Source organism: Salegentibacter maritimus, from assembly GCF_016236975.1.
GTDB lineage: Bacteria > Bacteroidota > Bacteroidia > Flavobacteriales > Flavobacteriaceae > Salegentibacter > Salegentibacter maritimus.
This window is the reverse complement of sequence record NZ_JAEHNY010000009.1, coordinates 1-115,343: the sequence shown is the minus strand read 5'-3', so window position 1 is coordinate 115,343 and position 115,343 is coordinate 1. Positions and strand designations below refer to the sequence as shown.

Genomic DNA, 115,343 nt, shown 5'->3' with positions numbered 1-115,343 from the left:
GTCGCTGTATTTCATGCTCCTGTCGTAAAGCTTCAAAAATATTCATAATTTAGGTATTGGTTGAAGTCCTAAATTATTGATTTATATGTTAAGAAATATGTAAACCATGTTTTTTGATTAACAGTTTAAATCGATTCTAAAGAAATGACAGTTCAGGTTCGTTTTTTTACAATTCAGAAATAATAATTAGTAGTATAAATTGCTTTAACCCATTTTAGTGTTCTAATTTAAAAATAGATGAAGTTTATTCTGAAAATATTAAAAATAAGTCTTGGGGTTGCGGTATTTATTATCTGTTTAGAATTAATTTTTGGCGGTTTTGAATTCGAGAAATTCCGGAATTTAGAAATCTGGTTTATCTTCTTTACATACAGCTTTATACTCACTTTAATTAACGGACTTTACTTTTGGTGGTTTGGTGAAAAAATAACCTGGGAAAAAGCCACTTTAAAAAAAGTCCTGTTTGGAGCATTTGGGTCTATTATTATAACCTTAATAGGCTATTTCTTTTGCCGGGTTTTGCATTACGTGGTTTATAACGGAATCCCATTACAGGAGTTTTGGACAAATGAGAGAATAAATAATTACCTGTTTCCGCTACTTTTTACCACCATTATTTCCCTGTTTTTCCATCTTATATATTTCTATAAGGCTTTACAGGAAAAAAAGGTTAAAGAACAGAAAATTATTGCCGGGGCTGCTTCAGCAAAATTTGATGCACTTAAAAATCAATTAGATCCGCATTTTTTATTCAATAGTCTCAATGTGCTGGCTTCACTTATAGATGAAAATCCAGATCAGGCGCAACGATTTACAACCGGCTTGTCTAAAATTTATCGATATGTCCTGGAGCAAAAAAATAAAGAGTTAGTGAGTCTCGAGGAAGAATTAAAATTTGCCAGTACGTATATGAAATTATTGAAAATGCGTTTCGAAAACAGCATTGAATTTGAAATACCCGAAGAAATCTCCAATGAAGAAGCCAAGGTGGTGCCTCTTTCCCTTCAGCTACTATTGGAAAATACCATTAAGCATAATATTGTAAGTGAAAACCGCCCTCTGAAAATAAGAATTTATGAACAAGACGAATTTCTTATAGTCGAGAACAATTATCAGAAGAAAGAAATATTGAGTAATAGAAAAGGCGTGGGTCTACAAAATATTGTAAATAGGTACAATGAAATTACGCAAAGAAAAGTATTAATAAATCAAACTGAAGAAATTTTTAGGGTAAAAATTCCTGTGTTAACCAAACAAATATCAATTATGGAAACAAACGAAATCAATAAGGAAAATGCTTATTTTAAAGCAAAACAAAGAGTAAAAGAGATGAAAGAATTTTATGGGAATTTGATCTCTTATTGCGTGGTAATCCCATTTTTAATTTTTATAAATTATAGCACATACTGGGGCTTCCAATGGTTCTGGTTTCCGTTATTTGGATGGGGGATTGGGCTAACAATTCATGGGTTCTCTGTATTTGGATATGGTTCAGAGTGGGAAGAGCGCAAGATTCAGGAAATAATGGATAAAGATAAACTAAAAACAAAATCCTGGGAATAATGAAAACTAATTATAAAGAGAATTTTAGTTATAAGTCAGCTCAAAAAAGGGTAAAGGACATTAAAGGCTTTTGTGTTCATCTCATAATTTATCTGTTCGTAAATATCGCCATTTTTGTTGTCACCACTCTGGATGAAGGATTTATAAGTGGCTTATCTAATTTATCAAATTATAGCACCATCTTCTTTTGGGGGATAGGATTGTTTGCTCATTGGGCCAGTGTTTTCGGACCTAATTTTATTTTTGGAAAGAAATGGGAAGAACGGAAAGTAAGGGAATACATGGAAAAAGAAGAAAAGCAGCGTTGGGAGTAATGAAAATAGTAATTGTAGAAGACGAAAAACCTGCTGCCCGGCGTTTGCAAAGAATGCTAAATAAAATCGGTTTAGAAGTAAACGTGATGTTGCATTCGGTGAATGAAGGAATTGCCTGGTTTAATGAAAATACTGCACCAGACCTGGTTTTCTTAGATATTCAATTAAGTGATGGCATCTCTTTTGAAATTTTTGAAGAAGTAACAATAAATAGTGCCGTTATTTTTACCACAGCCTATGATGAATATGCACTAAAAGCCTTTAAACTGAACAGCGTAGATTATTTGTTGAAGCCTATAGATGAGGAAGAATTGACCAATGCTGTAACCAAGTTTAGAGAAAATTATCTGCAAAATTCACCAAAAATAGATTTTGATGCTTTCAAGAAAATCCTGGAAACAGGAACAAAGCCAGATTATAAATCTCGTTTTACGATTCAGGTGGGCCAGCATTTAAAGATTATAAATACCGAAGATATTTGTTGTTTTTATTCAGAAAATAAGACTTCTTACCTAACTACTAATACCGGAAGGAATTACCCGGTAGAACTCTCGCTAGAAAATCTGGAAAACGAACTAGATCCTGAAAATTTCTTTAGAATTAATAGAAAATCTATCGTTAATATTAACTGTATAGAAGATATTATTAGCTATACCAATAGTCGATTAGAGATTAAGCTGAAAACTTTTAAAGAGTTTCAACTAATCGTAAGCAGGGAGCGTGTGCGAGATTTTAAAAACTGGATTTCTTAAATAACAGTGTTAAAATCTAAGTAAACAAAACCCAAAGCTGTGTTTTTACGTATATATCTTTAGACAGTGGGGTAATTCAAATCTAATTTGCTACTAGCCCCGGTTTTCTTGAATTTTTTTTGGTTGGTTAAGTAAGGGTTTGCTGTATGATTTACAGCAGGCCTTTATTTTTTATGAATTAGAATTAAGAGATACTGGCTTTTTGTTTATCAATGTTCTATTTCTAGAAAGTGTTTCTAGTTTAGTTTTCACTAAGGGCTCAGTCTCCTTTTTAATAAATAATAAGATGTTTGTTTATGGAGCGGCTACGGTACCTAAAACATATAGCTGATCCATAGTTGGAGTCTCACTACCACCTTCAGGTTCTAAAGTAATTCCAAAGGCTTCAGACTGGTTTTGGTTTTCAAGACTAAAAACTTTATTGTCATCGGCTTTAAAATCTGCCAGTAAACCTATACTGGTAGGGGTAAGTGGTTGCATGGTGAGGGACCATACCTGGTAAACTTTTCCTCTTGGTGGTTCAGGAAGGTCTTTTGCATCTATATAAGCGGTATTATCACGGGTGTTCCAGTATACTGAGGCATAAGCTTCCGGAGCTACTTCCTGCCCCCTTAATGGGATGTGCTGTACATTTTTATCCCTAATAATTGCCAGTAATTCCTCAGCATCTTTTGCATTCTCCCTGGCATTGGCAATTTGCTCTTCCATTTGCACATTTCTGGCTTGTGCTGTACGTAATTCTTCTCTTAAATTATTGGTACGGTTAAAGAAGGTAAAAAGTCCTATAAGTAATAATAAACTAGCTGCCCAACCGGAATAGGTAATCCAACTTATGGTTTTAACCGGTCTTTCAGGAGTAGTTTTTGCAGGTGTTCCGGTTAATTTATCTTTTATACTGGTAATTAAATGTTCTGCATTATTAGGTGCAGTAGCAGCCGATAAATTGAGTAGAGCTTTTTCAATCTCCTCTACTTCGGTTTTAACTTCCGGGTATTTTTTAAGCACACGGCTTACCTCCCGACTTTCTTTTTCAGAAAGCGCGCCATAAACATAGAGTTCCAGGATTCCAGATGATATGTACTTTTTAATATCCATTACTTAATAACCATTGCTCTTAACTTATCGATACAAATTCTATTACGGGTTTTTACCGTACCCAGTGGCATATCTAATTCTTCTGAAGTTTCTTTTTGTGTATATCCCTTAAAAAAAAGATAATCTATTAATTTCTTACAAACCGGTTTTAAAGCTTTAACATACTTTTTTAGGCCTATAGCATCTACTGCTTCAGAGAAATTTGTTTTTGCCTCTAATATATCTACGAAATTATCAGACGTAAGGTTTTGTTGATTGTTCTTAAAACTTTTAGACCTTATCTTATCTATGGCAGCATTTCGGGCAATATTAAGAATCCAGGTGAAAAACCGGCCTTTATTAGAATTATAGCTTGGGGCTTTGTCCCAAATTTTTAAGAATACATCCTGTAGTACTTCTTCAGCTATGCTCTCATCCCTAACTATACTATAAATAATACCATAGGTGCTTTCTGAATACAAATGATAAATACGTTCAAAGGCACGCTGGTTACCGTTTTGAAGTTCTAGAATTAAAGCATCTTGTTGCATAAAGTAGTATGTGGCTTGCCCAGTAAAAGTATGTAAATCTCTCGCCTCAAAAAAATAAAAAGCGGCATTTTGCCGCTTTTTATTAAAATTATGTAAAAAAGATTACATTTTTATAACTCCACATCCAACTCTGGTTCCAGCAGCTCCAGAAGGTTGAGAAGTAAAATCGTCTACACCATCGTGTACAATAATCGCTTTTCCAACAATATTTTTGTTATCGTCTTCACAACCTATACACCATTCATCGGTTGTCATACTAATAGTTCCTTCACCATTGGCATCAACTTCAAAGTTTCCTATATCGCCTTTGTGGTAGCCCTCGGCATCACCCCATTTCCCGTGTTTTTCATTGGTTGGGTTCCAGTGGCCCCCGGCAGAGGTTCCATCTTCAGCAGAGCAATCTGCTTTTTGGTGAATGTGTATTGCGTGCTTTCCTTCAGCCAAACCTGTAATGGTCGCTTCCATAGTAACTTCACCATTTTCTTGAGTGAAAGTTACTTCTCCACCTAGATCACTTCCACTTTTAGGCTCTAAAGGCACGGTAATCTCTTTAATTTCTTCTTCTTTTTCCATGCTATCCATTTCAGAATTCATTTCTGTTTCGGCAGCATTTTCTGTTTCATTTTCTTTCTTTTCGTTTTTACAACCTATAATAAATAAAGAGGCGCAAAATACTAATGATAAACTTATTCGTTTCATAATCTATGATTGGTTTTAGATTTAACAATGCTAAATTAATTTTATCGCATGGTATAGCCAAAAGATTTAAGGATAGGTTAACAACCCTTAGCCTGGTTTAGATCAATTTGGTTTTTATAGTTGTGGTTGAAGTAAGACTTTTATGCACGGGGCAACGGTCTGCAATTTCCAGTAAACGCTCTTTTTGTTTTTTGTCTAAATCTCCATAGAGCTTAATCTCTCTTCTAAAAGTATCGATTTTGGTATTGCTTTTTTCACAATTTTCGCAGTCTTTTTGATGTTCCCTTGAGTAATACACGTGGGTTTCTACATCGTCAAGAGGCCATTTTTTTCTCTTAGCATACATTTGAAGCGTCATGGAGGAACAGGCAGCCAGACCTGAAGATAAAAATTGATAGGGGGTAGGGCCATAATCTTTCCCTCCAGAGCTTATAGGTTCATCTGCCAAAAAGCTATGATTTCCTGCTTTCATTCTTGTGGTAAAAGCATCTTCTTTTTCTAAGCCCGCTACAACATCGGCATTAGATTCTGGAATTTCTTTATTCGGAATGCTTAAATACCTTGAAGCCCAGGTGGCGATTACATTACCGGCATAAGTTGCGTCTTCCTTATTACTTAAAAGATGTTCAGCCCCATCCAAAGAAACAAAACTTTTTGGATGTCTTGCTGCTATATATAATTCTTCGGCATTTTTAATGCCTACAATCTTATCTTGCGGCGAATGCATAATTAAAAGCGATTTTTTAAGCTTGTTTAGATAAGAGGTTAATTCATGTTTATCAATATCTTCTAAAAATTGTTTTTTAAGGTTAAAGCTTCTTCCGCCAATATTCACTGTTGCGTTGCCATTTCTTTCAATCTCTTCTACACTGTCTTCTATTAGATGTTGAACATGCGCGGTGGTAGAGGGAGCGCCAATAGTAGTTACTGCTTTAACCGATTGTAAGTCTTTTGCAGCAAATAATACTGCGGCACCACCAAGGGAGTGCCCAATTAAAAGGCCGGGTGCTTTAAATTCCTGCTCTAAATAGGCAGCAGCCGCAAGTAAATCCTGTATGTTTCCTGAAAAATTACTATTTGCAAAATCGCCCTTGCTTTCACCCAGTCCGGTAAAATCAAACCTTAGGACGCCATAACCGTTTTGTGCGAGGGTTCTACTTATATTTTTAGCCGCAAAGAAATTTTTATTGCAGGTAAAACAATGAGCAAAAAGAACAAAATTATGAGGATCCTGGTCTATTGGTAGTTCTAGATAGCCCGATAAATCATTACCCTGGTTGTTTTTAAAATTTACTTTTTCGGTTCTCATTACTTTATTTTTTACTTCATAAGCTTTAAGTATCAAGACCTCGAGACATGTCTTGAAACCTAAAAATCTTTTTATGGGCACCGCCAAAGGGTGCAATAATCCGAGGCCTGCCTCGAAATTAAAAATTTGTTTCCAACGAATGTCGCGTGGGCTTACCCCAAGGTAGTTTACTTAAAAATTTGTAGGTTTCCCAACAGGTTTCTTGATAATTTACAAATTGTTTAGTACAAGTACTAAAATAAAAAAGAGGCTGTCTGAAGAGTATATTTTCGTCAAGCTGAAATTAATTCAGGATGACGGTTTTAAAATCTTTTCAAACAGCCCCAATTATAAAACAGGAATCAGGTTAATCTAATTCTCTAATTTTAATATTTCTAAACCACACTTTGTCTCCGTGGTCCTGAAGAGCAATATGGCCTTCTTTGGTTTTTCCAAAGTGTTCCCAATCTTTAAACTTAGAGTTTGCTACCAGTTTATCCCATTCTTCACCATGAACAGGGAATTCTGTAATTAGCGTACCATTTAAACGAACCGAACCTTTATTGGTTTTATGGTTAATTTTTATAACAGTTTTGTTCCATTCTCCGGCATTACGTGATTTATCTTCACTGGGTGGCATCATATCATAAAGAGCTCCGGCCTGCCTTATGGGACCGTTTTTGGCATCAGGATGCAGTTTATTGTCTAAAATTTGAATTTCAGGACCGGTTAAATAAGGTTCAGAAAACTCCTCACTTTCCTGAACGCCCCACATAATCCCGCTGTTTCCTGCTTCTGAAATTTTCCATTCTAATGAGAGTTCAAAATTGGCATATGAGTTTTTAGAAATAAGGTTTTCTGTGCTTTCTCTTTTTCCCTCTGCCGGGGTGAAAGCGATAGCCCCATCTTTTACCTGCCACTGGTCTGATATTGAATCGGCATTAAAAGCTTTCCAACTTTCAAGGTTTTCGCCATTAAACAAATGGGTCCAATTATCTTCATTATTTGCCATGGCGGTAGTATCTACAGTTTTATCGGCTTCCTGTGTTTTTTCATCTTTTTTATCAGATTTACAGGAGGTAGATAATATGGCTAAGGTTCCTAAAATTAAAATATTTTTCTTCATTGGTTTTTGGTTTTTTGCTCAATAATAGAGATTTATCCGAATAATTTTCAGGACTCCGAGGCTTGGCTCGAAATCAAATAAAATCATTTATTGCTTCGTTAGTTTTCCAAAAGGCAACTTATTTAAGAGAATTACAACTCTTCTTAATTTATATTTGAAATAATATAGGGTTTATTTTATAAATTTAGTTAATTCCTAAGATTCGTTTTAATTTCTCTTCATCAACTTCGCTGCCTGCGAAATCGTCAAATTTCTTTTGGGTAGCTTCAATAATATGACTTTTAATAAAAGGCGCACCTTCACGCGCACCCTGTTCTGGCGATTTAATGCAGCATTCCCATTCAAGAACCGCCCAAACATCACAGCCATATTCGGTTAATTTAGAAAATATAGTTTTAAAATCTACCTGGCCATCTCCCGGATGTCTGTATCTTCCCGCACGGTCTATCCAGTCACCATAGCCACCAAACGAACCTTTTTTTCCGGTAGGGTTAAATTCGGCATCTTTTACATGAAACATTTTTATGAATTCGTGATAATGATCTATATACGAAATATAATCTAGTTGTTGTAGCACAAAATGACTGGGATCATACAGTAAATTTACCCTTTTGTGATTATTTGTGGCTTCAAGGAAACGCTCAAAAGTTACCCCATCATGCAAATCTTCACCCGGGTGAATTTCGTAACAAAGATCAACTCCCTGTTCATCAAATTCATTTAAAATAGGCAACCATCGTTTTGCGAGTTCCTGAAACCCCATTTCAACCAGGCCTTCAGGTCTTTGTGGCCAGGGGTGCGCGGTATGCCAAAGCAGTGAACCGCTAAAAGTTCCGTGCACATCTAAATCAAAATTCCTGCTGGCACGAGCTGCGCTTTTTAATTGTTCTACGGCCCACTGGGTTCTTGCCTTTGGATTGCCTTTAACTTCATTTGGAGCGAAATTATCGAACATAGTATCATAAGCTGAATGTACCGCTACAAGTTGGCCCTGTAAATGAGTACAAAGCTCGGTAACTTCTAGACCATAAGAAGCTACTTTTCCTTTAATCTCCTGGCAATACTCTTTGCTTTCACCGGCTTTCTTTAAATCTATTAGAGCCGATTCCCAGGTGGGGATTTGTATTCCTTTGTATCCTAAATCTGCAGCCCATTTACATAAACCATCCAAACTATTGAATGGCGCTTTCGAATCCATAAATTGTGCTAAATAAACCGCAGGTCCTTTTACTGTTTTCATCTCTTTATAATTCTGAACCCAAAGTGGGAATTTTTACAGGTTTAAATTACTTACCTGTATATTACTTATTTTATGTCCAGCATTATGCTGGTTCATCTAACTAAAATTTTATGAGTCTAATTTCACCCAAACGTTCCCTTTATTATGGGAGTCTACTACTTTTTCAATGAAATTCATTCCGCGTACTCCATCTTTCATCGTAGGGAACTCTGCCGGATGATATTTTTCGCCATTAATAGCTTTTGCTACTCCTTTGTAGATATTACCCATAGAATCGAAAATGCCTTCGGGATGTCCCGGAGGTAATTTTGTTCCGTCTAGCGAAAGTGCTGAATTATACTCGTGCCCGGGTTTTAAAACTTTTATTGGTTGCCCATCTTCCAATTTATAGAGGTAATTTGGGTTTTCCTGTTCCCATTTTAAGCTGGCTTTTTTTCCGTAGATTTTTACGGCAAAATTATTCTCTTCCCCGGTTGCAATTTGGCTGGATCTTAGTACTCCTTTTACATAATCTGAAAAGCGAAGCAGCACAGTACCATCTACATCCATTTTATTATCTGAATACACATAGTTTAAATCGGCTAAAAGTTCTTTTACCTCAAGCCCCGAAACGTATTCAATCATATCAAAGGCGTGTGTTCCAATATCACCAATACAACAGCTTATACCACCTTTTTCGGGATCGAGCCTCCAAATACTGTTTCTTTGATCCTTATCATGAATTATAGGGTTTATCCAACCCTGGTAATATTGTACATCTATTTTTTGAACCTCTCCAATCTCGCCTGCGGCAATCATTTCTTTCATCTGGCGAATCATTGGATAACCTGTGTAGGTATAGGTGACCGCGAAAATAGTTTTCGATTTATTGAGGGTTTCTTCAAGAATTTTAGCTTCTTCAAAAGTAGTGGTCATTGGTTTTTCACAAATCACGTGAAATCCATTTTCCAAAAGCTGCTTGGCCATAGGGAAGTGCAGGAAATTTGGCGTTAGAATAGAGACCACTTTTATACGCTCATCTTCCGGTAGTTTTGTTTCTTCTGTAATTAAATGATCCAGGTCTTTATAAACCTTATCGGTTCCAATCCCCAATTCCTTCGCAAACTTTTTGCTTTCGTCTAACTCAGGATTGAAAACGCCTCCTACAAACTCAAATTTATCAAACATAGAAGAGGCTACCCGGTGTAAAATTCCGATAAGGGAATCACCACCACCGCCTAAAACTCCTAATTTTATTTTTTTACCCATACTATTCTATTCTTTTACTGTGTTATATTTCAATATCTTTTTTTTCTATTTTTTCATTTTTGAAGAAAATAGCAAATATTATCATTACTACAAAAGCAAATCCTGCGGGAACTACCCATATTTGTTGCCAGTCGTGACTACCATCGGCGTTTAGATAAAAATCACTTATTTGTCCTGCTACCCAAAAACCAATTAACATACCTACACCATAAGTAGCCAGGGTAATCAAGCCCTGCGCAGCACTTTTAATTTTTGGCCCGGCTTTGGAATCGGTATAGATTTGCCCGGAAACAAAGAAAAAGTCGTAACAAATACCGTGGAGTGCAATTCCTATAATTAGCATAAAAGTAAGTTCTCCGGCATCGCCATAAGCGAATAGTAAATAACGTACCACCCAGGCTAACATTCCGGCAAGTAAAGTAATTTTGAATCCGTATTTCTTAAAAAAGAAAGGCAATAACAAAAGAAATAAGGCTTCAGAAATTTGGCCAATAGACATCATAAAAGTTGGATCTTCCATACCAACTTCTGAAAGGAATGGGTTGGCATTTTGGTAATAAAAGGCCAATGGGATACAAATTAAAACCGATGAAATAAAAAACATCAAAAAGTTTTTTCCTTTAAGTAGAGCAAGTGCTTCCAGGCCTAAAATATCAGATAACGTAACTTTTTCCCCTTTACTGCTGGGAGGGGTTTTAGGCAGTGTAAAGCTAAATAAGCCTAAAATAGCAGAAGCAACTGCAGCCATTAAAAAGGTATATTTTAGCATTCCTTCTTCGCGGGCTATAGCAGAGTCCCAGCCAAATACAAGACTAATTACCACTCCCGAAATAATCCATCCAAGGGTTCCAAAAACCCTAATTCCGGAAAATTGTTTGGAAGGGTCTGTCATTTGGTAAAAGGATATAGAATTTACCAAAGCCAGGGTAGGCATATAAATAATCATATAACCTAATACAAAGGGATAGAAATTAGTAAAATCTTCAGATTGGAACATCATATAAAGCAAAACTGCACCTGCAAGATGAAGGAAGCCCAAAATACGTTCGGCATTAAAAAAGCGGTCGGCGATTAATCCAATTATAAAGGGAGCTATAATGGCCCCCCATGATTGTGTAGAAAAAGCCATACCTGTTTGTGCACCGGTAGCACTTAAATTTTGTCCTAAAAATGTTCCTAAGGTTACAAACCATCCGCCCCAAATAAAAAATTCGAGGAACATCATGGTTGAAAGTTGAATTCTGGTTAAAATTTTCATTATCTCCGGTTACTTCTATTGATTATTTAGTTTACTTCCAACTTCTATTAAAAGCTCTTTGGTGGCTTTAATACCTTCTTCTGGAGATAAATTTTGACCTTCATATTCTACACCAATAAATCCGGTGTATCCTGCGTCATATACAGTTTTAAGTATTCTTTCATAATCCAGCGTGGTTTCTTCGCCTTGTTCATTAAAATCGTAAGATTTTGCACTTACGGCTAAAGCGTGAGGCATCATTTCTTCTATACCCTGGTATTTGGGGTATTCTTCAACGCAAGAGGCGTCCCAACGCTCACCACCTTTTCTTTTAAGGCAGAAATTTCCAAAATCAGGTAGTGTCCCACAATTTTCCATATTAACATCTTCAATAACTTCTACTAATAGTGCAGCATTGGAGGATAGGTAACCGTGGTTTTCAACTAAAATGTTAACATTTTTTTCTGCTGCATATTCACTAAGGGCTTTTAATCCTTTAGTTGCAGCGGTTTTCCATTCTTCCGGTTCGTCGGTACCAAAAAGGTTTACCCTAATTGACTCGGCTCCCAGGTAATTAGCGGCATCAACCCATTTTTTATGATTTTCAACTGCTTTTTCACGTTCGTTTTGGTCTGGACTGGCCAATTCGCCTTCACCATCAACCATTATTAATACGTTTTCTACATTAAATTCTTCACTTTTTACTTTTAGAGTATCTAAGACCTGTTGCAAAGCTTCTTCAGGATTTTCGGCATCTTTAATCTTTTGCGCATAAAAACTACTCACATATTCAATACCTTCAAAACCCAATTCATTTGCTTTTTCAGCAAAATCCATAGGGTCTAAATCGCCTGCAAAAATAGGTTTGTTAAGAGACCATTGTGCTAGAGAAAGTTTAAAAAAAGGTTCTTTAGTTACTTCTGAACTAGCTTCGGTGGTTGCCGTACTTTCTTTTTGTGATTTTTGATCTTTACAGGAAGAAATTCCGAGGAATAATAAAAACATAAGGGAAATTGAAAAAAAATTGGTTGAGGTAATTTTCATAAGATAAGTTTAAGTGTTACGAAATGTAATTTTACTGATATTTTTGGAATCTTAAAAGTATACTTTTTTTTAAAGAAGTAAAATTATAAGCATAAATTTATATATTTGGAAGGATTCGATTAACTAAATTATTAATTAACTACAGGAGAGTGAGCAATTATTATGAAAATGACACTTATGATGCAATAGTCGTAGGTACCGGAATTAGCGGTGGTTGGGCCGCGAAAGAGCTTAGTGAAAAAGGATTTAAAACCCTGGTGTTGGAAAGGGGGCGTATGGTAAAACATATTGAAGATTATCCTACAATGAACGATGATCCCTGGGATTATAAGCATAAAGGACAGTTAACAAGGGAGGAAAAGAAACGCCAGGAGAAGCAATCCCGTACAGGTTACACTACCAATAAAGCCAGTGCACATTGGTTCGTAGATGATATTAAGCACCCTTATAATGAAACTAAAAGATTCGATTGGATGCGTGGTTACCACGTGGGAGGTAGGTCTATTATGTGGGGAAGACATAGTTATCGTTTAAGCGATTTAGATTTTACTGCGAATAAAACTGATGGTCACGGAGTAGATTGGCCCATTCGATATAAAGATATTGCACCCTGGTATGACTATGTAGAGTCTTATATAGGGGTAAGTGGTGAAAATCTTGGTTTAAGTCAGTTGCCAGATGGAAAGTTTCTTCCACAAATGCCACTTAATTGCGTAGAGGACCACCTTAGAAAAAGTATGTCAGAGAATTTTAGTGATGGTAGGGTGTTAACAGCAGGGCGTGTTGCACATCTTACAGGTAATAAGGAATTTGAAGGTCGTTCTAATTGTCAATTCCGAAATCGTTGTATTAGAGGTTGTCCTTATGGCGGGTATTTTAGTAGTAATTCATCTACTTTGCCGGCAGCCGAGCGTTCGGGCAATATGACATTGAGACCAAACTCTATAGTTAGCGAAGTCCTGTACGATGCCGATAAAAAACGTGCTACAGGAGTTAAAGTTATAGATACCGAAACTAAGGAAGAAATTGAATATAAAGCGAATGTGATTTTTCTTTGTGCTTCTGCTATTGCCTCCACAAGTATTCTAATGCAATCAAAATCAGATAGGTTTGAGAATGGTATGGGGAACGATAGTGGGGAATTAGGCCATAACTTAATGGATCATCACTTTCGCGCCGGAGCTTCAGGAAAGTATGATGGTTTTGAAGATCAATATTATAAAGGCCGAAAACCAAACGGCATTTACTTACCGCGATTTAGAAACTTAAAAGCCGGAGATAATCTTGATTTTAAACGAGGATATGGTTACCAGGGAGGTGCCGGTAGGGGAGACTGGAGCCAAAGCATTGCTGAAGCCTCTTATGGCAAAGAGTTGAAAGAAGCCATTGTAAAACCCGGAGGTTGGACTATGGGATTAATGGGCTTTGGGGAGACTTTGCCTTATCATGAAAATAAAATGACCCTGGATTATAACAAAACAGACGAATGGGGCCTTCCTACTGTAACTTTTGATGCCGAGTTTAAAGAAAATGAACTTAAAATGAGAAAGGATATGGTAAACCAGGCTGTTGAGATGCTTGAGAAAGGTGGATTTAGGGATGTTAGGCCTTATGATTATTTAGGAGCACCTGGTCTTGGAATACACGAAATGGGGACAGCCAGAATGGGAAGAGATCCTAAAACATCGGTTTTAAACGCTAATAACCAAATACATGCCGTTCCAAATGTATATGTTACCGATGGATCTTTTATGACCTCTGCCGGTTGCCAAAACCCATCATTAACTTATATGGCGATGACCGCAAGAGCGGCAGACCATGCTTCAAAGAACTTTAAAACATCTAACGCTTAATTTTAGGATTATGAACAGAAGACAGGCATTAAAAAACATAGGACTTGGAGCCGGAGCTATAGTTGTTGGCCCTGCAACATTAAATCTTTTGCAAAGTTGTAAAGGTGAATCCGGTTCTAATTGGGAACCCGTTTTTCTAAGCGTTTCTAATGGTTTTGCTTTAAAACAAATATTGGAGGTTATTATACCTAGAACAGATACACCAGGAGCAGAAGACCTAAACATTGCTGAGTTTATAGATTCTTATATGCAGGAAGTAGCTTCTGAAGAACGCCAGAAGAATTTTAAAGAATCTGCCGATGCTTTTTCCAGAGCTTTTAAAAGTCAGTTTAATAAAGAAGAAAGTGAAGGCAGTTTAGAAGAATATGAACAAATTGTGGCCAAATATTTAAAAGCTACGCAAGCAGAGAGGGATGAGATAGCAAAACGAAATACCGAGACCCAGGATCCACAGGATAAAGATCTGGAAATTACGTTAGATGCCGATGCCGGTTCTCTTGCCTATTTGCAAGAAGTACGTAATATGGGAATATGGGCTTATAAAACCAGTGAAGAAATTGGTGAGAATGTAATGTGGTACGATCCCATTCCGGGGGAATATATTCCTTGCGGTCCGATTGAGGACTTAGGTGGCGGAAAGGCCATGTCTCTTTAAGTTTAGGAAGCTAAGTATATAAAAAAATGCCCTCGCAATAATTTTTGTTGAGGGCTTTTTTATAATGTTTGGCTAATTGCGTTCAACCCATAATTGAGACTTGATGCTTCAGGGTTTGCCTCGAAATCAAATAGTATTTAATCCCTTTTAGCTTGACACGAGGTAATTAACATATTCCCTTTTTTGAAGCAACGTTGAGAAGCTATATAAATGTTTGTTTAAATAGTGGTACAGATTGTTTCACGATGTTTTTAGGTCATTATTGACAGTTTTTCAGGAGAAATTCTGACATAAATTTCTTCTTCTTCACCAATATATTCACCATCAATTTGAAATGAAACCGGATTTTTACAATAGACTCGTGCTTCTTTTAAAGGAATTATCTCTACAAATTCAGAATTCACTTCGGTTTCGTTACGTAGAGTTTTTAAGATTTCAAGCATATTGAAATTCTTAAACAAAAGAAGCTCAAAGACACCATCATCAATTTTTCCTTTAGGATTTACATTGGCACCGGTGCCATATTTTTTTGCATTGGCAAAAGCCAGTAAGATTCCTTCTTTGGTAAAACTTTTATCTTCCATTTGAATCTCAAATTCAAATGGATATTTACTATACAATAGGGTGGGGATAGACTGAAGAAGATATCCCATTTTTCCCCTAATTCGAGATTTTTGATAATTTTTTATCAACTCCGCATTTATTCCCAGGTCTCCCATGTGCAAACATAGCTCGCCATTAATCTCCAATACATCCATTTTGGTTACCGTGTTTCCAAAGGCAATATTTAGTTGTTCTTGTAGATCATTTGGAATACCTAAATTAAGGGCAAGCCCATTAGCTGAACCGGCCGGTATTATGGCAATAGGTGTTTTGTGCGGTAATAATGCTTCGGCTACCAGCTTTATAGTTCCATCGCCACCGGCAATTAGAATCCTATCAAAGGTCTCTGAGGCGACCAAATTTTTAATTTTCTTTTGATCATTCTCACCGGTTGTCTGGTAAACTTCTAGCTTTGCATTTAATTTACTAACCTCCGACTCAATTTTTTGATTGATATTTCTTTTATTAATCCCTCCCGAAATGGGATTTACAATCAGTAAAACCTTATCTATTTCTTTCATATAGCTTCAAATATGTTCTTAAAATTAATTATTTTGGAATTAGAAAAATTCAATAAAATTCTAAAATTTTGAAATTAGATCTAAAACTTTATCGCGGTTACGTAAATGACCAGGAGCTTAATGTATATGGACATTTATTTAAATCGTGGGCGCCAGATAAGTATAAGATGGATAGGCGCGGACTTAAACATGCGGTGGCCATTATTCATATGTTTCGCATTAGTCCTTTAGAAAATAAAGAGATCACTTTAAGGTTTAGAGATATTGAGGTTACTACTAAAACTTTAAAAGATGGCTATTTTAGGTTTTCCATTCCATTTTCTGAAGATTTAAAAAGTGGTTGGCACGAATATGAGGTGAGCTGTAATATTAAAAATTTTGGGATGATAGAAAAAGGTGAGTTTTTAAAACCTCATCCTTCTAAATATGGTATTATTTCAGATATAGACGACACATTCTTAATCTCCCATAGCAACAGTGTTTTTAAGAAACTTTACGTCATGTTGTCCAAGAATATCAATAAACGTCGGACATTTGACGATGTGGTAGAACATTACAAACAATTAAGCCGGGCAGGCCAGGATTTAGAACATGCTTCCAATAGTTTTTTCTATGTTTCCAGTAGCGAGTGGAATTTATATGAATTTGTTAATGAGTTCGCTAAAATGCACGAACTACCCAAAGCGGTCATAAAACTCAAAAAGATTAAAACTGGGATTTCAGATTTTTTATTTACCGGGCGGGGAAGCCACGATCATAAATTTGAAAAAATAAAAGATATTATATCTTTTTATCCTAATATTCCCTATGTTCTACTAGGCGATGACTCTCAGAAAGATGCCGATATTTATGAGCGTATTTGTAAAATTTTTCCGCAGAGCTTAAAAGCGGTTTATATTAGGCAAACGGGTAGAAAGAAAAAACCTAATATCACTGAAATTCTTAGAAACATTGAAAGTCTGGGGGTTAGCATTTGTTACTTTAAACATAGCCATAAAGCTATAGAACATTCGCGTAGAGAAGGGATTATTTAATTTTTTTGAACCCTATATTTGCTAAAACCTAGGTATTATATAATTTGAAATTGCAATAATTGAAAGTACAGGACTATATACAATCTCGCACAAAACTGGCTGGCAAAAGCATACAAAACACAATCTCGCTTTTAGAAGCCGATGCCACCATTCCGTTTATTTCTCGTTATCGGAAAGAGGCCACAGGAAATTTAGATGAAACTGAAATAGAAAAGATTTCTCAACTGCTTAGTACTTTTAAGGAATTGGAAACCCGAAAAAATGCCATCCTTAAATCTATAAAAGAACAGGAGGCATTGACCGAGGCTTTGGCCGATAAAATAAATAAGGCCACAACCTTAGCTGAAGTTGAAGACCTTTATTTACCATACAAAAAGAAACGAAAAACCAAAGCAGATACTGCCAGGGAAGCCGGTTTAGAACCACTGGCTAAAATGTTAATGGCCCAGAACTCACCGAATATAGAGAGATCTGCACAACAATTTATTTCCGGAACAATAAAAAGTAAATCTGAAGCATTCGTCGGTGCCGGGCATATTATTGCCGAATGGATTAATGAGAATACTTATGTGAGAAATTCTCTTAGGAGGTTGTATACCCAAAAGGCCTTGCTAAGTACAAAATGGGTAAAAAAGGAGGAAGAACATCTTGAGGCCCCAAAATTTACACAATTTGAGAAATGGGAAGAACCACTTAAAAGAATCCCTTCCCATAGATTTTTAGCGATATATCGTGCCGAAAAATTAGGGATTATTAAGCTTAAAGTTGAAGTCGATAAATTTGATGCTTTAGCCATAATTGAAAAGGCAGTAATTAAAAATAAGGGCTTTTCGGGAGTAAAGTACTTAAAGAATGCAGCAGAAGATGCTTTTACGAGATTGCTTAAAAAATCTTTTGCAACCGAATTTCTTAATGATGCAAAAGAAAAAGCCGATGAAGATGCGATTGCTGTTTTTGCGTCCAACCTCGAGCAATTATTAATGGAAGCACCTTTGGGAAGCAAACGAATTCTGGCTATAGATCCCGGTTTTAGATCTGGTTGCAAAATTGTTTGTTTAGATGAGCAAGGAAATTTACTCTACAATGAAGCCATATTTCCCCACCCGCCACAAAAGAAAATCGATGCTGCTTCAGCGAAAATTAAAAGCCTGGTAAATGCGTATAAAATTCAAGCTATTGCTATAGGGAACGGTACCGCTGCGAGGGAAACCGAACAGTTTATTAAAAATGTTTACTTACCTAAAGAAGTATTGGTTTTTACGGTAAATGAAGCTGGCGCATCGGTATATTCGGCTTCTAAAATAGCCAGGGAAGAATTTCCTAATTATGATGTTACTGTTCGTGGCGCTGTTTCTATTGGCAGAAGATTGAGTGATCCGCTTGCTGAATTGGTTAAAATTGACCCTAAAGCTATTGGGGTAGGGCAATACCAACATGAGGTAGATCAAACAAAACTTAAGGAAAAGCTGGACGTAGTGGTTAAGCGTTGCGTAAATAAAATAGGCGTAAACTTAAATACTGCAAGTAAAGAATTATTGTCTTATGTTTCTGGAATTGGCCCGGGGCTGGCTCAAAACATCCTGGATTACAGAAAAGAAAATAAACGTTTTACAAGCAGAAAAGAATTGCTAAAAGTGCCACGCCTGGGAGAAAAAGCCTTTGAACAATCTGCCGGATTTTTACGAATTAAAAATGCTAAAAACCCTTTAGATAATTCCGCCGTGCATCCAGAAAGTTATTTTGTGGTAGAAAAAATGGCGAAAAATAATGCCTTGAAGCCGGAAGAACTAATAGGAAATACTGAAGTTCTTGAAAAAATAAAACCGGAAGATTATATTTCTGAAAATATTGGATTACTAAGTTTAAAAGATATTCTGGGAGAATTAAAAAAACCTGGAGCCGATCCCAGGGCAAAGAAAAAAGCCTTTAGTTTTGATCCTTCTATAAAAACCATTGCCGATCTAAAGCCGGGTATGAAATTGCCGGGAATAGTAAATAATATAACCAATTTTGGCTGCTTTGTAGATATTGGAATCAAAGAAAGCGGACTCATCCATATTTCAAAACTTGCCAATGAATTTATAAGTGATGTAAATTCGGTGGTTAAACTCAACCAGGAACTGGAAGTGACTGTACTTTCTGTAGATGAAGAAAAAAAGAGGGTTCAACTTTCTTTAATAGATTAAAAAAGACCCTGGAATAATTTTAATTTCAGAGTCTTTTTAACCGTTTTTGTTGACTGTAGTTATTGTCTCCAAAATGTACTTTGAAATTCTTCTTCTTTTGGATCGATATCCTCAGTTAAATCTGCAAACAATTTATCCAATTCAGAACTGTGGTAATTTGTTCCTTCTAGCTCCTTTTTTGTTTCCATCAAAATTCTCGTGCTTATTAAAAAATTGAAGAAATGAATAAAAGATTGTACTAAAATTATGTCCTCTGTAGGATTAAAATCCTTAATAGATAATTTTTGGTCTTGTCTTAAATATGGATAATATTTCAATAACTCTTTTTTCGGAAACAGACGATTGTGCTTAATGGAATTTGATATTAAACGTAATCTGTCTCGGTCCTGAAATAGCTTTTTCTTATTTTTTGTATCAATTCCAATTTTCTCCAGGTCTTTATAGTTTGTCCGATTTAAAATATTATAATGACCTAAAATTTCATTTTCGTAATTCTCGATTTTATGATAAAGACCAACATAAAACAAAAGAGTTATTTCGTCCGATAGGGAATGTTTAGGTTTTTCTAGAACTTCATTAACTACATCCAACAATTCTTTTTCAGCTGGAGTATGTTTTTTTTTGAGTTTAGAACTGTAGAAATTTTCAGTTACTGAGAAAATTTTATCAATGTAAATTTCTTTGAATAAATCCAATTCAAAAATTATGGATTTAGTTCTTATTTTTAATTGAACTAATTCGGTAAGCGATTCGAAAATTTTTTGTCCAATTTCTTCTCCAAATTTATCAGTTAGCTCTTTTTCTAATTTTATGTAGTCCGATAGAAATTTGATCAACATTTTTTCTTAAATCTTTTTGATAATTACAGCCAACTTTTGCTAAAGAGTATAGATTTCTTCGTTCTATTCGCTATTTTTTGTTCTACCTAAAAACTCCTGAAGGGAAAACCACCACACTTTCGTGACCATCTTTCCCTACACTTGCAACTCCAAAAAAGTAGTTGTCTATTACGATTCCATCCAGGGTAAATTCATTTACATTACCCACAAAACGCGAGTATTGCCATTGTGCTTCGGTAGTTTCCCTCCAATAAATTTTATAACCTGCAATTTCATCTTCAACTTTATCCCATCTTAATTTTGCCGAGGGTTCTACAATTCCTCCAATCTCTACATTTTTTGGTGCGGGTGGAGCCCAGGCCAGGCTTGCCATATTTATGGCGTTTACTGCGGTAAGCTTTTTGGCATAATCAAAATTTACACCGGCTACCACATCGCCATATTCTATTCCATTTTCAGTACGAATATCCTGGTGCTGCCGATTATAATTTTCATGTGCTTCCATAATTCTTATTCCGGCAAACCCCAGATCGTTAAAAGGACGATGGTGACCACCTCGGCCAAACCTGTCTAAACGATAAATCATCATTGGGTTCATTTCGGGCATATAGGTTTCTGTGGTTGTATGTACATAGCGAGCAAGTTGACGTGAAATACCATCTACCTCGCCGCCGTAAAACCTACGCCTGTTTCTTTCCCTATCTGTTTCATTTGGAGGAACGGGTTCAGAAAATATTCTAAAAGTACGATTATCGATTACGCCGTCCACTCCTTCAATATTTCCAATCATATCGTTGTTAAGAACACCAATAATTTCCCAATTGTTAGCTTTAGCATATTGGGCAAGGCCTTTACCTCCAAAAAGCCCCTGTTCTTCTCCCGAAAGTCCTACATACACTATGCTATTTTCAAATTCGTATTGTGATAAAACCCTGGCGGCTTCCATAGTACCGGCCATCCCACTGGCATTATCGTTGGCGCCGGGAGCATCGGTTTTAAAATCCATGGTATTGCTGGCACGAGAATCTATATCGCCGCTCATGATGATATACCGATTAGGATATTTTGTTCCTTTTTGAACAGCTACTACATTTACCACCCAGGCATCGTGAGGAATCCGGTCTCCATCTGCTGTGGTCACAAAATCTTTTTGATAAAAAATATCCAGGCAATTATTGCAATTTTTAGAAAGATAGTCGAATTCTGATTTTATCCATCTTCGTGCAGCTCCAATTCCGCGTGTGTCTGAGACGGTGTCACTGAAGGTATTCCTGGTACCAAAACCGGCTAGTTTACGAATGTCAGCTTCAATACTATCGGCAGATACATTTTCAATAATATCGTAAATGCGCTGATCGGTTTGTGCGTTTGTTTGCTGAATTAGTAATCCTGAACATAAGAGTAGGGCAAGGGTGGGTATTTTTCTAAGCATAAAACAATTGTGGTTTAAGCTTCTAAAGTACCCAAAGTTTCTTTGATATCACAAAGAATTGCGAATTTGGTAATACTATAAATAAAAAATCCCGGAAATTTTACCGGGATTTTTTATCACATTCTATTTAAAATAGAATTTAGCTAGCTTTCATATTATGAATTTCAGCTTTTGCTTCGTGTGCTTTTTCGTCAACTTTAGATTTAGAAAGGCTAGCTTTGGTTTTGTTCTTTAAGGCATCTACTTTATGACTTAGAGAATTTGAAAATTCATTAAATTTTCCTTTAGTTCCTTCCAATGCTTCATTGCTTGAATCTGAAATCGCCTTTCTCGTATCTGCTCCTTTTTTAGGCGCAAATAATACTCCTAAAGCTGCACCTACAGCTGCTCCTGATATTAATCCTAATAACATTTTTCCTGATTTCATCGATCTAAGTTTTTAAGTTTGGTTCGTATAATTGTTCAATGTAAAAGTAGAAGATATTAGAATGTTTGCCATATTTTAGGAGTTAAGTTATGCATAAACTTTTTTGGTAAATGTCAAGGATTTTAACAGTTTCAAAGCTTAAGAGTTTTCCGCAAATTTATTCAGAATACTCCTTACTCTAGAGGTGTCTTCTACATAATAGCGGGCACTGGTTTTTTTCATCCCAACTTTAACCGTAAAAGATTCTTCAGGGAGTTCTTCAAACATATATTCATCTGTCCAATCATCTCCAATAGCAAAAATGAAATCGTACTTTTTACCAACTAGTTTTTTGTTGGAAGCTTTTCCTTTATTAACTCCACTACTTTTTATTTCCAGCACTTTATTTCCCTCAAGAACGCTAAGTCCGTGATTAGAAATCAACTCTTTTAAAACATTAGAAAGTTCATTAGCCCTTATTTCTCCTAATTCCGGATCGGCTTTTCTGTAGTGCCATGCCAATGAATAATTCTTATCCTCAATAAAAGTACCGGGTGTTCTATCTACAAAGGTTTCGATTACCGGTCTTACCGTACTCATCCAATCGTTATTTACATTTTCAGAAAGTTCCCATTCCGAGTTTTTTTGACGCATCCAAACACCATGTTCCGAAATAAGTTCTACAGGAATTTCCTGCCACCAGGAACCCAGGGTGTCTTTGTCCCGGCCACTAATAAGGATTACATCGGTATTTTTGGATTCGTTTAATTTATGAACCAAATCAATTAATTCTTGATCGGGTTTCGCCTTCTCAGGCTTGTCTGTAAAGTTCACTAGAGTTCCATCGTAATCAAGGAATAGGATTCTACTCTCTGCATTTTTAAATTTCTCCAAAATTTCATCTGAAACTTTAGAAGATATCCTTGTAGCTTTAAATGCTTCTCGATCCTGACTTGTGTCTTTTAGTGCCTTCATAAAATCATTGGCCCATTTTTCTACGCTGTAACGTTTTAATCGCTTTTGAAGTGTTTTATTTCGTTGCTGTTGTTCTTCTTTTGGCATTTCTATAGCCTGGATTAAAGCTTCTGAAATTTGCTGGAAATTATTGGGGTTTATTATTAATGCTTCATTCATTTCGTGAGCGGCCCCGGCCATTTCGCTTAAAATAAGCACCCCGGTTTGGTTTATTCGGGTAGCTACAAATTCTTTGGCTACCAGGTTCATTCCATCTCTTATTGGCGTTAATAATGCAATGTCGCAACTGGTGTAAAGATCTATTAAGTTTTCAAAAGGCATAGAACGATAGAAATACCAGATGGGAGTCCAGCTTACTGTAGAAAATTTTCCATTTATTCTTCCTACCAACTCATCTATTTCCCTTTTTAATCGTTGATATTGAGGAACATTAGATCTTGAGGGCACTGCAAGCATTACCAATCTCACTTTTTCAATAAACTCTGGGTGGTTATCCAGGAAATATTCAAAGGCACGAATTCTGTTGGCAATTCCTTTTGTATAATCTAAGCGGTCTATGCTTAAAATAAGTTTTGCATTAGGGGTCTCGCTTGCATGATGATCTAACCGCCTTTGTAATTCTGTACGCTGTTCTTCAGTATTTTTAAAATGCTCATGGGCGGCATTTTCAAATTTCTTATAGTCTATACCCATGGGGAAAGAATCTACTTTTACAATCCTTTCCGGAAGTGTGATTTCATTAAAATTCACCTGATGCCGTAAAATTCGGCTTACCGAACTTAAAAAATGTCGCTCATAATCATAGGTATGAAAGCCTATTAAATCGGCGCCCAGTACACCTTTTAACACTTCATCACGCCAGGGTAGTGTTCTAAAAACTTCATAAGAAGGAAAAGGAATATGATTAAAAAAACCAATAGTTGCTTCGGGTTGTTTTTCCCTAATCATATTAGGGACTAAAAGCAATTGATAATCGTGCACCCAAATGTGATCACCGTCTTTATAATGTTTCAGTACTTCATCTGCATATTTTCTATTTACGCTTTTATAGGTTTCCCAGTGCTCTTTATCGGATTCGGTATATTCCATAAAATAGTGAAAAAGCGGCCAAATAGTTCGATTGCTGAATCCAAAATAGAAACCTTCAATTTCTTCTTCACTAAGATTTACCGCAACACAATTTTCTTTTCGGGCTTTTTCTTTAACATCTTTCAAAAGATTTTCCGGGATTTCTTCTTTTGTGAGTCCGCTCCAGCCTATCCAAATACTATCACCATCCTTATGGAAAGATTTTAAGCCGGTTGCCAGTCCGCCAACACTTGGAGTGACCTCCAGATGATTATTTTCTAAACTAATTTGTAAGGGTAATCTATTGGAAATTATTATCGTTTTACTCATAATTAAATGTGAATGGCGTTGTTGCGAATTTGATTTTTATTAAATTTCCGAAAATCATTTTACACTACAAGTCTTTTTAAAGAATTTTAAGAGTATATGGAGAATTTAGATTACGGAATTATAGGGAATTGTAAAAGTGCTGCATTGATTTCAAAAACGGGATCATTAGACTGGTGTTGTTTGCCAAATTTCGATTCTTCGGCTGTTTTTGCCAAGTTATTGGATGAGAAGGTTGGAGGCAGTTTTGAGTTTATAGTAGACGATTCCTATAAAATTACCCAGGAATATCTTTGGGAAACCAATATTTTAAATACCCAATTTAATGATGGTGAAAATTCTTTTCAGGTTATAGATTTTATGCCTAGATATCCACGAGAAGACGGGTCTTTTTATGCGCCGCCAGATATAATTAGATTTATTCGTTTAACAGGGGGCAGACCTAAGTTTAGAATTAAATACGATCCTCGTTTAGATTTTTCTCGCGAGAAAACATATAATAATCTAAAGGAAAATTATATTAAAAGCTATACCAAAGAAGGTAAGTACGACTCTCTTTTCTTTTATTCCAGTTTAGACCTGAATGACATTTTAGAACAAAACGAGATCGAATTAACCGGAAACGCATACTGCTTAATTGGGTATCACGAGAAGCTTATAACGCAAACTTTAGATCGTTCTTATTTAAAATTTCAACGAACCAAGACCTATTGGATGAATTGGAGTGCAAAAACTACCCGATATACGCATTATGAAAATGAAATAATGCGAAGTGCACTGGTTTTAAAATGCCTTAGTTATAAAAAATCGGGTGCTGTTTTGGCGGCCGCAACCACCTCTTTACCCGAAACTATCGGGGAAGAAAGAAATTGGGACTATCGTTTTTGTTGGATTCGTGATGCCTCTATGGTAATTAAAGTAATGGCCGGCCTTGGGCATATAAAATCGGCTAAAGATTTTCTTCAGTTTATCATAGATATTATTCCCGATAAGGATGAGAAAATCCAGATTATGTATGGGATAAATGGCGAAAAAGAGCTCACTGAGCATATTTTAGATCATTTATCTGGTTATAAAAACTCTCACCCGGTAAGAACCGGCAATGCGGCTTATATCCAAAAGCAAAATGATATCTACGGAATTTTGATGGAGGTAATTTACCAGCAATTTAACCAGTTTGAAACCTCTTTAGAGAATTCTGAAGAACTCTGGACGGTGGTACGCGGTATTGTAAGTATTGTAGAAGAAAACTGGAAAAAGCCTGATAAAGGAATTTGGGAATTACGTACTGAAGACCGGCACTTTGTGTTCTCAAAACTTTTATGTTGGGTAGCGATAGACCGGGCTATAAAAATTGGAGAGGTTTTAAGAATGGGTATTAATGATACACATTGGAAATCTCTACGTGCCGAAATTTATAATGATATTTATAAAAATGGTTGGAATGAAGAAGTGCAGGCCTATACACAATATTATGGTTCTAAAGATTTAGATGCTTCTACTTTACTAATGGAGCAATATGGCTTTATTGAAGCTAAAGACCCCAGATTTGTAAGCACCGTGAAAGCAACCGAAAAAGAGTTGTGCAAAGAAGGACTCATGTACCGCTATAAAAATAAAGATGATTTTGGCGAGCCAACTTCTTCTTTTACAATCTGTACTTTTTGGCTTATAGATAGTCTATTTAAAATAGGGGAGAAGAAGAAAGCCAAAAAAATGTTCGATCAATTACTTTCTTATAGCAACCACCTGGGGCTATTTAGTGAAGATATAGACTTTGAAACTAAAAGGTTGTTGGGTAATTTTCCGCAGGCATACTCTCATCTGGCATTGATAGAAACCGCTGCTAATTTTAGCATTGGAACAAGCTCAGAGGAAAGCTGGCTTAGCGAGTTTTAATTAAAAGAGCATTATCTAATTGTGGAGCTTAATTTTTTATTGGCACCGAACACCCCCGGGGCTTCCTCAAAATTAAAAATTTGTTTCCAATGAATGCCTCGTGGGCTTTCCCCGAGATAGTTTACTATAGGAAGAAGTTTAGACAGATTTTATTTTATATAAATCTAAGGCTTCTTCCTGCAAATTCATAGATTAAAACCGGCAGCTACTTTAAGTCAATTATTCGTTTGGTTTTTTAATGTTTTTAGAGTTGAAATGTGGCTCTTTTACCTCTACGCGAGAGCGAGTTAAGTAAATTCCTTTTTCTAACTCTTTAATATAAGCAACCATTTGTTCCCTTAGTTTACAGTGTAGGTCCCAGGCCATAACTGCTGTACTGGCGCTACAAATTGCTCTTACTTTTAAAGATTTTTCAGTCATTTCTGTAACCTGTAATATAGGTGGATGCTCTTTATCCCACTCTTCAGAATTTTCGAGTAATTCTTTGAATTTCATTCTAAGTTTCTCAACATCTATCCTGTAATCTACATAAAGTTCTATTTCATTTAAAGAATGGGGACTGGTTATAGAAAGATTCTCAAAAGTATCAGAAATTATTGTTTTTAAAGGTACCACCAGTCTTCTAAGATCCCAGGTTCTAACAATCATATAAGTAAAACGAATATCCTCAACATAGCCCCATCGTCCTTCAATAATTACGGTATCCCCAATCCTGGCAGGTTTGGTAAGGGCAATTTGAATTCCGGCAATAATATTTCCCAGGGTGCTTTGCGCTGCAATACCTAAGATTATGGTTGCTAATCCTGCCGAAGCTAACATGGAAATTCCAAGTTTCTCCATAGATCTAAATTGAGATAGGATAATGGCGGTGCCAATAATTACAACCGTAAAAGTTAAAATTCTTCTGGCTACCGACAAATAGGTGAAAAGTTGCCTGGACTCATGACTGTTCTCTGAGGTAAGATCGCCAATTTTATGTTCGGCAACGTAGCGCATTGCAAAATCTAATATTCGCATAAAAAACCAGGTTCCGGATGCTATTACAATTGCAAGTAAAAGGGCATAAATAGTACTTGAATAGGCCCCGGAATATGATATGAGTTCATTAAGACTAATATAGAAGAAGAGCACACCCGTAGCTAAGGCAGCCGGAACGCCTAACTTTTTGGATAGAGCCATAATGAGCGGTTTGTTAAATGAAAGGGCAATTCTTCTAATTAAAAGAATAGCTACCTTTCCCAACATATACGAGAATATTAGCAATATAAAAGTTAGCACCGGCTTCCATAGGGGAACGGTACCTATTTTTGCCTGTGACCAGGTTGGCATATAGCGGTCTAAAAAAGTAGGGCCGTAGACCTGGTATAAATCTTCGGTATTCTCAACAGTGTTCGCAGAAATTAACCAAAAAGCCCCATAATCTTTATACTTTACTCTTTGTAGCCTAAAAATTATATCACGATTTTCTATTGCTGCCTCGCCAAAAACCACACTTCTTCTGGGGGCACCTGCTACTGCCTGGTTGGTAGTTGTACTAATATCTACCTGCCCGTCTGGCCTGTCTGAAATACCATCCCAATTAATTGCCACGCGCTGATCCATGACAAAATATAGTTTTTGAGCAATGTTAATCGCTTCTTCTTCAGTTAAGTTGTTAGGGAACAAATTAAAATTTAAAGCATAAGCGGCATCTTTAAAATTTTTGTTCCTACAGTTAATTACAAAATGTTCCAGGGTAGCCTGGGGAGTTTGTAAGTTAAATTTGTTTGGGGCTAAACCTAAAGGATTATTTAATCGCGTAAGTTGATAATAGGCCTCATTGTAGTCTTCTAAGCTATTAGGGAGATAGTTTGATTTGTTTGGTTCATTTATTTTTTCTTCTGAAGGAAGCTCTTTGGAATTAGCTACCGAGTCTGCTTGAAATGCGTATATTGAAATGGGTAGCAAAAAAATGCTGAAACTTAAAAATAACCATTTTAATTGGTTGCTCATACCTTTTTAATGAAGTTTACTTAAAAATTGCTAATGGATTATTTTTAAAATTAAGCAATAAAAAAAAGACCGTCTAAATTTGACGGTCTTTTAAAATAGATTTATCAGAATTTTTAGAAACAATATTTATTTTCTGAAGTAAGTTTTTCAGCAATAGTATTTCTTAATTCTACAACATTTGGCATTCGGTCGTACTTGGTGAAACGCTTAAGACCCATGAGCATCATACGCTGCTCGTCTCCTTCAGCAAAAGATGCAATTCCCTCTTTGGCTTTTTGATTAACCGTATCTACAGCGTGGTATAGATACAATTTCGCCATGGCAATTTCTTCTTTTTGTGCCTCTTCGCCAAAACGCTTTGCATTTTTTTCGGCTCTTAAAATACCAGATTCGGCCATATAAGCTTCAATAAGTATATCTGAAGCAGCAAGAAGCAATTGTTGGTGCTCTTCTAAATCCTGACCAAATTTTTGAACTGCACTACCGGCTACCATCAGAAAAACTTTTTTCAGTTTTTTGATCATATCTTTTTCCTCGGCGAATAATTCATTATAGTCTGGTTTATCCATAGAAGGTATACCTGTAAGTTCTTCGCCCACCGCCTGCGCTGGTCCTAAAAGATCTACATGGCCTTTCATTGCTTTTTTAATAAGCATACCAACAGCCAACATTCTATTAATCTCATTGGTGCCTTCATAAATTCGGGCAATTCTGGCGTCTCTCCAGGCAGATTCCATAGGGGTGTCGGCAGAGAATCCCATACCTCCCAATACCTGAATACCTTCATCACTACAATTTTGAATATCCTCAGAACAAGCAACCTTTAAAATGGAACATTCTATGGCATATTCTTCAAAAGTCTTTAATTCAGCATCGGCATGAGACTGGCCATCCTGTAAGCGAAGGTTTATTCTATCTTCAATATTTTTTGCAGCCCGGTAACAAGCAGCTTCCCCAACATAAGCTGAGGTAGCCATTTCGGCAAGTTTAGATTTTATAGCACCAAACTTTGCAATAGGTGTTTTAAATTGTACCCGGTCGTTAGCATATTTAACGGCTTCTTCGGTTACTCTTCGCTGTGCTTCTAAAGATGCGGCAGCCAACTTAATTCGGCCTACGTTAAGGGCATTCATCGCAATTTTAAACCCGTTCCCTCGTTCCGAAAGCATATTTTCAGCCGGAACTACGGTATCATTAAAGAACACCTGGCGAGTAGATGAAGCGTGGATTCCCAATTTCTTTTCTTCTTCCCCAAAGGTGATTCCGTTAGGGTTTTCCTTGTCATACTCTACGATAAAGCCCGTAATATTTTTATCGTCCTTAATACGGGCAAAAACAATAAAAACGCTTGCGAATCCTGCATTAGAGATCCACATCTTTTGGCCGTTTATTTTATAGCTTTTTCCGTCTTCGGTAAGCTCGGCTTTGGTTTTTCCCGAATTGGCATCACTTCCGGCCCCCGGTTCGGTTAAACAGTAGGCACCAAACCATTCGCCTGTAGCTAATTTAGGAACGTATTTTTTGCGTTGCTCTTCATTTCCATATAGTAGAATTGGTAGCGTTCCAATGCCGGTATGGGCTCCAAACGCAGTTGCTATAGATCCTGTTGCCCCCGAAATATAATCGCAAACAAGCATTGTTGAAACGAAGCCCATGCCAAGGCCTTCATATTCCTCGGGTACAGCAACTCCTAAAAAGCCCAGTTCTCCTGCTTTTTGCATTACTTCTTCAGTAAGGGCGTAATTCTTTTTCTCAAATTCTTCTTTTTTCGGCCAGATCTCCCGATCTACAAATTCCTTTACCGAATCACGCATCATTTTTTGCTCCTCTGTAAAATCTTCGGGCGTAAATATATCTTCTGCTTTGGTTTCCTTTACCAGGAATTGACCACCGCGGAGAAACTCATTTTTATTTTCTGTTGTTTCCATTATTTTGATGTTATTTTTAATTTTTCTTGGAATTAAGTATCCGAATACAGGAGTCAGGATTCAAGACTTGTCTAATCCGTCTATAAATCGTGAAATCATTTTTTATATTTCCTGAATTTTCAATTCACATTCTTTAAATCTTTCTTCTGAAATATATTTTTCTGAATAAGCAATTATTAATTGGGTTTCCCACTCAAAAGCTGAACCGAGACTATTTTCAAGGTATTGTATAAAATGTCTATTAGTTCTTTTACTCGTTCCTTCAGCAATATTAGAAGGAATAGAAACCGCACATCTAATTAATTGAGACACAAGATTAAATTTTTCAAAATCGGGAAAATTTCTAACTATTTTATAAGTTTCTTTAATAAGAAACATTCCTTCTTTCCAAATTTTCAATCTTTTGAAATTATGTCTTTGCATCTCTTTAGTATTAAGTCTTGTCTCTTGAGTCTTAGTTCTTGCTTCTAGCTAAGGAACTCATAAACTCCCGCAGCTCCCTGTCCTGTTCCTACACACATGGTTACCATGGCATATTTGTCTTTTAGGTTGCGTTTTCGCATTTCATCAAAGATTTGTACCGAAAGTTTTGCTCCTGTACAACCCAATGGATGTCCCATAGAAATTGCGCCGCCATTAGGATTTAAAGTTTCAGGGTTTAAGCCTAATTCTCGAATTACAGCCAGAGATTGCGAGGCAAAGGCCTCGTTAAGTTCAATAAGCTGCATGTCGTCTTGTTTTAATCCCGCTTGTTTTAAAGCTTTTGGAATGGCGTGAACAGGGCCAATCCCCATAATTCTGGGATCCACACCTACCGGGGCATAACTTACTAATCTGGCGATAGGCTCAAGATTGAATTCTTTTACCATTTCTTCACTCATTATCATTACAAAGGCAGCACCATCGCTCATTTGTGAAGAGTTACCCGCAGTTACGCTTCCGCCTTCGGCAAAAACAGGTCTTAGTTTATCTAAAACTTCTTTGGAAGTATCGGCACGTGGCCCTTCGTCTTTATTAACCGTATAGGTTTTTGTTTGTTTTTTGCCATCTTTGCCTACAAATGTTTCTTCTACGTCAATAGGTACAATTTGATCTTGAAAACGATCTTCTTTTTGTGCTTTTAATGCTTTTTGATGAGAATTAAACGCAAATTCATCCTGGTCTTCACGGGAAACCTTATATTTTTCGGCCACTGCTTCTGCGGTTAGTCCCATTCCCCAGTAATAATCTTCGTTTCCTTCTTTGGCTACCTTGTAGTTAGGAACCGGTTTATATCCTCCCATAGGAATGTAACTCATGCTTTCTGCACCCCCTGCAATAATACAATCGGCCATACCACTTTGAATCTTGGCCGAGGCAATAGCGATTGTTTCCAGTCCCGATGCACAGTAACGATTAACCGTCATCCCGGGAACTTTCTCGGTTTCCAGCCCCATAAGAGAAATTAAACGCCCTACATTTAAACCCTGTTCTGCTTCGGGCATTGCGTTTCCAACAATTACATCGTCAATTCTGGTTTTATCAAAATCGGGTAATTGTTTCATCATGTATGCAATGGTTTCTGCAGCCAAATCATCGGGCCGTTTAAACCTGAATACTCCGCGAGGGGCTTTCCCTACGGCTGTTCTATATGCTTTTACTATGTATGCTGTTTTCTTCATTTCTTAGTATTTAGATGTTAGTATTGAGTATTGAGACAACTCAAACAGCTAACGATTTTATTAAAGCGTAATTCATTTTTTGAACCTCAATTACTTCAGATAAAATTGGAGCAACTTTTTCTTCGTCCACCAAATTCAATCTATAAGAAAGTAACAGTTGAGTATAAAGTTCGTAAGAAGAGCCGCTCGCAATTCCAAGGAAATTTTTAAATTCTCTCTTAGTATTTCTGCCGGCTCCTTCTGCTATATTCGAGGGAACTGACACAGCACTTCTTCTTATTTGACTTGTTAAACCGAATTTTTCCTCAGCTGGAAAATTAGCAGAGAGCTGATAAGTTTTTTCAGCAATATCCATTGCTTTAATCCAAACTTTTAAATCATTTAAATTGTGCATATTCTAAACTTTTAAGTTTTTCACTCACTACTCTATACTAGTTACGAAGCGGCTTCCCTTTCTTCAACATATGCTGAAGTCTCTCAAGGGTTTTGCGTTCACCGGTTAGGGATAGGAAAGCTTCTCTTTCCAGGTCTAACAAGTATTGTTCACTTACCATTTGTGGTTCAGATAAATCTCCACCGGCCATAACATAAGCCAGTTTGTTTGCAATCTTTTTATCGTGGTCACTAATATATTTACCTGCATTCATTTGGTCGGTTCCTACCAGGAAAGCACCTAAAGCCTGTTTTCCAAGTACTTTTATATTGGTACGGCGAATCGGCCTGGTATACCCATTTTCAGCCATTAATAAAGCATGTTGTTTAGCAATGCTTAGTTGGCGCTCGGGATTAACAACTACAATATCTTTCCCTTTTTGAAGAATATTTAAATCGTATGCTTCATAGGCTGAGGTAGAAACTTTTGCCATTCCAATGGTTAAGAAATGCTCTCTTAATCGGTTTAATTCCACATCATCTTTTTCAAAGGTATCTGCGGCCCGAAGTGTCATTTCTTTAGAGCCCCCACCACCGGGAATAACGCCAACTCCAAATTCTACAAGGCCAATATAAGTTTCGGCTGCTGCCACTACCTTATCGGCGTGTAGTGAAAGTTCACATCCGCCACCCAGGGTCATGGAGTGTGGGGCAGCTACGGTAGGAATAGAAGAGTAGCGCATACGCATCATCGTATCCTGGAAATATTTTATGGCCATATTAAGCTCTTCATATTCCTGTTCTACGGCCATCATAAAGATCATCCCAATATTTGCACCTACCGAAAAGTTTTTACCATTATTGGCTACTACCAATCCCTGATAATCTTTTTCTGCCATATCTATGGCTTTATTAAGGCCATCGAGAACATCACCACCAATGGCATTCATCTTACTGCGGAATTCTACATTAAGGATTCCATCACCAAGATCTTCAACTACAACTCCGCTATTGCTGAAAATCTCTTTAGACTCACGAATATTATCTAAAATGATAAACGAATCCTGTCCCGGAATCTTAACGTGATCTTTTTTATTAATATCGTAATAATAAGTGTTTCCATCTTTAACGGTGTAAAAAGAATCTTTACCGCTCTCTATCATCTCATGTACCCAAGCTGCGGGTTCTTTACCTTCGGCTTTCATGATTTCAACCCCTTTTTGAACACCCAGGGCATCCCACATTTGGAAAGGACCGTGCTCCCAACCAAATCCGGCTTTTACACCATCGTCAATTTTATAAAGTTCGTTAGAGATTTCCGGAATTCTGTTAGAGACATAGGCGAAAAGTGCAGCGAAATTCTTGCGGTAAAATTCACCGGCTTTACCCTTGTCACCTACTAAAACCTCGTAGCGGTCTTCCAGTTTATTTATTGTCTTGGTTTGCTCCAGTACACTAAATTTCGCGCTTTTTCTATCGCGATATTCCATTTTATCCAGGTCTAACGATTTAATTTCGCTAGAACCATCTTCTTTCTTTATCTTTTTATAAAACCCGGTATTATTGGTTTTACTACCCAGCCATTTATTATCCATCATGGTCTGTATAAAATCCGGTAAGGCAAAAAGATCGTGTGCCTCATCGTCTGGAACACCTTTATGAAGTCCGTTGGCCACATGCACCAGGGTATCTAAACCAACCACATCTACCGTACGGAAGGTGGCAGATTTCTGGCGACCAATAACGGGACCGGTAAGTTTATCTACCTCCTCTATGGTCATATCCATATCTTTTACCATGTGGAAAAGACTCATTATGCTAAAAATACCTATCCTGTTTCCTATAAATGCCGGAGTGTCTTTGGCAACAACCGATTTCTTACCAAGGTATTTTTCACCATATTCGTTTAAGAAATCTAAAACCTCCTGTTTGGTATCTGGCCCAGGAATAATCTCAAATAACCTTAAGTATCTTGGAGGATTAAAGAAGTGTGTTCCACAGAAATGTTGCTTAAAGTCTTCACTTCTGCCTTCATTCATTTGCTGAATAGGAATTCCCGATGTATTAGAGGTAATAAGTGTACCTTTTTTACGGTGTTTTTCCAGCTTTTCAAACACTTGTTGCTTTATATCCAGTCTTTCCACAACTACCTCTATAATCCAATCGGCTTCGGAAACCCTGGAAATATCGTCTTCCATATTTCCGGTTTCTATACGATTTGCAAAATCTTTATGATAAATAGGGGAGGGCTTAGACTTTAAAGAAGCTTGTAAAGAATCGTTTACCAATCTGTTTCTAACTTGCTTATCTTCTAGAGTAAGTCCTTTTTTCTTTTCTTTCTCATTGAGTTCTCTTGGGACGATGTCCAACAAAAGAACTTCTACGCCAATATTGGCGAAGTGGCAGGCAATACCGCTCCCCATAATTCCGGAGCCTATTACTGCTACTTTATTAATTCTTCTCTTCATAATTATAATCTGGTTTTAACTATAAGGTTTTCGTTATTGAATAAAAACTACAGATTTTTAAACTGTAGAATTACTTGTTTTTAGTTTACTTTAATTTCTTTCTGGTAAATTTTCTTTTCTGAAATAAGGTTCAGAATTGTGTTGGCTACTTTAATAAAGGTTTTTAAATCTTCTTCTGAAACGTTTTCCTTTACAGCCTCATCAAAACGCAAAACTACTTTTTTGGAGTACTCTCGCATTTCCTGACCAAAATCGGTTAAATATATAAGCACACTTCTGCCATCTTTTGGGTTTTTCTTACGGAGGATCAATTTTTTCTCTTCCATTGTTTTCAATATTCTAGATAAGCTTGTAGCTTCCATTCCCATTTTTGGGCCAAGGGAAGTAGATGGCGTCCCGTTTTCAGGATCTATACTTAACAGAGCAAAACCGGTAGACATAGTGCTTCCGGCTTTGCCGGCTTCTTCATTGTACATTTTAGATACCGCCATCCAGGTAGCTCGTAAAACATAGTCTATTGTTTTTTCCTTCATTCTTAAGTGTTGATATTCAAAGTTAATAAAATATATTATGCACGCATAATAAAAATAGCATAAATAATTATGTTAATGTAAGTTATGGGGTAATTGATACTTAAATTCTTTGTAAACTGTCTATAAATAAAGATTATTTTCCTCAATAGTATTTCTAAGGCATGCTTTAGTTATTCGATAATCAATATTTAATGCTCAGAGGCCAGCCTCGAAATAAAAAAATCTTTTCATTTAATGCCTCGTTGGCTTGCCATTAGGTAATTTACCCATTAAATTTAAAGGAATTGTATAAAAAAACCCTTCGGAGAGAAGGGTTTAACATTATTATATAGATTGGTAAATTTTATCGTATAATTTTTTGTAACGGTCTTTAATATTTCTTCTCTTTAATTTCATAGTAGGGGTAAGGTGGCCTTCTTCAATTCCCCAAACTTCTCCTGTGAGTTCTATCACTTTTATGCGTTCCCATTTACCGAACCTTTCATTGTAAAAATCTATTTCCTCCTGAATACGGGTTTTAACCTGTTCGTTTTCGGCGATTGTCTTTTCAGAGGCATCGCCAAGGTCTATATTTTTTCGTTTTGCCCACTCCTTTATAAACTCGAAGTTTGGCTGAATGAATGCAGCAGGCATTTTTTCTCCATCTCCAATAACCATAATTTGCTCTATAAATCGAGATTGTTTCATGGTATTTTCAATAAGCTGGGGTGCAACATATTTTCCGCCCGAAGTTTTAAACATTTCTTTTTTACGATCGGTAATTTTAAGAAAGCCTTCGTCATCAATTTCCCCAATATCGCCGGTATGAAAAAAATTATCTTCAGTTAAGACCTCTTTACTTTTTTCAGGCTCCTTATAATAGCCTTTCATCACGTTGGGACCTTTACATAAAATTTCTCCATCTTCAGCAATTTTTACGGTTACATTATCTATAGGTTTTCCAACGGTTCCAATTTTAAAACCTCTATTTCTTTGGTCATTCACCGCAATAACCGGAGAAGTTTCGGTTAGGCCGTAGCCTTCCATTACCGGAATTTCTGCAGCGGCAAAAACACGAGCAAGTCTGGGTTGAAGAGCCGCCGAACCAGATACTATTAATTCAATATTTCCCCCCAAACCTTCTTTCCATTTAGAAAAAATTAATTTCCGGGCTAGCTTAAGCCGGGTTTCGTACCACCATCCGTTAGCACCGTAAGGTTCATATTCTAAACCTAATTCTACCGCCCAGAAAAACAATTTTTGTTTAATTCCTCCCAGAGTAGAGCCTTTGGCAATTATTTTATCGTAAACCTTTTCTAAAAGCCTGGGTACAGCTGTAATTACATGTGGTTTTACTTCTTTAAGGTTATCGCTAATTTTATCTATAGACTCTGTAAAGTGAATAGAAACCGAATAGTATTGATATAAATATAATATCATACGCTCAAATACGTGGCAAACCGGTAAAAAGCTAAGTGCAACATAGGTGCCCCTTTCAAAAGGAACACGCTGCGAGCTATCCAATACATTGCTTACAAGGTTTTTATGTGAAAGCATAACGCCTTTTGGTCTTCCCGTAGTTCCCGAGGTATAGATTAAAGTAGCGATATCATCTGGCTTTACCGCTTTTTTTAGTTGTTCTACTTCATCTTGATTGCTTTTGTCCTCTCCAAGATCCAGTACTTCTTTCCAGTTTTTAGTACCTTCTATTTCATCAAAACTATAAACCTCTTTTAGTTTAGTATTCTGTTTTATGGAATTAAGTTTTTCTAAGACTTCTGAGTCTGAAACAAAACAAAATACCGCTTCACTGTGGTCTAATACATATTGGTAGTCTTCTTCAGAAATTGTAGGATATACAGGTACCGTTTGCGCTCCTGTTTGTAACACCCCAATATCCATAACATTCCATTCCGTTCGGTTGCTGGTAGATATTATAGCAATTTTATCGTTTGGTTTAATCCCAAGACGCAATAACCCGCGACTTATAGCATTGGCTTTATCAATATATTCCTGGGTAGAAAGAGCCTCCCAGGTACCATTATATTTAGTGACCAGGGCCTTTTCTAAAGCATGTGTTTCCAGTTGAAAATAAGGGAAATCAAATAGTCTTGTTGGTTTATTCATGTTGGGTGTGGAATTATTATATACCTTGCAAAATAGCAAATTTGCGCTCTATTTCAAATTGAAAAATTAAAATATAACCAGATTTTTTAATAAGAATATAAAAACTTAATAAATGAGATTGGAAAAGTTTAAAGAATGATCGGTAATATGAAATTGATAATCAACCGATTAATTTATAAGGAAAACGCCCGGGATAAATATCCACGGGCGTTTTAAAAATTTTACTCGATATTCGAGATTTTAAATAAAAAGATTTTCTGTAAACAAGGTCTTCTGTTAAAATTTTATTTCTCTTCTAACCACTTCCTTGCATTTACAAAGGCTTCTAACCATGGGCTTACTTCATCTCCTTTTCTATCTTTTGGATAATAAGCCCAGTTCCATGGAAAAGTAGAACGCTCCAGGTGTGGCATCATCACCAGGTGTCTCCCCGAATCGTCGGTTAACATTGCGGTGTTGTAGTTAGAGCCATTAGGGTTGGCAGGGTAGGCATCATAGCCGTATTCTCCAACAATATTATAATGCTCTTTTTTATAAGGAAAACTAAACTTTCCTTCTCCATGCGCTGCCCATATACCAAGTTTACTACCGGCCAGGCTGGAAAGCATCACCGACTTGTTTTCCTTTATTTCTACCGAAGTAAAGTTACACTCAAATTTATGCGAGGCGTTATGAAGCATTTTGGGTTTTTCTTCGTCCCCCGGATTTATTAATCCTAATTCTATAAAAAGTTGACAACCATTACAAACTCCCAGAGAGAGCGTATCTTCTCTACTAAAGAAATTGTCTAGAGCTTTTTTTGCTTTTTCATTATATAAAAAGGCACCGGCCCAACCTTTAGCACTTCCCAAAACATCAGAATTGGAGAAACCACCAACGGCAGCAATAAACTTAATATCCTCAAGAGTTTCTCTACCCGAAATTAAATCGGTCATATGTACATCCTTTACATCAAAACCGGCAAGGTGCATTGCGCGTGCCATTTCACGTTCAGAATTTGATCCTTTTTCACGAATAATCGCAGCCTTTATCCTTTTACCGGTACCTTCGGTAGAGGGTATATGACCTGTAAAATGCTCTGGAAATTTAAATTCCAGCGGCTGATTTTTATAATTATTAAATCGCTCTGTTGCTTTGTCTAAGCCACTTTGTTTTTGATCTAAAAGAAAGGAGGTTTTATACCAGGTGTCTCTTAATTCACTAATATTAAAACTGAAATTTTCTGTATTGTTCTTAATGTTAAGTGTATTTGTTTCGGTTACACTTCCAATTTTAAAGAACTCAATTTTATTATCACTTAATACTTTTTCAGCTGTTTCGTCTTTTGCCTGGAATAGAATTCCGCAGTTTTCATTAAAGAGCAATTTAACACTGTCTTCCTCATTTAATGCCGAAAGATCTATATTGGCACCCAGGTTATTATCGGCAAAACACATTTCCAGAAGGCTGGTAATTAATCCTCCTGAAGCCACATCGTGGCCGGCAAGAATTAAATCCTGTTTGATTAATCCCTGTATATTATAAAATGCATCTGCAAACTTTTTATCATCTTTTATTGTGGGTACTTCTTTTCCAACTTTGTTCAAAATTTGCGCAAAAGAAGATCCGCCAAGTTTAAAGCTGTCTTGTGATAAATTGATGTAGTAGATGTCGCCTCCATTTTTTTGCAACACCGGTTCAACCACCCTGGTAATATCGTCACAATGCCCGGCAGCAGAAATAATAACGGTTCCGGGTGAAAGTACTTCGCTATCTTTATAACGCTGTTTCATGGAAAGGGAATCTTTTCCGGTAGGAACATTTATTCCAAGGGAAATCGCAAAATCTGAAACTGCCTGTACCGCCTCATATAGTCTGGCATCTTCACCTTCATTATTACAGGGCCACATCCAGTTAGCTGAAAGTGAGATAGATTTTAAGCCTTTTTCTAATGGGGCCCAAACAATATTGGAAAGTGCCTCAGCTATCGAATTTTTAGAACCCGCAACCGGGTCTACCAATGCAGAAACAGGAGAGTGACCAATAGAGGTGGCCACACCTTCTTTTCCATTATAATCTAATGCCATTACACCACAATTATTTAATGGAAGTTGTAGAGGGCCAGCGGTTTGCTGTTTGGCTACACGACCTGTTACACAACGGTCTACTTTATTGGTTAGCCAGTCTTTACTTGCCACAGCTTCTAATTGAAGTACCTGGTTTAAATAGTCTTTAATATGATTTGAAGAATAAACTACATCTTCGTAAACCCTTGTTACCGACTTGTCTTCCATGATGGTCTTTGGTGAACTTCCAAACATATCGGAAAGTTCCAAATCCATAGGTTTTTGTTTAGATTCTGAACCTTCAAAAGTAAACCTGTAATCGCCGGTTACATTACCCACCTGGTAAATAGGAGAGCGTTCTCGTTCAGAAACCCGGCGCAGTATTTCATAATTTTTACCGCCAATAACCAATCCCATTCGTTCCTGAGATTCGTTTCCTATAATTTCTTTTGCCGAAAGGGTAGGATCACCAACCGGTAATTTATCCAGGTCTATTTTTCCGCCGGTTTCTTCAACCAATTCACTAAGGCAATTTAAATGGCCTCCGGCACCGTGATCGTGAATAGAAACAATAGGATTTTCTTCACTTTCAACCATTCCGCGCACCGCATTAGAAGCACGTTTTTGCATTTCGGGGTTGGCTCTCTGAATGGCATTTAATTCAATACCGCTTCCAAAAGCTCCTGTGTCTGCTGAAGAAACTGCGGCACCGCCCATTCCAATTCGGTAATTTTCACCACCAAGAATCACTATTTTATCGTCTTTCTTTGGAACATCTTTTTGTGCCTGGTTGGCTTTGCCGTACCCAATTCCACCGGCCAGCATAATTACTTTATCATAGCCTAAATTTCTTTGGTGTTCTGTATGTTCAAAAGTAAGTACCGAACCAGATATTAAAGGTTGCCCAAACTTGTTCCCGAAATCTGAAGCCCCGTTAGAGGCTTTTATCAAAATATCCATTGGGGTTTGGTATAACCAATCCCGTTCTTTCATACCATTTTCCCATTTTCGGTCTTTTTCAAGTCGGGAGTAAGAAGTCATATAAACAGCAGTCCCGGCTAGTGGCAAAGAGCCTTTTCCTCCTGCCAATCTATCCCGTATCTCCCCACCACTTCCGGTGGCAGCTCCGTTAAAGGGCTCTACTGTAGTTGGGAAATTATGGGTTTCGGCTTTAAGGGAAATCACCGAATCAAAATCTTTATTTTCATAAAACTCCGGTACATCGGGAAGTTTTGGAGCAAACTGTTGTACTCGTGGCCCATTAATAAAGGCTACATTATCTTTATATGCCGAAACAATTTCGTTGGGATTCTCTTCAGAAGTTTTACGTATTAGTTTAAAAAGCGAACTTGGCTTTTCTTCTCCATCAATCACAAAAGTGCCGTTAAAGATCTTATGGCGGCAATGTTCAGAATTTACCTGTGAAAACCCAAATACTTCAGAATCTGTAAGTTTTCTACCTAATTTTTTAGACAATCCCTGCAAATAAGCAACCTCATCAGTACTTAGGGCCAGGCCTTCCTGCTGGTTGTAAGCTGCAATATCATCAATTTCCATGATTGGCTCAGGATTGATATGAATATCAAAAATATCCTGGTCCAGACCTTCATATTTCTGTGAGATCATAGGGTCAAAATCGTGGTAATTCTTATCTATTCGCAAGAACTCTTCTATCCTAATAATACCATGGATTCCCATATTTTCGGTAATTTCAACCGCATTGGTACTCCAGGGGGTGATCATGGCTGCCCGGGGACCAACAAAAAAAATTGCAAGCGCAGATTTATTGATTTGTTGTGTATTTCCAAATAGCCAATTTAATTTCGTGATGTCTTGAGCCGTAAGGTTGGTATGCGTTTCTACTGCATAAACCTTAGTAGTTTGGTCTCCAAAGAAAAGGATCATTCTATGTTGTTTTGTGTTGTTTGAGAAAGCACAAATTTAGGTTTTTTAAAGGAAATATTTTATGATGTTGGCATAGAAATAAATGGAGTTTTTTTGCAGCAATTCATATAGCTGATTTCTTAATTGATTAGGGTCGAAAGGATCGTAGCCAAATCGGTATTAAGAAGTCATTTTTTAGGCTTTAAAAAAGTCTTTATTCCAAAAGATAAAGTTGGTTTTGGTGAATTGAAAGGTGAAATTTTAATAGTCCCCCAGCCCCTCTATATTATTCATTTCATGAACTTCCCAATCCTCTATACGAAATTCGGTAGATGCTTCATTGATAGCTTGTTTTCTTCTTAATGTTTGGTCTTTGGCAAATTCTTCGGAAGTATTAGGAATTCCAATAATATCTATTAATTGGCCATTTTCAAAAAGCCCAACGGGGTCGTTTCCATTAAAATCTAAAGGAGCCCCGGTTTTTAATTGATTGGCTTTGTTGGTAATTTCAGGAATATCGGCAGCCTCGTTACTTATCACAAAAGTTTCGTTATGCGCTATGTTACCCTGAAGCATAACTTCACCCATCCAATCCCCATCGCCGTTAGATTGTTTTTTTATTGAATAGGCTAAAGTTTCCAGGTTAATTGTTTGGCCTGTAAGGTTTACAATTTCCAGTGCTTTATTAAAGGAGCTACCTTCTATATATTCTGAAAAGAAAATTTCAGTTGAAAAATTATCTTCCGGCGGAATTTCAATAGAAGTATCATCTTCGGCACAGGAATAAACCAGGATAGTAAAAAGAAATGCGTAATATTTTTTCATCGGAAATCAATTTCAGGGAAAATACCTGGATTTTTCCTGAAATTGATTCAGTTAAAGATTTCGGGTAAAAACCCTTAAGCTTTTTTCTCTAAAAGAGCCATGTAGAAGCCATCAAAACCGGTTTCTGAAGAAAGTATTTTTTGCTCTTTAAGCATTTTGAATTTTTTACCTTCTTCGGTGTTTGTAAGGAAGTTTTTTACTTGTTTTTCATTTTCTGAAGGCAAAACCGAACAGGTTGCGTACACCATTTTTCCTCCCGGTTTCACAATACGAGAATAGGTTTCAATTATCTCGGCCTGGGTTTTTATAAGCTTGTCTATAAACTCGGGTTGTAATTTCCATTTTGCATCCGGATTTCTGCTTAAAACACCAAGTCCGCTGCAGGGGGAATCTATTAATACACGATCTGCGGTTCCATAAAGTTTTTTAATCACTTTAGTGCTGTCAATGCTTCGTGTATCTATATTATGGGCTCCGGCACGTTTAGCACGGCGTTTAAGTTCCTTTAGTTTATTGCCATAGATATCGGTCGCGATAATCTGGCCTTTGTTTTCCATTAAAGCTGCTAAGTGAAGCGTTTTTCCACCGGCACCGGCACAGGTGTCTACTACTCGCATTCCGGGTTCTACTTCAAGAAATTCGGCTACTAATTGGGAAGAAGCATCCTGAACTTCAAAAAAGCCGTTTTTAAAAGCCTGGGTTCTAAAAACATTGCCACGTTCTTCCAATTTTAAAGCGTTTCTGTAACCTTTTAGAGGCTCAGAAATAATTTCTTCATCCTTAAGAACACTGCGTAATTTATCTTTGGTGATTTTAAGGGTGTTGGCCCTAAGAATAACCGGTGCCTGTAGGTTAAGTGCAGCTATTTCTTTTTCCCAAAGCTTTTCTCCCAGTTCTTTTGCCCCAAGTTCGTCCATCCAGTCGGGTATAGATTCGCGGTATTTTCTAATTTTACTTAGGCTATCAAATTTACCTTTAATTCTTCGGGTAGGTGTACCCTCAAATTGTGGCCAGTCTGGTAAAACAATACCACGTAAAGTGGCCCAAACGGTAAAGAGACGAAATAGGTTTTCCCGGTCAAAAGGTTCTTTAACTTCAGCAATTTTAGCGTAAAGTCTTTTCCAACGAACAATATCATAAACGGTTTCAGCTATAAAACTACGATCCCTGGAACCCCAGCGTTTATCTCGTTTTAAGGTTTGCTCAATAACCTTATCGGCATATTTACCATTATTAAAAATTTCATTTAAGGCATCCATGGTCGCAAAAACCAAATTCCTGTGTAACCGCATAATTAAATTTTGAGTTTGCAAAGGTATGTTTTTTACTCGATAATCGAGATTTAATGTATAGAGGCTTAGAACCAAATCTAAAAATCTATTTTATTTCAGGTTTTTCTAACTATTAGAGGTTTAATTTATGGATAATTGGTATATAAAATCATCAAGATTTTTCCCAATACAATCTGCATTTTTTACCTGAATTAGAATTGGGCGAATTGCGTTAGAAAAAATTATCTTTGACCACAAAATAGTAAGACCTTGGGTATTATGCCCTTTGGCGGTGCCAATAAAAAATCCTTTTATGAAACGACTAATAGTTTTTTGCCTGCTTGCCATACTTAGTAGCTGTAAAAACCAGGATAAAACCGAAAAACAACCAGAGAAAAGTTCTCAAATAAATTATTCTTCAGTAAAGATAGAGCCTATTCTTGAAGATGACTCCTTAAGTATTAGAGCTATAGAAATAATTGGTAACAATTTGGCTTTTGCCGCCAACAAGGGCAGTTTTGGAATGTATAATTTTGATAATAAAACCTGGCGAACCAATACACAAACCTTGGACAGCCTGGTTCCGGAATATAGAGCAGTTGCTGCCACAAATACCGATTTTTTTATGTTAAGTGTAGGTAGTCCTGCTTTGCTTTATAAAACAGGAGATTCGGGAGCAATGGAATTGGTATATAAAGAAGATCACGAAAAGGCCTTTTATGATGCTATGGCCTTTTGGAATGATAGGGAAGGAGTTGCGATGGGCGATCCAACAGATAATTGTATTTCTATAATAATAACACGTGACGGAGGAAAAACCTGGCAAAAAGTAAATTGTGACCGGTTACCGGAAGTTGTTGAAGGCGAAGCAGCTTTTGCCGCAAGTAATTCTAACATTGCTATTAAGGGCGATAAAACCTGGATTTTATCAGGCGGAAAGACGTCGAGAGTATATTTTTCGGCCGATAAGGGCGAGACCTGGGAAGTTTTTAACACTCCATTGGTTGACGGAAAAGCAACTAGCGGTGGCTATACGATAGATTTTTATGATGAGAATTTTGGGGTTATTATGGGAGGAGATTATACTAATCCCGAGGGTAATAATGGAAATAAAGCCATAACAAAAGATGCTGGGAGAACCTGGACACTGGTTGCAGAAGGGCAGAAGCCTGGCTATAAAAGTAGCGTTCGTTTTGTGCCAAATAGTGGGGGAGAAAAGATAATTGCAACCGGATTTAGCGGTATTTCTATTTCTAGAGATTCGGGCGAGACCTGGGAGGAACTTTCTAATGAAGGTTTTTACACTTTGAGGTTTAAGAACGATTCGGTTGCTTATGCCGCTGGAAAAGGCCGAATTGCAAAACTTACATTTAGGTAAAAAAGAATCCCGGAAGACTTAAACCAACCGGGATTCTAACTACTAACTAACCAAAAAACTAACTTTTATCTATTCTTGTTTCTTTTTTTCACGTTCTTTACGGGCGCGGTATTCTTTAATTAACTTTTTATGGAATTCATCTTCCAGTTTATGAAGTTTGATAATTTCCTGGGCAGACATTATTTCTCTTAAATCTTTAAAAAGCTTTTCTTTAAGTACATAATCCTGCTTTTCTATCGCTACATATTCTTCCAGCATATTTTCAGCATCATCTTCGGTAATACATTCAAGGTTGGGAAGATCTCTATGTTCTCGCTTTCTTAGTTGATGTAATTTAGATTCGTATTCATTATAAATTGGCCAAAACTTTTGTGCCTTATTCTTATCGAGGTTTAATTCCTGGGTTAGAAATGCTGTTTTTAGCTCTTTGATTTTCTCACGATGGTTATCATGTTTGTCCTGTGATTGCATTTGCCATAATCCAGAAAACATCAATAATATTATAAGTAGGGTTCTCATATTAATTTTCATCTAATATATAAAGGGGTTCTTCTAAATTTTCATCAAGATAATTTATCATCGCCTCAGAGTCTACTTTATCTAAATCGGTGTCATCTATTATATAACCCTGTTGAAAAATATAGTTTGAAATTTCACCGGTAGAGAACTCTATATTATTGTTATCTATATAGCTTTCCATAACAGAAAGTTCTACATTTTCCCAACTGGTTTGATTTTCAGGGTTTATATAAAAAGTACTGGCAAAAGCAATGATTATTGCTGCTATACTCGCTGCATATAAAAAGGCCTCTTTTGTAATTAAACTACGTACTTTAGGTTTGCTTTGAGTTGCTTTCTTTAACAGCCCATCTTCCATTTCATCAAAATATCCTTTAGGTACGGTAAACCCCGCATGTTTTATATCGCGCAAGCCTTCGTTAAAATGTATTTTATTCAGCAATTCATTTTCCAACCCCTCAAAATATTCTTGTGGAGCTTTAAAACCTGAATTAGAATAATATGATATTTTATCTTTCTTCATTTGTGTATTTGACTATAAAAACGGCAAAAGGTTTAATTTGTTTTTAAGTATTCTTCTATTTTTTTTGCAGCGTGATGATAGGAAGCTTTTAAAGCGCCTTCACTAGTTTCAAGAATTTCAGACATTTCTCTATACTTTAGTTCCTGAAAATATTTCATATTAAATACTTGTTGTTGTTTCGCGGGAAGACTGGCAATTGCTTTTTGTAATTTAAGCTGAATTTGATCACCTTCAAAATACACGTCACTTTCTAAATTGGCAATAAGCTGTTGCTGTAATTCTTCTGAAGAAATTTGATGCTGCTTAGCTTTTTTGTTTAAAAAGCTAATGGCCTCGTTAGTGGCAATCCTGTACATCCAGGAAAACAATTTGCTTTCTCCTTTAAAGTTTTGAATATTTTTAAAAACCTTAATAAAGGTATTTTGAAGAACATCATGGGTATCCTCATGGTCCTTAACCATGTTTCTTATATGCCAGTATAAACGCTCCTTGTATAGGGAAATCAGTTCTTTAAAAGCTTCTGCTGAAGTTTCTTTTTCCTGTAAACGTTTAATAAGTAGATTTTCGGACGTTTTCAAAGGGACGCTAGTCTTAATAAAATTGGTGAACCTCGTATAACGGGTATCAAAGGTAGTTAAAACTTTATTCTTCTTAAAGTCAGTCTCTAAAAGAATTTAGCCCGAAATTCTTTTCAATACCTTTAAGTGATTTTCCGACCAAATGCGTAAAAATAGGATAAAATGCATTTTTTGTTTGGTGAATAAGTTTTTCTAACCTATATTTACTTTATAAATGAGATTTAAATTTTTTGCCCCAAACAAGATTGATTTAAATCAAATATTCTTATTAGCCCCAAAATGAGAATAATTTAAAAAAGGATAGAGTTTGCTCTATCCTTTTTTTATACCCAAACAACAGCTCTTTAATTAATCCTGCTATTTATCGCTTAATTGAGCGATACCGGAAATTTAAAAATTTTTAAAGTTTGATTTTCGATTTCATTTATTGGCCCGGCCAAAGGGTGTAATACCCCCGAGGCTTGCCTTGAAATTAAAAATTTGTTACCAACGAATGCCTCGTGGGCTTGTTTAGAGGTAGTTTACTCGAAAGATTGCATCTCCACTAATTTTTGATAGGTTCCTTTTTGGGCAAGTAATTCGAGATGCTTTCCCTGTTCTACAATTTCTCCACGATGTAGCACTATAATTTTATCGGCGTTTTGAATGGTGGAAAGCCTATGGGCAATAACGATGGAGGTTCTGTTTTTCATCATATTCTCCAGGGCTTTTTGTACTAGTTTTTCACTTTGGGTATCAAGGGCAGAAGTGGCTTCGTCCAGGATCATGATTGGCGGGTTTTTAAGTACGGCACGGGCAATGGAGAGTCGTTGTTTTTGCCCGCCACTTAGTTTATTTCCGCTGTCACCAATGTTTGTGTTTAATCCTTCAGGCAGCTCTTTTACAAACTCCCAGGCATTGGCTATTTTTAAAGCCTCAATAATTTCATCTTCGGTAGCCTGGTCTTTCCCCAGGGCAATATTGTTTTTTACCGTATCATTAAATAGAATAGAATCCTGGGTAACCAATCCCATTAAATCTCTGAGTGATTTTTTAGTGATTCTTTTTATATTATGCCCATCCAGCTTTATTTCGCCTTCATTTACATCGTAAAATCTTGTTATTAGATTGGCAATGGTAGATTTTCCGCTCCCAGACTGGCCAACAAGCGCTACCATTTGCCCTTTTTCAACCTGCATAGAGAAATTCTTTAACACATTCTCTTTCTCATACCTAAAGTTGATGTTTTCTACTTCAATAGTATTATCAAAGCTCTCTTTTTTTACGGCATTTTTATCGTCTTGTATCGTTGATTCTGTCTCTAAAATTTCCAGGATTCGTTCTGCACTGGCATTTCCTTTTTGGATAGAGTAGGTTGCTTTAGAGATCGCTTTTGCCGGGGTTAAAATATTATAGGTTAAGACAAGAAAGCCAATAAAAGTTTCAGGCTCTAATGTGTTGTCAAATAAAACCATTCGTCCTCCAAACCAAAGAACGATAGTGATAACTACCACTCCCAAAAACTCACTCATTGGAGAAGCCAGGTTTTGCCTATGTAAAAGTGTATTTAAGATTCGATTTAAACGACCTGTACTGCTATAGAACTTTTCCTTAAATTTATTTTCAGCATTAAAGCCTTTAATAATCTTTAAGCTTGAAAGTGATTCTTCAACTATGGTGAGAAAATTTGCATTTTCCTGCTGCGCCTGGGTAGATTTCGATTTTAATTTTTTTCCAATAGAAGAAATTAGTAGCCCGGAGATTGGTAGAAATACCAGCACAAAAAGCGTGAGTTTAGGACTTAATGCAATCATTGCCACTAATGTGAAGATAAGTGTAAGCGGTTCTTTTACAAAAAGCTCTAACATACTTAAAAATGAAGTCTGGATTTCCTGCACATCACTGGTAATCCTGGAAATAAAATCTCCTTTGCGCTTTTCAGAGAAATACGAAACCGGTAATTCCACAATTTTATCGTAGATGCGGTTTCTTATGTCTTTAAGCATTCCGTTTCTAAGGCTGGCAATAAAATATAGGGCTAAATAATTGAATAAATTTTTAAGAAAAAATAGTACGATTACGGTGATACAAATACTTACAAGTGCTGCAAGTTGCCCATATTCCTCAACCTGTTGATTTAGGAAATAGTTGGAGTAATCGTTGGCAAAATCTTTTAAACTTGCAAAGCTTCGGTCCCATACCGGTTTTACGTATACGGGCTTCTCCTGGCCAAACAAAACCCTAAGCATTGGAATAAAAGAGATAAACGCCAGGGTGCTAAATAGCGCGTAAAAAATATTACTAATAATATTGAGTATTGCAAAACTTTTATAGGGTTTTGCAAACCTGAGGATCTTTCTTAAATATGTCATAGATACGAGCAACTAGCCCAGTTGTAGTTCGTTTTTAATTCGCTGAATTTTATCGGCAAGTTTTGCATTTTCTGTTTCAAAATCTTCAACTTTTTCCAGTTGCGAATTTACGCTGAAATAAAATTTGATTTTTGGCTCGGTACCACTGGGCCTGGCAGCGATCTTTGTTCCGTTTTCGGTATAGTAAATAAGTACATTAGACTTTGGTATTGTTAATTTTTGCTCGCCGCGTTCCTGAAGGTTTGTGGCAATAGAAGTATGGTAATCTTCAATAAGTACTACTTTTTCGCCGTCTATCTCTTTCCAGGGCTTTTCCCTTAAATCTATGAGCATTTGTTTTATTTCCGCCTCGCCTTCAATACCTTTTTTCACTAAAGAAGTGAGCTCTTCACGGTAAAGGCCAAATTCTGTGTAAAGTTGCAATAATTGCTGGTAAAAAGAAGTGCCATTTGCTTTCATTTGTGCCGCAATTTCACAGGCAAGTAGGGTTGCGGTTGCCGCATCTTTATCGCGTACAAAATCGCCTACCATATATCCAAAACTTTCTTCACCACCGCCCACAAAATCAAGTTCTGGATGATCTTTTATCAATTTAGCAATCCATTTAAACCCAGTTAAAACTTCGTGATATTGTGCGCCATAGGCTTCCACAATATTTTTAAGCATAGGAGTAGAAACAATAGTGGAGGCTACAAAAGAATTTTCAGAAAGCTTGTTTTGTTCTTTATGCTTCTCAAGTAAAAACCAGGTCATTATTAGCATGGTTTGGTTTCCGTTAAGAAGAATCATTTTTCCATTTAAATCACGTACAGCCACACCCAGTCGATCTCCATCGGGATCTGTACCAATTACAATATCGGCATTTTTTTCTTCAGCCAGTTCTAATGCCATTTGCAAGGCTTCCGGTTCTTCAGGGTTTGGCGATTTTACCGTAGGGAAATTGCCGTTAGGTTCTTTTTGGTCTTCCACCAGGAAAACATTTTTATAACCTGCCTTTTCTAAAATTTGCGGATTGGTTTTGCAAGCCGTTCCGTGTAGAGAGGTAAAAACTATTTTTAGGTCGTCTTTAGCCGCAGGTGTGGTGTCGAAACTGCCATTTTGTACCGAAGCTTGCTGGAATGCCTTATCTACATCGCTATCAATTTTATTTATAAAGTCTGGTTTGGCTTCAAAATTAACCTGGTTGTAGTCTAACTTATTAATTACATCTATAAGTTTTGCATCTTGGGGAGGTACCAATTGGCCACCATCCTGCCAATACACTTTATAGCCGTTATATTCAGGCGGGTTATGGCTGGCGGTTAGCACGATCCCTGCGTGACAATCTAGATACTTAACAGCAAAAGAAAGCTCGGGGGTTGGCCTTAATTCTGAAAACAGATAAACTTCAATCTCATTTGCCGAAAATACTTCAGCCACCATCTGTGCCAACTCTTTTGAGTTGTTCCTGCAATCGTAGGCAATAACTACTTTTAATTTTTCTCCGGGAAACTCAGTTTTTAATAAATTTGAGAGTCCCTGGGTATTTTTTCCAAGGGTATATTTATTGATTCTGTTAGTGCCCACGCCCATAATTCCGCGCATACCTCCAGTACCAAAAGCGGCATTTTTATAAAAAGAATCCTCTAGTTCGGTGGGGTTGTTATCTATAAGATTTTTGATCTCTTTTTGGGTATCTTCATCAAATATTTCGGTAAGCCAGGCTTGAGCCTTAGCCAGGATTTCTGGTTTATTTTGAGCCATAATTATCTGTTTAGGAAAACAAAAATAAGGATTAATGCCTTAATGGCATTATAAATTAGAGGTGGTTTTATTGATTAAATAGCGTTCTTTCTCTCGTTTGGAGCGTAAAATGAGTTCGCCCAGGAAACCGGCAAGAAAGAGCTGAGAACCAATTATCATTACTGCCAGGGCTATATAAAACCAGGGGTTAGAGGTTACTAAAACATTGGGAAGCCCATGGTATAGTTTGTAGAGTTTAGATATACCAATCCATCCGGCAGAGAAAAAGCCAAATATAAACATAAGTACCCCTAAAGCACCAAATAGGTGCATAGGCCTTCTACCAAATTTAGAAAGAAACCAAATGCTAATGAGGTCTAGGAAGCCGTTAATAAAACGTTCTGCGCCAAATTTTGTTTTACCAAATTTTCGGGCCTGGTGCTGTACTTCTTTTTCGGTGATTTTTGAATAGCCTGCATTTTTTGCTAAAACCGGGATATAGCGATGCATTTCACCGTAAACATCAATGTTTTTGATTACTTCTTTTCGGTAAGCTTTAAGTCCGCAATTAAAATCATGCAGTTTTACTCCTGAAGTTTTTCTGGCGGCGGCATTAAAAATTTTTGAAGGAATATTTTTTGAGATTACCGAATCGTAGCGTTTCTTTTTCCAGCCCGAAACAAGGTCGTAGCCTTGCTTTTTAATAAGTTGGTAAAGTTCGGGGATTTCCTCAGGGTTGTCCTGCAAATCGGCATCCATGGTAATCACTACATCGCCTTGTGCCCTTAAGAAACCGGCGTGTAGCGCCTGTGATTTTCCGTAGTTTCGGTTAAATTTTATGCCCTTAACTGCATTATCATTTTCTGCAAGGGCCTCAATGGTATTCCAGGAGCCATCGGTACTCCCATCGTCTATAAAAATAATCTCGTGTGAAAAGGAATTGGATCGCATTACTTTTGCGATCCAATTGTATAATTCAGTTAAAGATTGTTCTTCGTTTAAAAGAGGAATAACGACGGAAATTTGCATTGAAAGGTTTTTAGGTATTCGGGTTCTTTTCTCTAAAAACTAAAGCTACTATTAGCCCTATAGCCGAGAAGAAAGCAAGTTGAAAAACATAAGCTTTTAGCTGATTTAAAAAGGAAAACTGATTAGAGGCTTGGATATCGGCAATGGCTTTGTCGATTTCTGATTGCGGAACGTTGAAATTTTCCATCATACCTCGAGTAACTTCTACGGTCATTTCGGTAACCGTTTTAGAAGCTCCCGGATCTATCACATTAAATATTAATATGCTTACTAAAACAGCTATTAGAAGGCCAATGGCGGGTACAATAAAATAGGCGGTAAATGCATTTTTAAACGAGAAATAATCTGCTGTACTAATTTTTTTAGCGGCACGTACGGCCAAAATAGCCAATACAAGAACAATTAAAAAATTACTTACACCAAGCCACCATTTAGTAAATAATTCAAGATTAAAAACATAGGCTAATACAGTAATAATGCTAAGAGCCAAACCGGCATAAACACCATAAGGTACTGAAGCAGATTTTAAAGATTTTTCCATAATTTTGAGATTGTTTAGTTACAACCGGTTAGTAAGCAAATATAATAAAACGTTACATTGCATAAGAATTAAAAATAATTTTGTCTAATACTTGTTTTTATAATTGAATTCCTTAAATTTGCACTTCGAAAAATTAAAAGAACTAAAGCGATGAAGCAGGGAATCCATCCGGAAAATTATAGATTAGTAGCATTTAAAGATATGTCTAACGAAGATGTATTCATTACTAAATCTACCGCAAACACTAAAGAAACTATTGAAGTAGACGGTACAGAATATCCACTTATTAAGTTGGAGATCTCAAGAACTTCTCATCCATATTACACCGGGCAAACCAAATTGGTAGATAGCGCCGGACGTATCGATAAGTTTAAAAACAAATACAAGAAATTTAAGAAATAAGTTTTTGTTATATATAATACTAAAAGTCGTCTTTTTAAGGCGACTTTTTTTATGCGCACTATTATTTAGAGAGTAGTCTTTAGAAAATTGGGAACATTTTAAAAAGCGAAACTTTTCAGTTTTAATTTTACTTGTAACTTTGAGTTCTAAAATTTGTGCGGATGAATTATATATTATTTGACGGTTCTGCCAGGAACCGATTACTCCCTTTTACCTTTACACGGCCAGTTGCCGATATTAGGGTGGGAATTCTTACCATTAGAGAAAAATGGGAATTACTTTTAAAAACTACTACTTCTACAATTACCGAAGATTACTTAGCCCAAAAGTGGCCCATGGTAGAGTTGCAGGAAAATGTAATGATTAATGCTTCGTTTTTGCCTAATCCCGAATTTTTAGAGCAGGTAAAAACCCTGAAACCCAATCAGGCTATTTTTTACAAGGAAGATATTGTTGCTTTTCATGCTTACGAAGACCAGGAGGTTGATTTAAATGCTTATGAGGCATTAGAATTGGCAGGAGCTGTAATTCAAATAGACAATAAATGGGATATCTTTTTAAAAAATGGAGCGGCCATAGAAGCAGACTTTGAGTTTCTAACACAAGGTAGGAATTCACAACCTATTTCAGACTCTAATTTTGTAAAAAACCCGGAACGTATTTTTCTGGAAGAAGGTGCAGAAGTGGAAAATTGCTCCCTAAATGCATTATCAGGGCCTATTTATATTGGTAAAAATGCAAAAGTGCTTGAAGGTAGCCTAATTAAAGGAGCATTGGCAGTTTGCGAAGAAGCCCTGGTGAAAATGGGGGCTAAAATATATGGCCCTACTACTTTAGGCCCCGGTTGTAGGGGTGGGGGTGAGATGAACAATGTTGTGTTTTTTGCAAACTCCAATAAAAGCCACGATGGCTATTTGGGGAATTCAGTTTTAGGTGAATGGTGCAATCTTGGTGCCGATACCAATACCTCTAATTTAAAGAATAATTATGCCGAAGTGCGAACCTGGGACTACGAAACAGAAGGTTTTGCTAAAACTGGTTTACAGTTTTGCGGATTATTAATGGGAGATCATAGTAAGTGTGGTATAAACACCATGTTTAATACTGGAACCGTGGTTGGTGTAAGTGCCAATATTTTTGGTTCTGGGTTTCCAAGGAATTTTATACCTAGTTTTAGTTGGGGAGGTAGTGCTGGATTTACTACTTATAAAACACAAAAAGCTTTTGAGGTTGTAGAAATTGTGATGAGGCGCCGAAACCTGGATTTTACAGCAGAGGATCAAAAGATTTTGGAACATGTTTTTGAAGAAACCGGTAAGTGGAGAAGAGCTTAGGTAGGTGCTTCAACTTTTTAAAACATCAATTTTGAAAGGCTTAAAATAGAGGCTATCTGAAATATCTTTAACGCGTCATCCTGAATTTATTTCAGGATCTAAGCTGTTTCAAGTGTGCATGCTAGAAGCTGAAACAAGTTCAGCTTGACGAAAATTTGATATTTCAGATAGCCTTTTCTTTCATTAAAAATCTATTTATCCCGGTTAAGAATCCTTTCTAAAAAACGTGGCTTCATAGGTGCTGCTGTTTCCAACATTATCAGTGACAATAATTTTTAGCTGATTTTCTGTTTCAGTCACTACATCATCACTAAAGTCATGAGTTAATGTATTATTTTTATATTCATATTCCATCAATATAAATTTACCATTAACTGTAGCGCGATAACTTTTTATTCCCGATAAATCATCACTTATTCCAACTTGTAAAGTACTGTTGTTCGAGATCCATTGGCCGTCATTAAAATTTTTGGGCCATATTTTTGGAGGGGTAACATCTGAAGCTAGCGTATATTCCCCAAAGGTTCTTGTTCTGGTGGTGAAACGATTTGCTTTCTTGTAAGTTGAAGAGTAATTAAAACGGTCTCTGTAACCCAGCCTGGCAATAAATAGTTTTTCCTTTTCTTCTGCTGAATAGTTGCTCACATCAAATCCTATGCTAATGTTTTTGTGAAGCGGGGTGTGCTCGTTGTGAACTTTTACTTTGTCATCTTTAAATTCTATGTCCAGGAAAGTATCTGTGTAAAGGCTTCCTTTGGGAATGTAAATGTCCATTCCGTTGGCTTCGGCGGAAAACGGCTGATTTACTTGTGCAAAATAATCGGTTTTTTCTTCTTCTTTAGGGGGTAAGTCAGTTACGTGTGCTCCCTGGATAGGAATTCTTATTATTCGTTTATTTCCGGCGAAGTCGCTCACTTTAATGGTGTAATTGTAATTTAAGCTATCCTGAATGTGAAGCTCCCCTTTATTAACCACATTTGAATATAGGCTTAGTGGATTGCTATCTTCAACAAAAAGCTTTTGTATGCGCTTTTTGGTTTTACTGTAATGCCCGTAATCAATAAGTTGATTTAAATGACGGGTTTCCGAAAAGGAAAATCGGTTAAAGGGTAGGTTGAGTATTTGGTCTCCATTTAACTCAGTTTCAATTTGATAGATTCCATTTCTGTTAGGTGCCCCATCTTGCTGATCTACAGTAGAAACACCAAAACCTATATTTCCGCAGGCATCTATTTCAGAAGCGATATAGCTACCATCTTTTAAAGGAGTAAGGTTTATTTTCTGCATTTCACGAGAATTATTTATGTGAGCATCGGCATCTAAAGGATAGGCGTATACACCGTCTATAATGGGGGCGCGGCCATCGGATACAGATATTCCAAAGAGTTTTGGGTTCATAGGGCGTTGGTTACCATCACGAATTTCAAAATGGAGATGTGGGCCGCCACTACCGCCTGTATTACCACTGTAAGCTATAAGTTCATCAGCAGCTACAGGTAATTCACCTGCTTCGGGAAAAAGTTCTATTTCGTAAGATTCTTTGGCGTATTGTCGCTTTTTTACATATGCTTCAATTTCGGGAGAAAACTCTTTTAAATGGGCATAAACACTGGTATAGCCGTTAGGGTGCTGTATATAAAGAGCTTTTCCGTAGCCATAATGCTGAATATTAATTCGGCTTACATAACCTTTTGCTGAGGCTACTACTTTTAATCCCTGCCGCTGTTGGGTTTTAATATCCAGGCCACTATGAAAATGATTAGATCTTAATTCTCCAAAAGTCCCGGATAATACCAGAGGGACATCTAAAGGGTTTTTAAAATAATCTTTTGGTACGTTTGACTGGGCAAGTAAAACTGCGCTAAAACAAAAAAGAAAAACGCTTAAAACAACTTTCATATAAAATTATTATTTGAGGTCTAAATGAACCGGTAAAGTTAATCAAACTTTAAGTGAAAATTAAATCCTTAGTGCTTAGAAACTTAGGATATGTCCTGCCAAATTTTAAAAATAGACGAAAAAACTATTGGCATATTAAAGTGCGAATGTTAACTTTGTGGGGATAAGCATTACATTTGGCTTTTATGAGTGAATTGACAGAAATCGTTGATAGCCTTGAAAATAGGATCAGTAAACTGCTTCATAAGTATGAAAATTTAAAGCAGGTTCATGGTGCTTTAGAGGCAGAAATGGCTTCTGTAAAAGAAGAAAACAACAGATTGGCTCATAAATTAGAAGGTTCTAATTTAGAAGTTCAAAACCTTAAAGCCGCCAATGCAATGCTTGGCAGTAGCGAATTTAAAACAGAAACTAAGCTTAAATTAAACAGCTTAATACGAGAAATTGATCAATGTATTGTTCAATTATCTGAATAATAAATATGGCCGATAAATTAAAAATAAAACTTTCTATTGCAGATCGTGTATACCCTTTAACTATTAATCCCGAACAGGAAGAAGGTTTACGAAAAGCTGCTAAGAAAATTGAGGCTATGATTAAGCAGTTTGAGCAAAGTTATGCCGTAAGGGATAAGCAAGATGTATTGGCTATGTGCGCTTTACAATTTGCTGCCCAAACCGAGCAAAAGGATATAGATAGATCTAAAGACACACTTCAAGCAGAAGATAAACTCAAATCGCTTAATGATTTGTTGCAGAAGCATTTAGTGTGATAAACGTTCTTTAAATAAATAAAGGTTACTGCCTGTATTAGTGATATTTTGATAAACTCAACAGAGATTCTTTAAAAAGGGTGAGTCTAAGTTGTAAAAGCGCGCCGCTCCCGATTTTTCGGGATGAGCGGATTCTTGATCAGCTTGTTAGCCCTAAACTTGTTTTTAAGGAGTTTAATACAAAAACCTATCTAATACAGGCTTTTTTTTTACTTAAATCTTAAATATGGAAATATTACTAAATATAGTTATTGGATTAGTTGGTGTAGCAATAGGTTTTGCAATCGCCAAACAGTTAGAGCGGAAAAGAGCTTCGCAAACCATTAAAAATGCCAAAAAGACGGCAGCAAACATTCTAAAAGAGGCGAAGTCTGAAGGAGAAAGTATCAAAAAAGATAAGATACTTCAGGCTAAAGAAAAGTTTATCGAGTTAAAGTCGGAACATGAAAAAGTAATCATGAGCCGTGACAAGAAGATGAATGATGCTGAAAAGCGTATTAGGGATAAAGAATCTCAGGTTTCCGGAGAACTTTCCAAAAACAAAAAACTGAATAAAGAGTTTGAGAATAAGTTACAGGATTACAATCACAAGCTGGAATATGTAGAGAAGAAGCAGCAGGAAATCGATAAACTTCATAACAGCCAAATCCAGCAATTGGAAGTTATTTCTGGTCTTTCGGCCGAAGAAGCCAAAGCACAACTTTCTGAAGCTTTAAAAGATAGCGCCCGTACAGATGCTATGGCGCTTATTCAGGACACGGTAGAAGAGGCAAAATTAACGGCGCAACAGGAGGCCAAAAAGATTATTATCAATACTATTCAACGAATTGGAACCGAGGAAGCTATAGAGAATTGTGTTTCGGTCTTCAATTTAGAAAGCGATGATGTAAAAGGTAGAATTATTGGTAGGGAAGGTAGAAATATTAGGGCTTTAGAAGCCGCTACCGGAGTAGAGATTATTGTAGATGATACACCAGAGGCTATTATTCTATCTTGCTTTGATTCGGTAAGGAGAGAGGTTGCCAGGTTATCTTTACACAAGCTGGTTACCGACGGTAGAATTCACCCGGCCAGAATTGAAGAAGTGGTTAAAAAGACGCGTAAACAAATAGATGAAGAGATCATAGATATAGGCAAACGAACGGTAATAGACCTGGGAATTCACGGATTAAACCCCGAATTGATCAAACTGGTTGGCCGAATGAAATATCGTTCTTCTTACGGGCAAAATTTATTACAACACTCTCGTGAGGTTGCAAAACTTTGTGGTGTAATGGCTTCAGAACTTGGAATTAATCCTAAGCTTGCTAAACGTGCCGGGTTACTGCATGATATTGGTAAAGTGCCTGAAACCGAAACAGAGGTACCGCACGCAATCTTAGGGATGCAATGGGCCGAGAAACATGGAGAAAAACCGGAGGTTTGTAACGCTATTGGAGCGCACCACGACGAGATAGAGATGAACTCATTGTTATCTCCTATTGTTCAGGTTTGTGATGCAATTAGCGGTGCAAGACCGGGTGCCAGAAGACAGGTGCTTGATTCTTATATTCAACGCTTAAAGGATTTGGAAGACATAGCTTTTGGATTTGGAGGTGTTAAGAAAGCTTATGCTATTCAGGCAGGTCGTGAACTTCGTGTAATTGTAGAAAGCGAAAAAGTAAGCGACGAAAAAGCCAATAATCTATCTTTTGAAATTTCGCAAAAAATTCAAACCGATATGACTTATCCGGGGCAGGTTAAAGTAACCGTAATAAGGGAAACCAGGGCGGTTAATATTGCGAAATAGGATTAAAGCTTATAGTTTTTAATTAAAAAAAATGCCTTAGAATTTTTCTAAGGCATTTTTTTTGGCACAGCCAAAGGCTACAATACCCATAGGCTTGCGACTTAAGAAAGTTTACTGTGAATCTTTTTAAGCTTTATAATCGTCGTCATCAAAGATGTTTTCGTAAGAATTACCTTTGGTTACAAAAAACTCTCCGGTTACATACCTAAAATGGCTGTCTAATTTTGCTATCTCTTTAAAGTCGGATTCATCTAGATTTACCCCGGTGCTTTCAAGATTTTCTTTAATTCTATTTTCATTTGTAGACTTTGGAATTACCGAAGTCCCGCGCATTTCACTCCATTTAATTAAAATCTGGCCGGCACTGGCGCCGTGTTTTTTAGCGATTCGGTTTATCACCGGGTTTTCTAATAATGACGGCTCGTCTTTAGCTTTCATTCCATCTGGTCTATCTCCACTTCCAAGAGGGGAGTAAGCCGTAAGGTGTATATTATGACGACTACAAAACTCCAGTAAATCGTTCTGTTGCAGGTAAGGGTGTAATTCTACCTGGTTCATTTCGGGGTTTTCAGACGTTTCTTCCAGTAGTTCTTCTAACTTCATACTGCTAAAATTAGATACTCCCACGTGCTTCACCAGCCCTTGCTTTTTAGCTTCCAACATCATATTCCAGGTTTCTATAATTGGAGCTTCTTCTAAAGATAAATAGTCTTTGTCTTTCTCAGGAAAATCCACATCAGGCTTAAAGGCGACCGGCCAATGAATAAGATATAGGTCTAAATAATCTAATTGCAGGTCTTTTAAAGTCTGTTTTAAAGCAGGGATTACATCTTCTTTTTTATGAGCATTGTTCCATAATTTTGAAGTAATCCAAACTTCTTCCCGCTTTATTTTACCTCCATTAAAAACTTCCGAAAAAGCTTCTCCAATAGCGTCTTCATTTCCATAAGTGGCTGCACAATCTATATGTCTGTATCCATTATTTAATGCTATTTTTACGGCTTCTTTAACTTCATCTTTTCCAGATTTCCAGGTTCCTAAACCTATGGCTGGCATTTTATCGCCATTTTTAAATTCTAATGTTTTCATTATTTTAAATTTGATTGGAAATAATTTTTCTTCGATTCTATACTTGTAATCGAGATTTAATAGTTCAAGGCTTGCCTCTAAATAAAAACTTTTACTTAATGCTTTGTTGGCTTGCCAGGAATTTATCTATTATACGTTTGCCTGAAAATACTAATAAATAAAAGTAATAGGAAGTCCTGGAGTGGCTTTAACCCAAATTTAATAGCATTTAGCGCCTGGGATGAAACTGTTCTACTACTTCTCGAAGATGTTTGCGATCTACGTGCATATAGACCTCGGTAGTAGTGATGCTTTCATGACCCAACATTTGCTGAATGGCCCTTAGGTTTGCGCCGTTTTCCAATAGGTGGGTAGCAAAAGAATGACGAAATGTATGCGGACTAATCTTCTTTTGAATACCTGCTTTTTTAGCCAGTTGTTTTATGATAGTAAAAATCATAGCCCTTGTAAGTTTCCCTCCCCGCCGGTTTAAAAATAAAATGTCTGAATCTTCTTTGTTTATTTTTTGATGAATTCTAACTTCATCCTTATAAATGTTAATAAACTTTTTAGTGTAGTCTGATGTAGGTACCAGGCGTTGTTTGTTACCTTTTCCGGTAATTTTAATAAAGCCCTCTTCAAAATAAAGATCAGAGATTTTTAAATTGGTTAGTTCGCTAACACGCAAGCCACAGCCGTATAAAGTCTCTAAGATAGCGCGGTTGCGTTCTCCTTCAGCTTTGCTTAGATCTATATTTTCAATAAGTAAATCTATTTCATTAGTAGAAATAGTATCAGGTAGTTTTCGGCCTATTTTGGGCGACTCTATTAAGTCTAAAGGATTGTCTTTTCTATAGTCTTCAAAAATTAAATAATTAAAAAAACCGCGTATGCCAGATATTATGCGTGCTTGTGAGCGTGCATTGACTTTCTTTGCCGTATCATAAATAAACTCTTGCACGATTTCTGCCGAAATTTGGGTAGGAGAGACCTTTAGTTTTTTAACGTCTAAAAAGTTGATAAGTTTGACAATATCCATCCTGTAATTGGTGATTGAATTGTCTGAAAGTCCGCGTTCTATGCGCAAGTAGTTACAATAATCTCGTAGTGCTGAAGCCCATTTCATACGTTAAAGATATAAACAATTAGCCTGAATCTTAGTAATACTTTAGGTTTAGGTAACTTTTTTTTAAGAAGCCTGTTCCTACATTTGCCTCAGTAAAACAAATAAAAATAAAAGTCATGAAAAAGTCGATTTTAATTATCGCAATGGTATTGTTTGGAGCAACTACAGTGTCTGCTCAGGAATATTGGAATTTCGGTGTAAAAGGTGGTGTGAACTTCTCTACCGTAACAGGAGATTATTTTGATAGCCCAGATTCACGAACCGGTTTTAATATTGGTGTTTTAGCTGAAATACCACTAGCTGATCGTTTTTCTATTCAGCCAGAGGTATTATATTCAGCCCAGGGATTTACAGAAGCTAGTATAGATCAGGAGAATTTTGCTGATGTAGACGATAATGTAGAATATCAACTAGATTATGTTCAGGTTCCAGTTTTAGCTAAAATTTATCTTGTAGATGGACTGAGCTTGCAGGCAGGTCCGTCGTTTAACTTCCTGGTAAATGAAGAGTTAGACTTTCAACCGCTAGAAGATGGTGGGGATGTTAACCTTGAAAATGCTCAGGATTTTGAATTTGGAGGAGCCGCCGGATTGGAATATAAGTTTAACAATGGTTTCTTTGTTCAGGGACGTTACACTTATGGATTTACCGATGTTATTGAAGATACAGATATTAACAACTCAACTTTTCAAGCTGGGATAGGGTATACTTTCTAAGCTAACATAATAACAACACCTATAAAAAAGCGGAGGTCTTGAACTTCCGCTTTTTTTTATACGTAAAAACCTGTATATATTTGCTTTAGTGTGCTCTATTAGCTATTTGTGGTAACTTTAGATAAGTAACCCAAAATGTTTAATTATGAAGCGATTAGTACTTATTGTTTGTTTTGCATTAATTGGAACAACTTTTATGCAGGCTCAAAATGGTCTCCGTGTGGGAGCTAATATAGGTTTACCCGTAGGAGATATTGAAGAAATTAGTGATTTTGCAATCGCTGCAGATCTTGCTTATATGGTGGGTGTTGCCGATATGCTCTACATAGGACCTAAAATAGGATACACACGTTTTTTTATAGAAGATATAGATACTGAATTTGGAGATTTTGAAATTGATGATCCTTCTTTTCTACCTATAGCTGCTGCCGGCCGAGTTTCATTGGCAAAGGGCTTTTTCTTTGGTGCAGATCTTGGTTATGCCGTTGGCTTAAACGACGGGAATGACGGAGGTTTTTACTATAGACCCCAGGTAGGGTACAACTTTGGCGTTATTGGTCTTGTTGGATCTTACACGGGTATTAGTGTAGATGGCGGCAGTTTTAATTCGGTAAATATAGGAGTTGAATTTGGTCTTTAAATACAATTAACCAACCAAAAATAACCCTTCAAAAAATGAAGTTTCCAATGTGGAATGTTTGTTTTTCTGAAGGGTTTGTTATGATTTAATTGGATCTTATTTTTACCTTTACCCTTATAACCAGTTAATCGGTAAAAATGAAGATAATGATTATTAACGGCCCCAACCTTAATTTGTTGGGGACCCGGGAACCTGATACCTACGGTAACAAAAGCTTTGAAACTTATTTTTCTGAACTGCAGTTTAGATTCAAAAACACCGAGCTTTCTTATTTTCAAAGTAATATTGAAGGTGAAATTATTAGCGAAATCCATAAGGCAGATGAAGATTTTGACGGGATTGTTTTAAATGCAGCCGCATATACACATACTTCAGTAGGAATTGCAGACGCTGTGAAAGGCATAAAAACACCCGTGGTAGAAGTGCATATCTCCAATACCCATTCCCGGGAAGAATTTCGGCATAAATCTTATATAGCACCTAATGCTAAAGGAGTCATTCTTGGTTTTGGCCTTTTAGGCTATGATTTGGCTATTCAGAGTTTTTTAAAAGGAAACTAATGAAAAAGGCCTACCTAAACTGGAGTAGTGGTAAGGATGCCGCGTTAGCGCTATATAAACTGCAAGAGCGAAATGAGTATTCGATAGAAAAGCTGGTTACAACCGTAAATAGTGATGTTAATCGAATCTCCATGCACGGTGTTAGAATCGAAATGCTAAAAAAACAGGCTGAGAATATTGGTTTGCCGTTGCAGCAAATTAAATTAAATGGAGAAGTTTCTATGCAGGAATATACCAAAATTATGGAAACTGAAACTAATAGACTTCTGCAAGAAGGTTTTGCCTATAGTGTTTTTGGAGATATTATGCTTGAAGATTTAAAGCGTTACCGCGAAAACCAACTGGAGAAAGTTGGCTTGAAGGCAATTTTTCCACTCTGGCAAGAAAATACCACCCAACTCTTAAAAGAGTTTATAGATAAAGGATTTAAGGCGATTGTGGTTTGTGTAAATACCGATAAACTCAATAAATCTTTCTGCGGAAGAGTCCTGGATGAGAGCTTTTTAAATGACTTACCTAAAGATGTAGATCCCTGTGGTGAAAATGGAGAGTTTCACACCTTTGTTTTTAACGGGCCTATCTTTAAAGAGCCAATTAGGTTTAAAATTGGGGAGCTGGTTGAAAAATCGTATAAACCTGCTAAAAACTCAAATGATAATTGCTTTACAGAGAACCAAAAATCCTGGGATACCAGCTTTGTGTTTTGTGATTTATTGTTGGAATAAATTTTATTGGCACCGCCAAAGGGTGTAATACCCTGAGGCTTACCTCGAAATTAAAAAATTGCTTTCAACGAATGCCTCGTGGGCTTGCCCCGAGGTAGTTTACTCAGAAAGAAGATTATTGCGAGTATACAGGTTATAGGAATAATTAGATTGCTATTTTTAGAAAAGACTCTATTTGTCATCCTGAACTTATATCAGGATTTAATGTGTTGATATTTGTAGATGATAGAAGCTGAAACAAGTTCAGCTTGACGAAATAATAAATTTAACTAAAGGTTGTTAATTACAAAACAAAAACCCCCGAAACCTAAATGCTTCGGGGGTTTTTTATATAAAACTATTTAGTAAAATATGCTTTTTAAATATGAATTACTTCATCGTAAGCAGCGGCGACAGCTTCCATAACCGCTTCACTCATTGTTGGGTGAGGGTGAACTGCTTTTAACACTTCATGACCGGTAGTTTCCAATTTACGACCAAGAACTGCTTCTGCAATCATATCGGTTACACCGGCACCAATCATATGGCATCCTAACCATTCGCCGTATTTGGCATCGAAGATCACTTTCACAAAACCATCAGACTTTCCTGCGGCTTTAGCTTTTCCTGAGGCAGAGAATGGGAATTTACCAACTTTAAGTTCGTAACCGGCTTCTTTAGCTTGCTTTTCGGTCATTCCAACCGATGCAATTTCAGGGGTTGCATAGGTACAACCAGGGATATTGCCATAATCAAGCGGCTCTACATCCATGCCTTTTATTTTTTCAACACAAAGAATTCCTTCAGCAGAAGCAACGTGTGCCAGGGCAGGGCCGTGAACAACATCACCAATTGCGTAAATTCCGTCTACATTGGTTTTATAGAAATCGTCTACAACAATTTTATCCTTTTCGGTCTTTATTTTAAGGTCTTCAAGGCCTATATTTTCAATATTGGTTTTAATACCAACAGCAGAAAGTACAATATCGGCTTCAAGTGTTTCTTCACCTTTTTTGGTTTTCACCTTTGCTTTTACTTTCTTACCAGAAGTGTCTACACTTTCTACCGAAGAACTGGTCATTACCTTAATTCCGGCTTTCTTAATGCTTCTTTCAAATTGTTTAGAAACCTCCTCGTCTTCTAAAGGCACTACATTTGGTAAAAATTCAACTACGGTAACCTCGGTTCCCATTGCATTATAGAAATGTGCAAACTCAACACCAATAGCACCAGAACCAACTACTATCATAGATTTTGGTTGCTTTTCAAGGCTCATGGCTTCACGGTATCCAATTACTTTTTTACCATCTTGCTTAAGGTTTGGTAATTCGCGTGAACGGGCACCGGTAGCCACAATAATATTATCGGCCTGGTATTCTTTGGTTTTGTCATTTTTGTCGGTTACAACAACTTTTTTACCGGATTTTAATTTTCCGAATCCTTCAATTACGTCAATTTTATTTTTTTTCATTAAAAATTGAACACCTTTGCTCATCCCACCGGCCACATCGCGGCTACGCTTAATAACTTTAGAAAAATCCTTATCGGCTTTTTCAAGGCTTAAGCCATAATCTTCGGCGTGTTTCAGGTAATCAAAAACCTCGGCACTTTTTAGAAGTGCTTTGGTAGGGATACATCCCCAGTTTAAACAAACACCCCCAAGGCTTTCTTTTTCCACAACTGCGGTTTTAAACCCTAATTGTGAAGCTCTAATTGCGGTTACGTAACCTCCGGGGCCACTACCTAAAACAATGATATCATATTTACTCATATTCGGAAATTTTTATTAGGCTTAATAAATCTTAGCTCGCTTAGCGAGTGAAGTTGCGAATTTAAGGAATAATCACTTAAACTGAAAAGTTTTAAAAGAGAGTATAAAGGGAAATAATAAAGAGGCTACAAGAATAGCGTTTTCATATATTTTTATACTGAGGATTTCGCGTTTTTCCATGCTTACTAAGCCAGGAATAAAATTTAGCTGATCAGTTGGGCTAGGGGAGGTGACAATAGTTTTTTATTGGCACGACCAAAGGCTGTGATACCCCGAGGTAGTTTACTCTTAATATCTAAATAAAAAAGCTGCCTGGAAAGTTTCTTAAGATCACCGGGCTGAAATAAATTCGGCTTGATGAAAATAGAGCTTTTAGGCAGCTTTATTAAATTTTATAGGACCTAGCTTTTTACCCCGGTTTATTTAAGCGTACTTACTTTTTTTACATCGCTTTCTTTTAAATCAAGTGCATTCATAACAGCCTTATAATTTGCGACATCTACACCTGTAATTTCAGCGAAATTTGCTGGAACTATTACTATTCTAATCACCTGGTCTTGTGTGTAAGCAGGATCCAAATTAGAAAAATTGGCAGTACCCTCCATAAAGATTCTCACATCAAAAAAAGTGAAATCGAAATTATATTGTACTTCCCCATCTTCTACATAATAGGTTTGTGGTAATTGTCTAAAAACTTCAACTGGCGCACCATCAGAAGTGCCATCTTCACCATCCTTTAAATAAACCAAAACAGCATCAGATTCAAAAACTTCAATATCATCAAATTCAATCAAAGCAGAATAATCGTTTTCTTCCGTAAAATCTATACCTTCATACTCTATTGTTGTACCAATTAGAGCCTCTCCCGGAGGTCCTTGCGGTCCTTCTGGTCCTTGCGGTCCACGTTCGCCATCACTAGAACAAGCGGCGAATAAAAAAGTTGTCATAAATAAAATAGAAAATAATTTTTTCATAATACTAGGTGTTAGGTTATTTATTAAAATTAATACTGGCCGAGTTTACACAATAGCGTTGCCCGGTCTCTGTAGGTCCATCATCAAAAACGTGGCCAAGATGGCCTCCGCAATTAGCACATAGAATTTCGGTTCTTATCATACCAAAACTTTTATCCTGTACATATTCAATTTTTCCGTCTAGGGCTTTATCAAAACTTGGCCAGCCGCAGCCGCTATCAAATTTAGCTTCACTATCAAAAAGTTTTTCACCGCAACCGGCGCAAAAATACTCTCCGTCTTCAAAATGCATATTGTATTTGCCGGTATGTGGGGCTTCAGTGCCTTTTTTTCTCAATACCCGAAATTGTTCTTCAGAAAGCTGTTCTTTCCATTCGGTTTCAGGTTTTTCTATGCTGTACTTTTTCATATTTTATTTTTTGCTATTTCCGCAGCTTGCGCTGAATTTACTTCAGTAAAGACGGAAATCTTATTTTTTCATTTTCCTTTCAGAAAAAAGGATAAACCGTGCTATTAATCTTAATTTTTCTTCGGTTTAAAATCCATTGCTACTCCGTTTATACAATGTCTTTTTCCGGTGGTTTCTCTAGGCCCATCGTCAAACACGTGTCCTAAATGGCCTCCGCATCGGGCACAGTGTACCTCGTTTCTTTGATATCCCAATTTAGAATCTGTACCATAAGCAACCCCGCCTTTAATAGGTCGGTCAAAACTTGGCCACCCGGTACCGCTCATAAATTTATGTTTCGTTTTGTATAATTCATTTCCGCAGGCAGCGCAAACAAAAGTTCCGGGTTCTTTAATATCGTTTAAGGGGCTGGAAAATGAAGGTTCAGTTGCTGCTTTTCGTAAAACCCGGTATTCGGCATCGGTTAATTGTGCTTTCCACTCTTTATCAGATTTAGTAACTTCAAATTTATCCTGACTTTTCTTTTGGTCTTTTTGTGCATTTCCCTGGCAACTAATTATAAAAATGGCCAGTAAAATAGGTATTATCTTTTTCATAGCTTTTAAATTTTAATTCCCACTCCGGTGCATGCCAGCGTACATGCATAAAATATCCGTTATGTGTTTTTATTTTAAAAGTACAAAGATTATACCGCGATGAACGTTGTGATTTTGTTAATTACCTTTGGATCGCCCAAAATGCGCCTATGTCCTAATCCTTTTGTGATATATAGTTCGCTGTTTTCCAACGCTTCGTAAATATCGTGGGCTGAAGAGATTTCTACATCAACATCGTTCTCATCGTGTACCACAAGGCTGGGTGTTTTCACCTCTTTAGCTGAAATAGCGCCGGAATAGCTATCTAAATCTATATCGAATTTTTTATCGAAATGGGCTTTCATCTTATCGGCTACTTTTCTATTCATCTTTAGGTTCCTGGCAAACTCACGGGTTATGTGGGTTATACTATTTGCTGTGCCAATTATTACGAGCTTTTTTGTATCAAGGCCTTCCTTTACAGCTCTAAGAGTAGCCATACCTCCTAAAGAATGCCCAATTACTGCATCAAAACGACCATACTTTTTATCCAGTAGATGGATGGCATCAATAAAATCTAACATCATGCTTTTTCGTCCGGGTGCTTTGCCGTGGGCGGGAGCATCAAAACTAACAGTGCTGTAGCCTTTTGCTTTTAAGGCTTCGGCTATTTTGGCCAACTGGGTCCCTCGGCCACTCCAACCATGAACCAATAATATTTTTTTACTGCTTTCTCCAAATTCATAGACTACTATTTCTCGCTGTGTTTTTGGAATACTAATTCGGTATTGATTGGAGAGCTCATCCATATTTTTTTCCCGCTCCGGAAGTTTATATTTAAATGGCGTTAAAAACAGCTGCGCAGCAAATCTACTGGCGGCCAGTGGGGAAAGTTTAGAAAGTAAGCTTCCTGTATACCTTATATAATTGGGTACTAATAATCTTTGTACCGGGATTTGATCTTTTTTTTGCTGACTCATTTTTTTTAATGATAAGAACGGGCAATTTACATATTTCTTATTTGCTTATGGCCTATAAATAATAGCTTTATACAGAGGTTTGTAAATTATGGTATTGTTTTTGAAAACTTGTTATTTGTTAAATGATGCTTAAAACAATAAGCAGGCTTTCGTGGCTTTTGTAATTTTAACAAAACTAAACCAATAAACATGAGACTTATAAAATCAATGAGTATGGTGGTTGTTTTACTGCTTGTAGTAGCTTGTAAGACAAACCCATTTACTGGAGAAAAGAATTTGAATTTTGTTTCTAACGATCAATTATTTCCCGCTTCGTTTGAGCAATACGATCAATTTTTGTCTGAAAATGAAGTGATAAGGGGAACTGCGGAAGCACAAATGATTAAACGTGTAGGTAATAAAATAGAAACTGCTGCCGAAAGGTATTTAAATGCCAATGGTTACCAGGGATTTTTGGAAGATTTTAGATGGGAATACAACCTGGTAAAAGATGACGCGGTTAATGCATTTGCTATGCCCGGCGGAAAAATAGTCTTTTTTACCGGAATTTTACCTGTAGCAGAAAACGAAACAGGTGTGGCCGTAGTAATGGCACACGAGATTGCTCACGCGCTTGCAGACCACGGTGCACAAAGAATGAGTGCAGCCCAATTACAACAACTTGGTGCGGTAGCAGGTTCGGTAGCGGTAAGCGGAAGAAGTCAGGAGACACAGCAAATTTTTGCCCAGGCTTATGGTTTGGGAACGCAACTTGGAGTAATGTTGCCTTTTAGCCGTAGTCATGAAACAGAAGCCGATAGAATTGGATTGACTTTAATGGCTATAGCCGGTTATAATCCCGAGGAAGCTGCCGATTTATGGAGAAGAATGGCAGCCAAAAACGACGGCCAGGCCCCACCGGAATTCTTAAGTACTCACCCGTCTAACCAAACAAGGATTAACAATTTAGAAAAATGGGCTCCGGAAGCTAAAGCCGAAGCCAGAAAATATGGCGTAACAAGTTATTAATACAAGATAACTTAGAAATTATGGTAAAAAGCTGTCTTTTAAGGCAGCTTTTTCTATTTTAGGGCTTTTTAAAAACGGTATAAATGAATGTACTTCCCAAAGGGCATAAAAAATTATTACGTGCCTGGGCTTTCTACGATTGGGCTAATTCGGTTTACAGCTTGGTAATTTCATCGGCTATTTTCCCTATATTTTATGGAGCCCTAACCATTGTTAAAGATGAAAATGGTGCTATTCTTAAAGATACTGTAGATTTTTTGGGAATAAGTTTTAATAACGATTCCCTTATTAGTTATGTGACTGCAATTGCTTTTTTGGTGGTTTCTGTATTAAGTCCGTTTTTATCGGGGATTGCGGATTATGTTGGTAATAAGAAAAATTTTCTGAAGTTTTTTTGCTATTTAGGCGCTATATCCTGTATTGGTCTTTTTTGGTTTAACTTAGAACAGTTGTGGTTCGGGTTACTCTGTTATTTTTTTGCACTTATTGGCTTTTGGGCTAGTTTGGTTTTTTATAATTCTTATTTACCGGATATTGCTTTTCCCAATCAGCAAGATAAGGTGAGTGCCCAGGGATTCTCTTTGGGATATATTGGGAGTGTTATCTTGTTGGTTATTTGCCTGGGAATGATTTTAAATTATGAGGCTTTGGGCTTTGAAAGTGAGGCTTTGCCAACACGCTTATCTTTTGTTTTAACCGGGTTATGGTGGATTGGTTTTAGCCAATACACCTATGCTTACTTACCGAAAGGAAACAAAAAAGCGACACTTACCAAAAATGTAGTTTTTAACGGATTTAGGGAACTTCGTGGTATATGGATAAGCCTTAAGCACAATGTTCAGCTTAAAAGATATTTAATTGCATTTTTTGTTTATAGCATGGCAGTGCAAACTATAATGCTTATCGCAACTTATTTTGGAATTGAAGAATTGGAATGGGGAGAGCAGGATGCAACCACAGGATTAATAATTAGTATTTTATTAATTCAACTGGTGGCTGTACTTGGTGCTACCTTAACTTCCAGATTGGCCATAAAATTTGGGAATATTAAAATCTTAATTTTTATCAATTTGATATGGATAGGAATTTGCGGTTATGCATTTTTTATAGTAAGTCCGCAGCAATTTTATGTAGCAGCCGCTTCAGTAGGTTTGGTGATGGGCGGAATCCAATCATTATCCAGGTCTACCTATTCTAAAATGCTTCCAAAAAATACCATAGATACCGCCAGTTATTTCAGTTTTTATGATGTAGCCGAAAAAATTGGGATCGTTATAGGGATGTTGCTTTATGGAATGGTAGCACAAATTACGGGCAGCGTACGGAATTCAATTTTATTTTTAGTGGTTTTCTTTATTGCAGGTGTAATATTACTTTTAAGGGTGCCTATAAAAAATCCTGCCTTAAAAGACAGGATGTAAGCAATTTTCCTTTTTCAAATAAATTATATCTACAAGGTTAATTTGAAGAAATGGAACCCGACCCCGAGGTTTTAAAATCCTGGTTAGTGGGATTACCTTTGTATTTAATATCACCAGAGCCCATAACTTTGGCTTTTAAGCTAGAATTTGCTGAAACCTGGATATCTCCTGATCCCATCACTGTGGCTTCAACATTATCAGCTCTTAGATTATAGGCCTTAAAATCTCCCGAGCCGGTTACTTTGCAGTTAAAATCCCTGGCCTTTCCCGATAAAAGAATGTCTCCCGAACCGGTAATTTTTCCCATCAGGTTTTCTACCTCCAGGTCTAATTTAACATCACCAGAACCGGTAACCTGGGTGTTAAACTTTTTGGCTTTTATTTTATGGGTGTTCCATACATCACCTGATCCGGTTACTTCTACAGCATCTAAATCTTTAAAAGGAACAATTACTTTGATTCCTTTATTTCGGGAAGGCTTTAAATTATAGCCTTTTTCTACCGAAATTTTTAAAGTTGTATTGTTAACTTCTGTAGTAATATATTCTAGTAAATTGCTTTCGGCTTCAACAACTAAATTACCCTCACTACCCGCAATTAATTCAACATCCATAGAGCCTACGAGTGAGATTGCATCATAGTTGCCCGTATTTCTTTTTTCTGAAGTTAAATTGCCATTGCCTTTAATACTGTTATTACTGCTCCACCATTGGCATTGGGCAGGAGTTATAGTTAAAAATGATATTGATAAAATTAAAAATAGATTTTTCATGATGTGTTTTTTTTTTTTTTTTGATTGATGAATAGTTAGTTTTTATTAAAAGTTACATTTCCGTAATTGGTGTTTATATAAATAGAATTTCCGGTGTTTTCTTGCAGGTGATAGCCTTCATATAATTTACTGGTATTTTTATCGTGACGCTTTCTAATTTCCATATCTTCCAGGCCTTTTGCGTTTCCATATGAAGATTTTATAGTGAAATTAAAGGGGTGTTCGCTGTCGTAGCCTAGTTTTACCCCGGCATAATCGGTGTTTATTTCTACTTTAGAAACACCTTTTATAAGCTTTTCTATACTGGCTGAGCCATAATCTAAATTAAGGTCTAAAGATTCAAAAACACGTCCTATTTTGGTGCTCAGGTAATCGCCATTGCCTACAATTTTTTTGGCTTTTTCTATGTTAATACTACCATAATCACAATTAAAATCAAGCTGAGCCACTTTTTTAATTTGTGAATCGGTATAATCGGCATTCACATATAGCTTTTCGGCTTCTTCAATTACATATCCGCTATAGTCTGCGTTTATTTCGGCATTTCTAACATATCCAATATGGCTATTTCGGGTATAATCAAAACTTAGTATGTTCGAGGCTCCTCTTAATTCGCCAATGTCTACTTTGCCGTAATCACAACTTATTTTCGCATTACCCAATAATCGGTCTATATAAATTCCGCCGTAATCGTTTTTAATATCCACACTATGTCTTTCGGGCGCTTTTATCACGTAGTTAATCTCCATATTTACATTGTTGGAACTATTAAAAAGTGAGCTCCACCAGGACTGTTCTTCTTTTTTAAAATGGGTTTTTGCGCTCACCCCCGAAGAAGACTGGTTAAACTCTATGTTTATTTCTTCCAGTTTCTTTTGTACTTTCTCTTTATCGTCACCATTAGTTTTTATGTTCACTTCAATAATCACTTTATTCTGGTCCCAGGTAGATATATCAACATTTCCGTAGCTGTTATCAATAGTGAGTTTGGCGGTGGCGCTTACATTGTAAGATTTTGTGATTTTTTTAGTCTTGGTATGCCGGCCGTTTAAATCGCTATTACAAAAACTTACTGCCGGAAGGAGTAAGGCTAGCGTTATAAGGTTAAATATAGTTTTCATTGCTCTGATTTTTTAGGGATTTAATATTGTCTATTTGCTCAAGCACCTCGTTTAAAAGATCTATTCTTTGCTGAAAATTAGAGATCATCGCATAAATAACTCTTTTGTCCTGGCCGCTATCCCGTAGGTCTTTTTCAAGTTTTTTGTATTCGTTCTCCAGTTTTTTCAGCTGGGTTAAAGCATCGTTTATAATAGCCTCGGTTTCCGGGCTGTTTTCGGCATTTAGGGCTTTTAGTTCAGTTTCAATAAGCTGGGTGTAAAACTGTTTTGTTTCCTTCATTTGTGGGGAAACACTTGCTAGATCACCTTTATTTTGAATAGAATTTTCATTGAATATTCCCGTGAAAACCGTAAAAGCTATTGCAAGCACGGCAGCTATCGAAAATAGTGGGCCCCAAAGGTTTCTTGTAAGCCTGCCATGCTTCTGCTTTTTCGATTGGCTATGTTGCTCTTCGAGCTTTTTCTTAAACCTGTCTTTGTGCCCTGAAGCCGGCTCTGAAATATCAAAATCCAGCTCCTTAAAAAGCGTATTTATATTATCATTTTTCATCTTTCTGCAATTTTTTTCTTAAACTTTCTTTAGCTCTTGAAACCGTAGTTCTGCTATTTGCATAACTAAGATTTAAAATGCTGGCAATTTCTTCATAATCATAGCCTTCAATTAAGTGTAAGGTTAGGGCGATACGGTAATTTTCCTTAAGGCTTTGTAAGGTTTTTAAAATCTTTTTTACCTTTTCATTTTTTGAATCCTTTTCAAGAATAATTCCCTCGCTTTCATTCGCTTCATTTTTTAACTCATCGTTATAGCTTACTTCATTTAATTTTACTTTTCGGTTAAAAGAAGTAATACTTAGGTTGATGACTATTCTTTTTAACCAGGCACCAAAAGTGGAAGCCTCCTGTAAACTATCTATTTTTGAAAAAGCCTTTAAAAACGCTTCCTGCATAATGTCTTCTGCTTCAGCGGTATCTTTAACAATTCGAAGTGCTGTATTATACATAGCTTTATAGTAGCGTTCATACACTTCAATTTGTGCACGCTGGTCGCCTTTTTGGCATTGTGCAACAAGATCATTAATATGTGTGATGGTTGAAATCAATTAAAAAACTATCTGGCTTCTATAATAAAGATAGCTCGTATTTTGATTTGTTACAGTTTTCAGAAAAAAAATATAAAAAACACGCTGGCATAAGAATTGACTACTTGTAATAGAAATTGCTTTAAAAGCCGCTTAGCACACTAAGAACAAGGCTTTGCCAAAATATAAAAGATTAAGAACCATAGGCTGTTGTGACAGTTTGACCTAAAATAAATTATGGCTAAAACAAAATTAACAAGTTTTGACAGTTTGTCATTACAAGATATAGATCAGGATGCAGATTTAATTCCCTTAATGACGCCTGAAGATGAAGAGGAGATAAACCGTGAAGAATTGCCTGAAACATTACCAATTCTTCCTTTAAGAAATACTGTGTTGTTTCCGGGGGTTGTAATTCCTATAACGGCAGGTAGAGATACTTCAATTAAATTAATAAATGAGGCCAATAATGGTTCAAAGATAATTGGGGTTGTTGCTCAAAAAGACGAAGAGGTAGAAAACCCTACGGCTAAAGATATTTACCGTACCGGGGTAGTAGCACGTATTTTGAGAGTGTTAAAAATGCCTGATGGAAATACTACGGTGATTATTCAGGGTAAAAAGCGTTTTGAAATAGACGAAATTGTAAAAGAAGATCCTTATTTAATGGCTAGCATTAAGGAAGTTCCGGAGGCAAGGCCAGATATTGCCAATAAAGAATTTCCTGCTATTATAGATTCTATAAAGGAACTTGCACTTGAAATTATTAAAGGGAGCCCAAATATTCCTAGCGAAGCTTCTTTTGCTATTAAGAATATTGAAAGTTCTTCGTTTCTAATCAATTTTGTTTCTTCTAATATGAACCTTGCAGTAGAAGATAAACAAAAGCTACTGGAAACAAACGATCTTAAAGAACGTGCCCTGGCGACTTTAAGACATATGAATGTTGAGTTTCAAAAACTGGAACTTAAAAACGACATTCAGAGCAAGGTGCAAAGCGATATGAGCCAGCAGCAGCGCGAATATTTTCTTCATCAACAAATGAAAACCATTCAGGAAGAACTTGGTGGGGTATCTCATGAAGATGAACTTGAAGAAATGCGTCAGCGTGCCAAGGATAAAAAATGGGGCGAAAAAGTGCAAAAGCATTTTGATAAGGAGCTTTCCAAGATGCAAAGGATGAATCCGCAAGTTGCCGAGTATTCTATTCAACGAAATTACCTGGACCTCTTCTTAGATTTGCCCTGGAATGAATTCAGCAAAGATAAATTCGACTTAAAACGGGCCAAAAAAATACTGGATCGCGACCATTATGGTCTAGATGATGTTAAGAAGAGGATTATTGAATACTTAGCGGTTCTTAAGTTAAGGAACGATATGAAATCGCCTATACTTTGCCTTTATGGTCCTCCCGGAGTTGGTAAAACTTCGCTTGGCAAATCTATGGCCGAGGCATTGGGTAGAGAGTATGTAAGAATTTCTCTTGGTGGTTTGCGTGATGAGGCCGAGATACGTGGACATAGAAAGACCTATATTGGTGCCATGCCAGGTAGAATTATCCAATCGCTTAAAAAGGCAGGAACCAGTAATCCTGTTTTTGTTTTAGATGAAATAGATAAATTAAGTATTGGCCACGCCGGTGACCCCTCTTCGGCTTTATTGGAAGTTTTGGATCCTGAGCAAAACAGTGAATTCCACGATAATTTCTTAGAAATGGGATTTGATCTTTCTAAAGTAATGTTTGTAGCCACGGCAAATACCTTAAATACCATTCAGCCCGCACTTAGGGATCGTATGGAAATTATAAACGTTACCGGTTATACCATAGAAGAAAAGGTAGAAATAGCCAAACAGCATTTACTTCCAAAGCAATTAAAAGAACACGGTTTAACCAAACAGGATATTAAAATTGCCAAGCCACAATTAGAAAAAATTGTGGAAGGTTACACCAGGGAATCAGGTGTTCGTGGCCTGGAAAAACAGATCGCAAAAATGGTGCGTCATGCGGCCAAAAATATTGCGATGGAAGAAGAATATAATATTAAGGTTACTAATGAAGATATTATAGAGGTTTTGGGAAGCCCAAGGCTGGAGCGCGATAAATATGAAAACAATGAAGTTGCCGGAGTAGTAACAGGTTTAGCCTGGACACAAGTTGGTGGTGATATCCTTTTTATTGAATCTATACTTTCTAAAGGGAAAGGCAATCTTAACATCACTGGAAACCTCGGGAAGGTAATGAAAGAATCGGCTACCATCGCGATGGAGTATATTAAATCTAATGCCGAAGAACTTGGTTTAGATCCTACAATATTTGAAAAATATAATGTTCATATTCACGTGCCCGAAGGTGCCACCCCAAAAGATGGGCCTAGTGCCGGGATTACCATGCTTACTTCTTTGGTTTCTTTATTTACACAACGAAAGGTGAAGAAAAGCATTGCCATGACCGGAGAGATTACCCTAAGGGGGAAAGTGCTTCCGGTAGGAGGAATTAAAGAAAAAATCTTAGCTGCCAAACGTGCTCGTATTAAAGAAATTATTCTTTGTAAAGAGAATGAACGTGATATTAAAGAGATTAAAGAAGAGTATTTAAAAGGACTTACATTTCATTACGTAAATGAAATGAGTGAAGTTATAGATTTGGCAATCACTAACCAAAAAGTGAAAAACGCCAAGACGCTTTAATCAGTTTGAAAGCTGTCTAGAGAGCTTTATTTTTACAATGTCATTCTGAATTTATTTCAGAATCTAACACCATTATAATTGTTTTCATGTTAGAAGCTGAAACCAGTTCAGCTTGACGTTTAAAATAAATGGGACTTTTTAGACAGCTTTTTTTATTTACAGCGAAAATTTCAGGGAGAGTAAAGCTTTATCTAATTTTGCATTCCTATAGAAACTAAATTATGAGTAAAAAAATAACTATTGCCATAGACGGTTATTCTTCTACCGGAAAAAGTACCGTGGCCAAACAACTTGCAGCAGAGCTTGGGTATGTATATGTAGATACCGGTGCTATGTATAGGGCTGTTACCTTATACCTTATGCGTAAATTGTTGGTGAGTGATACCCATTTTGATAAAGAAGCCATATTAAGGCATTTACCGTTTATTAATATCAGTTTTGTATTTAATAAAGAGGTGGGTTATGGTGAAGTGCATTTAAATAAAGAAAATGTTGAAAAGGAAATTAGGCTAATGGAGGTTTCTCAGCAAGTGAGTAAAGTTGCAGCAGTGCCCGAGGTTAGAAAGATGTTGGTAGAGATTCAGCAGGAAATTGGTAAAAATAAAGCAGTGGTTATGGATGGTCGTGATATTGGGACGGTGGTTTTCCCTGATGCCGATTTAAAATTATTTATGACCGCTTCTACTGAAAAGCGCGCAGAACGTAGATACAACGAATTAAGAGATCGTGGAGAGGACGTTAAATTTGAAGATGTATTGGCCAATGTTAAGGAGCGGGATTACCTGGATACTACACGAGACGATTCGCCATTAATAAAAGCAGAAGATGCTATAGAAATTGATAATTCTAATTTGAATTTGGAAGAACAGTTTGAAAAAGTAGTAAAACTGGCCAGAAATAAAATTGAAGAATAAGTGAGCTGTTTTTAAACTAATTAAGGTTTGAGAAAAGAAAAATAAGTTGTATTTTTGCAGCCCTTTTTGGCGAAGAATCGGAAAATCAAAAGGGGTTGAAAATCAAAATCATAACTACTTCTGTGTTTCATTTGCTTAATTTTTCCGAAGAATACAGGATACAAATTTTTTATCAGCAATGGCTGAAGATAACAAAAAACAGGACGTTCAGGACGAAAATCTTGATGTTCAACCGGTAGCTGGAATGGCTACATCATCGCAACCTGCTCCTTCAGAGCAACAGGAAAACCCTGAGAAATTTCTTAAAGAATTTAACTGGCACAATTATGAAGAGGGGATAGACCCAATTGATGATGAGAAGTTAGAAGAATTTGAGCAATTGGTTGCAGAGAATTTCGTAGACACTTTAAATGACGAAGTTGTAACAGGTAAAGTAATTAATATTACCGATCGTGATGCAATTATAGACATTAACGCAAAAAGTGAAGGCGTTATCTCACTTAACGAATTTCGTTACAATCCAGATCTTAAAGTTGGCGACGACGTTGAGGTTTTGATAGATGTTCGTGAAGATTCTACAGGACAATTAATTCTTTCTCACCGTAAGGCTCGTGTAATCCAGGCCTGGGATCGTGTAAACAAAGCTCACGACGAAAGTCTTATCGTAAACGGTTTTGTAAAATGCAGAACTAAAGGTGGTATGATCGTAGATGTATTTGGAATTGAGGCATTCTTGCCAGGTTCTCAAATAGACGTGAAGCCTATTCGTGATTACGATGCTTACGTAGGAAAAACAATGGAATTCAAAGTGGTGAAAATCAATCACGAATTCAAAAACGTTGTGGTTTCTCATAAAGCGCTTATTGAAGCTGATATCGAAGAGCAGAAGAAAGAAATTATCGGTCAACTTGAAAAAGGTCAGGTACTTGAAGGTACTGTTAAAAACATCACTTCTTACGGAGTATTTGTTGATCTTGGGGGTGTTGACGGACTTGTTCATATTACCGACCTTAGCTGGTCTCGTATCAACCATCCAAATGAGATCGTTGAGCTTGATCAGAAACTAAATGTGGTAATTCTTGACTTTGATGAAGCGAAGACAAGAATTCAATTAGGTCTTAAGCAGTTAAGCAAACATCCATGGGAAGCTCTTGACGAAAACCTTAAGGTTGGAGACAAAGTAAAAGGTAAAGTAGTTGTAATCGCAGATTACGGTGCATTTATTGAAGTTGCCGATGGTGTTGAAGGTCTTATCCACGTTTCTGAAATGTCTTGGAGCACGCACTTGCGTTCAGCTCAGGATTTCGTAAATGTTGGAGACGAAGTTGAAGCTCAAATTTTAACTTTAGATCGTGAAGACCGTAAAATGTCTCTTGGAATTAAGCAATTAACTCCAGACCCATGGACAGATATTACTACTAAATATCCTGTTGGTTCTAAACACAAAGGAATTGTACGTAACTTCACCAACTTTGGTGTATTCGTAGAATTGGAAGAAGGAATTGACGGACTTATCTATATCTCTGACTTATCATGGACTAAGAAAATTAAGCACCCATCAGAATTTACAAATGTAGGTGATGAGCTTGAGGTTGTAGTTCTTGAGTTAGACGTAGATGGTCGTAAATTAAGCCTTGGTCACAAGCAGGTTGAGGATAATCCTTGGGATAAATACGAAACTGAATTCGCTGTTGGTACAAAACATACCGCAGAGATTGCAGAGATTGTAGACAAAGGTGCGACTATAGAGTTTAATGAAGATATCACTGCATTTGTTCCAACCAGACATCTTGAAAAAGAAGACGGTAACAAATTAACCAAAGGTGAATCTGCAGAATTCCAGATCATTGAATTCAATAAAGAATTCAAGAGAGTGGTAGCATCACATATGGCTATTCACAAAGAAGAAGAACAGCAAATTGTTAAGCAGGCCGCTAAAAAAGCAGCTTCGCAAAACAACGACAAAACTACTATTGGTGATGTTAATGCCGATCTTCAGGCTTTAAAAGATAAAATGGAAGGGAAGTAATTCTCTAAATTTATCATAAATAAAAACCTCCTTAGTTCTTGCTAGGGAGGTTTTTTTATTTAACTATGTAGTATAAATTCTCGCTGGTTAAATATTCATCTTTTAAAAATTTAATACCTAATGAAGCAAAAAGTTGGAGTAATTTATTCTTCTGTAGATGGGCATACGCTAAAGATTTGTAAAAAACTGTGTGATGTATTTAAGGAGCAGAAAATTCGGGTAGAGCTTTATGCTGTAGATGATTTTAAAGCCAATTTAGCCGATTTTCATACTGTGGTTATTGGAGCCAGTATTCGATATGGAAAACACAGCGATAAAATTTTTGAATTCCTTAAACAACATAAGCAGCCGTTAAGCCGAATAAAAACTGCCTTTTTCTCGGTTAACCTCGTGGCCAGAAAAGAAGATAAAAACTCGCCCGATACGAATCCTTATATGATTAAATTCTTGAATAAAACGAATTGGAAGCCGGACTTTATAAGTGTTTTTGCGGGAAAACTCGATTATAAATCCTATTCATTTTTAGATAAGCTGATGATTAAATTAATTATGAAATTAACGCACGGACCAACAAAAACAGAAAAGCCTATTGAGTTTACAAATTGGGAAAGAGTAGTGGCTTTTGGTCGTGAAATATGCGAGGATTACCATAAATCTAATTACTTAAACCAGGAAGAAGTTTAGCCATTCCAATTTCCAAAAATCCCATTTTGATAATCCAGAAAGGCCTGTTGAATTTCCTGTTGGGAATTCATAACAAAAGGCCCCTGGGCTACAATAGGTTCATTAAAAGGTATTGCATGCCCTAAAAGTAAAATACTTTCTTCTAAAGCCTCAATCTCCATACTTTCGCTATCATTTTCAAATTCTACCAGACTATGAATTTTGGCTTCCTTGCCATTTACCAGTAGTTTTCCTTTAATTACATAAAAGAATATATTCCTTTTTGCAGGAATTTCTACTGAATATTTACCACCTTTATCAAAGTGTAAAGTAGCTAGCTGAATGTCGTTTAAAGGTTGAAAAGCTGCTTTTGTATTTTCCCAATTCCCTGAAACGGCAGCTAAGCTAACTTTTCCATTATCTATATTTACCTCCGGAATATCTTCTTTTTGCAGTCCCCTGTAGTTAGGTTCCGTCATTTTATGTTTGGCAGGTAGGTTTACCCAAAGCTGAAGAAGTTCTAATTCTCCGCCATTTCTTTTAAATTCTTTAGAAGATATTTCAGCGTGGATAAGTCCTTTTCCCGCGGTCATCCACTGTACTCCTCCGGCTTTTATTACACTTTGCCACCCAGTGCTGTCTTTATGGATAAGATCACCTTTTAGGATAAAAGTTACAGTTTCAAACCCGCGATGGGGATGTGGTCCAAAGGGTAATCCATTATTGTTCTCGGGATATTTTTGATATCCGTGGTGATTTAGGAATAAAAATGGATCAATATGATCTATAGTATTTGTGGGCAAGGCCCTATAGGTAATAAGGTCAGCAATTGGTGAACTTACCGCTTTGTGTATTTTCTTTATACTTCTCATAATCTTATATCTGGTTTACTCGGTAGGCGATATTTATCCCTTTATCGGGGCTTCCACGCTTGTTTCAAAATCTCTTTATTTAACGACTTTTTGGCAAGCCGTGAGGGATTTTAATTAAATACAAATTTATTGGCGAGTTTTATTTCGTCTTCGGAAATGGTATGTGGTCTATTTTTATAGATCTCAACTTCAACATTCGCATTCATCTTTTTTAAAATTTCAGCAGATTCTTTTACACGGCTTACAGGGACATGAGCGTCTGGATCTCCGCTGCCTATAAAAATTGGAGTTCCTTCAAAATTACCCGAATAGTTTTCGGTATAAATTTTATCACCAATAAGTCCGCCTGTAAATGCAGCTACCCCTCCAAACTTTTGGGCATTACGTGTTACAAACTCCAGGCTTAAACAAGCACCTTGCGAAAAGCCGGCAAAAAATATGTTTTCTGAAGTGATTCCTGTTTCTTTGATGTCATTTAATAATTCTTTAAGCAGTTCTAGTGATGAAGCATAGCTTGGTTGGTTTTGGGCAACAGGAGCCAGAAATGAATTTGGATACCAGGTGAAATCTTTAGCCTGAGGAGCTAAAATTGCAAATTCCGGAGTGTTTAAGTGGTTGGCCAAAGAAAGAAACTCTTTGGCGCTTCCGCCACGGCCGTGTAATAAAACCAGGACTTTCTTGGCTACACGTAGTTCTTCGCCTGCGGTATATATCTCTTTTGTATGCATTTTTTTAATTTTAATTTAAGATACTAAATACGCATAAAAAAAGCCCCGGAAATGGGACTTTTAAAATAATTTTTAGATTTGACTCGATAATCGGGACCTAAGTTGTTAGTCTTGCCCCAAAAGCAAAAAACTTTATTTAATGCTATGATGACTTACTAAGAGTAATTCACTAGTTGTCGTCATTATCAATTTTTATTTTTTTCTTTATCTCGCCATCATCTTCTTTGATTTTGATCTTTTTGTCATCGGTCTTTACCTTAATTTTATCTTCTTTTACCTTAACCTTTGCATCTTCTTCTTCGGCCAATTGTTCTATTTCAGATTTTTCCTCTTCCTGCTCTCTACAGGATACAAAACTTAAACTTAAGGCCAATAGTATTAAAACAGATTTTAAAGCGATTTTCATAATTATTGGTTTTAATGGTTTAGTTAAATGTATTTAAAAAAGTTTAATCTTTTTTAGATAATACTGCATTTTCAGAAAATTCTAACAATTCTACTTTAGGATTAGCATAAAGGTCTATTTCACTTCTATTTTTTGCGGTAAGGGTTAATGTTTCTAAAACCTCGATTTCGTTTTTAGATTTACCCTCGGCAATAACTACGGCCGTTTTTGCGCTTAATTTTTTTCCATCGAACACTGAAGAATGTTCAGAACGAAGCTGAAGATCATTTACTTCTCCTTCAATTTTAGCTTTTGCTTTTTCATACGTATCAACCTTAAATTTTTGGGCATTTACCAGTGCTTCCATTTCACTGGAACCATTAAGCTGAAAATAAGCATTTTCTGCCGTAAGGTTTAACTCTATTTCAGCATCTTCTTCGTTATAAAGGTCGAATTTAGTGGTTGTAAGAGTTAGATATATTTTTGCACTTTCTTTAGCGGTTATTTTAAGCTCCTCGGCGTAAAGCTCTCCTTCAGCTTCTAACTCTATGTTTCCACCAACGTTTATTTGCTGAAGATTTTTAGGATAGGTAATTGTGATTTCCTGAGATTTACTGCGGCCTATTTCTTTTGAGGGCTTTATAAATAAAGTACCGTTTACCACCTCAGCACGAATTATGCTGTGTAGGTTATCATCTGCTTCAACTTCTATCATTGCGGTATTTCCATTCTTAAGTCTTACGTCAGAATTTCCAATTAAATCTATACTATTAAAGTCTGGTAGGCGATTTTTTTCAGTAGTAACATTGCCGCTTCCTGTTATTTTATTACTGCCACAGCTAACTAGCAGGATAGATCCGAAAATTAAAAGTAGTTTTTTCATCTAAAATATTTTTAATGACAAAGATAATAAAAAAGCCTCCCGAAGGAGACTTTTAAGAATTGCTTAGCATTCGTAAACGCTTATAGTGCACTTTCTGGCTAAAAATTGATGACATTCTATATAATCTTTAACCATCTTTTCATTTTCTACTACCGGCTCTCCTAAATTAAAGACCACCAATAGTACCTGTAAAATTAGTTGAATCATAATTTTTAATTTTGGTTATTGGTTTCGTCGTTTTCAACCGGGGTTTTATCTATGCTTACGCCGCTGCTATTAATTTGAATATTAACTTCTTCTTCCCCGGAATTAATTCGGGCGTTAAAATCACCTTCTTCGTCCCATTCATCTTCACTTTCCATATCCCATTCTTCAATTGGGCAATCTTCACATATAGCTTCATCTTCGGTGATTTTCAGGTATTTTTCTTCATCACCGGAAATTAATATATCTCCCCAATAATCGGTGTTTCTATGAAAGCTACCGGTGTTATTATCTGCAAAGAGCGTAGTGCCTTCCGGAAGGTAGAGCGTAACCTTTACTTCCTGATCCCGAAACTTATATTGAGCAGGGGAAGTAAAAAAACCGTCTAATAATAGCTCACCTCCGCTAAAACTTGTGTTATAGGTAATATTCTCAGCACGGTCTTTTGCCTCTTTGTAATCTTTGCCCTCTGCCGACTTTATTACTTCTAATTTTGCAAGTGAATCTTTAGTAGGTTTTACAATGAGACGAACATCTGAACTATACAATACTTTTTCATCGTTTTCGTCATATTTTATTTTGAATTCTGAACTTCTGTAAATGCTGGAAGAGTAATTAGAATTTCCCTGCATTGCGAGGTAAAGAGTATCGTTTGCTGAAATAGGAAGCGTTTCAGTAACAACTTGTTCCCCATCAAATGCACGATGTGTTGCCTGTTGTATTCCTATAATTGCAGCTCCAACCAGGGCGAGTATCCAAAGTCCAAGCAGTACCAATTTTGCAGGAGTTCCAATAGACTTTAATTTGCCTACCAGGATTTTTAATCCTAAAACAAAAAGGAAGAAAAACGGAATTCCTACAATTAAAAAGCTCAATAGCCATAATAGCCAGAGTGGGGCACCACTAACCGCCATTTCTACATAACTACTCCAGGGAGCGTCTATAATACCAAAGGTCCCTACGGTAAACAAACCTACAAAGAGGCTAATTAATACAGAACCTGCCAGTATTATTAGAACAATACCTATTAGTTTGACAAACACCTTTAAAATAAAGGCAATTACATCACCAATTGCCGTTGCGGCAGAGGTCGCACCACTTTTGGCCTGATTGCCGTATTTTTGATAATCTACATCTTTTACTTTTCCGGTAACATTGTCAAAACCCTCACGAATTTTTTTTTCAATATTACTAATGGTTACTTCTTCGCCACGCATAGCCAATTTATCGGCTGTGCTTTTAGCTTCCGGAACAAAGATCCAAAGGGCAATGTAAATTAGAATAAAAGCCCCACTGGAAAAAATAGTAAGCAATATCCAGAGTAAACGCACCCAAATAAAGTCGATTCCCAAATAATGTCCCAGTCCTGAAGAAACACCACCTACATAAGAATGTTCGGTATCTCTAAACAGTTGTTTGCCTGGAGACTTTGTGGTTTTGGCCGCGGCCGGTTCATCTTCAAAGATTTCTTCATCTACCATATAATCTTCGGGTTGCCCCATGATGGCAATTACTTCTTCTACTTCTTTAAGTCCTATAACCTGGCGGTCTTCTTTCTTTTTCTCATTAAAAAGTTCAGCAATACGCGCTTCAATATCAGCTATAATTTCATCTCTTCCCTGGGTATTGGTAAAAGAACGTTTTATGGCGTCCAGGTAATGCTGCAGTTTGGCATAGGCATCCTCATCTATATGAAAGAATATACCGGCAAGATTTATATTTACTGTCTTATTCATGATTCTTGTTTTTTTGAGTGGTTACAATATTAACAGCGGTTTGCAGTTCGTTCCAGGTGCCGGTAAGCTCCTTAAGGAAGAGTTTTCCGGTATCGGTAAGTCCGTAATATTTTCTTGGTGGCCCGCTGCTGGACTCTTCCCAGCGATAACTAAGAAGTCCTGCATTTTTTAGCCTGGTCAATAAAGGGTAAATTGTACCTTCAACCACCAGTAATTTGGCGTCTTTAAGCGTGTCTAGAATTTCGGCTACATACGCATCTTCATCTTTTAATACCGAGAGAATGCAGTATTCCAATACACCTTTACGCATTTGAGCCTTGGTGTTTTCTATCTTCATAGCGTTTGGTTTTTAGGGTTGTTAAACTGTTCATTTTTTGATTGTTGATGGTTAGTAAATTGATGATTATTTGAATCTTTTCCAATAAAGTTAATGCAAAGAGGAAAAGAGTAATTTTCTCCGTTACTGGCTTTTATACTTGCACTTATCACAGCAAATATTTCCAGGAAAAATAAGGCAGCCAGTAAAATGGCAAATACAGCAATAGTAACAACTATAGAGATTGCCTGCCCAAGTTCGTTTATATATAATTGTTCGGCTCCAATTACGATAGGCATATCAAGACCTAATCTAAGGGCCTGGAAAACCACAATGGCCAAACCTATGGAGAATAAAAGAATGGTATAAAGAAAAAGGCTAATTTGAAAATTGATTGCTTTTCTGCCATGCTCATCTATAAAAGACTTTTCTTTTTTAGTTAACCATAAGATCAATGGAAAAATAAAATTCCCCAAAGGAATGATAAACTTCGAAAAGACCGACAAATGCAAGATTGTGGCCATTGTTTTTTCTTCTTTTGCTATCTTTAAATCCATAACCTAATAATTTATATAACAAATATATGTCTAAAAGAAGGTATTTTGCAAAGCATAGTACTAAATATTAACATAAATTTATGATTTTTGTAATCTAAGGATATTGATTAATTTGAATACTTTTATTAAACCAAATACTTCATAATGACATTAAACAAGAGTAAACTCAATAAATTTTTAATGCTAAAACTGCCCAGTGCCTGGATTTGTGGAGTACGGGTTAGTGAGATTGAAGAGAATACCTGTAAAGTAACTGTAAAGCATAAATGGATAAATCAAAACCCATTTAAAAGTATGTATTTTGCCGTACAGGCAATGGCAGCCGAACTAAGTACCGGGGCTTTGGTTATGGGAAAAATTAGGAATTCGAATAATAAAATTTCTATGTTAGTAGCCCAGAATCGTGCGCAGTTTACCAAAAAAGCCACAGGAAAAATAAGCTTTTATTGTTATGATGGTCATTTAATAGACGAGGCCATCAATAAAACATTAGAGACAGGAGAGGGGCAAACTTTTTGGATGAAATCTACCGGGATGAATAGCACGGGGCAACAGGTTGCCGTATTTGAATTTGAATGGACTATTAAAGCAAAATAATATGAATGCACATGAGATAGATTACCAAATTTTTGGCGAAGAAATGCAATATGTAGAACTTGAACTGGATCCGAGGGAGGCCGTAATTGCCGAGGCAGGCAATTTTATGATGATGGACGATGGCATAAAAATGGATACCATTTTCGGAGATGGGGCGAAAGAAAATGAAGGTTTTTTAGGAAAAGTATTAGGGGCCGGAAAACGTTTGCTTACGGGAGAAAGCTTGTTTATGACAATTTTTAGTAATGAAATTCAGGGAAAAAAGCGCATTAGTTTTGCCTCGCCTTATCCCGGAAAAATTATTCCTATAGATCTTACACGTTACGGAAATAAATTCATTTGTCAAAAAGATGCTTTTTTGTGTGCCGCTAAGGGGGTTGCAGTAGGCATTGAGTTTAGCAAAAGGTTGGGGCGTGGCTTTTTTGGAGGTGAAGGTTTTATAATGCAAAAACTTGAGGGAGACGGGATGGCATTTGTTCACGCAGGAGGTACTATGGCTAGAAAGGAATTATCTCCAGGCGAGAAATTAAAAATAGATACCGGGTGTATAATTGGTTTTACCCAGGATATAGATTATAATATAGAGTTTGTGGGAGGAATAAAAAATACAATTTTTGGGGGAGAGGGACTTTTCTTTGCAACCCTAACCGGTCCAGGAACCGTTTATGTGCAATCTTTACCTTTTAGCCGTCTTGCCAACAGGATTTGGCAGGCAGCGCCACAAGGTGGAGGAAAAGATAAAGGTGAAGGTAGTATTCTAGGCGGGATAGGAGATGTTATTAGCGGCGATCGAAATTTTTAGAATCGTTAAACACTTGTGAAACTAAAGGATAATTAGAAATTTTTAGTATCTTTAGATAATTCTAAAATCTACAGCCTATTATTAAATTTCTACTCTTTTTTTAAACCTAACGCTAATCTAAATCTTTCAAATTATGGCGAGAGCGATGTTTGAATACACCAAAACTGTGCTTGACAAAGTTAGTTTTGATCCTAATCTTTTTTGTAGGGAAGTGAAAAAAGCACTTCATAGACTATTACCTCACGAAATAGAGGAATTACGTATCTGGATAACTGCTTTAACCACTAAGAATCCAGAGCTTAATCAATGTTTAATTCTTTTAAAAACATAAAAAAAGCGGCTTTTGGGCCGCTTTTTAATCTCTAATTCAGTTTTAATTACTTCCTTTAATGGCCGGAGGTCAAGTGGCATTTTTCTAAAAAATACCAACTGGATTTTCTTTCCATTAGTTATATTATTTCTAAAAGGTTTTGTTTTTGTTTAACGGGCTTATAATATTTACATTATGAAAAGTAATAGCTCCTTTTACAACCCCGGCAATAGTACTTCTAATAGCTTCAATAATTTGCATTTTTAATTCACTTCTATTGTAGATAAGGCTTACTTCCCTGGCGGGAACAGGATCTTTAAACATTCTTAGGTTTTTCTTTTCGTTGTCCTTTAAATCTAGTGTATGTAGATAAGGTAGAAGTGTCATGCCCAATCCTTCATTTGCCAATTTGATTAAAGTTTCAAAACTTCCGCTTTCCAGTTGAAAGTGATCTTCGTCATAATTTCGGGACGACTTGCATAAATTAATAATTCCATCTTTAAAACAATGCCCATCCTCTAAAAGAAGCATATCATCTATATCAAGATCGTTTATTTCAATTTTATCTTTATGGTGTAACCTATGTTCATTTGGAATATAACCAACAAAAGGTTCGTAATAAAGTACATTTTCCTTAATCCCCGGTAATTCCAAAGGTGTTGCTGCAATGGCAGCATCCAGATGCCCTTCTCTTAAGCGCTCAATAATGGCTTCGGTGTTTAGCTCCTCTATTTTAAGCTTTACCTTAGGATATTTTTTAATAAAATTATTGATAAACATGGGCAGTAAAGTAGGCATTATCGTGGGGATTACTCCCAACTTAAAAATACCTCCTACAAAACCTTTTTGTTGATCTACGATGTCTTGAATCCTATCGCTTTCGTTTACAATATTTCGGGCTTGTTGTACAATTTTTTGGCCTGTTTCGGTTAATTGAATAGGCTTTTTTGTTCTATCAAATATTTGTACATCCAGTTCTTCTTCAAGTTTTTGAATTTGCATACTTAATGTAGGCTGGGTAACAAAAACCTTTTGAGCCGCTTTGGTGAAATTTTTATGTTCCGCCACAGCCAATACATAATGCAGTTGTGTAATTGTCATAAAATTGAAAGCTTATTAACACTGCAAATGTATTGGTTTTTTCTATTATAAATTAATTTAGATATGATTTTATCTATGTTAATTTCATATTCTTTGACTTTAAAATGTAAGGTTTATGTCTTTTTGAGAACCATCAAATTGAAATTTCGCATCTTCCCATAAAGGTGGCCCGTATAAATTTATTTGATTGTTAGAGATTCCATAATTTTCTTGAGGAGCACCATTTGTATCAAAATCCATTCGTTCATTTCCATTCTTATCATGATAGGCAGATATGGCATAGGTGCCAGGTTGAACTTCTGTAAAGCTTACTTCAGCAACTCCGTTTTTAATTGTAGTTACTTCTCCCTTTAAGGGTGCTTTTTTTAAAAAATCCGCTTCGGTATAAAGTCCGAAATATACATTTCCTTCTTCCGAAGAAAGATTAGTAACGCTTACGGTAATAGTGCCGGTTTGATCCTGGGAAAAGGCTAAGCTGCTAAGGAACAGGCTGATTAAAATGGCAATTGTTTTCATAATACTTTAGTTTTATTGGTTTATATATCAAAACTATATAGATGAATTCTGCTGGCTTAATATTTTATACCGAATTGTATATATTCAATACTGAACTGTAGATTTTTCTCATTAATGCCTGAAACCGTAAACAGTTCTTTGGGATGCCTGATGTAGTCTTTTCAATACTTTTTGTGTTTCGTGTTCCACGCAATGAATAGCCTAAAGTATTCCTCGTGCTTTTATTTCAAGATATTTGTTAATTGCGTTAATACTAAGGTCTTCAGGTTTGGTAAGTAGGGTGTTAATGCCGTGTTTTCGTAATTCTGCGGCCATTAATTTTTTATCGTGCGCAAAGCTTTCAGCGATTACCTGGTGGGCTAAATCGGTAGTGTTGTTTGGCTTGCTTGCTATAACCTTATCTAAGGCTGTATTTTCAAAAAATATAACTACCAGCACATGTTTTTTATTGATGGCTTGTAAATATGGAAGCTGTCTTTTTAATGCCGAAATATGCTCAAAATTAGTATAGAGCATAAGTAAACTACGTTGCGGAATGTTTTTACGCAAATTGCTATATAGCATACTAAAATCTGAATCGGGGAACTGTGTATTAATAGCATATAAGCGTTCCATAATTTGTTGCAACTGACTTAATTTTGCATTGGCTTTAAGTATACTTTCAATTTTTTTGGAAAAAGAAAGCATACCTACTTTGTCTTTTTTCTTAAGCGCAATATTAGAAAAAGCAAGGCTACTGTTAATAGCATAGTCCAATAAGCTTAAACCATTAAATGGCATTTTCATAACCCTACCGGTATCTATTATGGAATAAATAGGTTGTGCTTTTTCATCCTGAAATTGGTTCACCATAAGATCGCCATGTTTAGCAGTGGCTTTCCAGTTTATGGTCCTTATATCGTCTCCCGGCACATATTCTTTAATTTGTTCAAATTCCATAGTATGCCCAATCCTCCTAATTTTCTTTAAGCCTGGCTGTGATAAACGATTATCTATCGCTAAAAAGTCAAGTTTTTTCATTTGAATGAATGAAGGGTAGACTTTAAGCATTTGGTCTTTCCCAAAAATACTTCTGCGTTTTGCAAGTCCTATTTTGGTAGAGGTGTAGATATTAAGTTTTCCGAAGAAATATTCACCACGGGTAACCGGCCTTAGGGAATAGCTGAATTTCTCGGTAGCACCGGCCGTAATTTTTAATTGTTTAAAAAAATCTCGCTTTTGAAATTGTATGGGAACTTCATCTATGATTTCTACTATAATCGAAAATCCATAATGATTCTCCAGAATAATTTCTACGTTGTTTTCATCAGAATTTGAAAACTTCTGAGGTAGAATTCTTTCAGCGTTTACCTGGTTGTTTTTATAAAGACTTACTAAATCGGCTAGAAAAAAGAAGAATAAAAGCAAGCTTAAAACCCAGGTTACCGCATATAGGTTTTCAAAGAAATAAGAAAATAGAAAAAGTAATGCGAGCGTAAATATCGCATAAAAAAAACGCTGGTTTAGATATAAAGATTTGAAGAATTTTAGCACTAACGTGGAATTTCTACAGATTGGGAAATCATTTCTATTACTTCTTTAGCGGTAATCCCTTCCATTTCTCTATCAGGACTAATAATAAGTCGGTGGGCCAATACAGGATTCAGTACTTTTTTAATGTCTTCAGGAATCACAAAATCTCTTCCGTTAATGGCGGCAAAAGCTTTTGAAGCGTTCATTACAGCTATAGAAGCCCGGGGAGAAGCGCCAAGATAAATATGTGAGTGATTTCGGGTTTTTCCTACAATACTGGCAATATAATGCATCAGCTTTTCTTCAATAATTATTTCCTGGATTTGGCTTTTTAGCTCTTTTAAGTTTTTAGGATCTAAAATTGCTTCAATTTGAGAAATAGGTTGGGAGCCTTTGCGCTCATGATGCGTTTTTAGTATAGCAATTTCATCATCAAGTCCCGGGTAGCCTACTTCAATTTTAAACAAAAAACGGTCTAGTTGCGCTTCGGGTAAAGCGTAAGTACCTTCTTGTTCTATTGGATTTTGTGTGGCCAGTACCATAAATGGTGCCTCCAAATTATGCTGAACCCCGTCTATGGTAATTTGACGTTCTTCCATGACCTCAAAAAGAGCGGCCTGGGTTTTAGCCGGGGCACGGTTAATCTCATCTATTAAAACAATGTTAGAAAAAATGGGACCGGGTTTAAATTCAAATTCGCTTTTTTGAGCATTTAAAACCGATGTTCCCAAGACATCGCCCGGCATAAGATCTGGTGTAAATTGAATACGGCTAAAATTGGTATTTAGGCTTTTGGCGAATAGTTTGGCCGTTAAGGTTTTGGCAACACCGGGAACACCTTCAATTAAAACGTGGCCGTTGGAGAGCAATCCGGCTATTAGCAATTCTACAAATTCATTTTGCCCAACAATAACCCTGGCTAGCTGATTTTTTAAATTTGAAACCGCTTCTTTAAGATCGTCTAAAGGAATACGACTATCAAAATTTAGGGATTCGGTTTCTTTATTTTCCTGATTTTCCATTGGAGTGCGATTTAAAATTATTTATGGCTTCGGCAAGTTCTAAAAAGTCAGTTTTGCCGGCATTCTTCTTAGTAGAAAAGTGTTGTATTTTTTTAAATAGTTTCTTCCCGTCAGCAATACTGTTTCCAGATTTTGCTGCCAGTAAAATATAGAATTCTTCGTCTATATTTTTGGTTGAAATTTTATAATTTATTCTAATATACTCTAAAAATAAATTGATTTTTTGAGAGATTAATTTAGCATATTCTTTTTCCTCCAGGTAGAGATCGCCAAGGGTTTTGGCGTATTCATAACTCTGGTTTTTTAATGGGTTTACAATTGGAATTGCGCGTTGCTTTCGCTTTCCTTCAAAAACAATAAAAAGGATGCAGCCTGCCAATAAGAAATAATAAGCCCATTTAAGTTGGTTTTGGCTAAGGAGCAAATAAAGTGGGGAAGCGTAAAAACTTTTTCCCGCTTTGTAATAGTTGTCTAAAAATACGGGATTCCTCTTATTTATGTAGGCTAAAATTTTCTCTGCATATTCATAATTCTGTTGTGATAGAAGAAAGTAGTTACTAAAGGCCTCAGGAGTACTATGCAGGTAGATTGTTCCTTCTCCAAACCTTGCACTTATAAAATTAGGCTGTTTGTTGCCTTCATCGCCCTGAATATTGATTAGCCCATGCACTTGAATATTGCTACTATCTCTTTGCTCAAAATAAAGAGGTGAAAATTCATTGGTAAATTTAAAACCGGCCTCATTTTTTAAAGCGATGTTTTTAAAATTTAGTTCGGGTTTTGAGCTTAGATCGTTTTTAGGAATAAAGACTTTGGTTTCCAGTTGAAGTGTATCCAGTAAAGCCGGACTTATATTTCTGGCCGAAACAAATAATTCGTTTCCTTTACTCGTCCAATTAAGTAAAATATCCAATTCATCTGTATCGAAAGCCGCAGCATTATTCAGGAAAAAATAAGTGCCGTTCTTAAGACCATCGGTAAGTTTTTCGAAAGGTGGAATGCCTACTTCTTCCAGATCCCATTTTTGTGTACTCTTCCAGCTTTCGTAAAAAACCAAACTTCCAAGCGGTATTTTATCATCGCTCATATAACTGGGCGTCCAGTTTACGGGTTCGGGCTCGGTAGCTTCAAGGTAAGTTAGGAAAACAACCAGGAGCAGGAAAAAACCAAAAAATACTTTTGATGTTTTATTCATGAATTCCCGATTTTAAGCTTTCTTCCATTTTCTTAAACTCCCCATTTACCTTTGTAAAACGTTCTTTAGACAGGTTAAAATCTCCATACCAGATAAAATCGTACAAGCGGGTAATTTTAATGAACTGTTCTTTTATTTTAGTTTCCTTTATTTCATTAATATAATCTTCATTTGTTTTTTGAAATCGATAAGATATGTGTTTGTTTTTGTCCAGTATGCGAAGACTTTTTAAATATAAATATCGAACCGCCAAACGGTAATTTTCATCATCGATTGCCCGATCGATTAGGGAGGAAATATCAGCTGTTTTTACAATTTCTTCTTCTTTTTGAAGATTTATAGTTCCCTTTATAGGCTCTGCCATAACGGCATTTGCAGGGTTTAAACGAATAAAAAGCCAGGTAATTACTACAATTACCAAAACAAGTAATAGATAGGGCAGGGCCTGTAGAACAGCACTCCAAAAAGCATTGGTTTGGTAATCGCCAAAAAGCCATTGCAAAAATGCGTTCCATTTTAAGTTTAGCCAACGTTTTAAGCGGGTCCACCAGGAATCTTCTTCAATTTTTTTTAAATAATCAAATGCTTTTTCAGTTTTATATGCTTCAATTTTTTCCGAATCAAAATCAGCTTGCTCCAGTGCGGGCTCGAGTGTGCTTTGACTTAAGTCTATCGCATTAGTAGCCAACTGTTCCTGCGGAATAAAGTTTCCGAAGAAGAATAAATTTAAAAAAAGCAGAAATTTAATCATTAATCGTTTTTGCCAAGATTTTCAATGCTTTCGTAGGCACCGGTAAAATATTTTTGCTCATTTAGGTTATAATACACAAACGCAACCCCAATTGGCGTGATGGCATAAAGTAAATATTGAATGGCTGAAGATATAATAGTTAAGCTTAGGTAAACCCAGTCGAATATATCGGCGACGTTAGTGGCAGAAGCAGCGTTTTCATCCATTATCGTAAACATTTTAATAAAGCTGTAAATAAGCACCGGAATTTGAAAAACAAAGCTTATAACATACACGATAAGCCAAATAAGAAATAAGCTTATAAAGCTCATCCACCAGTTGTTTTTTATCAAATGAAAACCTTCAGAAATACTACCTCCAATACTTTCGTTTTTAAAAACAAGAACGGCGGCTGCAATACTTAAAGGAACACTCAAATATATTCCGGGGACAATAAAAATAATAAGTCCAACGAAAATTAGAATCCAGGTAATCGCTCCAAGCCCAAACATTTTTCCCAGGTCTGTTTTAACACCCTTTTTAATTTCGTCCTGGTTTATCTCTCCTTTATTGTGTACATATGATTTTACAAAATGAAAGGCTGCCACATTCATAACAGCAAAATATAAAAGAAGGCCAATGAACAGTGAGCCAAAACTTATAAAAAAGCCACCATCCTGGTTAAACATAAAGGTATTACCTATGGTGCTGTAGGTGTAATAGGATACCGCAGCAATTAAAAGTAAAAAAGCAGGCCAGATTATTTGTACAATACTTTTAAAATAGGCTTTATAGTTTTCGCGAATAAATTTGAAGGTATAACTAATAATGTCTCCAATTTCCCGCTCTTGCTTAAAATTAATGTAATCTGGCTTCATGAATTTGTTTTTTATGTAAAATATGAGGGTAAAAAATATAGTAGAATAAAATAAGGGCTAAAGAACTACCAATTATTAAAATGGCCAACCAATCTGGCATTTGGGTTTGTCTGGTTACAAAACCCTCCAGGAAACCGGCAATAATAAAAAAGGGAACAGTGCTAATTACAATTTTAAGTCCGTCTTTTACTCCTTTGGTAAACGAGTTTAGACGAGTGTAAGTTCCCGGGAATAGTATGCTTTTTCCAAGTACCAAACCGGCACATCCTGCAATTATTATTACTGAAATTTCTATAGTTCCATGAATCCAAATGGTTCTGGCCGATTCCCATAGCAAGCCCTGTTCGTAAAAGAAATATTGAAAAGAGCCCAGCATTATCGCGTTTTGCATTAAGATAAAAACCGTGCCTATACCCGCTAGAACCCCCATACTAAAGGCCATTAAAGAGACTCGTATATTATTAATGGTAATACCCAGAAACATATCTGTAGCTGCCATTTTTTTGTATACCGCCATGGGATCACCTTCGGCGATATTTTGCAGGGTCATATTTACATAAGCATCACCTAAAATACCTCTTACAAAAGTATGATCTGAGGCTGCTGAAAATGCACCTACTGCAGAAAAAAGACCAAAAATTAAAAAGCTAAGTAATAATTGTTTCTGAAAATTGTAAAAGAATAACGGGAATTCTTTTGTGAAAAACGTGATAAAACGGTTTTGGGATTCCTTTTTGTTCTTATAAATCCTTTGATGTGCAGAAGCGGCTAATTGATTTAAATAAGTAGTAGTGTTGCTTTTAGGGTAAAATGTTTTAGAGTAGCTTAAGTGGTCGCTAACTTCAATATAAATATCAGAAAGCTGTTCGGCCGGTACCCTGTTGTTTTTATTTTGAAGCAGGCTTTCAAACCTCAGCCATTTATCCTTATTTTGCTTTATAAAAGCAGCCTCTCGCATGTTTTCTTTTATTAAGACTCAAAGAAACAGATTAAATGGATAATTTTCAAATAGAAACCGCTCAAAATATTAGTATTAATCAGAATGTTGCCAGCGTGGGCGACCGTATACTGGCATTTGTAGTAGACGTATTTATTATAGGTGTTTATATAGTAATTAGTTCACTGGCACTGGCAGGTACCGGGTTAGATGCTGCGGGCCAATGGGTTTACTATTTGGTAATGGGGCTTCCAACCTTGCTTTATTATTTGTTGTGGGAAAGTTTATATAATGGGCAAACCCCTGGTAAGGCCGCTTTGCAAATTAGGGTGGTAAAGTTAGATGGTAGCAGGCCTGCTTTCGCTGAGTATTTAATTAGATGGCTACTACGTTTTATAGATATTTCCCTTAGTAGTGGAGCTATTGCAGTAGTGACTATTTTACTTAATGGAAAAGGACAGCGTTTAGGTGATCTTGCGGCAAAAACAACGGTAATTTCAGAAAAACCCAGAACTAATTTAAGTCGAAGTCTAGGAGTAGACCTGCCCGAAGGCTATCAACCCAAATATCCCCAGGTAAGCCTTTTAAAAGATGCCGATGTGCAGAATATTAAAAATTTGTATCAAACCGCTAAAATAAATCGTAATCACCAACTTATTTTATCGCTTTCAGATAAATTGGCCGAATTACTGGAAACCCAACCCCAGGAAGCCCCTATGGAATTTGTACAGCAAGTAATTAGCGATTATAACTATTATACACAGCGGTTGTAATTAGTCTATAATTTCAATATCCATTTCTACATTGTCTATGGGCCATTCAGACTGGCCGGTTTTAACTTTTGCGATTTTTTCAGCTACATCCATTCCTTTGGTAACACGCCCAAAGACAGTATGGTCGTTATTTAGGTGCGGGGTTCCATTTTTATCCATCACAATAAAGAACTCGAAGGGAGAAGAAGCTTTACTCACATTTTGTTCGCTGTATTTTGCTGCTGAAAACGCTCCATAGGTATGTTTATGCCCGGCTTTAAATTCGCTTGGAATAAGGTAATCGCCAATTTGTGAACGTTTTCTGGGAGTAGCTACATTATCTGAGTTTCCACCCTGAATTACAAAGCCGGGGGCTACACGATGAAAAAAGGTGTTGTTGAAATAGTCTTTTTTTACCAACATTATAAAATTAGCACGATGTAAAGGCGTGTCGTGATAAAGCTTTACTTCAATATTTCCAAAACTGGTAATTATGCGAATATGGTTTTCTGGGTTTTCTTTTCCATATGCTGTTAAAAATGGAATTAGTTGCTCTTGTGGAATAGGGAATCTATCATCGGTTTCTTTTTCATCTTTAGTAGCTTTTGCTTCTTTTTTAGAATATTTAGCTTTTAGAGAGTCTATTTTTGAAGTTTTCTTAGTAACTTCTTCTTTGGTAGAGCCACTTTCCAGGGTGTTTTTACTGGAAGATTCCTTATCTTCACAGCTTGCAAAAGAAAGAATTAGGAAAAGATATAAGATAGAAAGCGAGGTTTTCATGGATTTTAAGGATTTTAAAGACAGGGTACCAAAATTAAAAAAAATTGGACTTCCGGGAGAAAAGGCGCATCATAAATTAGTGCCGGGGAATCGTCGTGAGGTTATGAAAACCCTGGATATTAATAGTCTTAAGCCTAATAAAGCGGGTGTTATGGCAGTTTTTTATCCTAATAACCTGGGGAAAACGCATTTGGTATTAATTCTAAGGAAAACCTATAAAGGAGTTCATTCTAATCAAATTGGTTTTCCCGGCGGGCGTGTAGAGCCCGAAGACGAGAGCCTTGAGCAAACCGCATTACGGGAAACCGAGGAAGAGGTTGGGATCCCCCGGAATAAAATAGAGGTAATAAAGGAACTTACTCGTTTGTATATTCCGCCCAGTAATTTTTGGGTGCAGCCTTATTTGGGCTTTATGCAAGAAACCCCAACTTTAATTGCACAGGAGAGCGAAGTAGAACGCATTTTAGAGGTAGATTTAGACCACTTTTTAGATCATTCTAATTTTGTGACCGAAGAATTAAGTACCAGCTATGCCAGCAGAATGCGCGTGCCGGCGTTTAAACTAAATGAACAAATTGTATGGGGAGCTACCGGGATGATGCTTAGCGAAATACGAGAAATATTTAGAAAGAGCTTCTAAAACCTAAGAATTGCTATATTTGCGCGGCTTAATTTTTATTATATAATCGATATTTAAATAGTGTTCGCGCTGTTTCAAAATTAATTGGTTAGATATCGTGAACTGGAATCTTAACTTAATGGAACTATAGGTTTACGGGAAAGTAAGAATTGAAATTTAAACTATGGGATTAGTAAAGAGAAATCCGTTTGGACACATTTTATTTCTGAAAAAGTGGCTTATCCGTATTTTTGGATTGCTAACCCACCGTCGTTATCGTGGTTTTAATGAATTAAACATTGAAGGTTCAGAAATCATTAAAAACCTTCCCGAAACAAATGTGCTTTTCGTTTCTAACCATCAAACTTATTTTGCCGATGTCACGGCTATGTTCCACGTTTTTAACGCCAGTTTAAGCGGCAGGGTAGATACCATAAAAAACATTGGGTACATCTGGCAGCCTAAACTTAATATTTACTATGTAGCTGCCAAAGAAACCATGAATGCGGGTTTGCTTTCCAGGGTAATGGCTTATGCAGGAGCTGTAAGTGTAGAGCGTACCTGGCGGGCAAAAGGGCAGGAAGTAGAGCGTAAGGTAAATCCTAACGATACCAAAAATATAGGGATAGCTTTAAAAGACGGTTGGGTAATTACTTTCCCTCAGGGTACAACCAAACCTTTTAAACCTATTAGAAAAGGGACAGCCCATATTATTAAACAATATAAGCCAGTTGTAATCCCTATTGTTATAGATGGCTTTAGACGATCTTTTGATAAAAAAGGAATCAGGATTAAGAAACGGGGTATTCTACAAAGCATGCAAATTAAAGAGCCGCTTCAAATAGATTATGAAAATGATTCGGTAGAAGAGATTGTAAACAAACTGGAATATTCCATAGAGCAGCATTCTTCTTTTATGAAGGTGATTCCGCCGGAAGCTGTAAAGGAAATGGAAGAACTAAATAAAAAAAGGAAATATTAATAACTTTATTTCAAACCCCCGAAATAGATAGATTTGCAACCCAGGCGTTATTTTTACTTAATTAAAATTCAGTATTTAGGTTATCGGTTACACGGTTGGCAAAAGCAGCCCGATGTAAAAACGGTAGAAGAGTTAATCACTAAAACCCTAGGATATGTGTTGCCTGAAGAAAAATTTAAAATTTTAGGCACCAGTAGAACCGATGCCATGGTATCTGCTCAGGAATCGGCTTTTGAGCTGTTTTTAGATTACCAGCCATTAAACGATTTAGATGAATTCTTAAAAGAGTTCAATCTTAATTTGCCACAAGATATTCGGGCACTTTCTATAACCGAAGTAGATGCAAAGTTTAATATAATTCAACATCCAAAACTTAAGGAATATGCGTACCTGTTTAGTTTTGGAGAAAAAAACCATCCGTTTTGTGCACCTTTAATGGCGAATTTTCAATTTGATTTGGATATCGAATTAATGAAAAAGGGAGCCAGGCTTTTTGAAGGTAAACACCAATTTAGGAATTACTGTGTGCGGGTTTCCAAGAACAGTAAATTTGAGCGCGAGATCATAAAATCTGAATTGGTAGAGAACACCGAAATAACCGCCAGTTTTTTTCCTGAGAAATCTTATATTTTTCATATTCATAGTGCCGGTTTTTTAAGACACCAGGTAAGGCTTATGATGGGCGCTTTATTACAGCTTGGCAAAGGTGAATTAAGCTTAACAGATCTTGAAAACAGCTTAAAACCGGACGTGCAAATGCAAATGAATTATGTTGTGCCGGCTTCAGGATTGCTTTTAAATAAAATTGGCCTGGAAGATTTTTAAACCTCTGCTTCCTGTTTTTCCAGGACAGTTAAAGCCAACCGAATACTACCGTAATCTATGGCACCTTCAAAATGCTCAAAATACACTTTTAAACCTTCGGGGTTTTTTAGTTCGGCTTTTGCTTTTTCAATAGCTTTAAAATCGGCTTTAGAAATATATTTTAATGGGTCTACTGCTTCATTTTCAGCATATAGTTTAGCTAAATGGGAGTAGATTGTAGTAATGGCCAATTCCCGCTTTTGGGCTATTTCCTCTAAACTTAAACCTTCATTTAATAAATTAAGGGTTGCCTTGTAGGTATTTGATTTTTTTCTCTTTTTGTTAGTTCTTTTGGCTTTACTGAAAGCGATAATCTCTTTGATGAATTCATAGCCGTAATCCTGCATTTTTTGTCTTCCCACACCATTAATTTGAAGAAATTCATCATCGGTCATAGGGCGGGACTTCTCCATTTCCTTTAAGGTTGCATCATTAAAGATAAGGTAGGCAGGGATTTCTTCTTCCCGGGCAATTTTTAAACGCAATTGCCTTAATTTTTCGAAAAGGGAATTATCGGAAGAATTTTCTTCAACAATATTTTCTTCACGACGTTTGAGCTTTTTTCGATCGGGAACTTCGGCAAGTTGTACTTTTTCACCTTCAAAAAGCACATTTTTTGCCATGGAAGTGAGCTGTAGGTTATTGCCCCTGTGAAAAGCGATCTCTACATAACCAAGGTTAATAAGTTGAATAATATACTGTTGCCAATGATGCCAGGAAATATCTTTGCCTATACCAAAGGTTTTAATTTGCTGATAATTTTTGCTGAAAACTGCTTCGTTTTGTGAACCGCGAAGCACATCTATCACTAAAGTAATGGGTTCATTCTCCTTTAGCCTGAAAATACAGGAAAGGGCTTTTTGAGCGATTACTGTTCCATTAAAAAACTGCGGCGGATTCTTACAAATATCACAGTTGCCACAATCTTCTTGTTTTAACTCTCCAAAATAGCTTAACAATATTTTTCGCCTGCAGCTTAAAGCTTCCGAATATTGTTTCATTCGGTCTAGCTTTGCGAGCTGCACCTCTTCATTTCCTGAGTTTGAAGCAAATTTTTGTAGCTGCACCACATCGGCATAACTGTGAAAAAGCAAAGTATCTGAAGGCAACCCGTCCCTACCGGCCCTACCAATTTCCTGGTAGTAACCTTCCAGGTTTTTGGGCATGTTGTAATGAATTACCCAGCGAATATTAGATTTATCTATTCCCATCCCAAAAGCGATAGTAGCACAAATAATCTTTGAGTGATCGTTGATGAAATTATCCTGAATTTCAATGCGTTTTTCTGCCGGTAAACCGGCGTGGTAAGCTTCAGCCTCAAAACCTTTTCGTTGCAGTTTTTCAGCGATTTCTTCAGTGTTTTTCCTACTTAAGCAATAAATTATTCCGCTTTCTTTTTTACGTGTTTTAACGAAATTAGTTATTTGTTCAAAGCGTTTAATTCCGGCCCTAACATCTAAACTTAGGTTTTTCCTATCAAAAGAAGCGATGTGCTTTTTAGCCGTGGGTATATTTAATTGCCGGCAAATATCTTCGCGCGTCGCTTTATCGGCTGTAGCGGTTAGCGCAATCATTGGGGTAGTGGGGAATCGGTTTTTTAAATACCCCAACTGCGTATAAGCCGGTCTAAAATCGTGTCCCCAGCTAGAGATACAATGGGCTTCGTCTACGGCAATCAGGCTTATTTTTCCGTCGGTCATAAACCTATCAACAAACTGTAGGCTTTCCGGGGCTACATAAAGCAATTTTAGTTCTTTGGAATCAATTTTTTTAAAGATTTCCTGTTGCTGGCTTTCTGTTTGGCTGCTATTTAAAAATGCCGCAGGAATGCCATTGGCAGTAAGCCCGTCTACCTGGTCTTTCATTAAAGCGATAAGCGGCGAAATAACAAGGGTAATTTCAGGAAGTAAAATTGCAGGAAGCTGGTAGCAAATAGATTTACCGCCACCGGTGGGCATAATTACCAGGTTATCTTTTCCTGCAAAAACCGAATCTATTATTTTCTTTTGGAGTGGTCTAAAACTATCGTAACCAAAATATTCTTTAAGCGTATGTAAAACCCGGGTATCTTCCATAGCTGCAAAGTTAGTTTAAACTAATAATTAGCAAACAATGCCAGGTAGAAATATGGAAATCACCTATTTTAATATCGGGTTAACCTAGATTGAAAAGCAAAGGTTTTAGAATTTCGGCAGGATGGCGATTTTAAGAATTTTAAACTTCAGAATTTTGCTGGAATCAAATAAATTTTAAAGATCGTAAGCCACGTAGGCCTGGTTAATTATCCTAAAAGAGGCACTGGGGTCGTTAACATTTTCAAAAGCCTGGTAATCTATCCAAACAAATCCGTTGTCGCCCCAGTCTTCCCCCCAGGAGTTTACCAACTTAAAGGCATTATACTCATCGCTAAAACCAACTACCAACATAGCGTGGCAGGTTACATCATTATAATCTATGCTGTGCTCGCGATAAGCGGTTAAGCCAAAACTATCGGTTTTTCCAAATTCCGGAGAAAGGACTGCACCTACTATAATGGGTTGCTGCTGGGTGAGTAAGGTTTTTATTTCGGCCACCATATTTTCGCCGCTTAAAGCTTTATAATCAGATATTCGAGCTTGCTTTGCGGCTTCAACTGCAGCTTCTCCAGGCTGGGTACTACATTCATCTTCTGTATAGGGAAAAATATCCAGTGCGGCCACGCCCTGGTCTTTAATTAAAGCAAGCGTTTCAGAGATAGAAGTTCCACCGCAGTCATCGGTTGTAAGTTGGTTGTAGGTATATGATGGGCTCAGAATATTTGCTTCAGAATAGGCAAGGCCCGATTCAATTTTTTCCTGAAAAGATTTCATATAATAGCTGGTGGCCCAGGAAGCACAGGAACCCAATTCACCCTGATTGCCAACCGGTGGTAGAAATTCAGATAAATCAAAGCTTTCGGGTAAATCTTCGGGAATATTTAGCGCTTCCAGTAGGTTTTCAGTATCTATAGTGTAGTTTCCATTGCCTTCACAGTCTAATCCTGTAGCATATACTTCGCCATCTTCAGAAATAAACTGATTTTCGGTTTCCTGCGGTGTTTCAGGACTTTCCGGGTTATTGCTACCGGAAGTATTTATATCGTCCCTATCTGTATAACAGGAAATAAGACTTAATCCAATTGCTAAAAAGAGTAGTTGAAGTTTTTTCATAATGGTTCCGGATGTTTTTATAAGTATTTAAGCATCAATGATTGCACCAATTTATTTAACTGCTGTGAGATATCTTTAATGATTTCAAAATAGTAGATATGTTTATATGTTGAGCCTTTAATTATGTAATCCTAATTTGTCGCAAAACTTAAATAGCCTCATTATATGTTCACGGTTAATTATAAAAAAATGAATTCTTTAGGACACCCTTATTTTAAGCTCTTTAGCTTATTAAAATACTATTTAAAAAGAAATTAGTGGCTGCCATGGAAAATATGTACATTTGCAGCCGCAAAAAATCAATACTATGAAAGCCGGAATTGTAGGATTACCAAATGTAGGAAAGTCGACACTTTTTAATTGTCTTTCTAACGCCAAGGCACAAAGCGCAAACTTTCCTTTTTGTACCATAGAACCTAACGTGGGAGTGGTGAATGTTCCAGATCCAAGAATCCAACGTTTAGAACATTTAGTAAATCCGGAAAAAGTACAACCGGCCACCGTAGAAATAGTAGATATTGCCGGTTTGGTAAAAGGAGCCAGCAAAGGCGAAGGTTTGGGGAACCAGTTCCTGGGAAATATTAGGGAGACCGATGCAATTTTGCATGTTTTACGTTGTTTTGAGAACGATAATATTGTACACGTAGATGGTTCTATAGATCCTATTCGGGATAAAGAAACCATAGATATGGAACTTCAGCTGAAGGATCTTGAAACCACCGATAAAAAGTTGGAGAAAGTAAAGCGTGCCGCCCGTACCGGGAATAAAGAAGCACAAAAAGAACTGGAGGCTTTAACCAAAGTAAAAGACGGTTTAGAAGCCGGAAAATCTGTTAGGGCTATTGATCTTACCGAGGATGAAAGAAAGGAATTTATAAAACCATTGCAATTTATTACCGATAAGCCGGTAATGTATGTTTGCAATGTAGATGAAGGTTCTGCGGTATCTGGAAATGAACACGTAGACAAGGTTAGGGAAGCGGTAAAGGAAGAAGGTGCTGAGGTTTTGGTGCTTGCCGTAGGAACTGAGGCTGATATTACCGAATTAGATGATTATGAAGAGCGCCAAATGTTCCTTCAGGATATCGGTCTGGAAGAGCCGGGAGCAGCTAAGTTAATTCGTGGAGCTTATAGTCTTTTAAATCTTCAAACTTATTTTACTGCCGGGGTAAAGGAAGTACGTGCCTGGACTATTCCTGTAGGTGCTACCGCACCACAAGCTGCCGGAGTAATTCATACCGATTTTGAGAAAGGCTTCATTAGAGCTGAAGTAATTGCTTACGAAGATTTTGATACCTTAGGGAGCGAGGCAAAAGTAAAGGAAGCTGGAAAAATGCGTGTAGAAGGTAAAGAATACATCGTAAAAGATGGTGATGTAATGCACTTTAGGTTTAACGTATAATTCTTTATTAATTCTAAATATAAGTTTAAGAGCCGCTGTTTAAGTGGCTCTTTTTGTTTCCTATTTTCTTAATTTAGAGGAAACAGGAAGCCTTATGAAAGATAACTTTTCTTCACACTCTTCAGCTTATGCTACTTATAGACCTACTTACCCTAAAGCTTTGTATCAATTTTTAAAGGAAAAATTGAATACTACTGAAAATGTCTGGGATTGTGGCACCGGAAATGGGCAGGTGGCTGCAGAATTGGCAACTTTTTTTAAAGAAGTACAGGCTTCAGATATTAGTTGCCAACAATTAAAGCATGCAATTAAAAAAGATAATATTCATTATTCTTTACAAGCCGCAGAAAATACAGATTTCTCAGATAATAAATTCGATTTAATTACAGTGGCACAAGCTATTCACTGGTTCGATTTTGAGCAATTTTATAAAGAAGTAAACCGTGTTTTACAACCTAATGGTCTCATTGCGGTAATAGGTTATTCTTTATTTAGAAGCAACCCTGAAACCAATGCAGTTATTCTTAAGTTTTATCGTAATATTATTGGCGATTTTTGGGATAAAGAAAGACGCTACCTGGATGAACAGTATCAAACGATTCCTTTTCCATTTCAGGAAATAAAATCCCCGGGATTTCAGCAGGAATATACCTGGTCTTTTGAACATTTAGTAGGCTATTTAAACACCTGGAGTGCTGTAAAGCATTACGAAAAAGAAAAAGGAATAAACCCTGTAAACCTCATAATAAAAGAACTTAAGACTTCTTTTGGAGCTAAAAATAAGGTGGTATTTCCAATTCTTAGCAGGTTAGGAAAGCCTGTTAATTAAGATATTAAATAGAACTGGCACAAAATATGATTATCTTCGGGTCGTTAAAAAATGCTTACTAACGATTAAAAATTATCTACAATGAATAAATTGGGTTTTGTTTTTTTGTTTGTATTAGGAACGCTTTTTCAAAATAGTTTTGCGCAAAGCTTTGCCGAAGACCAATCGGTAACCCAACAAGTGCTTCAGGAACTTAACCGTGAGCGAAGCTTGTTAAGTCAGAACCTGGAGTTTAGAATTAAAGAAATCGACTCTAAAATTAGTAACCTGGATGAAAGTATACAGAACACGAATTCCTCGGCCGAAAAGGTTGAAAAGCTATTGGAAAGGGTAAAGTTTCTGGAAGAACGCCAGGAAGAAATAGACAAAAATACCATTAGTGTTTACAAATATAATTACAGCTCGGCCGTATTAAACCTGGCTTCTATGGAGAGGGAAATTAAACCTTTGAATCTTTTTAACGCTTCAAGAGAGTTTTATGCTACATTAGATGAGGTGAGTAATCCTATGCATTATGAAGGCTACCAGGAATGGTTTGGCGAATTTAGAAAGTTTGTAGAAGAAGAAAAGAAGAATGATGCCAGGCTTTCGGCCCTAAGCCATATTTTGTCTGTCACCGGAGATCTTGCACAAGGTACGCCCTTTACAGGAATGTTCGCAGGAACCGTTTTTGACGGAATTGGCAGCTTTATAAATTCGTTGGGTTGGGGCGATAAAAAGCTAAAAAAGCAAAGTACAGAAATGTTGAAGTTAACCACAACTGTCGCACAATTTACCCACGATAAAGATCTTATAGAGACCGAATGGGAGTCTATAAATAAAAACCTGGATGAATTAAAAGAGCTTCAGGAAAAGGCAATGCAGGAAAACCTGGTGCAAATTCTTGAGATAGATCCAAAGGAGTTTGATAAAAAATTCACGAATGAAACCGATGCAAAAAAGCGTACCCAATATATTCTAGACATTTCAAAAATAGCAGAAAATAAGATTGTGCAAGAGAAAGCGAAGAACCCTGAAAACTGGAAGCAGGATTATCACGATCAAATGATTGCAGTGCAGAATTTAAAAATAAGGTTTGGGACTATTACTTTTAGAATTCTTGAAAACCTAAAGAAGTATGACTCTCTTATCAAGAAATATGAAAACGATGAATATTTAAAAACCAAGATTGTAGATTTAAAGAATAAACTGAATACGGTAAGAAACAGTTTTGAGTCTACTTTTAATCCGCAAGAGTATATTAAAGCCTCTAATGAGATGTATGTAGTAGAGTAGAGGATTTCTTAGTAATAAAGACTATCTGAAAATCATTAAACGTAATCCTGATTTTATTTCAGAGCTTGCACCGATTTTTCATCGGAGATCTAAAATTTTCAGATAGTCTTTTAGTTTTATCTAGTGTTTTAATTCCGGAAGAAGTTTTTCAATTCTATCTCTGGAACCTTCATATTGCGAAGGCAGTTTGAGCGCGCTACCAAGCTCTTCCAGGCTTTCATCCCTTGTGAATCCCGGATTATCGGTTGCAATTTCAAATAAGACTCCCCCGGGTTCTCTAAAATAAAGTGAGAAGAAATAATCCCTATCTATTTTTTCAGTGATTTGAAGGCCTTTTTCTCTAATCTTATCTCTAAAATACATTTGAGTTTCTTCATTTTTAACCCGAAAAGCAATATGATGATTAGTTCCACCGGCGTTAATACCGCGCTCAGCAGTAGGATCCTGATGGATGTCTACTATGGCCGCATTTTCTACGGTATTGGTCTTATATCGGTAAAAATCATCTTCCTTTTCCTCGAGTTCATATCCAAAAATATCGGTAAGAATACCAGCCGTAGGACCTACGTTATTAAGGGTAAGGGTAACGTTATGAAAGCCTTTTATGGCAACATCGCTATTAATCTCATCTGTTTGCCAGGCTTGCCGATCATCACTATGTTTGGGAACTACCAATTTTAAATTAAGACCGTCGGGATCACGAAAAGCTAAATATTCTTCACCAAATTGTTCTCTGGTTTTACCATATTCCACTCCATGTTTTTCAAAGCGTTCTTTCCAAAAATCCAGGCTTCCTGCGGGAACAGAATAACCAATTTCTGTAGCCATGCCTACACCATTTTTGCCTTTTTTAACTCCTTCCCATGGGAAAAATGTGAGGATGCTGCCGGGTGTTCCACTTTCATCTCCAAAATAAAAATGATAGGTTTTGGGATCATCAAAATTCACAGTTTTCTTAACCATTCTTAATCCCAGTATTTTTGTGTAGAAGTCGTAGTTGCGTTGCGCATTTCCGGCAATTGCCGTAATATGATGCAGACCAAGTATTTTGTGTTCCATGTTTTTTATGCTTAAGTAAGCAAAAAGTAACTAAAACAAGGTTAAAGTAATTATAAAAGTAAAGTTAATATCAAACTTAAATAGATTTGACCTTATGGAATTTTAGTGGAAAAAGTGAATTGTAGGGGATGGTGGCATAAATAACCCGAATAGGTGTCTTTTTGCTTAACTGAAATTCAATATCCTTGTTGATCGCCCTTTTTTCATTAAAGGTGCTTATGAAGCCGTTTTACAATATTATACGTGTTGGAATCTGAATATGTGCCAAAGGCATTTACTAAAACACCCTTTATTTTATGATTATGGGAGGAAATTGCATATACAATCATTTCGTCTCCGGGATCTGTCATCCCTTCAAACCTATAAATTTCATCTATCTCAAACTCTTCAGGCGAAAGCTGCAGGCTACGTGCGGTATCTACTAGTTTATCGTTTTCCGGCTCTAATTTAAAGTCGGTAGTATATCCGCGAGACGCCAAACCATTAATAGCCTGGCTAACTGTTTCGTAATTGTGTCTTTTTACTACCATAATCAGGATAATTAATTATTATAATGAGCTTGAAGATAATTTAGTTCAATGAAGCTATTATCTTCTTAAGTTTTTGCTGTACTTCTGTGGCTATTTCCTCGAGAGAATCATTTTTTGCCGCTTGCATGGAAGAAATTGGATCTACTGCAGAAACTTCAATTTCACCATTTTCGTTTTCTTCAACAATTACATTGCAAGGCAGAAAAACGCCAATCTTATCTTCGTTTTTTAATGCTTTATGCGCAAATACGGGATTACAGGCACCTAAAATCCTGTATTTTTTAAAGTCTACATCAATCTTTTTTTTCAGTGTTTCTTTTACATCAATTTCAGTAAGTACCCCAAACCCTTCTTCTTTTAAAGCTGCAGTTACTGTTTTTATAGCTTTATCAAAGTTTTTTTCTTTTAACGTAGTATTAAAATAGTAGCTCATAACTTAAATTTTATAGATTAAATTGCAGGTTTAATTTACGAAGAAAATTATATAGTCTATAGTTTTTTTCGGAAACTGTTCTAAAAAAAGATTTATAATCTGAAGCTCATTGAACTTTAGAAAAAGATAAAAAAGCTTACTTTTGTGGTAGAAATTCTACTTTTTGCAACTAATTATGGGTCAAAGAATATTACTGAATGCCGATGAGATAAATATTATTCTCCACCGTCTTGCCTGCCAGTTAGTTGAAAATCATACCGATTTTAAGCATACGGTTATAATTGGAATCCAACCCCGGGGTGTTTTTCTTGCCGAAAGAATTATAAAAATCCTTCAAGAAGAATATGGGATCACAGATTTGAATTACGGGCATTTAGACATTACTTTCTATCGGGATGATTTTAGAAGAGGAGAGAAACCTCTTGAAGCCAATAAGACTAAAATAGATTTTATAGTTGAAGATAAGAAAGTTGTTTTTATAGACGATGTGCTGTATACTGGCAGGAGTATACGAGCGGCGCTTACAGCAATACAATCATTTGGCAGGCCCGCCGAAATAGAATTATTAAGTTTTATAGATAGAAGATTTAGCCGTCATTTACCAATACAACCTGATTATAATGGGAGGCAGGTAGATGCCATAAATGAAGAAAAAGTAATAGTAAACTGGAAAGAAAACGATGGGGAAGACGTGGTTTATCTGGTTTCTAAATAAGTAAATATATGAGCGAATTAAGTGTAAACCACTTACTTGGAATTAAATATCTTAATGAGAAAGATATTGAGCTTATTTTTAAAACGGCCGATCATTTTAAGGAAGTGATAAACCGGCCTATAAAAAAAGTCCCTTCGCTAAGAGATATTACCATAGCTAATTTATTTTTTGAAAATTCAACCCGTACCCGCCTTTCGTTCGAGCTTGCTGAAAAACGATTAAGTGCAGATGTTGTTAATTTCTCGGCAGCTTCTTCTTCGGTTAAAAAAGGAGAAACGCTTATAGATACCGTAAACAACATTCTCTCCATGAAGGTTGATATGGTAGTTATGAGGCATCCAAACCCCGGTGCAGGTATATTTCTTTCCCGCCATGTAAATGCAAGTATCGTTAATGCTGGAGACGGGGCCCACGAGCATCCTACCCAGGCACTTTTAGATTCTTATTCTATTAGAGAACGTCTTGGGGAAGTAAGAGGGAAAAAGGTGGTTATTGTTGGGGACATTCTTCATAGTAGAGTGGCACTATCTAATATTTTTGCACTGAAATTACAGGGAGCCGAGGTGAAGGTATGTGGTCCAAAAACACTTATACCAAAACATATAGAATCTTTAGGGGTAGGTGTGGAGACCAATCTTAAAAAAGCTATAGAATGGTGTGATGTAGCTAATATGCTTAGGGTTCAAAATGAGCGTATGGATATAAGTTATTTTCCAAGTACCCGCGAATATGCTCAACAATTTCAGTTGAATAAAAGCTTATTGGAAAGTCTGGATAAAGAAATAGTGGTAATGCACCCGGGACCAATAAACAGGGGGGTAGAAATTACCAGTCAGGTTGCTGATGCCGAAAACGCTATTATTTTAGATCAGGTTCAGAATGGAGTTGCCGTTAGGATGGCGGTAATATATTTACTTGCTTCTAAAATTAATAGGTAGAGGTTAGGCTTAAATAATTTTAAATTTAAAGATTGAACTTATGAAGATTTTAGAGAAAGAAAATTATATCTTAATAGACCCCCTGGAAGCCCCAATTGTAGATTTTGTTTCGCTTCTTACCCAGAGACATACCGAATTTGAGAAGAAGAATCTAGTAGTTAATCTTCTGGCTTATAAAAACCTTAAGAAAGATGAGGTGCTGGGTTTTTTAGAAATCTCTAAAATTCATCAAGCACAAAATAAATCTTTTGTTTTGGTTAGTAACGCCATTACTATAGACGAATTGCCTGAAGACATTATTATGGTTCCTACATTGAGAGAAGCCGAAGATTTAATTCAAATGGACGAAATTCAAAGAGACTTAGGGATATAAACCTTTTCTATGAAGCTCAATATCCTTGGTTGTTATGCCGCTACTCCGCGTAGCTTTACCAATCCCAGCGCTCAGGTTCTGGAAATGAAAAACGAGTTGTTTTTAATTGATTGTGGTGAAGGAACCCAGGTACAACTAAGGAAGAATAAAATAAGGTTCTCTAAAATAAAACATATTTTCATATCTCACCTGCACGGGGATCATTGTTACGGACTTGTAGGCCTTATTTCCACCTTTAGATTATTGAACCGGGAAAATGAGCTACATGTTTATGGCCCAAAGGGGATAAAAGAGATCATTACGCTACAATTAAAATTGTCTAATTCCTGGACAAATTATCCACTTTATTTTCATGAATTAGAAAGTAAAGAAGCCCAAATTATTTATGAGGATGAAAAACTAAGTGTAGAAACTATACCATTGGTGCATAGGGTATACACCAATGGTTTTCTTTTTAAGGAGAAGCCGGGAGACCGTAAACTACTTATAGATAAAGCAATTGAATATAATATAGATGTTGCTTTGTATAGGAGCTTAAAAAAAGGAAAAGATGTTAGGTCAGAGTCAGGGGAGCTTGTTCCCAATCATCTGGTAACTGCTAATCCAGAACCACCAAAAAGTTATGCTTACTGCAGCGACACAGCTTTTAACCCAAAAATGATTCCACAAATTAGTGGTACCACAGTTTTGTATCACGAATCTACATTTTTAGAAGATAAAGCTGAGTTGGCATTTCCAACCAAGCACAGTACGGCAAAAGAAGCCGCACAGATTGCCAAAGAAGCGGGGGTAGGAAAATTAATCTTAGGGCATTATTCTACACGCTATACCGATATCAATTTATTTAAAGAAGAAGCTACAAGCATTTTTAAGAAAGTTGATCTAGCCGATGATGGTAAGGTTTTTATCTTTGAATAGCACTTCCACTTCATTTTACTTACATTTTTGACTAGCAGTGTTTTAAACACCTCATTTTTAGTAGGTTTAATCCTACTAAAAATGTTAAAATGCAGAAAAAATCGATGAAATGCATACTTAGCTATGCATTTAGTCGATAAAAAGTGTACTTTTAACTTCCCAAGTCTAATATTATGACCTATGAAAAAAAGTACACTTAGATTTATCGTGCTTGTTTTGCTAACTGTCTCAACAGTTTCTTGTGCAAAAGAAAGTATAGAGGAAGAAGTAAATTCTTACAATCACACCGCTGAAGAAAAAGTGCATTTTGATTATTCTGAAATTGAAAACACTATTTTAAAACTGGTGAATGAACATAGAAAAACATTAGATCTTAAACCATTACAGCCAATTGCTGAAATTTCTTTTGAAGCAGAGTCCCATAACTACTATATGTTAGAGGTGGGGAAAGTTAGTCACGACAATTTTGGAGCGCGCTACGAAAATTTAGTAAAGACAGTAGGAGCCAAAGCGGTTAGCGAAAATGTGGGGTATGGTTATCGTACTGCAGATGCGGTTGTAAAAGCCTGGCTAAATAGTAAAGGGCATAAAGAAAATATTGAAGGTAACCATTCTCATTTTGGCGTATCGGTAGTAGATGATGCAAATGGACGTAATTATTTCACCAATATATTTATAAGAAAGTAGAGTAATTATTTTTTATAACTTGATTAAGCTAAAAAGGTTCAGCATTTTGCTGAACCTTTTTAATTTATAAAAGAAGCGTAATAGCTTAATTCATGTTTACAACACTAAATATAGAACGTCGGTTTAATTGATGCTGCTCTCTGGAACATCTATCACAAGCTATTGCAGGTTTACGTTCACCATAGCCTTGCTCCTTAATACGATCTTTATCAATTCCTTCGGCAATTAAGTAATCACGAGTTGCTTTAGCTCTTCTTTCGGCTAAAGCTTCGTTATAAGCTTCACTTCCGCGTTTGTCGGTATGCGATCCAATTTCAATTACCAGATCGGGGTACTCATCACGCATTAATTTTACCAGTTTATCTAACTCTTTTGCGGCATCAGGTCTAATATTGCTTTTGTCAAAATCAAAGTATATATTGTTTATTTCTGCCAAATACTCTACATCTGCTACAGGTTGAAGAGCAATATTATATTCCATTTCTACTTTATCTTCCATGTTTTTGGTGCTTAAAGTAGCCTTGAAACTCTTATACTCTATCTGTTTTGCTTCCAGGGGAATGCTTATATTTCTATTTACTTTTGTTTTGTAATTTCCATCGTTATCAGACTCCAGAAAAGCAATTTGCTCGTTTTCTTCATTAAAAAGCCTAATAGTGGCCTGCGCAATAGGATTGCCATTCACCGCATCGGTAACTTTTCCTCTTAAAATTAGTGGAAGCAGACGATTAAATGCGTATACATTATCTGAGCCTTCACGGTTTGAAGCTATAAAACCGGCATTAGTATCAGATTCGCGAAAATAACTAAAGTCATCTAAGTTGCTGTTTATAGTTTCTCCAAGATTGGTAATTTGGGCGTTCCCATTTTTTAAATCAATTTTAAAAATATCTGCCAAACCATAGCCTCCATGACCTGATGAGGAAAAATATAGTTCTTCATCTTCATCTATAAAAGGAAAGGTTTCATCTTTAGCTGTATTAATTTTTTCTCCCAGGTTTTCAGGTACTCCAAAATTATTATTGCCGTTGATAGCAACTTTATAGAGATCGGTGCCACCCTGACCACCGGGCATATTGGATGCGAAGTAAAGTGTTTTTCCATCTTTGGAAACCGATGGATGTCCTACAGAATAGGCGTCACTGTTAAATGGCAGTTCCTGAATATTCGTCCAGGATCCACCTGAGTTTTGGGCAGAATAAATCTTTAAATGATTTGTGGCCTCTTCGTCACGTTTTCCTTCTTTGTTATTGTAATAGTTGTTTCTGGTAAAATAAAGCGTTTCACCGTTAGGGCTAAAGCTTAAAGGACCATCGTGTAATTTAGTGTTGATTTCTTCTGAAATTGAAGTAGCTTCATTTTGAGGGTTTAGCTCATAAATATCCAGGAATGGCTCGTTATTCCAGGAATATTTTTTGTCTGAATTATTCGTGTTTCTGGCAGAAACAAAATAGGTTTTCTCCCCATTTTTTACCGCTCCAAAGTCACTGAATTCTGAATTAAACCCGGTTTTTGTTAGTGTATACGTAGTTTGAACCTCCGGATGCCTTGCGTTAAGTATTTTACTGACTTCTGTAACAACTTTTCCGTCGCTATCAAGATATTTTTGTAACCATTTTCGTGACTCTTCATATCTTTTAGCTCCACGTAAAGCCCTGGCATAGTCATAATAATATTCGGCAGAACTATTTAAAGAATCCTCTAAAATGTCTTCATAATAGAATACAGCATTCTCCGGACTTCTTAATTTCATGTAAATCTCGGCCAGTTTTATCCTATTTTCCCTGGTATTATAGTCGTTTTCAATAAGATCTTTATAAACTTCTACAGCTTCAGTATAAGCGAGATTGTTATAAAGTTTATCTGCTCTCTTTTGTTTCCCATATTGTGCTTGCACCGACATGCTAAACACGAAGAAAAATAGGCTTAAATAGTATAGTTTTTTCATAATTAGCAGCTTTTATTTTAGAAGAATCGGGGTGATTTATAGCGTGTTTTTTGGAACCTGAATTCATAAATAAGCAAGATTTCATGAGATCCCGAGGTATATGGTCTAATATCTGAGATAGAGTATTCGTAGGCATAACCGGCCCTAAAACCATCAAAGAGTTCTATATCCAGGAAAGCCCCCAGGGCATCGTCTAACCTCCAGTTAGCTCCCAGATAAAATTTCTCATTAAAAATCATTGTTCCAGAAAAATCTACCGAAAGTGGTGCACCGCTGGTCATTTTAAGTAAAGATGTGGGCCTAAATTTTAGGTTTTCGTTTAGATCAAAAACATATCCACCGGTAAGGTAATAGTGAACCTGTTCCATAGCCAGGAATTCACTAAACTCGTGGTTGTTGTTATTGATTAGCTTTGGTGCCGATGCTCCTATATACCAATTTTGGGAAGATAGATAAAAACCAAGTCCAAAGTTGGGTGTCCATTTATTAAATCTATCTTCAAAAAAGGGATCATTTAAAACCTGCGGATCGTTAAATAGCTCCCGGTCGAGATTGTAATAGCTCATCCCGGCTTTTAAACCCATAGCTAAAGAGACATCATTATTAAAATCTAAGCGATAGGCAAAATCACCATATGCGTAGGTATAATTTTCATAGCCGGTTTTATCGTTTATTACCGAAAGTCCCAGGCCTACTTTATCGTTGGTAAGCGGGGAGTGGATGGAAAGCGTTTGGGTTTTTGGTGCCCCACTAACGCCGGCCCATTGATTTCGGTTTAATGCCGTTATGGAAAATCCATCCCTGCTACCGGCATATGCCGGGTTTACAGATATAGTATTGTACATATACTGGGTAAACTGCGGCAATTGCTGCGCTAATCCAGTTATGGAAGACATAATACAGAATAGGAGTAGGTATATATATTTCATGATGTTCTGTTTTTATTTTGTTCCTAAATAGATGTAACCTTGTATTGGTTCAAATCCGCTATTTCTAATCTCCAGGACATAGAAGTAAGTTCCGGATGGCAATTGATTGGAACTTGTTGCCGAATTTGTAGCATAGCCATCCCAATCGTTTTGGTAATTAGTGGCTTCATATATTTTATTTCCCCATCGGTTAAAGATCATCAAGTCATAAGTAAATCCACATTCACTGGCAAAATCTATTGTGAAATAATCATTGCGATTATCCCCGTTTGGTGTTACCGCTTTAGATATACTGGACTTAATATCTTCCAGGCTACATGGTAATACCACACAATCATCATTAATGTTCACCGTTACACTTGTGGTAGAGTTACAAATACCATTGTTAAGTTGATATTCAAAAGTATAAGAGCCAACCTGTAACAATGCCGGGTCAATAAAATCTTGGGTTAAAGCACCGGTTTGCTCAGTATCTACCCAAACTCCGGAGTCATCATATTCACCTTCCAAAAGTTCAAAAAGATTAAAGCTTGAGTCTTCTATACAAAGGCTGATAGCACTTGTCTCAATTTCAGTTGCAATAGGTTCTTCTAATATAACTTCTGTAGCTTCAGATACCTGGCCAAATTCATCCTTTGCGGTTACCTGGTAAGTTCCCGGTTCAAGATCTGTAAATTCCTGTACCGCTTCATAGTTTTCACTATCTATACTATAGGTAAGTCCGTTTTTAGTATTTATTAGGATTACCCCCGTTGGTGTTAAACAGTCTGGTTGAATAAGGTCAACTTCCGGAGCAGACGGTATCGGTGGAGTTTCTTCAATAATTACCAGGAATGAACAGCTAACAGAATTTCCAGAAGCATCAGTAACCTGATATGTTACTACGGTCTTTCCTACAGGGAACTCTTCGCCAGAGGCAAAGCCTTCTATGAGTTCAATACTGGTTCCTGAACAGTTATCTGTAACTGAAACCCCCTCGTAATTAACAACAATAGAATCTGTTCCATTTTCAACACTTAGTTGAATATCATCGGGGCAGGTTAATACCGGAGCTTCATTGTCTATTACATTTACTACAAAACTAGAGTTTACTGAATTACCATTCACATCAGTTGCGGTATATGTTATTTTTGTTTCCCCTATCGGAAATTCAGCACCCGAAGCTAAGCCCTCAGTAAGCTCTATGCTTTCTATGCCACAATTATCATTAGCCGAAGGAACCGAATAATTAACAATTGCTCCACAGCTATCGGGATCCGTATTTACTGTAATATTTTCCTGTTCAGCAATTACCGGTGCCTGATCGTCAGTTACCATTATGGTTTGTATTACCGGTTCAGCCTCGTTTCCATTATCATCTGTCACGGTCCATGTAATATTGGTGGTTCCCACGGGGTATTCTGCATCTAATGGCAGATTATCATCCCTTGTTCCGTTTACATTTCCAACCGTACAGTTATCAGTAGCCGCCGGAGGTACAATTTCTATCATTGCCCCACAGGTATCTGCATCTGCATTAGTATTGATGGCTTCTACAGCAGCGATTACCGGCGCCTGGTCGTCAGTTACCGTTACAGTTTGTATCACTGGTAGAGCTTCGTTTCCATTATCATCTGTCACGGTCCATGTAATATTGGTGGTTCCCGCGGGGTATTCTGCATCTAATGGCTGGTTATCATCCCTTGTTCCGTTTACATTTCCAACCGTACAGTTATCAGTAGCCGCCGGAGGTACAATTTCTATCATTGCCCCACAGGTATCTGCATC

109 protein-coding genes and 1 other RNA gene (1 of these 110 running past the window's edge) are annotated in these 115,343 nt (G+C 36.6%); 40 read left to right on the top strand and 70 right to left on the bottom strand.

Translation table 11 applies throughout. The features are described 5' to 3' along the window. Positions 1 to 46, bottom strand: the 5' portion of a protein-coding gene (locus I6U50_RS11075; protein ID WP_198638877.1) for a hemerythrin domain-containing protein. 389 nt of this gene lie to the left of the window's left edge; 46 of the gene's 435 nt are visible here — the first part of the coding sequence; its start codon is at positions 44 to 46; its stop codon lies beyond the left edge, outside the window. 191 nt (positions 47 to 237) lie between these two features. On the opposite strand from I6U50_RS11075, the gene I6U50_RS11070 reads away from it, so the two are divergent. Genes I6U50_RS11070 through I6U50_RS11060 form a run of 3 tightly spaced genes read left to right on the top strand, consistent with a single transcriptional unit; the run spans position 238 to position 2,629 of the window. Then, complete coding sequence (locus I6U50_RS11070; protein ID WP_198638876.1) at positions 238 to 1,563, top strand: 2TM domain-containing protein; 1,326 nt, start codon at positions 238 to 240, stop codon at positions 1,561 to 1,563. Next, entirely contained in the window at positions 1,563 to 1,877 is a 315-nt protein-coding gene (locus I6U50_RS11065) for a 2TM domain-containing protein (protein WP_198638875.1), read from the top strand. The genes I6U50_RS11070 and I6U50_RS11065 overlap by 1 nt, the downstream gene beginning before the upstream one ends. Then, positions 1,877 to 2,629: a LytR/AlgR family response regulator transcription factor gene (locus I6U50_RS11060; RefSeq protein ID WP_198638874.1), complete on the top strand. Its 753-nt coding sequence runs from the start codon at positions 1,877 to 1,879 to the stop codon at positions 2,627 to 2,629. The genes I6U50_RS11065 and I6U50_RS11060 overlap by 1 nt, the downstream gene beginning before the upstream one ends. 294 nt (positions 2,630 to 2,923) lie before the next feature. Here the strand turns inward: I6U50_RS11060 and I6U50_RS11055 are convergent, their stop codons facing one another. From I6U50_RS11055 to I6U50_RS11015, 9 genes are all read right to left on the bottom strand, one after another. Continuing rightward, positions 2,924 to 3,724 (bottom strand): anti-sigma factor, encoded by an 801-nt coding sequence (locus tag I6U50_RS11055; protein WP_198638873.1) that lies wholly within the window; start codon positions 3,722 to 3,724, stop codon positions 2,924 to 2,926. Continuing rightward, positions 3,724 to 4,254 carry an RNA polymerase sigma factor gene (locus I6U50_RS11050; protein WP_193710788.1) on the bottom strand — a complete coding sequence of 177 codons (531 nt, stop codon included), beginning with the start codon at positions 4,252 to 4,254 and terminating at the stop codon, positions 3,724 to 3,726. Before I6U50_RS11050 ends, I6U50_RS11055 begins: the two co-directional genes overlap by 1 nt. A gap of 102 nt (positions 4,255 to 4,356) precedes the next feature. Then, positions 4,357 to 4,953, bottom strand: a complete 597-nt coding sequence (locus I6U50_RS11045; protein ID WP_198638872.1) for a superoxide dismutase family protein — start codon at positions 4,951 to 4,953, stop codon at positions 4,357 to 4,359. 97 nt (positions 4,954 to 5,050) lie between these two features. After that, positions 5,051 to 6,262 carry a bifunctional alpha/beta hydrolase/OsmC family protein gene (locus I6U50_RS11040; protein ID WP_198638871.1) on the bottom strand — a complete coding sequence of 404 codons (1,212 nt, stop codon included), beginning with the start codon at positions 6,260 to 6,262 and terminating at the stop codon, positions 5,051 to 5,053. Between the two features lie 346 nt (positions 6,263 to 6,608). After that, positions 6,609 to 7,367 carry a 3-keto-disaccharide hydrolase gene (locus tag I6U50_RS11035; RefSeq protein WP_193710791.1) on the bottom strand — a complete coding sequence of 253 codons (759 nt, stop codon included), beginning with the start codon at positions 7,365 to 7,367 and terminating at the stop codon, positions 6,609 to 6,611. Between the two features lie 184 nt (positions 7,368 to 7,551). Beyond that, positions 7,552 to 8,607 carry a sugar phosphate isomerase/epimerase family protein gene (locus tag I6U50_RS11030; protein ID WP_193710792.1) on the bottom strand — a complete coding sequence of 352 codons (1,056 nt, stop codon included), beginning with the start codon at positions 8,605 to 8,607 and terminating at the stop codon, positions 7,552 to 7,554. Between the two features lie 108 nt (positions 8,608 to 8,715). Further along, complete coding sequence (locus tag I6U50_RS11025; protein ID WP_198638870.1) at positions 8,716 to 9,855, bottom strand: Gfo/Idh/MocA family protein; 1,140 nt, start codon at positions 9,853 to 9,855, stop codon at positions 8,716 to 8,718. A gap of 22 nt (positions 9,856 to 9,877) precedes the next feature. Next, on the bottom strand, positions 9,878 to 11,113 hold the full coding sequence (locus I6U50_RS11020; protein WP_198638869.1) for a nucleoside permease: 1,236 nt from the start codon (positions 11,111 to 11,113) through the stop codon (positions 9,878 to 9,880). A gap of 15 nt (positions 11,114 to 11,128) precedes the next feature. Further along, a complete protein-coding gene (locus I6U50_RS11015) occupies positions 11,129 to 12,136 on the bottom strand; it encodes a sugar phosphate isomerase/epimerase family protein (protein ID WP_198638868.1) in 1,008 nt (335 codons plus the stop codon). A gap of 149 nt (positions 12,137 to 12,285) precedes the next feature. Here I6U50_RS11015 and I6U50_RS11010 point away from each other — a divergent pair, with 149 nt between their 5' ends. Then, entirely contained in the window at positions 12,286 to 13,989 is a 1,704-nt protein-coding gene (locus I6U50_RS11010) for a GMC oxidoreductase (RefSeq protein ID WP_198628564.1), read from the top strand. Between the two features lie 10 nt (positions 13,990 to 13,999). After that, positions 14,000 to 14,644, top strand: coding sequence for a gluconate 2-dehydrogenase subunit 3 family protein (locus tag I6U50_RS11005; RefSeq protein ID WP_198638867.1), 645 nt, complete (start codon positions 14,000 to 14,002; stop codon positions 14,642 to 14,644). Positions 14,645 to 14,895: 251 nt separating this feature from the next. Here I6U50_RS11005 and I6U50_RS11000 read toward each other — a convergent pair whose 3' ends face one another. Then, complete coding sequence (locus I6U50_RS11000; RefSeq protein ID WP_198638866.1) at positions 14,896 to 15,768, bottom strand: diacylglycerol/lipid kinase family protein; 873 nt, start codon at positions 15,766 to 15,768, stop codon at positions 14,896 to 14,898. Between the two features lie 68 nt (positions 15,769 to 15,836). Here I6U50_RS11000 and I6U50_RS10995 point away from each other — a divergent pair, with 68 nt between their 5' ends. Beyond that, a complete protein-coding gene (locus I6U50_RS10995) occupies positions 15,837 to 16,802 on the top strand; it encodes an App1 family protein (protein ID WP_198638865.1) in 966 nt (321 codons plus the stop codon). A gap of 59 nt (positions 16,803 to 16,861) precedes the next feature. Continuing rightward, positions 16,862 to 18,988, top strand: coding sequence for a Tex family protein (locus tag I6U50_RS10990; RefSeq protein WP_198638864.1), 2,127 nt, complete (start codon positions 16,862 to 16,864; stop codon positions 18,986 to 18,988). A gap of 59 nt (positions 18,989 to 19,047) precedes the next feature. Here I6U50_RS10990 and I6U50_RS10985 read toward each other — a convergent pair whose 3' ends face one another. From I6U50_RS10985 to I6U50_RS10970, 4 genes are all read right to left on the bottom strand, one after another. Next, on the bottom strand, positions 19,048 to 19,827 hold the full coding sequence (locus I6U50_RS10985; RefSeq protein ID WP_198638863.1) for a hypothetical protein: 780 nt from the start codon (positions 19,825 to 19,827) through the stop codon (positions 19,048 to 19,050). A gap of 82 nt (positions 19,828 to 19,909) precedes the next feature. After that, positions 19,910 to 21,259, bottom strand: a complete 1,350-nt coding sequence (locus tag I6U50_RS10980; protein WP_198638862.1) for a M28 family metallopeptidase — start codon at positions 21,257 to 21,259, stop codon at positions 19,910 to 19,912. A gap of 139 nt (positions 21,260 to 21,398) precedes the next feature. Beyond that, positions 21,399 to 21,686 (bottom strand): YtxH domain-containing protein, encoded by a 288-nt coding sequence (locus tag I6U50_RS10975; protein WP_193710802.1) that lies wholly within the window; start codon positions 21,684 to 21,686, stop codon positions 21,399 to 21,401. 138 nt (positions 21,687 to 21,824) lie between these two features. Then, on the bottom strand, positions 21,825 to 24,038 hold the full coding sequence (locus tag I6U50_RS10970; protein WP_198638861.1) for a bifunctional alpha,alpha-trehalose-phosphate synthase (UDP-forming)/trehalose-phosphatase: 2,214 nt from the start codon (positions 24,036 to 24,038) through the stop codon (positions 21,825 to 21,827). Positions 24,039 to 24,134: 96 nt separating this feature from the next. On the opposite strand from I6U50_RS10970, the gene I6U50_RS10965 reads away from it, so the two are divergent. Beyond that, the gene (locus I6U50_RS10965) at positions 24,135 to 25,934 is read left to right on the top strand and encodes a glycoside hydrolase family 15 protein (RefSeq protein WP_198638860.1); all 1,800 of its coding nucleotides are present in this window, start codon (positions 24,135 to 24,137) and stop codon (positions 25,932 to 25,934) included. Between the two features lie 219 nt (positions 25,935 to 26,153). Here I6U50_RS10965 and I6U50_RS10960 read toward each other — a convergent pair whose 3' ends face one another. From I6U50_RS10960 to I6U50_RS10910, 11 genes are all read right to left on the bottom strand, one after another. Further along, positions 26,154 to 27,926, bottom strand: coding sequence for a mechanosensitive ion channel family protein (locus I6U50_RS10960; RefSeq protein WP_198638859.1), 1,773 nt, complete (start codon positions 27,924 to 27,926; stop codon positions 26,154 to 26,156). 113 nt (positions 27,927 to 28,039) lie between these two features. Next, entirely contained in the window at positions 28,040 to 29,854 is a 1,815-nt protein-coding gene (locus tag I6U50_RS10955; RefSeq protein WP_198638858.1) for an acyl-CoA dehydrogenase family protein, read from the bottom strand. Between the two features lie 102 nt (positions 29,855 to 29,956). Further along, complete coding sequence (locus tag I6U50_RS10950; RefSeq protein WP_198628556.1) at positions 29,957 to 30,277, bottom strand: four helix bundle protein; 321 nt, start codon at positions 30,275 to 30,277, stop codon at positions 29,957 to 29,959. A 44-nt stretch (positions 30,278 to 30,321) separates the two neighbouring features. Further along, positions 30,322 to 31,515: an acetyl-CoA C-acyltransferase gene (locus I6U50_RS10945; protein WP_198638857.1), complete on the bottom strand. Its 1,194-nt coding sequence runs from the start codon at positions 31,513 to 31,515 to the stop codon at positions 30,322 to 30,324. Positions 31,516 to 31,555: 40 nt separating this feature from the next. After that, entirely contained in the window at positions 31,556 to 31,909 is a 354-nt protein-coding gene (locus tag I6U50_RS10940; RefSeq protein WP_198638856.1) for a four helix bundle protein, read from the bottom strand. A 37-nt stretch (positions 31,910 to 31,946) separates the two neighbouring features. Beyond that, positions 31,947 to 34,355, bottom strand: coding sequence for a 3-hydroxyacyl-CoA dehydrogenase/enoyl-CoA hydratase family protein (locus I6U50_RS10935; RefSeq protein WP_198638855.1), 2,409 nt, complete (start codon positions 34,353 to 34,355; stop codon positions 31,947 to 31,949). Positions 34,356 to 34,435: 80 nt separating this feature from the next. Next, complete coding sequence (locus tag I6U50_RS10930) at positions 34,436 to 34,888, bottom strand: MarR family winged helix-turn-helix transcriptional regulator (protein WP_193710811.1); 453 nt, start codon at positions 34,886 to 34,888, stop codon at positions 34,436 to 34,438. Positions 34,889 to 35,212: 324 nt separating this feature from the next. Continuing rightward, on the bottom strand, positions 35,213 to 36,994 hold the full coding sequence (locus I6U50_RS10925) for an AMP-dependent synthetase/ligase (protein WP_198638854.1): 1,782 nt from the start codon (positions 36,992 to 36,994) through the stop codon (positions 35,213 to 35,215). A gap of 284 nt (positions 36,995 to 37,278) precedes the next feature. Further along, positions 37,279 to 40,944, bottom strand: coding sequence for a phosphoribosylformylglycinamidine synthase (purL, locus tag I6U50_RS10920; protein ID WP_198638853.1), 3,666 nt, complete (start codon positions 40,942 to 40,944; stop codon positions 37,279 to 37,281). A 240-nt stretch (positions 40,945 to 41,184) separates the two neighbouring features. Next, positions 41,185 to 41,748 carry a lamin tail domain-containing protein gene (locus tag I6U50_RS10915; protein ID WP_198638852.1) on the bottom strand — a complete coding sequence of 188 codons (564 nt, stop codon included), beginning with the start codon at positions 41,746 to 41,748 and terminating at the stop codon, positions 41,185 to 41,187. 74 nt (positions 41,749 to 41,822) lie between these two features. Then, positions 41,823 to 43,040: an RsmB/NOP family class I SAM-dependent RNA methyltransferase gene (locus I6U50_RS10910; protein ID WP_198638851.1), complete on the bottom strand. Its 1,218-nt coding sequence runs from the start codon at positions 43,038 to 43,040 to the stop codon at positions 41,823 to 41,825. Positions 43,041 to 43,332: 292 nt separating this feature from the next. Here I6U50_RS10910 and I6U50_RS10905 point away from each other — a divergent pair, with 292 nt between their 5' ends. Beyond that, positions 43,333 to 44,397 (top strand): WD40/YVTN/BNR-like repeat-containing protein, encoded by a 1,065-nt coding sequence (locus I6U50_RS10905; RefSeq protein ID WP_198638850.1) that lies wholly within the window; start codon positions 43,333 to 43,335, stop codon positions 44,395 to 44,397. Between the two features lie 69 nt (positions 44,398 to 44,466). On the opposite strand, the gene I6U50_RS10900 is transcribed toward I6U50_RS10905, so the two are convergent. The 7 genes from I6U50_RS10900 to I6U50_RS10870 all read right to left on the bottom strand — a co-directional run bounded on the left by I6U50_RS10900 (position 44,467) and on the right by I6U50_RS10870 (position 51,660). Next, positions 44,467 to 44,916: a hypothetical protein gene (locus tag I6U50_RS10900; RefSeq protein ID WP_198638849.1), complete on the bottom strand. Its 450-nt coding sequence runs from the start codon at positions 44,914 to 44,916 to the stop codon at positions 44,467 to 44,469. 1 nt (position 44,917) lies between these two features. Beyond that, entirely contained in the window at positions 44,918 to 45,439 is a 522-nt protein-coding gene (locus tag I6U50_RS10895) for a hypothetical protein (RefSeq protein WP_198638848.1), read from the bottom strand. A gap of 32 nt (positions 45,440 to 45,471) precedes the next feature. Further along, positions 45,472 to 46,017, bottom strand: coding sequence for an RNA polymerase sigma factor (locus I6U50_RS10890; protein ID WP_198628545.1), 546 nt, complete (start codon positions 46,015 to 46,017; stop codon positions 45,472 to 45,474). Positions 46,018 to 46,538: 521 nt separating this feature from the next. Beyond that, the gene (locus tag I6U50_RS10885; RefSeq protein WP_198638847.1) at positions 46,539 to 48,368 is read right to left on the bottom strand and encodes an ABC transporter ATP-binding protein; all 1,830 of its coding nucleotides are present in this window, start codon (positions 48,366 to 48,368) and stop codon (positions 46,539 to 46,541) included. Between the two features lie 12 nt (positions 48,369 to 48,380). After that, entirely contained in the window at positions 48,381 to 50,111 is a 1,731-nt protein-coding gene (locus I6U50_RS10880) for a phospho-sugar mutase (protein WP_198638846.1), read from the bottom strand. A 48-nt stretch (positions 50,112 to 50,159) separates the two neighbouring features. Next, a complete protein-coding gene (locus tag I6U50_RS10875) occupies positions 50,160 to 51,119 on the bottom strand; it encodes a glycosyltransferase family 2 protein (RefSeq protein WP_198638845.1) in 960 nt (319 codons plus the stop codon). A gap of 10 nt (positions 51,120 to 51,129) precedes the next feature. Continuing rightward, on the bottom strand, positions 51,130 to 51,660 hold the full coding sequence (locus I6U50_RS10870; protein WP_198638844.1) for a DUF4199 domain-containing protein: 531 nt from the start codon (positions 51,658 to 51,660) through the stop codon (positions 51,130 to 51,132). Between the two features lie 150 nt (positions 51,661 to 51,810). On the opposite strand from I6U50_RS10870, the gene I6U50_RS10865 reads away from it, so the two are divergent. Together I6U50_RS10865 and I6U50_RS10860 are read left to right on the top strand one after the other, a co-directional pair. Further along, positions 51,811 to 52,062: a type B 50S ribosomal protein L31 gene (locus tag I6U50_RS10865; RefSeq protein WP_079722006.1), complete on the top strand. Its 252-nt coding sequence runs from the start codon at positions 51,811 to 51,813 to the stop codon at positions 52,060 to 52,062. A 161-nt stretch (positions 52,063 to 52,223) separates the two neighbouring features. Continuing rightward, positions 52,224 to 53,396: a GlmU family protein gene (locus I6U50_RS10860; protein ID WP_198638843.1), complete on the top strand. Its 1,173-nt coding sequence runs from the start codon at positions 52,224 to 52,226 to the stop codon at positions 53,394 to 53,396. A 204-nt stretch (positions 53,397 to 53,600) separates the two neighbouring features. Here I6U50_RS10860 and I6U50_RS10855 read toward each other — a convergent pair whose 3' ends face one another. Continuing rightward, positions 53,601 to 55,295 (bottom strand): M23 family metallopeptidase, encoded by a 1,695-nt coding sequence (locus tag I6U50_RS10855; protein WP_198638842.1) that lies wholly within the window; start codon positions 55,293 to 55,295, stop codon positions 53,601 to 53,603. A 185-nt stretch (positions 55,296 to 55,480) separates the two neighbouring features. On the opposite strand from I6U50_RS10855, the gene I6U50_RS10850 reads away from it, so the two are divergent. The 4 genes from I6U50_RS10850 (at position 55,481) to rny (ending at position 57,856) form a co-directional block, all read left to right on the top strand. After that, entirely contained in the window at positions 55,481 to 55,771 is a 291-nt protein-coding gene (locus tag I6U50_RS10850) for a DUF4164 family protein (RefSeq protein WP_193710826.1), read from the top strand. A gap of 5 nt (positions 55,772 to 55,776) precedes the next feature. Beyond that, positions 55,777 to 56,067, top strand: a complete 291-nt coding sequence (locus tag I6U50_RS10845) for a cell division protein ZapA (protein ID WP_198628538.1) — start codon at positions 55,777 to 55,779, stop codon at positions 56,065 to 56,067. Positions 56,068 to 56,122: 55 nt separating this feature from the next. Then, positions 56,123 to 56,243: non-coding RNA, 6S RNA (gene ssrS / locus I6U50_RS10840), on the top strand. A 50-nt stretch (positions 56,244 to 56,293) separates the two neighbouring features. Beyond that, entirely contained in the window at positions 56,294 to 57,856 is a 1,563-nt protein-coding gene (gene rny / locus I6U50_RS10835; protein ID WP_198638841.1) for a ribonuclease Y, read from the top strand. Positions 57,857 to 57,982: 126 nt separating this feature from the next. Here the strand turns inward: rny and I6U50_RS10830 are convergent, their stop codons facing one another. Then, positions 57,983 to 58,945: an aldo/keto reductase gene (locus tag I6U50_RS10830; RefSeq protein WP_198638840.1), complete on the bottom strand. Its 963-nt coding sequence runs from the start codon at positions 58,943 to 58,945 to the stop codon at positions 57,983 to 57,985. Positions 58,946 to 59,153: 208 nt separating this feature from the next. Continuing rightward, positions 59,154 to 60,050 carry a site-specific tyrosine recombinase XerD gene (gene xerD / locus I6U50_RS10825; protein WP_198638839.1) on the bottom strand — a complete coding sequence of 299 codons (897 nt, stop codon included), beginning with the start codon at positions 60,048 to 60,050 and terminating at the stop codon, positions 59,154 to 59,156. 116 nt (positions 60,051 to 60,166) lie between these two features. On the opposite strand from xerD, the gene I6U50_RS10820 reads away from it, so the two are divergent. The 4 genes from I6U50_RS10820 (at position 60,167) to I6U50_RS10805 (ending at position 62,691) form a co-directional block, all read left to right on the top strand. Further along, positions 60,167 to 60,766, top strand: a complete 600-nt coding sequence (locus I6U50_RS10820) for a porin family protein (RefSeq protein WP_193710831.1) — start codon at positions 60,167 to 60,169, stop codon at positions 60,764 to 60,766. A gap of 145 nt (positions 60,767 to 60,911) precedes the next feature. Next, entirely contained in the window at positions 60,912 to 61,406 is a 495-nt protein-coding gene (locus I6U50_RS10815) for a hypothetical protein (protein ID WP_198638838.1), read from the top strand. A gap of 137 nt (positions 61,407 to 61,543) precedes the next feature. Beyond that, positions 61,544 to 61,966, top strand: coding sequence for a type II 3-dehydroquinate dehydratase (gene aroQ, locus I6U50_RS10810; protein ID WP_198638837.1), 423 nt, complete (start codon positions 61,544 to 61,546; stop codon positions 61,964 to 61,966). After that, positions 61,966 to 62,691 carry a Dph6-related ATP pyrophosphatase gene (locus tag I6U50_RS10805; protein ID WP_198638836.1) on the top strand — a complete coding sequence of 242 codons (726 nt, stop codon included), beginning with the start codon at positions 61,966 to 61,968 and terminating at the stop codon, positions 62,689 to 62,691. Before aroQ ends, I6U50_RS10805 begins: the two co-directional genes overlap by 1 nt. 358 nt (positions 62,692 to 63,049) lie before the next feature. Here the strand turns inward: I6U50_RS10805 and lpdA are convergent, their stop codons facing one another. The 5 genes from lpdA to I6U50_RS10780 all read right to left on the bottom strand — a co-directional run bounded on the left by lpdA (position 63,050) and on the right by I6U50_RS10780 (position 67,379). After that, the gene (gene lpdA / locus I6U50_RS10800; protein WP_193710835.1) at positions 63,050 to 64,441 is read right to left on the bottom strand and encodes a dihydrolipoyl dehydrogenase; all 1,392 of its coding nucleotides are present in this window, start codon (positions 64,439 to 64,441) and stop codon (positions 63,050 to 63,052) included. A gap of 419 nt (positions 64,442 to 64,860) precedes the next feature. Next, positions 64,861 to 65,415 carry a collagen-like protein gene (locus tag I6U50_RS10795; RefSeq protein WP_198638835.1) on the bottom strand — a complete coding sequence of 185 codons (555 nt, stop codon included), beginning with the start codon at positions 65,413 to 65,415 and terminating at the stop codon, positions 64,861 to 64,863. Between the two features lie 16 nt (positions 65,416 to 65,431). Then, the gene (gene msrB, locus I6U50_RS10790; RefSeq protein WP_198628532.1) at positions 65,432 to 65,824 is read right to left on the bottom strand and encodes a peptide-methionine (R)-S-oxide reductase MsrB; all 393 of its coding nucleotides are present in this window, start codon (positions 65,822 to 65,824) and stop codon (positions 65,432 to 65,434) included. Positions 65,825 to 65,934: 110 nt separating this feature from the next. Beyond that, complete coding sequence (gene msrB, locus I6U50_RS10785) at positions 65,935 to 66,420, bottom strand: peptide-methionine (R)-S-oxide reductase MsrB (protein ID WP_198638834.1); 486 nt, start codon at positions 66,418 to 66,420, stop codon at positions 65,935 to 65,937. 89 nt (positions 66,421 to 66,509) lie between these two features. Further along, complete coding sequence (locus I6U50_RS10780; RefSeq protein ID WP_198638833.1) at positions 66,510 to 67,379, bottom strand: alpha/beta fold hydrolase; 870 nt, start codon at positions 67,377 to 67,379, stop codon at positions 66,510 to 66,512. Between the two features lie 189 nt (positions 67,380 to 67,568). Between I6U50_RS10780 and I6U50_RS10775 the strand changes: the two genes are divergently transcribed. Together I6U50_RS10775 and I6U50_RS10770 are read left to right on the top strand one after the other, a co-directional pair. Next, positions 67,569 to 68,387 carry a M48 family metallopeptidase gene (locus I6U50_RS10775; RefSeq protein ID WP_198638832.1) on the top strand — a complete coding sequence of 273 codons (819 nt, stop codon included), beginning with the start codon at positions 67,569 to 67,571 and terminating at the stop codon, positions 68,385 to 68,387. Between the two features lie 83 nt (positions 68,388 to 68,470). Beyond that, entirely contained in the window at positions 68,471 to 69,808 is a 1,338-nt protein-coding gene (locus tag I6U50_RS10770) for an MFS transporter (RefSeq protein ID WP_198638831.1), read from the top strand. Between the two features lie 37 nt (positions 69,809 to 69,845). Here the strand turns inward: I6U50_RS10770 and I6U50_RS10765 are convergent, their stop codons facing one another. The 4 genes from I6U50_RS10765 to I6U50_RS10750 are packed head-to-tail and all read right to left on the bottom strand — an operon-like array spanning position 69,846 to position 72,801. After that, complete coding sequence (locus I6U50_RS10765) at positions 69,846 to 70,580, bottom strand: head GIN domain-containing protein (RefSeq protein WP_198638830.1); 735 nt, start codon at positions 70,578 to 70,580, stop codon at positions 69,846 to 69,848. A gap of 35 nt (positions 70,581 to 70,615) precedes the next feature. Further along, entirely contained in the window at positions 70,616 to 71,701 is a 1,086-nt protein-coding gene (locus I6U50_RS10760) for a hypothetical protein (RefSeq protein WP_198638829.1), read from the bottom strand. Beyond that, positions 71,685 to 72,251, bottom strand: a complete 567-nt coding sequence (locus I6U50_RS10755) for a DUF4179 domain-containing protein (protein WP_198638828.1) — start codon at positions 72,249 to 72,251, stop codon at positions 71,685 to 71,687. The genes I6U50_RS10760 and I6U50_RS10755 overlap by 17 nt, the downstream gene beginning before the upstream one ends. Continuing rightward, positions 72,241 to 72,801: an RNA polymerase sigma factor gene (locus I6U50_RS10750; protein ID WP_198638827.1), complete on the bottom strand. Its 561-nt coding sequence runs from the start codon at positions 72,799 to 72,801 to the stop codon at positions 72,241 to 72,243. The genes I6U50_RS10755 and I6U50_RS10750 overlap by 11 nt, the downstream gene beginning before the upstream one ends. Before the next feature lie 216 nt (positions 72,802 to 73,017). Between I6U50_RS10750 and lon the strand changes: the two genes are divergently transcribed. The 4 genes from lon (at position 73,018) to hemG (ending at position 79,095) form a co-directional block, all read left to right on the top strand. Then, positions 73,018 to 75,468 (top strand): endopeptidase La, encoded by a 2,451-nt coding sequence (lon, locus tag I6U50_RS10745; protein WP_198638826.1) that lies wholly within the window; start codon positions 73,018 to 73,020, stop codon positions 75,466 to 75,468. 221 nt (positions 75,469 to 75,689) lie between these two features. Further along, entirely contained in the window at positions 75,690 to 76,382 is a 693-nt protein-coding gene (gene cmk, locus I6U50_RS10740) for a (d)CMP kinase (RefSeq protein WP_198638825.1), read from the top strand. A 178-nt stretch (positions 76,383 to 76,560) separates the two neighbouring features. Next, positions 76,561 to 78,411 carry a 30S ribosomal protein S1 gene (rpsA, locus tag I6U50_RS10735; protein ID WP_198628522.1) on the top strand — a complete coding sequence of 617 codons (1,851 nt, stop codon included), beginning with the start codon at positions 76,561 to 76,563 and terminating at the stop codon, positions 78,409 to 78,411. A gap of 120 nt (positions 78,412 to 78,531) precedes the next feature. After that, positions 78,532 to 79,095, top strand: coding sequence for a menaquinone-dependent protoporphyrinogen IX dehydrogenase (hemG, locus tag I6U50_RS10730; RefSeq protein ID WP_198638824.1), 564 nt, complete (start codon positions 78,532 to 78,534; stop codon positions 79,093 to 79,095). Here the strand turns inward: hemG and I6U50_RS10725 are convergent. The 8 genes from I6U50_RS10725 to I6U50_RS10690 form a co-directional block, all read right to left on the bottom strand. After that, on the bottom strand, positions 79,092 to 79,946 hold the full coding sequence (locus I6U50_RS10725) for a pirin family protein (RefSeq protein ID WP_198638823.1): 855 nt from the start codon (positions 79,944 to 79,946) through the stop codon (positions 79,092 to 79,094). The genes hemG and I6U50_RS10725 overlap by 4 nt on opposite strands. Before the next feature lie 110 nt (positions 79,947 to 80,056). Beyond that, a complete protein-coding gene (locus I6U50_RS10720; protein WP_198638822.1) occupies positions 80,057 to 80,674 on the bottom strand; it encodes an alpha/beta hydrolase in 618 nt (205 codons plus the stop codon). Positions 80,675 to 80,843: 169 nt separating this feature from the next. Further along, on the bottom strand, positions 80,844 to 81,080 hold the full coding sequence (locus I6U50_RS10715) for a hypothetical protein (RefSeq protein WP_198638821.1): 237 nt from the start codon (positions 81,078 to 81,080) through the stop codon (positions 80,844 to 80,846). A 43-nt stretch (positions 81,081 to 81,123) separates the two neighbouring features. Then, positions 81,124 to 81,942, bottom strand: coding sequence for a GIN domain-containing protein (locus I6U50_RS10710; RefSeq protein WP_198638820.1), 819 nt, complete (start codon positions 81,940 to 81,942; stop codon positions 81,124 to 81,126). 63 nt (positions 81,943 to 82,005) lie between these two features. Beyond that, positions 82,006 to 82,149: a hypothetical protein gene (locus tag I6U50_RS10705; protein ID WP_198628516.1), complete on the bottom strand. Its 144-nt coding sequence runs from the start codon at positions 82,147 to 82,149 to the stop codon at positions 82,006 to 82,008. 5 nt (positions 82,150 to 82,154) lie between these two features. After that, on the bottom strand, positions 82,155 to 83,882 hold the full coding sequence (locus tag I6U50_RS10700) for a PspC domain-containing protein (protein ID WP_198638819.1): 1,728 nt from the start codon (positions 83,880 to 83,882) through the stop codon (positions 82,155 to 82,157). Next, positions 83,875 to 84,219: a PadR family transcriptional regulator gene (locus tag I6U50_RS10695; protein WP_057480798.1), complete on the bottom strand. Its 345-nt coding sequence runs from the start codon at positions 84,217 to 84,219 to the stop codon at positions 83,875 to 83,877. The genes I6U50_RS10700 and I6U50_RS10695 overlap by 8 nt, the downstream gene beginning before the upstream one ends. Beyond that, complete coding sequence (locus tag I6U50_RS10690) at positions 84,216 to 84,755, bottom strand: DUF4870 domain-containing protein (RefSeq protein ID WP_198628514.1); 540 nt, start codon at positions 84,753 to 84,755, stop codon at positions 84,216 to 84,218. Before I6U50_RS10690 ends, I6U50_RS10695 begins: the two co-directional genes overlap by 4 nt. Before the next feature lie 144 nt (positions 84,756 to 84,899). On the opposite strand from I6U50_RS10690, the gene I6U50_RS10685 reads away from it, so the two are divergent. The 3 genes from I6U50_RS10685 to I6U50_RS10675 all read left to right on the top strand — a co-directional run bounded on the left by I6U50_RS10685 (position 84,900) and on the right by I6U50_RS10675 (position 86,485). Further along, positions 84,900 to 85,352, top strand: a complete 453-nt coding sequence (locus tag I6U50_RS10685; protein ID WP_198638818.1) for a DUF4442 domain-containing protein — start codon at positions 84,900 to 84,902, stop codon at positions 85,350 to 85,352. Position 85,353: 1 nt separating this feature from the next. Continuing rightward, entirely contained in the window at positions 85,354 to 86,154 is an 801-nt protein-coding gene (locus I6U50_RS10680) for a TIGR00266 family protein (RefSeq protein ID WP_193710859.1), read from the top strand. A 133-nt stretch (positions 86,155 to 86,287) separates the two neighbouring features. Further along, positions 86,288 to 86,485 (top strand): hypothetical protein, encoded by a 198-nt coding sequence (locus tag I6U50_RS10675; RefSeq protein WP_193710860.1) that lies wholly within the window; start codon positions 86,288 to 86,290, stop codon positions 86,483 to 86,485. Between the two features lie 129 nt (positions 86,486 to 86,614). On the opposite strand, the gene I6U50_RS10670 is transcribed toward I6U50_RS10675, so the two are convergent. The 8 genes from I6U50_RS10670 to I6U50_RS10635 form a co-directional block, all read right to left on the bottom strand. Continuing rightward, positions 86,615 to 87,565: a LysR family transcriptional regulator gene (locus tag I6U50_RS10670; RefSeq protein WP_198638817.1), complete on the bottom strand. Its 951-nt coding sequence runs from the start codon at positions 87,563 to 87,565 to the stop codon at positions 86,615 to 86,617. Positions 87,566 to 87,664: 99 nt separating this feature from the next. Then, on the bottom strand, positions 87,665 to 88,081 hold the full coding sequence (locus I6U50_RS10665; protein WP_198638816.1) for a DUF2141 domain-containing protein: 417 nt from the start codon (positions 88,079 to 88,081) through the stop codon (positions 87,665 to 87,667). 201 nt (positions 88,082 to 88,282) lie between these two features. Further along, a complete protein-coding gene (locus I6U50_RS10660) occupies positions 88,283 to 89,614 on the bottom strand; it encodes a DUF58 domain-containing protein (RefSeq protein WP_198638815.1) in 1,332 nt (443 codons plus the stop codon). Continuing rightward, positions 89,614 to 90,615, bottom strand: a complete 1,002-nt coding sequence (locus tag I6U50_RS10655) for an AAA family ATPase (RefSeq protein WP_198638814.1) — start codon at positions 90,613 to 90,615, stop codon at positions 89,614 to 89,616. Before I6U50_RS10655 ends, I6U50_RS10660 begins: the two co-directional genes overlap by 1 nt. Then, positions 90,596 to 91,810 (bottom strand): DUF4350 domain-containing protein, encoded by a 1,215-nt coding sequence (locus I6U50_RS10650; RefSeq protein ID WP_198638813.1) that lies wholly within the window; start codon positions 91,808 to 91,810, stop codon positions 90,596 to 90,598. Before I6U50_RS10650 ends, I6U50_RS10655 begins: the two co-directional genes overlap by 20 nt. Then, entirely contained in the window at positions 91,803 to 92,561 is a 759-nt protein-coding gene (locus tag I6U50_RS10645; protein ID WP_198638812.1) for a DUF4129 domain-containing protein, read from the bottom strand. Before I6U50_RS10645 ends, I6U50_RS10650 begins: the two co-directional genes overlap by 8 nt. Further along, positions 92,561 to 93,418: a hypothetical protein gene (locus tag I6U50_RS10640; RefSeq protein ID WP_198638811.1), complete on the bottom strand. Its 858-nt coding sequence runs from the start codon at positions 93,416 to 93,418 to the stop codon at positions 92,561 to 92,563. Before I6U50_RS10640 ends, I6U50_RS10645 begins: the two co-directional genes overlap by 1 nt. Then, positions 93,399 to 94,376 carry a stage II sporulation protein M gene (locus I6U50_RS10635; RefSeq protein ID WP_198638810.1) on the bottom strand — a complete coding sequence of 326 codons (978 nt, stop codon included), beginning with the start codon at positions 94,374 to 94,376 and terminating at the stop codon, positions 93,399 to 93,401. The genes I6U50_RS10640 and I6U50_RS10635 overlap by 20 nt, the downstream gene beginning before the upstream one ends. A 35-nt stretch (positions 94,377 to 94,411) precedes the next feature. Here I6U50_RS10635 and I6U50_RS10630 point away from each other — a divergent pair, with 35 nt between their 5' ends. Next, complete coding sequence (locus I6U50_RS10630; protein WP_198638809.1) at positions 94,412 to 95,128, top strand: RDD family protein; 717 nt, start codon at positions 94,412 to 94,414, stop codon at positions 95,126 to 95,128. Here the strand turns inward: I6U50_RS10630 and I6U50_RS10625 are convergent, their stop codons facing one another. Next, a complete protein-coding gene (locus tag I6U50_RS10625) occupies positions 95,129 to 95,887 on the bottom strand; it encodes a peptidylprolyl isomerase (RefSeq protein ID WP_198638808.1) in 759 nt (252 codons plus the stop codon). Here I6U50_RS10625 and I6U50_RS10620 point away from each other — a divergent pair. The 3 genes from I6U50_RS10620 (at position 95,886) to I6U50_RS10610 (ending at position 98,313) form a co-directional block, all read left to right on the top strand. After that, positions 95,886 to 96,527, top strand: coding sequence for an NUDIX hydrolase (locus I6U50_RS10620; RefSeq protein WP_193710871.1), 642 nt, complete (start codon positions 95,886 to 95,888; stop codon positions 96,525 to 96,527). The genes I6U50_RS10625 and I6U50_RS10620 overlap by 2 nt on opposite strands. A gap of 163 nt (positions 96,528 to 96,690) precedes the next feature. Then, positions 96,691 to 97,488 (top strand): lysophospholipid acyltransferase family protein, encoded by a 798-nt coding sequence (locus tag I6U50_RS10615; protein WP_198638807.1) that lies wholly within the window; start codon positions 96,691 to 96,693, stop codon positions 97,486 to 97,488. A gap of 33 nt (positions 97,489 to 97,521) precedes the next feature. Next, the gene (locus tag I6U50_RS10610; RefSeq protein ID WP_198638806.1) at positions 97,522 to 98,313 is read left to right on the top strand and encodes a tRNA pseudouridine synthase A; all 792 of its coding nucleotides are present in this window, start codon (positions 97,522 to 97,524) and stop codon (positions 98,311 to 98,313) included. On the opposite strand, the gene recQ is transcribed toward I6U50_RS10610, so the two are convergent. Both recQ and I6U50_RS10600 read right to left on the bottom strand, forming a co-directional pair. Then, a complete protein-coding gene (recQ, locus tag I6U50_RS10605; protein ID WP_198638805.1) occupies positions 98,310 to 100,427 on the bottom strand; it encodes a DNA helicase RecQ in 2,118 nt (705 codons plus the stop codon). The two genes, I6U50_RS10610 and recQ, sit on opposite strands and share 4 nt — an antisense overlap. 174 nt (positions 100,428 to 100,601) lie before the next feature. Next, positions 100,602 to 101,540, bottom strand: coding sequence for a C1 family peptidase (locus I6U50_RS10600; RefSeq protein WP_198638804.1), 939 nt, complete (start codon positions 101,538 to 101,540; stop codon positions 100,602 to 100,604). A 307-nt stretch (positions 101,541 to 101,847) separates the two neighbouring features. On the opposite strand from I6U50_RS10600, the gene ychF reads away from it, so the two are divergent. The 3 genes from ychF to I6U50_RS10585 all read left to right on the top strand — a co-directional run bounded on the left by ychF (position 101,848) and on the right by I6U50_RS10585 (position 105,046). Next, positions 101,848 to 102,942, top strand: a complete 1,095-nt coding sequence (gene ychF, locus I6U50_RS10595; protein WP_193710876.1) for a redox-regulated ATPase YchF — start codon at positions 101,848 to 101,850, stop codon at positions 102,940 to 102,942. 94 nt (positions 102,943 to 103,036) lie between these two features. Then, entirely contained in the window at positions 103,037 to 103,771 is a 735-nt protein-coding gene (locus I6U50_RS10590; RefSeq protein ID WP_198638803.1) for a class I SAM-dependent methyltransferase, read from the top strand. An 81-nt stretch (positions 103,772 to 103,852) separates the two neighbouring features. Continuing rightward, positions 103,853 to 105,046, top strand: a complete 1,194-nt coding sequence (locus I6U50_RS10585; RefSeq protein WP_193710878.1) for a hypothetical protein — start codon at positions 103,853 to 103,855, stop codon at positions 105,044 to 105,046. 120 nt (positions 105,047 to 105,166) lie between these two features. Here the strand turns inward: I6U50_RS10585 and I6U50_RS10580 are convergent, their stop codons facing one another. From I6U50_RS10580 to I6U50_RS10570, 3 genes are all read right to left on the bottom strand, one after another. Beyond that, positions 105,167 to 106,105, bottom strand: coding sequence for a ring-cleaving dioxygenase (locus I6U50_RS10580; protein ID WP_193710879.1), 939 nt, complete (start codon positions 106,103 to 106,105; stop codon positions 105,167 to 105,169). 206 nt (positions 106,106 to 106,311) lie between these two features. Continuing rightward, on the bottom strand, positions 106,312 to 106,635 hold the full coding sequence (locus tag I6U50_RS10575) for a phosphoribosylpyrophosphate synthetase (RefSeq protein ID WP_193710880.1): 324 nt from the start codon (positions 106,633 to 106,635) through the stop codon (positions 106,312 to 106,314). Positions 106,636 to 106,675: 40 nt separating this feature from the next. Continuing rightward, entirely contained in the window at positions 106,676 to 107,068 is a 393-nt protein-coding gene (locus I6U50_RS10570; RefSeq protein ID WP_198638802.1) for a DUF302 domain-containing protein, read from the bottom strand. A 175-nt stretch (positions 107,069 to 107,243) separates the two neighbouring features. Between I6U50_RS10570 and pyrR the strand changes: the two genes are divergently transcribed. The 5 genes from pyrR to I6U50_RS10545 all read left to right on the top strand — a co-directional run bounded on the left by pyrR (position 107,244) and on the right by I6U50_RS10545 (position 110,699). Continuing rightward, on the top strand, positions 107,244 to 107,783 hold the full coding sequence (gene pyrR / locus I6U50_RS10565; protein WP_193710882.1) for a bifunctional pyr operon transcriptional regulator/uracil phosphoribosyltransferase PyrR: 540 nt from the start codon (positions 107,244 to 107,246) through the stop codon (positions 107,781 to 107,783). 8 nt (positions 107,784 to 107,791) lie between these two features. Further along, positions 107,792 to 108,721 (top strand): aspartate carbamoyltransferase catalytic subunit, encoded by a 930-nt coding sequence (locus I6U50_RS10560; RefSeq protein WP_193710883.1) that lies wholly within the window; start codon positions 107,792 to 107,794, stop codon positions 108,719 to 108,721. A 40-nt stretch (positions 108,722 to 108,761) separates the two neighbouring features. Beyond that, positions 108,762 to 109,094, top strand: coding sequence for a ribonuclease Z (locus tag I6U50_RS10555; protein ID WP_198638801.1), 333 nt, complete (start codon positions 108,762 to 108,764; stop codon positions 109,092 to 109,094). Between the two features lie 9 nt (positions 109,095 to 109,103). Beyond that, positions 109,104 to 110,012, top strand: a complete 909-nt coding sequence (locus tag I6U50_RS10550) for a ribonuclease Z (RefSeq protein WP_198638800.1) — start codon at positions 109,104 to 109,106, stop codon at positions 110,010 to 110,012. Between the two features lie 180 nt (positions 110,013 to 110,192). Beyond that, on the top strand, positions 110,193 to 110,699 hold the full coding sequence (locus I6U50_RS10545; protein WP_198638799.1) for a CAP domain-containing protein: 507 nt from the start codon (positions 110,193 to 110,195) through the stop codon (positions 110,697 to 110,699). An 85-nt stretch (positions 110,700 to 110,784) separates the two neighbouring features. Here I6U50_RS10545 and I6U50_RS10540 read toward each other — a convergent pair whose 3' ends face one another. From I6U50_RS10540 to I6U50_RS10530, 3 genes are all read right to left on the bottom strand, one after another. Then, complete coding sequence (locus I6U50_RS10540) at positions 110,785 to 112,647, bottom strand: OmpA family protein (protein ID WP_198638798.1); 1,863 nt, start codon at positions 112,645 to 112,647, stop codon at positions 110,785 to 110,787. Between the two features lie 17 nt (positions 112,648 to 112,664). Next, on the bottom strand, positions 112,665 to 113,576 hold the full coding sequence (locus I6U50_RS10535) for a PorP/SprF family type IX secretion system membrane protein (RefSeq protein WP_193710888.1): 912 nt from the start codon (positions 113,574 to 113,576) through the stop codon (positions 112,665 to 112,667). Positions 113,577 to 113,588: 12 nt separating this feature from the next. Further along, a partial coding sequence (locus tag I6U50_RS10530) for an HYR domain-containing protein (protein WP_198638797.1) occupies positions 113,589 to 115,343 on the bottom strand: 1,755 nt, incomplete at its 5' end.

What these genes read in the sequence shown, in the direction of transcription:
- I6U50_RS10535 (WP_193710888.1), bottom strand. Translation starts at nt 113,576, where the DNA reads ATGAAATATATATACCTACTCCTATTCTGTATTATGTCTTCCATAACT.
- I6U50_RS10855 (WP_198638842.1), bottom strand. Translation starts at nt 55,295, where the DNA reads ATGAAAGTTGTTTTAAGCGTTTTTCTTTTTTGTTTTAGCGCAGTTTTA.
- I6U50_RS11005 (WP_198638867.1), top strand. Translation starts at nt 14,000, where the DNA reads ATGAACAGAAGACAGGCATTAAAAAACATAGGACTTGGAGCCGGAGCT.
- I6U50_RS10775 (WP_198638832.1), top strand. Translation starts at nt 67,569, where the DNA reads ATGAGACTTATAAAATCAATGAGTATGGTGGTTGTTTTACTGCTTGTA.
- I6U50_RS10950 (WP_198628556.1), bottom strand. Translation starts at nt 30,277, where the DNA reads ATGCAAAGACATAATTTCAAAAGATTGAAAATTTGGAAAGAAGGAATG.
- I6U50_RS10760 (WP_198638829.1), bottom strand. Translation starts at nt 71,701, where the DNA reads ATGAAAACTATATTTAACCTTATAACGCTAGCCTTACTCCTTCCGGCA.
- I6U50_RS10650 (WP_198638813.1), bottom strand. Translation starts at nt 91,810, where the DNA reads ATGAATAAAACATCAAAAGTATTTTTTGGTTTTTTCCTGCTCCTGGTT.
- ychF (WP_193710876.1), top strand. Translation starts at nt 101,848, where the DNA reads ATGAAAGCCGGAATTGTAGGATTACCAAATGTAGGAAAGTCGACACTT.
- I6U50_RS10710 (WP_198638820.1), bottom strand. Translation starts at nt 81,942, where the DNA reads ATGAAAAAACTACTTTTAATTTTCGGATCTATCCTGCTAGTTAGCTGT.
- I6U50_RS10545 (WP_198638799.1), top strand. Translation starts at nt 110,193, where the DNA reads ATGAAAAAAAGTACACTTAGATTTATCGTGCTTGTTTTGCTAACTGTC.
- I6U50_RS10585 (WP_193710878.1), top strand. Translation starts at nt 103,853, where the DNA reads ATGAATAAATTGGGTTTTGTTTTTTTGTTTGTATTAGGAACGCTTTTT.
- msrB (WP_198638834.1), bottom strand. Translation starts at nt 66,420, where the DNA reads ATGAAAAAGATAATACCTATTTTACTGGCCATTTTTATAATTAGTTGC.
- I6U50_RS10960 (WP_198638859.1), bottom strand. Translation starts at nt 27,926, where the DNA reads ATGAGCAACCAATTAAAATGGTTATTTTTAAGTTTCAGCATTTTTTTG.
- I6U50_RS11015 (WP_198638868.1), bottom strand. Translation starts at nt 12,136, where the DNA reads ATGAAAATTACCTCAACCAATTTTTTTTCAATTTCCCTTATGTTTTTA.
- I6U50_RS10930 (WP_193710811.1), bottom strand. Translation starts at nt 34,888, where the DNA reads ATGAAGGAAAAAACAATAGACTATGTTTTACGAGCTACCTGGATGGCG.
- I6U50_RS10640 (WP_198638811.1), bottom strand. Translation starts at nt 93,418, where the DNA reads ATGAAGCCAGATTACATTAATTTTAAGCAAGAGCGGGAAATTGGAGAC.
- I6U50_RS10865 (WP_079722006.1), top strand. Translation starts at nt 51,811, where the DNA reads ATGAAGCAGGGAATCCATCCGGAAAATTATAGATTAGTAGCATTTAAA.
- lpdA (WP_193710835.1), bottom strand. Translation starts at nt 64,441, where the DNA reads ATGAGTAAATATGATATCATTGTTTTAGGTAGTGGCCCCGGAGGTTAC.
- I6U50_RS11000 (WP_198638866.1), bottom strand. Translation starts at nt 15,768, where the DNA reads ATGAAAGAAATAGATAAGGTTTTACTGATTGTAAATCCCATTTCGGGA.
- I6U50_RS10720 (WP_198638822.1), bottom strand. Translation starts at nt 80,674, where the DNA reads ATGCATACAAAAGAGATATATACCGCAGGCGAAGAACTACGTGTAGCC.
- I6U50_RS10770 (WP_198638831.1), top strand. Translation starts at nt 68,471, where the DNA reads ATGAATGTACTTCCCAAAGGGCATAAAAAATTATTACGTGCCTGGGCT.
- I6U50_RS10925 (WP_198638854.1), bottom strand. Translation starts at nt 36,994, where the DNA reads ATGAATAAACCAACAAGACTATTTGATTTCCCTTATTTTCAACTGGAA.
- I6U50_RS10755 (WP_198638828.1), bottom strand. Translation starts at nt 72,251, where the DNA reads ATGAAAAATGATAATATAAATACGCTTTTTAAGGAGCTGGATTTTGAT.
- I6U50_RS10630 (WP_198638809.1), top strand. Translation starts at nt 94,412, where the DNA reads ATGGATAATTTTCAAATAGAAACCGCTCAAAATATTAGTATTAATCAG.
- I6U50_RS10880 (WP_198638846.1), bottom strand. Translation starts at nt 50,111, where the DNA reads ATGGCTCAAAATAAACCAGAAATCCTGGCTAAGGCTCAAGCCTGGCTT.
- I6U50_RS10910 (WP_198638851.1), bottom strand. Translation starts at nt 43,040, where the DNA reads ATGCGGTTACACAGGAATTTGGTTTTTGCGACCATGGATGCCTTAAAT.
- I6U50_RS10620 (WP_193710871.1), top strand. Translation starts at nt 95,886, where the DNA reads ATGGATTTTAAGGATTTTAAAGACAGGGTACCAAAATTAAAAAAAATT.
- I6U50_RS10885 (WP_198638847.1), bottom strand. Translation starts at nt 48,368, where the DNA reads ATGACATATTTAAGAAAGATCCTCAGGTTTGCAAAACCCTATAAAAGT.
- rny (WP_198638841.1), top strand. Translation starts at nt 56,294, where the DNA reads ATGGAAATATTACTAAATATAGTTATTGGATTAGTTGGTGTAGCAATA.
- cmk (WP_198638825.1), top strand. Translation starts at nt 75,690, where the DNA reads ATGAGTAAAAAAATAACTATTGCCATAGACGGTTATTCTTCTACCGGA.
- I6U50_RS10830 (WP_198638840.1), bottom strand. Translation starts at nt 58,945, where the DNA reads ATGAAAACATTAGAATTTAAAAATGGCGATAAAATGCCAGCCATAGGT.
- I6U50_RS10850 (WP_193710826.1), top strand. Translation starts at nt 55,481, where the DNA reads ATGAGTGAATTGACAGAAATCGTTGATAGCCTTGAAAATAGGATCAGT.
- I6U50_RS10615 (WP_198638807.1), top strand. Translation starts at nt 96,691, where the DNA reads ATGGGATTAGTAAAGAGAAATCCGTTTGGACACATTTTATTTCTGAAA.
- I6U50_RS10955 (WP_198638858.1), bottom strand. Translation starts at nt 29,854, where the DNA reads ATGGAAACAACAGAAAATAAAAATGAGTTTCTCCGCGGTGGTCAATTC.
- hemG (WP_198638824.1), top strand. Translation starts at nt 78,532, where the DNA reads ATGAAGCAAAAAGTTGGAGTAATTTATTCTTCTGTAGATGGGCATACG.
- I6U50_RS10900 (WP_198638849.1), bottom strand. Translation starts at nt 44,916, where the DNA reads ATGAGAACCCTACTTATAATATTATTGATGTTTTCTGGATTATGGCAA.
- I6U50_RS11070 (WP_198638876.1), top strand. Translation starts at nt 238, where the DNA reads ATGAAGTTTATTCTGAAAATATTAAAAATAAGTCTTGGGGTTGCGGTA.
- I6U50_RS10555 (WP_198638801.1), top strand. Translation starts at nt 108,762, where the DNA reads ATGAAGATTTTAGAGAAAGAAAATTATATCTTAATAGACCCCCTGGAA.
- aroQ (WP_198638837.1), top strand. Translation starts at nt 61,544, where the DNA reads ATGAAGATAATGATTATTAACGGCCCCAACCTTAATTTGTTGGGGACC.
- I6U50_RS10695 (WP_057480798.1), bottom strand. Translation starts at nt 84,219, where the DNA reads ATGAAGATAGAAAACACCAAGGCTCAAATGCGTAAAGGTGTATTGGAA.
- purL (WP_198638853.1), bottom strand. Translation starts at nt 40,944, where the DNA reads ATGATCCTTTTCTTTGGAGACCAAACTACTAAGGTTTATGCAGTAGAA.
- I6U50_RS10590 (WP_198638803.1), top strand. Translation starts at nt 103,037, where the DNA reads ATGAAAGATAACTTTTCTTCACACTCTTCAGCTTATGCTACTTATAGA.
- I6U50_RS10975 (WP_193710802.1), bottom strand. Translation starts at nt 21,686, where the DNA reads ATGAAATCAGGAAAAATGTTATTAGGATTAATATCAGGAGCAGCTGTA.
- I6U50_RS10820 (WP_193710831.1), top strand. Translation starts at nt 60,167, where the DNA reads ATGAAAAAGTCGATTTTAATTATCGCAATGGTATTGTTTGGAGCAACT.
- rpsA (WP_198628522.1), top strand. Translation starts at nt 76,561, where the DNA reads ATGGCTGAAGATAACAAAAAACAGGACGTTCAGGACGAAAATCTTGAT.
- I6U50_RS10700 (WP_198638819.1), bottom strand. Translation starts at nt 83,882, where the DNA reads ATGAATAAGACAGTAAATATAAATCTTGCCGGTATATTCTTTCATATA.
- I6U50_RS11030 (WP_193710792.1), bottom strand. Translation starts at nt 8,607, where the DNA reads ATGAAAACAGTAAAAGGACCTGCGGTTTATTTAGCACAATTTATGGAT.
- I6U50_RS11035 (WP_193710791.1), bottom strand. Translation starts at nt 7,367, where the DNA reads ATGAAGAAAAATATTTTAATTTTAGGAACCTTAGCCATATTATCTACC.
- I6U50_RS10675 (WP_193710860.1), top strand. Translation starts at nt 86,288, where the DNA reads ATGGCGAGAGCGATGTTTGAATACACCAAAACTGTGCTTGACAAAGTT.
- I6U50_RS10645 (WP_198638812.1), bottom strand. Translation starts at nt 92,561, where the DNA reads ATGATTAAATTTCTGCTTTTTTTAAATTTATTCTTCTTCGGAAACTTT.
- I6U50_RS10860 (WP_198638843.1), top strand. Translation starts at nt 52,224, where the DNA reads ATGAATTATATATTATTTGACGGTTCTGCCAGGAACCGATTACTCCCT.
- lon (WP_198638826.1), top strand. Translation starts at nt 73,018, where the DNA reads ATGGCTAAAACAAAATTAACAAGTTTTGACAGTTTGTCATTACAAGAT.
- I6U50_RS11050 (WP_193710788.1), bottom strand. Translation starts at nt 4,254, where the DNA reads ATGCAACAAGATGCTTTAATTCTAGAACTTCAAAACGGTAACCAGCGT.
- I6U50_RS10945 (WP_198638857.1), bottom strand. Translation starts at nt 31,515, where the DNA reads ATGAAGAAAACAGCATACATAGTAAAAGCATATAGAACAGCCGTAGGG.
- I6U50_RS10725 (WP_198638823.1), bottom strand. Translation starts at nt 79,946, where the DNA reads ATGAGAAGTATAAAGAAAATACACAAAGCGGTAAGTTCACCAATTGCT.
- I6U50_RS10935 (WP_198638855.1), bottom strand. Translation starts at nt 34,355, where the DNA reads ATGAAGAGAAGAATTAATAAAGTAGCAGTAATAGGCTCCGGAATTATG.
- I6U50_RS10845 (WP_198628538.1), top strand. Translation starts at nt 55,777, where the DNA reads ATGGCCGATAAATTAAAAATAAAACTTTCTATTGCAGATCGTGTATAC.
- I6U50_RS10970 (WP_198638861.1), bottom strand. Translation starts at nt 24,038, where the DNA reads ATGAGTAAAACGATAATAATTTCCAATAGATTACCCTTACAAATTAGT.
- I6U50_RS10705 (WP_198628516.1), bottom strand. Translation starts at nt 82,149, where the DNA reads ATGATTCAACTAATTTTACAGGTACTATTGGTGGTCTTTAATTTAGGA.
- I6U50_RS11065 (WP_198638875.1), top strand. Translation starts at nt 1,563, where the DNA reads ATGAAAACTAATTATAAAGAGAATTTTAGTTATAAGTCAGCTCAAAAA.
- I6U50_RS10670 (WP_198638817.1), bottom strand. Translation starts at nt 87,565, where the DNA reads ATGACAATTACACAACTGCATTATGTATTGGCTGTGGCGGAACATAAA.
- I6U50_RS11020 (WP_198638869.1), bottom strand. Translation starts at nt 11,113, where the DNA reads ATGAAAATTTTAACCAGAATTCAACTTTCAACCATGATGTTCCTCGAA.
- I6U50_RS11025 (WP_198638870.1), bottom strand. Translation starts at nt 9,855, where the DNA reads ATGGGTAAAAAAATAAAATTAGGAGTTTTAGGCGGTGGTGGTGATTCC.
- I6U50_RS10870 (WP_198638844.1), bottom strand. Translation starts at nt 51,660, where the DNA reads ATGGAAAAATCTTTAAAATCTGCTTCAGTACCTTATGGTGTTTATGCC.
- I6U50_RS11060 (WP_198638874.1), top strand. Translation starts at nt 1,877, where the DNA reads ATGAAAATAGTAATTGTAGAAGACGAAAAACCTGCTGCCCGGCGTTTG.
- I6U50_RS11045 (WP_198638872.1), bottom strand. Translation starts at nt 4,953, where the DNA reads ATGAAACGAATAAGTTTATCATTAGTATTTTGCGCCTCTTTATTTATT.
- I6U50_RS10575 (WP_193710880.1), bottom strand. Translation starts at nt 106,635, where the DNA reads ATGGTAGTAAAAAGACACAATTACGAAACAGTTAGCCAGGCTATTAAT.
- I6U50_RS10795 (WP_198638835.1), bottom strand. Translation starts at nt 65,415, where the DNA reads ATGAAAAAATTATTTTCTATTTTATTTATGACAACTTTTTTATTCGCC.
- I6U50_RS10940 (WP_198638856.1), bottom strand. Translation starts at nt 31,909, where the DNA reads ATGCACAATTTAAATGATTTAAAAGTTTGGATTAAAGCAATGGATATT.
- I6U50_RS10765 (WP_198638830.1), bottom strand. Translation starts at nt 70,580, where the DNA reads ATGAAAAATCTATTTTTAATTTTATCAATATCATTTTTAACTATAACT.
- I6U50_RS10690 (WP_198628514.1), bottom strand. Translation starts at nt 84,755, where the DNA reads ATGGATTTAAAGATAGCAAAAGAAGAAAAAACAATGGCCACAATCTTG.
- I6U50_RS10915 (WP_198638852.1), bottom strand. Translation starts at nt 41,748, where the DNA reads ATGAAAAAATATTACGCATTTCTTTTTACTATCCTGGTTTATTCCTGT.
- I6U50_RS10570 (WP_198638802.1), bottom strand. Translation starts at nt 107,068, where the DNA reads ATGAGCTACTATTTTAATACTACGTTAAAAGAAAAAAACTTTGATAAA.
- I6U50_RS10540 (WP_198638798.1), bottom strand. Translation starts at nt 112,647, where the DNA reads ATGAAAAAACTATACTATTTAAGCCTATTTTTCTTCGTGTTTAGCATG.
- I6U50_RS10875 (WP_198638845.1), bottom strand. Translation starts at nt 51,119, where the DNA reads ATGCAAATTTCCGTCGTTATTCCTCTTTTAAACGAAGAACAATCTTTA.
- recQ (WP_198638805.1), bottom strand. Translation starts at nt 100,427, where the DNA reads ATGGAAGATACCCGGGTTTTACATACGCTTAAAGAATATTTTGGTTAC.
- I6U50_RS10815 (WP_198638838.1), top strand. Translation starts at nt 60,912, where the DNA reads ATGAAGCGATTAGTACTTATTGTTTGTTTTGCATTAATTGGAACAACT.
- I6U50_RS10580 (WP_193710879.1), bottom strand. Translation starts at nt 106,105, where the DNA reads ATGGAACACAAAATACTTGGTCTGCATCATATTACGGCAATTGCCGGA.
- I6U50_RS10655 (WP_198638814.1), bottom strand. Translation starts at nt 90,615, where the DNA reads ATGGAAAATCAGGAAAATAAAGAAACCGAATCCCTAAATTTTGATAGT.
- I6U50_RS11055 (WP_198638873.1), bottom strand. Translation starts at nt 3,724, where the DNA reads ATGGATATTAAAAAGTACATATCATCTGGAATCCTGGAACTCTATGTT.
- I6U50_RS10665 (WP_198638816.1), bottom strand. Translation starts at nt 88,081, where the DNA reads ATGAAAACAATTGCCATTTTAATCAGCCTGTTCCTTAGCAGCTTAGCC.
- I6U50_RS10680 (WP_193710859.1), top strand. Translation starts at nt 85,354, where the DNA reads ATGAATGCACATGAGATAGATTACCAAATTTTTGGCGAAGAAATGCAA.
- I6U50_RS10895 (WP_198638848.1), bottom strand. Translation starts at nt 45,439, where the DNA reads ATGAAGAAAGATAAAATATCATATTATTCTAATTCAGGTTTTAAAGCT.
- I6U50_RS10715 (WP_198638821.1), bottom strand. Translation starts at nt 81,080, where the DNA reads ATGAAAATCGCTTTAAAATCTGTTTTAATACTATTGGCCTTAAGTTTA.
- I6U50_RS10805 (WP_198638836.1), top strand. Translation starts at nt 61,966, where the DNA reads ATGAAAAAGGCCTACCTAAACTGGAGTAGTGGTAAGGATGCCGCGTTA.
- I6U50_RS10625 (WP_198638808.1), bottom strand. Translation starts at nt 95,887, where the DNA reads ATGAAAACCTCGCTTTCTATCTTATATCTTTTCCTAATTCTTTCTTTT.
- I6U50_RS10685 (WP_198638818.1), top strand. Translation starts at nt 84,900, where the DNA reads ATGACATTAAACAAGAGTAAACTCAATAAATTTTTAATGCTAAAACTG.
- I6U50_RS10985 (WP_198638863.1), bottom strand. Translation starts at nt 19,827, where the DNA reads ATGTTGATCAAATTTCTATCGGACTACATAAAATTAGAAAAAGAGCTA.
- I6U50_RS10550 (WP_198638800.1), top strand. Translation starts at nt 109,104, where the DNA reads ATGAAGCTCAATATCCTTGGTTGTTATGCCGCTACTCCGCGTAGCTTT.
- I6U50_RS10635 (WP_198638810.1), bottom strand. Translation starts at nt 94,376, where the DNA reads ATGCGAGAGGCTGCTTTTATAAAGCAAAATAAGGATAAATGGCTGAGG.
- I6U50_RS11040 (WP_198638871.1), bottom strand. Translation starts at nt 6,262, where the DNA reads ATGAGAACCGAAAAAGTAAATTTTAAAAACAACCAGGGTAATGATTTA.
- I6U50_RS10780 (WP_198638833.1), bottom strand. Translation starts at nt 67,379, where the DNA reads ATGAGTCAGCAAAAAAAAGATCAAATCCCGGTACAAAGATTATTAGTA.
- I6U50_RS10905 (WP_198638850.1), top strand. Translation starts at nt 43,333, where the DNA reads ATGAAACGACTAATAGTTTTTTGCCTGCTTGCCATACTTAGTAGCTGT.
- I6U50_RS10965 (WP_198638860.1), top strand. Translation starts at nt 24,135, where the DNA reads ATGGAGAATTTAGATTACGGAATTATAGGGAATTGTAAAAGTGCTGCA.
- I6U50_RS10980 (WP_198638862.1), bottom strand. Translation starts at nt 21,259, where the DNA reads ATGCTTAGAAAAATACCCACCCTTGCCCTACTCTTATGTTCAGGATTA.
- I6U50_RS10600 (WP_198638804.1), bottom strand. Translation starts at nt 101,540, where the DNA reads ATGAAAAAACTTCAACTACTCTTTTTAGCAATTGGATTAAGTCTTATT.
- xerD (WP_198638839.1), bottom strand. Translation starts at nt 60,050, where the DNA reads ATGAAATGGGCTTCAGCACTACGAGATTATTGTAACTACTTGCGCATA.
- I6U50_RS10560 (WP_193710883.1), top strand. Translation starts at nt 107,792, where the DNA reads ATGAGCGAATTAAGTGTAAACCACTTACTTGGAATTAAATATCTTAAT.
- pyrR (WP_193710882.1), top strand. Translation starts at nt 107,244, where the DNA reads ATGGGTCAAAGAATATTACTGAATGCCGATGAGATAAATATTATTCTC.
- msrB (WP_198628532.1), bottom strand. Translation starts at nt 65,824, where the DNA reads ATGAAAAAGTACAGCATAGAAAAACCTGAAACCGAATGGAAAGAACAG.